The following is a 115,343-nucleotide window of genomic DNA, read 5'->3' as shown; positions in this document are numbered from 1 at the left end:
CTTCCATGGCCAGTTCTATTTTTCTTTCGTAATAAATGGCAGTCAGGGCATAGGCTTTCCCCTTCGAAGAAAAGTCGTTTGCCGGGTATTCATTGATTTTATAATTGGCTGCAGGCTCATTTGAAAACCCGGCCGAGGGGTCATGATCGTCTTTGTATTTGTAAAGCCAGGTTACCGGGTTTGCGGCACGCCCCCTTACCCTGTTCACATATTCCTGTGCTTTACTGAGGCTCCCCTCCTGGGCTTCACATTCGGCCGCCATTAACAATACATCGGCAAACCGGATAATGGAATAATTTATTGCTGTTCCGGGTGCCCAGGTTCCCTGGTCGCCATCGGTATCGGCACTTTCATGCCAGTAAACGTTCTTTTTTGGTCCGTATGGCCCGCCATAACTCTGGTCACGCGCCCAGGGTTTGCCGGGATAAATCCCCCAGTCGTGATAAGGAATGCCCCGGCGACCGGCCGTCCAGTCTAAACGCGGATCAAGTGTTCCCTGGTCGGGCGTAAAAGGCTGGTTCCCTTCAATGCCCATATCTGTTTTTACAGGAAAGTTATTGTAATTGCTGATATAGGGTAAGCCTGTTGCAGGGTTGGTACGGAAATGGTTTACCAGGTCAATAGAGGGCTGAAAGAAGCCGCAGCAGCTGAAGGGGCTGCCATCACCATAGGGGAAGTTTAACATATCGCCGTTATTTGCGTGAGAAGGCCCGGAAGCATCTACATTTGCAGCCATCTGGATGACAAATACAGCTTCAGGGTTATTTTCCCGGCTTGGCCTCCAGTTGTCTTCAAACTCTTCGTTAAGGTCGTATTTGAGCCCTGAACTGGTAGTGCCTGCAGTTATCACAAGGTCGAATACAGGTTTGGCAGCTAAATATTTATGCTGGTACAGATAGGCCTTGGCAAGGTAAGCACCCGCGGCCCATTTGTTTGCCCGGCCCAGTTCGGATTGTGCTGGCGGAAGGTTTTCATAAGCGAACTTTAAATCGGCCTCTATTTTGGGCCATAGGTCTGTGTTGTTAGGCTGATTAAAAGCAGTGGTACCTTCATCAATCCAGGGTACCATATTCCACATCTTTTTAAGCTCAAAATAATAATGGCCGCGCAGGAAACGGGCTTGCCCTTCAATGTTCTTCCGTTCATCAGCTGTGATATCGGTTGCTTTGGCCAACAGCTTCAATACATTATTGGTACGGGTCACACATTCAAACAGTGCTTTCCATTTCCCATTGTAAAACACGTTATTGGCATCGGAATAAAAGTTGGCGATAGGGTCTATTGCAGGCTGGTCGGCCCCATCGCTGCCTTTTGAGGCATCTCCACCCGCTACAGCCCCAAAAACCCAGTTTGTTGGCGATACCTGCCATGCATCACCCCCACCAAGGGCCCGGTCTCCTCCTTCCATAAAATCAAGTGCGGCATAGGCACCGATAAGCAGTCCGTTTACCCCATTTTTATTGGCGATGATCTCTTCGCTGAGCGACCCCAGGGCAGGCTGTTCCAAAGCTTTTTTACACGCATAAAATTGTGTGGTAAAAAACAATACAATTAATAGATATGCTGATCTTTTCATGTCTTCAAATGATTAAAAATGTAAGTTTAAACCCAACAGAAAGGTACGCTGACTCGGATAAGAGCCATCGTCTATACCGTAGGCCGTTTGTCCGCCCGGCTCATCGTCATTATCGCTTGAAATGCCAATTTCCGGATCGACACCCGAATATTTGGTGATGGCAAACAGGTTTGCACCTGAAAGATAGACCCTTAACCTATTGATACCCAGCTTATGTAATTTACCTGGGGCTAAGGTATAGCCGATCTGCACATTTTTTAACCGCAGGTAAGCACCCTTTTCGACGAAGTAGGAGTTGGGAACGCTGTTGGTACTGAACGACTGTGCGGTTTCCTGAATCGGGGCTTTTGCATTTATACGTGCAGGTGTCCAGGAATCATAAAGTGCGGTACGGCTCTTTGCCCCGTCAAATGAAGGCATAAAGTCTGTCCACCACTTCACCTGGTTCCAGATTGAGTTCCCCTGAACGCCATAAAAGAAGGCACTGAAATCAAAGGCTTTGTAACTCAGGCCCAGGTTAAGACCATAGCTGAAATCGGGGTTTGCATTGCCTAAAAAGGTACGGTCGTCGGCCGTAATCCTGCCATCCCCATTGATGTCGGCATATTTGAAACGGCCCAGTCCGATATCATTCTGATAAATTGCCGTCTGATCTCCACTGGCTACACGGGCGGCTGCATTGGCGGCTTCAATTTCTGCCTCTGAGTTCCAGAAACCAGCTACCTTATAGCCAAAGAATTCACTGACTGAACGTCCAACAGCATTCCGGATAATGTTACTGCCATCAAACCTGCGTGCATCGATCTCATAATATTTGGCATCAGCAGAAATTTTCTGGATTTCATTGCGGTAAGTGGTGATGGTGGCCGTAGCGTTCAGCTTAAGGTTCTTGCTCAGCATGGTATTTCCCGACAGGGAAATATCGAAGCCATCATTTTTCATCTGGCCAATGTTTACAAAGGGTACCGTTGCTGCACCTACGGTGCCTATCATTTCAGGATTGTACAACAGATCACGGATGTTTTTGCGGTAATAATCTGCCGATATTTCGAGTTTCCCGCCCCATAATGTGGCATCAAACCCGATATTGGCATTGATGTTTTTCTCCCATTTTGCCCCCGGATTTCCAATCTGGTTCTGGTAAAAACCTGCCAGGATATTGTTACCGCCGTTTATGGCATAGTACGACTGACCTATTGCGCTGCCGAAGGTGCTAAAGGAATTTCCACCGCTTACATTCAGCTGGTTCCCCATAATGCCCCATCCCCCCCGCAGCTTCAGGTCGGTAATCCAGGTAGCGCTGCTTAAAAAACGTTCTTTCGAAATCCGCCAGCCTGCGCTTACAGCCGGGAACCAGCCGTATATATTTTCCAGGAACTTGGAGGACCCGTCTCTCCTGATGGTAGCACCCAAAAGGTACTTCTCGTCAAAGCTGTAATCAACCCTCCCGATGAGCGAAAAAAGGGCATCAGCGGTTCTCGAGCTGGATGTTTCCATCGGACCGCTACCAGTTGAAAGATTGGTGTAATCCGGATCAAATGAAAAATAGCCCTTGTTACTGCCCGTCATAGTGCGGTACCTGTTTTTGAAATATTCTGTTCCGGCAAGCACTTTTAAACTATGTTTATCAAAGATTTTATTGAACGACAGGGTATTTGTCCACACGTATTCCAAACCGTTGTAAGCAGTTTCGCTATAGCTGTTGTTGGTGTTGTTTTCTCCATTCTCATACTGTGGATACACAAAGGCATGCGATGAGCCGTAATAGGAATCTCCGCCAAAAGAAGTCCGCAAAGTAAAGGCACCAAAAAGGTCTGCCTCTGCAAAAACATTTCCGAAAAGCCTGTAATCTGAAGCCTTATCGTCTTTGGTACGGTATAACATCGCTACCGGATTGTAGGCATCGCCAAGCTGTCCTCCATATCCCCCTGCAAAATTTCCCATGATGTCATAAACAGGAATAATGGGTTGTTCGCGAAAGGCATGGCCTATGGCATTGTCTCCGCTTAAGCCACCAATCTGGGGGTTGTTGGTAATGGTATAAGCCAGGTTTTCTCCTATCCTGATGTGTTTACCGATGTTGTATTGCGTGTTTGAGCGTAGGGTATATCTTTTTAAATAGGTTTGGGCCAGGGTACCCTGCTGGTTAAAATAGTTTGCCGAAAAAAGATAATTGCCCTGCTCTGAGCCTCCGCTCACTGAAATGTTCTGACTGTTCATGGGCGCCGGGCTAAAAATCTCCTCATACCAGTTGGTCCCAGTTTTATTTGCCCTGTTAATCCTGCGAAAGTTATTGTACTCATTTACCGAAGTAAACAGCGGTTTCACGTAGTAGTTGGCAGGGTTTACCTCCGGATCTCCTTCTTTGGCTTTTAAAGGATAGATGTAATCGGGTAAAACATAAGTTGGCCCGTTTCCGTATAAAGGATCGTCAAATTCATGTGCACCGGAGTTGGTTTCGGCAAGCCTTTTCAGATCGGCCATTTCCTGTGGCGACAGGATGTCCCATACATTTCCTTTTCTGGGACGCTGCGTACCGTAATAGGTATCGTATTTTACGCTTACTTTTTCTTTTCCCTTACGGGTGGTGATGACGATAACGCCATTCGCAGCCCTGGAACCGTAAATTGAAGCTGCACCGGCATCCTTAAGGACCTGCAGAGATTCAATGTCATTCGGGTTGATATCGGCAACGTTCATGGTAGGCACACCATCCACCACATACAGCGGATTGTTGTTGCCAAATGTATTTACCCCCCGTATGCGTACCTGGGGTTCTTCGCCCGGCTGTCCGGACCCTAGAATGGTAACACCAGAGGCCTGTCCCTGCAGCAGGTTATTGACGGAGGCACTGGGCTGTTTTATCATTTCAGAAACGTTGACCACAGAAACTGCACCGGTAAGGTCTTTTTTCTTTTGAGTGGCATAGCCCATCACCACAACTTCTCCTAAAGAGGTTTCATCCTCTGTAAGCTGCACATTTAATGTACCTTGCCCTTTTACCGGTATTTCCTTTCTGATAAAACCGATATAGGAAAAAATCAGGATGGCCTCTGCATCAGGCACCTCTATCGCGTAATTTCCATTGGCATCGGTTATGGTTACCGCTGTCCCATTCTTTACCTTTACGCTTACACCGGGCAGGCTTAGCCCCTTAGCGGTACTTACTTTTCCCTTAACCGGAAAGCGGAGCCGGCTACCATCGGATGTATTGCTCCTTTTTGAGGTCTTATCAGACAGGATGATCCGGTTGTCGATTACCTTGTAAAATATATTCAGTGGGTTTAAGGTTTCATCAAGGAAATCTCCGAGACGCTTTTTGATATAGTTGGCCGAGGTCTTCCGGTCGGCCCCGATAACTGTAGGGCTATAGATGAATTTAACTTTGGTCTGGTTTTGAACCTCTTTTAATATCTCCGTAATTTTGCCATCCTGAATACGGATGGATATTTCCCTGTCCAATACCTCCTGGGCTTTGGTTTCTTTTGCCAGGGCATTGCATGCAAACAGGATTACCAGAAATATTTGGGCTATAGATATTCTCATTGCTGTTTTTATTAAAGCAACAAATCGCTTTTTTTTCATAACTTTAGAAGTTTTGTTCGTTAATGTGAGATTTTTCGTACAGAATTCTTTAACTGGCAATGTCCCGCAACATTGTCAGTTTTTTTGTTTTGGTCAGTAAGTTTTTTTTCTTTTCATTGGCTGGTCTGGTTAGGTTTTTAGAATTGGTTGATGGTATTTATTCCTTTGAGGAGATCATGATTTTAGTTCCTTTCGGCTTATAGCTGGCACCAATAGATTCGCACAGAAAATCCAACTGGCGGTAAAGGTTTTGTTCCGACAGATCGCCCGTAAATGTATAAGTGTACAATTGTTTGTCTTCTACTATAAATTCAATACCATATGATTTCTGCAGCTGGGTCAACACGGTTGCAACCGGGGTATCGTTAAAGAGGTAATTTTCTTTTACCGGGGCCTTACTACCTTTCAGCTCAATCGGCTCGGGGTGGTCAACCAGGCTTGTTGCAAAGGTATTTTTGCTGGCATTGTATACTGTTTTCTGGTTTGGCGTAAGTATCACCCCATTCCGGGATTTCAACAGCGCTTTTAGATTAACATTGCCCGAATTGGGCGAAACAACCACTTTCCCGGTTTTAACAATCACTTCTGTTTCGTTTTTACCGTGATTTGTTTTTACGGTAAAGCTGGTTCCTACCACCCTGGTAATTACATTTTTATTGTACACCAGAAATGGCCTCAGTGGATTTTTGCTGATCTCAAAAAAACCTTCTCCTTCCAGCGCAACTTCCCGCAAAGCTGCAGAGAAATGTGAAGGGTACTTCAATACAGCTTTTGGCTGAAGGATAACCGAACTACCATCTTCCAGTTTAATCGTAACAGGTTTATCTCCGGTATTTGCATATTTCATGGTGCCATTGGAAACATTGGAAACCACAAATTCCGGCTTACGGCTCTTATTCCCGAAGAACAGATAGCCGGCACTGAGCAGCAAACCTGCCAGTACTGCGGCCGCAGAAAATCTAAGTAGCTGTTTAAGCCTGTAGTTGGGCTTGCTTGCTGGTTGTGCAGGTTCCTGCCTGGCCGGAATGGCCGCTTCATGGATTTTATCCCAGAGCTTTTCCTCCAGCCCGGTTATTTCCTCCGCAGCAAGATCCTGCTTGTCCAGCATTCCATACCATTTTTCAACAATTTCTTTCTCTTCCGGAGTACAGCTGTTATTCAGGTATTTTTCCAATAACAAATGAAATGCTTCTCTGCTCATCTTTATAGCTTTTAAACTATATGTAAGCTAAGCCGCCGCTATCCCTAAAAAAATAAAATATTTTTAAAAAAAGATCAGAAAGGCTGCCATCAGGGCCAGGTATTCTTTAAGGTACAGCCGTATGGATTTGAGCGATTGCGTGATGTGGTATTCCACAGCTTTTTCGGAAATGTTCAGTTTTTTTGAAATGTCTTTTACCGATTGGTGTTCAATCCTGCTCATTCTGAAAACCTCAGCAGTTTTTTTTGGCAACAAGGCAATTCCCCTGGCCAGGGCATCAGAGAGTTCATTCAGCATCAGCAGGTAATCGGTATTGTTGACCAGGCTGTTATTGCCGGATTCTTCGACATAGCTGAGGTAACTTTGCTGTACCATTAAAGATTTATAATGATTGATGATACTAAATTTTAAGCTGCCAAACAGATAAGCACTCAATGAATTGATGCTGAGGCTTTCCCTTCTCCGCCACAGGTCAACAAACAGGTTTTGCGTTAACTCTTCGGCGAACTCTTTATGGTAAATTTTCTTATAGGCCGACTGGTAAACCTGTTTCCAATAACGCAGATAGAGCTCTTTAAATGCATGCTCATTGCTTTCTTTTAAAAGAACAACGAGTTCATCATCAGATAAGAGCCTGTAATTCATGAATTTAATGTCTGGTTAAGACAAATTTAGCAATATATTCGAAAGTTGGGCAACAAAAAAAGCCGTATTTGATAGTTACCTATCAAATACGGCTTGAATAAGATTTTTTATAAAGCTTCCACCTTATCCAATAACTCCTGCGCCAATTTTTGGATTTTAGAAGTCTCTGCATCCGCCAGTGCGCGTGATTTTTTTGCCGCCGTCAAAGCCTCGGGTTTCTTTTTCATGGCCAGACATACCCAGGCAAAAGTAGACTGGATACTGTATTCTTCCGGGTTGAGCTCAACTGCTCTTTTTGCCATCAGGTAAGCCTGCTGCATAATTGCAGCTGAAACCTGGTCATTCTGACTTTTTCCTCCAGAGGCCCTTCTGGCCAGAAAGCTCAGTTTTTCTGCTTCATCTTTCAACTCATTTGTTAAAGCTGAACTGGTTAACCTGACATAGTCATCCGTTCTTCCCGCACTAAGGTAATAATCGGCTTCCAGCATTACCCCTTGTTTTCTGCGGTCAATTCTATCTGATTTCTTAAAATAAGCCAGCTTGTCCATAAAAGCCTGCTCGTTATTGCGCATTAAACCATACATGGTATAAGTAACCAAACGGTCTTTTAGCTGATCACGTTCTTCGGCTGTACTCCATTTGTTGTAAGCATTTTCATTGGCCATAAAATGGGATCCAAGTTTATCGCTTTCGTATCTTGCCAGCGTTTTGATCACTTTCCAGCCCAGTTCGGTATTCAATTCCGTTGTCTTGATTCCGCTCACGATATCCCTGCCTATCTTTTCAGCATTTGACCTGTCGGATTTATTCAAAACCAGGTAATAATCCAGCAGGAAAGGAAGGTCACGTGTACCCTCCTCATATCTTTTGTTTAAGTAGGAAAGGTTCTTTTTCGGGTCTGCGGCTTTTTTTCCTTCTTCTAAAAACTCTTGTATGGGCATCCTTGATCCGGTTCTGTGTACAACTTCTCCATTACCATTGATAAACAAAAAGGTAGGGAACGATTGTACACTGTACTTTTTACGCAGTTCTATCCCTTCGCCCTTTTCCATATCAATTTTAGCATTGATAAAATTCTGGTTGTAGAATGCAGCAACTTTTGCATCGGTAAATGCATTCTGGTCCATCCATTTACATGGCCCGCACCAATCCGTATAACAATCTACAAATATCAGTTTGCCTGTTTTTGCAGCGGCTTCGGTAGTTTCTTTCCAGGTCCTGGTCTGGTTAAATTTGATCCCTTCCTGCGCATTTACTTTAAATGCAACCAGGATCAATAGCAATAAACTTAATTTTCTCATGTGTAATCCCATTATTTTTTTATCCTTAGGGTTTAGTTACTTTTTTAACTGGTCTTGTCGAAATAAAAGCGGTATCATCTGATCGCTCTGCCACTACATAATAACCGTGAAAACTTGGATTGCTGTGGTAGTCGTAAGTATAAAACTTTTTACCGTTTTGGTTTACCACAGTGGAAGACAGGTGGTAAGAACCTGCAGAATTTGCTGTTTCTAAAACTGTACCGTATTTAGCTAAAGTGGCATTCACAATGGCTAAATTTGCGTCCGCCAGCTTCAGTTCATCTACAGCAGGTAAATACCAGCCCGCTGTTGTGCCCGGGCTTGCTTTATACTCGTAGGCATACATAAATGCACTGGTAGCTGCAGTCAGCCCCAGGTTGAGCGTTTTGTTGCGTGCTACCAAAGCAAGGGTATTTCCATAACCATCATTATAATCAGGCGTAAAGAAAGTAGTACCAACAGGCCCGAATTTCCTGGTCACGTTTTCTAAAGCAATAATTTTCGCTTCTTTAATGTTGGCCGGATTTACCCAGAACACAACACCGGTTGGCTTGTAGGCAGCATCGTAAACCACGTCTCCTACTTCATAATAGGTTTTAGGTGCAGTTAAAGTATAAGGAAGGGTAATCTCGGCAGAAGTACCGTTTCGTTCTACTTTTAATTTAATATTCCCTTTTCTGTTGATGGTGGTGGATCCAAAGAAATCATTGGGTGCCTTTACGCTAAGTATTTTGTTGCTATAGGTTACCGTCCAATCTGAAGGTGCGGAGACCACGCTTACCGTAGCGCCTTCAGTATGCCGGATCTCCGAACTAAAAGTCTGGCCTTCCTGCGCGTCAAATCTTTTGACTTGAGAGGATAAATACAGACCTGACGAAACCTTATTTTTAGGATGGGCATTCATAAACTCCCACATCAAAGGCATAATGTAAAACCAATTCACACCATGTCCCTCATCTACGATGGAATAGAATTCAATATCGGCTTTGCCACCTCCCCATTTTGTGGTCAGATAAGATTTATAGTTATCGATCTTTAAGGTATCACTGTTCATCGCGTCCGAAACGAAATACCCGCCAATGGTATTGGCCCAGGCTTTTATATTATCCAAAGCTGCAGTATATACAACGGTAGCATCGGTCGTCCCATTAAAAGCCCTGATCGGTACTGCTCTCGATGGAACATCCGAAGCAGACAATTTCATTTGTCCGGAAACCGGCACCGCTGCTGCAAATACTTCAGAACGATAAGAGGCCAATACAAAAGAAAAAATTGCCCCACTGGAATGGCCACAGGTATAGATCCTGTTTACATCGGCAACAGGTGTATGCGTTTTGAAATAATCGACCATGGCATCCACAAATGGCAGATGATAAGCTGAATTCTGCCAGTTTACAGCCGCCCCTGTATCTTCTCCTGCCGGGAAAACAACGATACAGTTTTCTTTGATCGCCAGTTGCGAAAGCGGATGATTCATTGAGATGCCTTGTAAAGGGTCTACCCCTGCACTATAGCTCCCATGAAAGTTAAAAATCAAAGAAATCGGTTTCGATTTATTGATAGAAACCGGCATAAAATACGTAAACCTTCTATCTGATTCTACGCCATTAGTGGTAAGTTTTAACTTGATCTGGTGGAGGCCAGGCAGCAATATGCCTTCGGTCTCGCCCGGTTGTTCACCGTCTACTTCATAACCATCTACCTTTACCTCTTTCTTCTCTTGTGTAAGGTAGCTGCTCTTATCCTCTACACAGGAAGCGAGGAAAAGAAGTGACAGCAATAGCATTGAAAAATATATTTTCATAACTTTCTATCTTTATTTTTAATTAAATATTGTCCAGTTCTATCACTCCGCCATTGGCTTTACCATCTCTCCAATGGGTTTGATATTTGATTTTGACATCAACAGGTATTCCGGATACGCCCACATATTTCTCCTTTAATGTCAATCCCAGTCCTGCTTTGTCCAAACTAAACACCAATACATCTCCTTTATTCTCCTGGCCATTGCCTTCCTTATCTGCCCCATATCGGGACACCCCTATAATTAAACTTTTTTCAGTCCTGGAAACGGTCATACTGGTAATCACCGCATCAGCAGAATAGCCCAAAGACGTTAAAGACAGTACGGCATGACTTTCATTAGGCACACTATTGGAAGTAATATCAAGTATATTGTATTTGTACAATTTATTACCGGATGTAAAAAACAGATAGGGAGAAGTTTTCAGATTGTAAAACTTACTCTTATCGTTGGCCACTCCGCCAGCTACTTCTCCGGTAAGTGAATACTTATTCCCTACTTTACCCAATAGTAAAAAACGAAGTGCATTAGCCGAAGTCTTTAATACTGCGAAAGAAGTTCCGGACTGACTGGTAGCGGATCCATAAACCAATTCATGCCCCGGGAAAGCTTTTACATCCGTAGTCGGGATCGTATAACTCGTGCCGTAACTGGAATAGGCGAAGCGACCAAACACCCTGTCAAACACTATAAAATTGCCTAGAGTATAACCATGCTGGAAAAGCGTTCCATTGGGTGTAGGAGCCATGGTATCATAATAACCAAAAGCAGAAAAATAACCCGTCTGCCCGTACACGCTCTTACGGTTATAAACGAAGGAACTGCTAAATGGAGGAGGCGCTAAAGCTGCGAAATAGAGCGCACCACCTGAGACCAACTGAAATTCTACATTTTGGTGAAAGTTACTTCCATAAGGATTATTTCTCCAAAGTGAAATACCCTGGGCCATAAATTCAGGCTTATACCCTTCTATATTAGGAGGCGGATAAGATGCTGTTCCTGTAAAGGCGGTACCCTCCAGGTACGGGACAACATTCCGTTCCAGACTGCCCTTATCAATCAGGGCTATTTTGTTATCTGCCAAAACCATCACCCGTCCGTATCTGTTCGCAAAGGGCTCAATTGCAGCCAGCGCGGTACCTGTTGGCTCCACCATCAACATATCCAGCCGCTCAGGATTTATACCCAGAGGGGTCCCGAACCGGGGTTCATAATAATTGATGGCCCAATTGGCTGGTTTATCCAAACGAAGATAGGACAGTTCGGCCTTTCCATTGGACTTACTCAATACCATAATCAGGTTCCCGGCGGTAGACGAGGAGACATTCAGGTCAAATCTGAAATACTTTTTGACCTTTGTTACTTTATCTTCCACAATAAAGCGGGAGATCTTATTACCAGGCACCATATCTACCCGGATCTTCAAATTTAAACTGGTGGAAACGATCGTATTACTAATGTCCCAGCTATAATTGAACTTGCTGGTATCACTGTATATTGTACCGGTAACTTTAGGCTCGATTTTTAAGCTATCGTCCATATCGCGTGCGTAATTCTTATCGATTCCTTCAATTGTGACCTCATTTATATCCCGATAATCCGCCTGGTCAGTACCTAGATCTTTGGAACAGGCGCTCAGGAAAAATACGGCAAGAACCAGTAGTATTATATTGCATCTTTTCATTACTTGATCTTTTAAATTAACAATTATGGTTTGGGAACTATTCTGTCGATGTATATCCGGCCTCCGGTTTCATCATCAAAGGTGGGAACAGCGCTCAGGTAACTGGCCAATCCCTGAAAATAGGACCTGCCCTGGTTATTGTAATCAAATTCGCACTTTTGCGGATCAGAGAATTTCTGATTGAAAGAAATCAGGATTTTCCATTTCTTAGGATGGTAAAACTGGAGGGTACTGCGGCCTGGATCTTTCCACCAAATGGGTTCAGACAAATAATTATTAATGTATAGTTTAGTTCTTAAACCATCTTTCATACCCAGATTAAAATCTGCTGTAGGAACCATTTCCAGCATCAAACGTTTATCTTCCGGGTTCGAAAAACTACTGCTCAGGGCCTTTCTTTTCACCACTATCTTCAAGGTATCTTTCATTCTGCCCGCTCTGAAAATCTGTGTGGCCGAAATAGGCTCATAATGTACCCCTTCTACCGCTGTGGTAGAATCCGCAACAATCCGCACCTGATAGTTGCGATCCAGGTTGGAAACGTTGCCTAAAAACTCAACAACAATTCTGGCGGTATCACGTTCAACAGTTTCTTCCTTCATACCAAAAGAATAGGTAATTCTGTCAGAATAGGTCCGTCTGGTTACTTTGTCACTCCCCGTGACCTCATTAAAGTATTTAAACTGAATCCTGGCTTTTTCATCATAAAAATTATCAATATCCTGATTACAGGACGTAAGTATTACCAGGAATACCAACATTGATTTTAACTTAAATATATCTTTCATCTCACCTTTATTTTAATTACGGTTACCTGTTTCAATCTCCTTTAATGGCATCGGGAAGACAAAAATCTTATCACTTGGAGGTACCATGCCAACAGTTCCACTGCTGGTCTGGATGCCCAGATTTAGTCGTTTATAAGCATACCATAATTGTCCTTCGCCTACAAACTCTCTTTTAACCTCCTGCATGATGTAATCCATGGTCAGGTAAGTCCAGTGAGAATTGTTCCGGATCCTGTGATCCCTCAATGTATTGATATAGGTTTGTGCAGCCTGATCATCTTTTCCTAAATAGCATTCCGCCAGAATTAAATACATTTCAGAGAGTTTAATCATCGGCATCTTTGGAAAGAATTTATCTTTGTTAGCTACATTGTATTTTACAAAGCTCCCGTTCACCGTAGAGAACCACTTGATGTAGCGGATATCATCATTATTGCCTTCATATGTTGTTGAAATGTTTACAAAAGGTAAATAGGCAAACCGGGTAGCGTTTCCGGTTACTTCCGGATAATGCAGGCCAATCGTATAATCAGAAAGGTTTTTATTCCTTAGCGAAAAAATATGTTCGTCTGAAAAAAGCATATCAATTTCCGTTTCAGGTTTATCTGCGTTCGCAAAATCCAGCAGCCTGAATCGCTGGGAGTCAATCACTTCTTTTGCATATTTAATGGCGCTTGTTTTATCGCCACGCATTAAAGCCACACGGGCTAATAAAGCCTTAACCCCATACATGTTCATTCGGGCAACATACTTGTCGGCCATGTTTTTACTCGCCATTTCGTAAGGCTTTACCGAGGTAATGGGGTCTTTAGCCAGCAATGTTTCGGCTTCTTTGAGGTCATCAACTACCAGCTGAACATTTTCTTCCACGGTATATACCGGGGGAAGCGATACACCAAACTGCAGGTTATAAGGTATTCCAGCAGCTTTGGGCGACTTTTTTACATCCGGACAAAACATGCGGATCAAATCGAAATGCAGGTAGGCACGCAGCGCATAGGCCTCGCCTAAAACCTGATTTTTAGCTGATGCATCAAGGACCTTATTGTCTTTTCCAGCCCACTTGATAATATTATTGGCACCGCTTATGGCTGCATACAATCCTCTCCAGATTGCTAAAATCCGGCTTTGAGATCCTGCGTCTTCGTAATCATATTTTTTCAACTTTTCATAGTCAGCAGCTATGCCGTCGTAACTATAGTACTGAGCCAATACATCAATATCTTCCATGGTCAGCTTCTGTCCATACAATGCCGGAGATGCCATTGTACTATAAACGCCAGCAAGTGCTTCCTGGTAGCCTTGAGGGGTACTGAAAAGCTTCTCCTCGGTCACTTTATCTGCCAGATCTACATCCAGCCACTTGTTACAGGAGCTGAACAGGAAAACCGAGCATATCATCATAAAAAACTTTATTTTCATATCAATATTTTTAAAATGTCAAATTAAGTCCAACTGTAAATGTCTGCGCATAAGGGAAACTTGTACCTCTTTCCATTTTTACGGTAGAAAATCTAAACAAGTCACTGGTTGATACCATGATCCTGGCCCGCTCCAGCTTCAGGCGTTCCAAAGTACCCTTTGGTAAATCGTAGGATAAAGACAAAGTCTGAAGTCTCAGGAAATCATTTTTTTGAACCAAACGCGTAGTTTGATAAGGCGGCGTGGTGTCATCAATTTTCTTGAATAACACATTATCTCCGGGCTGTTTCCACCTGTCGTATAAAACACGCCTGTCAGCATTAAACCGGGGATCTGAGCCCTCAACTTTCTGTGCCAATGTAGAGTTGTAAATCTTGGCACCATATTCATAAGCGAAAATAAAATACAAATTAAGCCCTTTGTAAAGGAGATTGGACTGGAAAGTTCCCATCCATTCAGGATTCATATCACCTACAATAATTTTATCTTTCGGATCGTAGACAAAGGTCAGGTCTCCGTTTAATTTTCTATAAATTTCATAACCTGTCATCGGATCAATGCCCAGTGATTCTACCACCATTAATGCACTTTGCGACCTGCCTGCCTGATAAGAGCGCAGGGGTTTAGGGCCTGTCACGTTCTCCTTTGAATTTGCTTCCTCATTCATCGCTTCCAATGCATTGGACAGCTTTTTAATTTTGTTTGTATTGGTGGCAGCCCCTAATGTAAAATTCCAGTTTAAGGCATTCTTCTGACCGCGAAGTACATTGAAGCGCAGGCGCATATCCATCCCTTTGTTTTCCATGGACCCCAGGTTTTCGGTATAGCTGGAGAACCCAGTAGAAGGAGCCACATCAATAGGTAACAACAGATTTTGAGTTTGTTTGATATAGGCATCAATGTTCCAGACCAGGAAATTGTTGAACATGGCCAGATCGGCACCTATATTATTCTGTATGGTATTCTGCCATTTTAACGCCGGGTTACCATAGCCGAGCAATTGTGCACCATAATACCCATTGTACTCGTATTCTGAGTTATAATTGTATTTGGTGATTGCCTGATCGGCAGAAAAATTAACCGAACCTGTACTTCCTGTGGAAGCTCTCAACTTTAAAGTTACATCGCTCTTCCACCAGCCTTCTCTATCTACGTTCCAGGCAAGTCCGACCGACCAGAAGGGGGCAAAACGTGATTCTTTACCAAAACGGCTGGAACCATCGGTACGGAAAGAAAGATCCAGGTAATAACGGCTATCGTAGCCGATATTGGCATTGGCAAAAACACCAATCATCCTGGATTTATCAAAATAGCCTGTAGGTTTTGAATTCTCTTTAAATTGCTGCGCATACTGGATAAAATTCATGTTGTCACTCAAAAATCCGGTAGCCGTATAACCTTCGCCAATTCCCGAAGTAGTAACAACGTTTGCCCCCAAACCAATATTGGTCGACACTTTATCCCAAAACACATTATTGTAGGCTCCCGTAATGGTTCCATCAAAATTCAAATCATCACGATCAGAAATGGTGTAACTGCCTCTTTTATTCGTTTCTGTATCTCTGTCAAATGCGGAAGAAAGCGGAGAAAGGTATTGTTCAGTTTTACTTATCTTTTTGCTTAAAGAAGCTCTACCTGTCACCCTAAAATTAGAATTGATGCGCCAATCTACATTAAAGTTATCCTGAATCTCTGTATAGCGATTGTAGTCTGTATTGGGCAAGGCAGCATTAACCATGGGGTTAACTGCGTTATTGAATTCGTAGGAGCGGATAAACTCCCCGGTTTCGCGGTCATAAATCCGTTCAACCGGATTCTGACGGGCATAGGTAGAAAATGAACCGTAAGGAGAATTGACACCTTTTACACCGTTAACGGTCAAATCATTTCTGATCAGGAAGTCAGGTCTTACATAATAGTTAAGACTTACATTGATTCCATAACGGTCACGACCGGATCCCTTCATCACCCCTCTATCTTTGTCGTAGTTTAAGTTTACACCGTAGCGGATGCTTCTGTCTCCACCCTCCACAAAAGCGGTGTAACGTTGGTTAACACTTGTAGTCACGGGTTTAGACAACCAATAGGTATTGACTCCCCGGGCTACTTCAGCCAGGCGGTCACTGTAATCCATATCCAATTTTATCTGTTCCTCACGGCTATTGGTCCGGCTTGTAAACAAACCTGCTAAACGCTCATATTCCAATTTCTCACGGGAATTCATCAAATTATAATCCCGGAGATCCGGTATAGAAAAGGTGGTATTGGAGTTGAAAGAAATCCGGACATCTCCTACTTTAGGTGGGATGGTCGTAATCAAAATTACCCCATTGGCACCTCGGGACCCGTATAATGAGGTGGCAGAAGCATCCCTCAGGATCACGAAAGATTCAATACGGTTCATATCCAGGTCATAGATCCGGGTTGCTGATACCTCTATACCATCTAACAGGTACAACGGCGCATTGGGATTACTTCTTGAATCGTCGGCACTTGACCTCAGGTCAAAGCCATTTTCACCCCGGACAGTAATTTCGGGTACCCGGTTCGGATCGGAACCAAATTCTAAATTCGGTGCCATTCTGATTGAAGGATCAAATGCATTTAGCGCCTGCATAAGGTTCAGGGATCCCACTTTTCTCAATTCGTCGCCCTGTACTACCACCTGAGAGCCCGTAACACTTTGTTTTGTTCTCTTGAAATAACCCGTAACTACTACATCATTTAAACCCGCAGCTTTAGGTTGCAGTGTAATCAACATATTCCTTTTCGGTAAAACTTCCTGTTTTTCGTAACCAAGGTAACTTACCTCCAGAATACGTGTAGAATCAGGGATAGTCAGTTCAAAACTGCCTTTTTCGGCTGTTTTCGTGCCTATTTTTGTATTTTTTACCTGAACAGTGGCACCAACTAAAGGTTCTCCTTTCTCGTTCATTACCCGACCCTTTACGATAAAAGCGGCAATTCTGTCTGTAAACAAATGCGGTACGCCATCGTACAAAGGGCTGAGCAAAACCGTCTTGTCAACAATAGAGAATTTTAATGATTGTCCGTTCAGACATTCGGTTATGGCCTCTGCCAGGGGAACGTTTTTAAGGTTTAACCCGATCCTTACATCAGGATTGAGCAGTTTGGGATTATATAAAAACCCATAGCCGGTTTGCGCTCCCATTTCATGGAATACCTGCTTAAGGCTCATATTTTTCCCTTTAATGGTAACACGCTGAGAAAATGAGCTGGCATTTACGTGTAAAAAAGCAACGAGTATAAAAATAGAAGTGAGTTTCATTATCAATATCGTTCTATTGAAACGCTTATAGAGCGTCTCTTTTCCAGATGTAAGTCCACCAGGGGGCTGGTCTTGCAAAAAACCTTGCTTGCACAAGCTCTTGCAATACTTAATAAGTTGCATACTTTTGTATTGGTTGAGGTTTAGAGTAAAAAAGATATTAGCGTGTCGTTTTTTTTTGGTGAGCCTCAACTGTTTAACGGGTTCCGATGGCGATCGGGATCCGTTTTTTTATGGCTCACAGCGGTCTTTTGGTCTAGGTTTTAATCATAATTGGTTCTGTTTTTTAAGTTTTAAGTTTAGTTGGTTATTTATAGGGTATTACGGTTACTGTTTTTCCATTAATGACAAAATCTACCTGCTCAGTTCCTTTAAGCAGTTTAAGCGTTTTTTTAACATCGTCTCCCCTTGAGAACCATCCCGTTAAGACAACATCGGTAAAATCGCCCTTGTAACGTACATCCACATCGTACCATCTGGCTACCTCATGCATCACTTCCCTGATATCGGTTGCCTCGAACCTGAACATTCCGTCTTTCCAGGCTACAGCAGCATTCACATCAACATTTTTAGCTACCGAGATGGTATTGTCACTGGTATTTAAAGCGGCTTCTTCGCCTGGCACCAGCAAGTAACCAGTCTGGTCTTTACTTACCTTAACTGCACCTTCAAGCAGGGTGGTTTTGATTATATTACTTTCCGCATAAGCATTGACGTTAAAATGCGTACCCAATACTGTTACTTCCTGTCCGCGGGCAGTGACTATAAAGGGCTGAGCAGCATTTTTTGCAATTTCGAAATAGCCTTCCCCATTCAATTCTACCCTTCTTTCCTTTCCGGAAAAACGCGTTGGAAAGCGTAATGAAGAGGCGGCATTGAGCCAGATAGCCGATCCATCCGGCAGAATAATTTTATATTGCCCGCCACGTGGCGTAACCAAAGTATTAAAAGCTATTGCTGCATTTTTCTGCTCTGCTTTCGCTTCGTACACCAGCTTCCCATCTGCGGTTTTGGTTACTACTACACCATTCTTATTGTTAATTTTTCCTTTTGCAACCTGCTCCAGATTAATCACCGTACCATCTGCAAGGGTAAGCCTGGCTTTGTCTGTCTGAGGCTTAAATTTTACATAACTGGTTGTAGCTTGTGTTTCATTAACTGGTTGCGGGTAAAAATAAAATACAGCAGTACAAACGGCAATAAAAAATATAGCGGCGGCGGCGGCCCAGCGAAAATAAAATTGCCTTAAAACTGCCTGGCGCTTTTGAGGAGCTGCTCTTTTTGCCAAAATCTGCTGAAAACCAGCGTCAAGCAGACGTTTGCTTTCTGCATCCATTGGCGCTTCGTACTGGTCTTCCAGCACCGGACTGATTAATGCTTCCAGCAGCTCGTCGTGTTTTTCGGACGCAGACAGGTAATCCAGAAGCTGCTTCATCTCATCCGGACTGCAACTTTGGTCTAGGTATTTTTGAAATAAAATATGGAGCTGCTCTGTATTTTTCAAAAGTTCTTTTTATTGTATTACGCCTGAAAAAAGAAATCATACTACTGCCTGGGAAAAAAAATAAATTTAATTTATGCCGCGGGTAAGCAGGATGGAAAGAATGATCACAAGTGCATCGGTTGAAGACAACATGGCCGTTTTTACACTTTTTACAGCTTTAACCAGCTGATTGCCGACGGTAGCGGACGAAATGCCCAATATTGACGCTGCCTCTTCGTAACTTTTACCTTCCATTTTGCAGAGGTTAAAGATTTTTTGCTGTTGGGGAGGTAATGCCTGGATTGCCTTGTTCAAAATAGCAGAAGTCTCCTTATGAAAAAAAACCTCATCAACATGGTTGTGCAGTTCTGTTCCTACAGCAATGAGGTGGTTCTGCAAATTTGTTTCACGGGCTGCCTTCCGGAAGAAGTCGATAGCCAGGTTTTTGGCAATACTGAAAAGATAGCTTCCAATGCTCTTGTCTACATCAATCGCCGAACGGTTGTTCCATAACTTTACATAGAGGTCCTGCAAAAGATCCATTGCCAGATCTTCTGATTTTACCAGACGTAAAAGATTGTTATAAAGCCGGTTACTGTGCAAGCGATAAATTTCTTCAAACGCATGGTCATCGCCCTGCTTAAGCAGAATCAGTAATCGCTTTTCGTCAGGTAAAGTTGTTGAACTCATGTGAAAGCCAATAGCAGGTTCAGCAAATGTATAAATTTTAATACAAAAAGAGCCTGTCTCACAAAATGTGTCGACAGGCTCTTCCAGGTGTATCGGACTAAACATAAGGCTGTTTATAGGGCTTCCACTTTATCCAGCAGCTCTTGTGCAAGCTTTTGAATCTTCGAAGTCTCGGCATCTGCGAGGCTTCTCGATTTTTTGGCCGCAGCGAGCGCTTCAGGCTTTTTCTTCAGTCCGAGGCATACCAGCGCAAAGGTGGATTGGACACTGTACTCTTCCGGTTCCAGTTCTACTGCACGTTTAGCCATCAGGTAGGCCTGCTGCTGAATGGCAGGCAATGCAGTTACATCCCTGCTTTTACCTCCTGATGATCTTCTAGCCAGGAAACTCAGTTTATCTGCATCATTTTTCAGCTCATTTTTTAAAGCTGCATTGGTCAGTTTTACATAATCATCAGCTCTGTCCTCCTGCAGATAAAACTCTGCTTCCAGCATAATGCCTTGTTTTCTGCGGTCTATCTTATCTGATTTTTTAAAATAAACCAGCTTTTTCATGAAGGCCTGCTCATCTTTACCATAGATATAGCCGTACATGGTGCTGGTAATCAAACGGTCTTTTAACTGATCGCGTTCTTCCTGACTGCCCCATTTGCCATAGACATTTTCATTGGCCATAAAATGCGCACCCAGTTTATCGCTTTCGGTTCTTGCCAGTGTTTTGATTACTTTCCATCCCAGCTCAGTATTTAATTCAGCGGCCGAAATTCCATTAACAATATCCTTTCCTATTTTTTCAGCACTTGATCTGTCCGATTTCTGCAATACCATAAAATAGTCCAGCAGAAATGGCAGATCGCGTGCCCCATCTTCATATTTCCTGTTTAAGAAAGAAAGGTTTTTGCTGGGGTTTGCTGCCTTTTTTCCCTCTTCCAGAAATTCCTCTACCGACATTCTGGAACCTGTACGATGTACGACCTCACCTTTACTGTTTACAAAAAGGAATGTTGGGAAAGACTGGATAGCATATTTCTTACGCAGTTCAATCCCCTCACCTTTTTCCATATCAATTTTGGCATTGATAAAATTGGTGTTATAAAAGCTGGCAACCGGGGCTGCAGTAAATACGTTTTTATCCATCCATTTGCATGGGCCGCACCAATCGGTATAACAATCTACAAAGATCAGTTTGTTCTCAGCTCCTGCCCTGGCTTTGGTTTGTTCCCAGTTGCCGTTTTGGTTGAATTTAATTTCTTCCTGAGCCTGTGCGCTTAAAGCTAAAAGCAGGAAAAGACATGTGAACACTCTATTCATAACCCGGATTTTGTTTAACGACATTGTCTCCTGCTTTTACAGTTGCAAGTGGAATAGGGACAATGTACCTGTTTTTATTGGTTACGTTTGGTTTGTAATTTATGATATTGATGTCTCCTTCAACCGTGAACCGAACCAAATCATACCATTCTTCTCCACTCTCACAACCCAATTCCAATTGTTTTTCTTTAAGCACAGCCTGTAACAATTCAGTCTTCGTCTGCACAGTAGCAGGAATTAAATTCGCACCGGCACGACCACGGATCACATTGATCATGTCTCTTCCTTTAGCTAAATCTGCAGGGTTTCCTGTTCTGATTAAAGCTTCGGCCAAAATCAAATAAGCCTCTGATAATCTTAAAAAATATTCTGTATTGGCGGTTAAGGTCTGACCACTAGCCGACACCGTATTGGTAAATTTGCCATTCCTGGTAGCAACCGGCGTCGTTGTTGTAAAAGTAACTACAATATTTTGTCTCGGATCTCCGGCTAACAAATCGTAATAAGACCTTTTTGGCAGCACATAAGAGCGGAAAGCAAAAGCTTTATTGTTGCGTTCACTTTTATCATCAAACGGGGGAGCCAGTAAAGCTTCTTTTGAATTGAAATTTTTTATAAATATATCGGCAAATTTATCTTCCAGTTTTGCATTTCCCCGCTGATCAATAGTTGCGGTAGCGTACTGGGCAGCCTGGGTGTAGTCCCTCTTATACAGATATACTTTGGCAAGCAACATATTGGCAGCTTGTTTAGATGCATATTTGCCAGATGTGTATTGCGGCGCATTTGCTATGGCAAATTTCAGATCTTTCTCAATTAACGCATAGGTGTCGCTAACCGTAGAGCGGGGCTTTGCAACTATATCTCTAACAGGCGTATCCCAGGTTACAATGCCATATTCTGAGGAAGTATCAAAAAACTGCCCATAAAGCCTGAGTAATGAAAAATGGGCCAAAGCACGTAAAAAACTCGCTTCGGCGATAATTTCATTTTTCCTGTTGTCGGCTGTTTGCAACTTGTCGGTCTTTTCAATAACATGACTGCTTACTGAAATTAAATAATACCATCCTGTATAAATCCCCGACAATTGGGAATTGTCAGCTTTTATATCATTATCTGCAAATTGCTGATACGTACTTCCACCCGAGGTGCTGACGTCAAAACTCAATCCCATACATCCGGTAACAGCTGGTTCAGTAACCAGCATATCGAAAGTATGTAACTGTGCATAAGCTCCGGTCAGAACCTTGTTTGCAGACGCAACATCGGTAATCACGCTTTCTTCACTCAATTTGAAAGGGGGCTCGATGTCGGTTACGTCTACCAGGCTGCAAGCTTGTAACGATAAAGCGAGTAAGCCCGCTACTGCGTATGATAAATATCTCGTTTTCATATTAGAAAGTAATGTTAAAGCCAAAATTAATTGTTCTTGTTGAGGGATATATTCCCGAGTCGTATCCCCCTGCTAAAAGACCAGCACCCGATGATGAGCCGTTTTCCGGATCAGCACCATCGTACCCGGTCAAAATAAATAAATTGGTAACGCCTGCATACAGCTTGATTTGATTAACCTGTTGTTTCATCCATTTCGCTGGGTTAATGTAATAAGCCAACTGAACGTTTTTTAGTTTCAGGAATGACCCATTCTCAACGAAATAATCAGATATGCGTCCATTTTGATTCGGATCTCGGTAAACATTTCTTGGCTGATTCGTATTTTTATTATCCTCAGTCCATCCATTCAAAACCGACCTGTAATAATTTTTGTCGGTATTATAAATTCCTGCACTGGCTTTTGCCCCATTTTGTAGCTTCTGACCATAAGAAAAATAAAACAAAAAAGAAGCTTCCAATCCTTCATAACGAAGCACATGATTCCATCCTCCAAAGAATTTTGGCTCGGCACTACCCAGCTTCACCACATCTTTGTCGGAAATAAACCCGTCCCCATTTGCGTCAACAAATTTTAAATCACCCGGTGCTGTTTTAACCGACTGATAGGTACTGTTATTGGGTGACGCCTGGTTCAGCGCTGTAATTTCAGCTTGAGTCTGGAAAAGTCCGGCTGTTTTATAACCAAATATGGTACCTAAAAGATCGCCTTCTTTAAACCTGTTCAAAGCATTCGAGCTTCCGGAATTGAGTTTTTCTAAACGGCCGATGTTCTTGTTAAAATTGATATCGGTGGTATATTTAAATTTACCCTGGGTAATCACATCAGCTCCAATTACAAATTCAAAGCCTTTATTAGATATATCTCCCACATTTACCATCAGGGAAGTAGCACCTGTTTCAAATGGAACAGGAACTGTTAACAACAGGTCTTTGGTGTATTTGCGGTAAACATCAACTGATCCGCGGATTCTATTGTTTAAAAACGCAAAATCTACGCCCATGTCCGTCTGGTTTGTCGATTCCCAGCGGGCACTAGGGTTAGGCACCGAATTCGGTACTACACCGGTTTGACCATTGTGGAATATAAAGTTGCCATCAGTACCAAAAAGTGTACGGTACATGTTGTCGTTCAGATTCGCTGAGCCTGTTTTTCCGGTAGAGACTCTGATCTTTAAGTCTGATATCCATTTGTAATTTTTGAGGAATGATTCTTCTGAAAGCCTCCAGGCAACAGCGGCTGATGGAAAGAAGCCCCACTGGTTATTAGGACCAAATTTAGTAGACTTATCGGTACGTGCAGTAAACGTGAAGTAGTATCTGCCATTATAATTGTAGTTTGTCCTGGCGAAATAAGATTGCAGACCGGTTAAAGTTCCGTTTGACTTATAACTTTGTATGGACTGAGCAGAACCGAGGTTATTCAACACATTATCATCCGGAAAATTAACTGACTCCAGGCTCATGTTATTCAGCCGATCGGTAGTAAAGGCAGCTCCCACCATTGCATTCAGATAGTGCTTTCCAAAAAATTTATCGAACGTAGCTGTATTGTCAAAAATCATGGAACTGAATTTATAACTGAAATCCTTACGACTTCCCGTTCTTTTATTTTTCATTTCGAAGGGATCGTAGCTAGGTGTATAAGTTACAGTAACATTATCTGTCTGATTGTAGGAAAGTGTTGACCTTAAACGTAAAAATTCAAAGGGTCTTGCCTCCGCAAACATAGATGCCATCAGATTATCTCCGGTAAGTTCATCAATATAATGCGTCCTGGCTACCGGGTTTCCCCCAGTACTGTCAATGGCTGTTGCATATCTGCCATTGCCGTCAAATACAGGGATATCTGGCCTGTAGCTGGCGATATTATAGTAAAAGGTACTCGATGATCCATTTGAGATGCTTTTGGCATAGTTTATATTGGCACCGGCTTTAACTGATTTTACGATTTCAGACTCTATATTGCCACGGATATTGTAACGATCAATATTACTTGCTTTGATGACACCAGCCTGGTTATTCATACTGGCTGAAAATGCATAATTTGTCTGCCCGTTGCCCAAACCACCACGCAAAGCCAGGTTCAGCATATTGGAATAGCTATTTCTGGTGGCCAATTTGCGCCAGTCGGTACTTACCCCTTTATTTTGTATAAAATTGTTTGGAAATGTGACTCCCGCATTGTTATATGCCTGAGTAGCCACTTGAAAAAATTCATCTGAACTCAACATGTCAAAATCTTTGACAAACCGGTCAGTCATCCCCTGGTAACTTAATGTTAACGTAGGTTTACCTTTTCCCCGCTTTGTAGTTACCAAAACAACGCCGTTGGCACCTCTGGAACCATATATAGCGGTTCCTGAAGCATCCTTCAGAATGTCTATACGTTCAATATCTTCGGGGTTAATGGATGCCAGAGGAGAAATCTGATATGACTTCGTAGCTCTGTAAGCTTCAACACCATTTCCCAACCCAATCTGAATCGGAACCCCGTCAATCACATACAGGGGTTCATTTACACCAAATACAGATGAGGCCCCACGTATCCTGATAGAAGCATCAGCCCCCGGAGCGCCGGATGATTTAACCACCATTACTCCTGGCGCACGACCAGCCAATGCAACATCCAGACTAAAAGCAGGTTGTTTTTGCATCTCCCCTACATCTACCAAAGAAACAGACCCGGTCAGGTCACGTTTCTTAACAGCTCCATAACCTACTGACACCTGGACTTCAGTAAGTTCGGAAGGATTTGGCTGTAGGCGAATCACTAAATTTGCAGCTGAACCAACAGGAACTTCTTTTGAAGTATAACCCACAAAAGAAACAACCAGAATAGCTTTCTCATCGATACCTTTCAATTCAAACTCCCCACTTATATTGGTAAGTACTGTTTTCTTGCTATTTTTAACCATCACCGTTGCTCCCGGAAGCGGCAGACCGTCTTCATCCAAGACTTTACCACGTACATCTATTGCATTAAAATAATTGATAACCTTGTCCATAAACCCGGCTTCTTTCTTTTTCAGCAGCACGGTATTTTCGATGATCTTAAAGCTCAGATCCTGGTTTTCAAGGCAGGCATTCAATGCCTCTTCCAGGGTAACCTTATCTAAATTAACCGATACCGTCTTCGCATTTTTAAGCAAACTACTGTTGTAAAGAAAAGTGTAATTGGTTTGTTTTTTGATGATGTTGAGCACCTCTTTCAGGTCTGCATCTTTGCGACGCAGTGTAACGTACTGACCAAAACTGCTTGCTGCAGCCTGCATCAGCGACATGGTGATCAAAATAGCTATCAGGTTCATCCGCATAATAATCCGCCCTCTGGTTGTGGCATTTACAAGAAAACTAGGCTTGTAAATACCTTTAAAAAGTTTAAAATATGAGCCAAGCCAAGGCTTGTCCATACCATTTGAAGTATTAATAAAATACATACATTTGTAAGGTTTAGTTGATAATTTAAGGTGTTTGCTACATGCTTTCATCTGGGCAACCAGATGATTTTGAACGATCAGCTGAACATAAGACCGGGCTGCGATCCGGGCTTTCACCGGGTAAGTGCTTCAACACTTTCCCGGTTTTTTTATTCAGCGACCAGCTCCTTTACTTTGGTGGTAACGCTTTCTTCATGTTTTTAATTTATGTTTGTGTTTCTGTTAATTGCTATTTTACTGAGAAACGATAATTGTGCTTCGGCCCCCGCCCAGCTTTTCAAGCCTGAATTTAACATCCAGGAATTTTAACATATCTAAGAATGTTGCAGCGTTTACATTTCGCGAAACTTCTCCGCTAAAGCGGATAGATGGCACTTTACCTTCATAAAGTACATCCACGTCGTACCATCTGGCTGCCTGCCGCATAATACTGCTCAATTCTGTTTCATTAAACTGGAACATCCCGTTTTTCCAGCTGACGGCCTCTTCCGTGTTTACATTGGTAAGCGAAAGGCTGTTACTCATGACAGCCTGCTGGCCCGGCTTTAACACAAGCGCTTTAACGGGTCCTAATGCCTCGTTGGCGGTAATTTTTACTGAGCCCTCCAACAGGGTAGTTTTACTTGCGGGCTCATCACTAAAAGCATTGACATTAAAATGTGTGCCCAATACGGCTATATCCTGAGTTTCGGTGTGCACATGAAAGGGTTGCTTTTCATTTTTGGCTACCTCAAAATAAGCTTCCCCTTTTAAGGTCACCCTACGTTCATTGGCCGCAAAGACTACGGGAAAACTGATTTCAGATGCTGAATTGAGCCACACCCGGCTACCATCTGGCAGGTTTAACTGGTATTTACCGCCCCTTGGTGTGCCTACGGTATTGTATGTATTGGCAGCTGAGGGCCTATCTTTCGGATTTGCGATTTCATAAACAATTGTTCCATCAGCAGATTTCTTAATACTTATCCCCGATTGTCGGGCTATTTCCCCGTTCGCTACATCATCAAGCACAATCTTCTTTCCGTCTGCCAAAGTAAGCACCGCATTATTTTTACCAGGCTGCAAACTTGCTGCAGCAGCGGCAAATGCCTTTGCTTCTTCATTTTTTAAGTGATAAAAAAAGATCCCAATACCCGCAATCAGCAGAATAGCGGCCGCAGAAACCATAAATGGCCAGATCCGCGTGGTTTTCGCTTGTTGTTCCGATTGTAATCTGCCCCAAACTTTATCCAGATCTGCTGCCTGCTCATCAAAGCTTAACTTTTCCTGCTCCTCAAACGCATAGTCCAGATGCCAGCTTTCCAGCAAAGCCTTTTCCTGCTCGGTACAGGTACCAGCCTCATATTTTGCCAACAGTTCTTTTGCGTTTATTTTTTCCATAGTTAAAGCCACCAGGGCGCTTATTGTATGGAAGACAAATTCGTGTAGCCTATGGGGTAAATAAAAATGAAAATATTTTATTTTTATTGTCAGATCACAACAGAAACAGTACCAGGCCTAGTTTTTCCCGCAAAATCTTTAACGCATGCTGTATGTGTTTTCTAACGGTCTGATCAGAAAGGCCAAGCTGTTCTGCAATTTCCTTATGGCTCAGGTTTGATTTGCGGCTCAATTCAAAAACCTCACGCATTTTAACGGGCAATGCAGAGATTTCTTTTTCGATAAGCGCACTGAGTTCTTTTTCACGAACGCGGTGGTCTGTGATGCAATCGCCCTTATCTATAAAACTTTGAAGGGAAGTAATGTATTGCGATTCCAGTTTCTGGCGGGAAACACGATTAAAAATCTTATTTCTTAAGGACACGTACAGGTATCCGGAAAGGCTGGTACTGAACTGTATGGTTTCGCGCTTGTCCCACAAGGTGACAAAAAGCTCGTGGATAATGTCCATAGCTTCTTCCTTATCGCGCATCCATTTGTAGGCATGGGTATGGAGAATGAATTTATAACGGTTATAGATCTCGGTATAAGCCAACCTGTCGCCCACCCTAAGCAGGCCGACCAGTTCATGGTCTGGTATCGATTGGTAAATGGTCTTCATCCGCTATCTCATTGCAAAGATAGCAATTATGCAATGATTACAGTAAAGATCACCCCGCCATAAAAACGACAAGGTGATCTGAGCAGCGTTCGTGTTTATTTATACTTATTCAACTCCTGCCGGTATTTATTACCGGTAGCCTGAATATCCCAGTTGTATTTATCTTTAAAGTACTTCACAAAGAGATTGTATTTTTGTCTGCGCATGTCATTTCCTTTTAAATATTGCTTATCAATATTTTCATAGGATTCCAACAATATTAGCTTAAAAAAAGCAGCGTACTCCGCTTTAAAAGAGAATGAGGCATAAGGATCCAGGTACCCTCCCTGATCAGCCAGGGCCTGCCATTCTCTGTTTCTTTTGGCAAGATCATAATCAATAAAGTACTGATCCCGGATCTTAGTAAAGGCAGTTCCCCCATCATACGGTTTACCTATCTTTTCGAAATCAGGGATTTCTTCCGGAATCCGGCTGCCAACCATGTCACTCAAATTGCGCCATACTTCCCTGGTTAAGACAGAATCTTTATAGTAATGAACGTTAGCATCCACAACCGGCTGGGATCCATATGTTGTGTTTGGCCACGCAAAAGCGAGTCTGTTCCGGCCGACTACATAAAATTGGTAGCCCCATAGCGGATGCCCGTATGTCTTGATAAAAAATACTTCATTGGGCATAACCTGCTTCACATAATCTTTAGAAATATTAGACAAAAGCGTTTTCATATAGATATAGGCACTTTCCTTTTTGTCTTCATCTACCTTTACCGCAGGATAGCGGGCATTGTTAACATCCTGACCTAAATAAGCGTTGTATACCTCTCTGGAGTCCGTAAACTCAGTTCGCACCCATACACCATAATTTTCATATAATTCTTTTTCAATTGGGTTTGCATTTGCCTTTGGCTTGAATAGCTGCTCCAGTCCCAATTCTTCCGAAGGTAATATTTCGGATTCCTTTGTGCAGCTTGCAAAAGTCATATTGATCAATGCTGCACCTGCTATTAAAATATAATCTAATCTTTTCATTTTATCTCGGATTTAATGGCATTCCAGTACTATTTTCTGATTCGGACGGCGGAATCTGCATAAGATAACGCGGATCATTTTTTTCCAGAGTATAAACTCTGGCGTCTTTGAATACATGTTCAATTTTAGGTTTCCCCAATCTGCGTAAGTCCATAAACCTAAAACCGGCATCAAAAGCAAGTTCCAATCTTCGTTCTTCCAGAACACGGTCCAATACGGCTGTATTATCTGCAAAATCACTGACTTTTAGTGTCTTCACAAAATCTTTACGCATCCTGCTTTTCAAAATCGAATTGATATCGTTTAGTGCAAGGTCAGACTTGTTTAAACGTGCCTGGGCTTCTGCACGAATCAAATACGCCTCGCTGGCCTTAAAACCTACATAATAGCAATAGAGATCTTGTGAGGCATACATCTTATAAACAGTTTTACCCATTTTAATCACCTGTGTAGCATTATCCTCAAAATGATCAAAAACCAACTGCCGGTAATCACTTACATTTCCATACCTGGTACTTAGACTCAGCAACTGTTCAGTCGGTTTTACAGATCCTGTTGAATAATAATATGGATTCATATTTGCACGTCCACCTACAAAAAACATCAATTCTTTATTCAATTGCGTGTCTACAAACCCAAAGTTGTAAGCTAATGCACTTTTAAAACCATTTTCTGTTATCCTTTTTTCAATGCCCGATAAATCTGCCAGAGGATAATTGCTGATGACTGAACCGGCATAGGTTATAGCAGACTCATAATTGCCCATCATTAAATCTACCCGGGCCCTGAATAGCTGTAATGTATTATAGGAGAACCTATATCTATCCGTCACCTTTTTTCCGGTAAGTAAACCCGTCGCCAGTTCAATATCTTTGACGATCTGGTTCCAGACATCACCAATAGGTGTCCGGACATTATTCCCCGCATTTACGTTAACATCTTCGGCTGTAAGCGGCATAGGTACCCCAGGAAGGCCTAAATTGGCCGGACTATAAACATCTGCATAAAAATTAATCAGGTAAAAATAGCTGTAGGCGCGCAACGCATAAGCTTCGCCCTGAACCTGCTCAAATAGTGCTTTCTGTTCCGGCTTTATAGACATACCCTTCAGGTTATCCAAAACCGAGTTGGCATAGTAGATACTCTTGTACATCTGCCCCCAATAAGGGTCCGATTGTGTACCTGGTGCAATTAAGGACGATGAAAAAGTAAACCAGCGTTCAACCTCCTGGGAAGGCTGGACCTCCGCATTAAAATTGACATATACATTGTCAGTCAGCATCTCTGTCTTGATAAAAAAATCAGACCGGGGATATCCTCCAAGTAAAACAGCCTCAAAATCTTCCAGAGATTTGGGTGTCATACTATGTACTGGCTTAATATCTAACATATCTTTACAGCCAATGAGTGCTATAGACAATAAAAGAAACGAATATTTTATAAATTTTATCATGATATTGACTACTAAAATTGTACAGTTAAAGACAAGGAATAGGATCTCGGTACGGGCAGGAATGTGTTGCCAAAATTAATTGCAGTTGCACTTGCACGAGTTGATGAATACGAAAGGATCGGTGATCCTTGTGCTTCTGGGTCCTGCCCCTTTAGTGCTTTATCCTTCCATACATAAAGATTATTTCCCTGGAGTGCCAGCCTGATATTTTGTATGCCTATAGCACGTAACTTTGGTGTAAAATAATCGTATCCAATAGATAAATTCTGAAAACGTACAAAATCTCCTTTAACTGTTCTAAGATCGGAATTGTCAAACATTGCACCATTGTTAGGGTTTAATGCAATTAATGCATTATCTGAACCTACCTCAAGAACCGGAATATTCGTATACGCTTCATCACCAGGATTTTGCCATCTGTTCACCCACTCTTTAGACATATTCTGGGTAGGGTCTGGGAAGCCTAAGTAGCTGCCATTAGACAGATTACGTAAGCGCATCACATTTCCAAAGCTACCCACAAACAAAGCTGATAATGTAATGCGTTTATAGGTAAATGTGTTTGTAAAACCAACCTGGGATTTAGGATTTATCACTCCAGAGTACCCCAGTCCATCTATACTCGTCATTCCATTTAATACTTTCACACCTTCCTTGTCTGTATAGAACGTAGCTCTTCCCTGCTGATTCAGACCAGCATAACGATACGACCAAAGCCCATCAATAGGCTGTCCCACTACTGCTGCCGTTGAATACTGGCTCCTTCTGGAATTAGTCAGACTTTGAACAGTTGGCTTGGCATATACATCCAATACCTTATTCCGGTTAAACCCAAAGTTTACATTGGTAGACCATCTGAAATTGCCATTGTCCATATTAATGGTATTTAAAGAGAATTCCCAACCTTTATTCAACATAGACGCCCAATTGACCTGTATCTGATCGAATCCTGTTACTTGTGATACCTGTCTGCTACCCAGCAGATCAACTGCTTTCTTGTTGTACCACTCTACGTTGAACATCAGCTTTCTTTTGAAAAATCCTGCCTCTAACGCTAAATTTGTGGTGTACGTCTGCTCCCATTTTAAGTTTGGATTCTTGGGCGCATCAATGATGAGATAATTTGATGGATTTTCAAGGGCTACAGCACCAATTCTGGCCACTAAGTCTGAATAAGCCTGAGAAGCAACATTTCCCTGACTGCCATATGATCCTCTGAATGTCAGGTATGAAAGCCAGTTCACATCCCTAAGAAACTTCTCCTCTTTCATCTGATAGTTTGCACCAACTGCCCATAATGGCTGGAACAGTTGATTGGTCTTCAACCCGAAACGATTAGACCCATCCGTGCGTATGTTGAAACTGGCCGTGTACCGGTTATCATAGGTATAATTAACAGAACCAAAATAGGACAAATTTGCGCCGTCATTGAGGTTTTCTCTCCAGTATGGCGCCCCCATTTTTTTCATATAATCAAATTGTGGAATCTGCTGGTGTCCTCTGTCATGAGAGTACCCGTAGACTTCAGCACTAACATCACTGGTCTTGGATTTCCGGACTTCCTGTCCAACCATCACATTCAAATAATGGATATTATTGAAAAATGGATTATAGGTCAACTGATTCCTGAAAGTAATTGAACCATTGTACGAACTGCGGTCTTTTCTATAGCCACCATCTTTCCATACATACACGTATTGACCATTAACTATCTCACGATTGTCTTTTTTTCTGATGCGTACAAAGTAACTGTCGTCAACAGCAATATCTTCATCTGTTGTATTTTGTTTAGCGTAAGAAAAAAGGGAATTAAAGGTTAAATCTTTGATAATTTTATATTCCAAATCCAATGATCCCCTAAAACCGAAGTTACGCGAGTTGCGCCAGCCCTTATCCCTATTTTCCAGGAAATTATACTCCAACCCATTCAAATAAAAATGGCTATAAGTTCCATCCGGGTTCTTTGCCGGTTGCGCACGGGTGGTATATATGGCGTATTCGAAAGGATTTTCTTTAGAATCTACCGCAAAGAAACTCTTGTTTTCACGTGCATTGACATCCATCATTACCCCGAGCCGGATCTTATCGTAAATCCTGGTATACACTTTTAATGATCCCGTGTAAGTTTTTTGTCCAACACCTTTAGCCGTAGCCTGGTCATTCATGTAACTTCCCGAAGCATAAAATGTTGTTCTTTCATCTCCTCCGGAAACACTTAGGTTTTGCCTGTTTGTGACCGAATTTCTAAAAAGATGCTGGAACCAATCGGTATTGACAGTTTCTAAATAGTTAACGCGCTGATTAAAATCATCCCATGTAATTTTTTTATCCATCACATCGATAAAATAACGTTCAAAATCCGAAACGGTATTGTACTCACCTGCGGCTGGAGTGGTTGCATTAAAAACGCCTCTGCGGATCATTTCTCTGTTCACATCGAGACGCTCCTTTGAATTCATCATGTAGGCATCTTCAATCCGGGGTCTTTCACCGAAGGTGAGGTTACTCGAGAAGTTCACACGCGTTTTCCCTGCTTTACCTTTTTTTGAGGTAATCACGATTACCCCATTTGCAGCACGGGTACCATATATTGCGGTCGCAGCCGCATCTTTAAGCACGTTTATGCTTTCAATATCGTCTACGTTGATACCTCCGATACCGGAAGCAATCAGGTTACGGTTGGTCATGATATCATCAACAGACACATTAACTGCATCGTCCAATATGATCCCGTCAACTACCCATAATGGCTGCACGTTTCCACTCAAAGTTGCCGTACCACGGATACGGATCTGCGGAATAGACCCGGGTGCTCCTGAAGTACTCATTAAGGTCATTCCGGGTACCTGTCCCTGCAATAACTTATCAATATTTGGCTGATAAACAGTTTCCAGGTCTTTTAGCTGTATAGTTGTAACAGAACCTGTTAAACTCTTTTTCTTTAATGACTGATATCCCGTTACCACCACATCATTCAATGCACTTTCAGCAGGTACCATCTTCACATTAATTGTAGTACGCTGTTTTACCGCTTCTTCAACGGCATTGTAGCCTACATAAGAAAACACAAGAACCGCGTCATTATCCGGCACGGTAATTTTATACTGGCCGGAGTTATCCGTGGCCACCGTAACACGGCTTCCTTTTAACTTCACGCTTACGCCCGGGAACTCCTTTCCCCGCTCGTCTGTTACTTTTCCTTTAATTTCAATTGCTGCCTGTACAGGCTCACCTGAATCGTTTTTCCGCTGTACAACTACAACATTTTGCCTGATCACATAAGTGATCGGCTGATCTGCTATTAAAACATCCAGGGCTTCTTTTAAACTTACATTCTTCAGCTTTACATGAACAGGTTTTAACCCTTCAAGCGTTTGCGAAGTATATACAAAATTATAGCCGCTTTGCTGCTGCAGCTGTTTAAAAATTTTACTTATTGTAGCGTTGCTTTCAGAAATGCTGATTTTCTGAGCAAGGCCATTTGCGCTTACCTGCATAAAAAAGGCAATCATGATAATAGTGGTCAGCTTCATTATCCGCAATATTTGGTCGGGCAGGCATAGCATTAGCCCCTGCCTAAAGACATTGTAAAAATTCATTACATTTGTTTTGGTTTGGTTTGTTGATAAACTGTTTCTGCAAATTATTGAGTAATCCAAACCGCATGTCAGATTCCGATGGCAGTCGGGTCTGGCTTTTTTTTGGATTACAGGAGGCGTTTAGTAGATTTTAGGGCATAACTGTAATCCTCCTTCCTTCTATTTTAAAGTGTACGGCCTTTGTCAGTTCCAGTATACCCAACACCTCAGACACATCACTGAAGCGGGATACGGTACCTATGTAATTGTTGGGCTGAATTTTACCCTGATAAACCACTTCCACATTGTACCATCTCGAAATCTTACGCATGATACTTTCAATCCCTTCTCCGGCAAATATAAAATTGCCATTTTTCCAGGCCACAGCCTCTTCCGTATCTATATTAACCGTTTGTAAAGCCCTATTTTTCATGATCGCCTGCTGCCCTGGAAGCAGCTGTGCCGCAGCGCCAGATACAGGAACAGAAACCCTAACGCTTCCCTCAAGCAATGTGGTTTTGGTTTCAGGTTCATCATCGTAAGCATTCACATTAAAATGCGTACCCAATACCTCGATTTCCTGCATCCTGTCTTTTTCGGATGATGGCGTCAGCACCTTAAACGGCTGCTCTTTATTCTTCGCTACTTCAAAGTAAGCTTCACCGCTAAGCTCAATCCTGCGCTCCTTTTGTTTGGCAAAACTGGTCGGGAACTTCATCGAAGATGCGGCATTAAGCCATACCTTACTACCATCGGGTAAATTGACCTGGTATTGCCCTCCGCGTGGCGTAGTAATGGTATTGTAAGTCACTTCAGCACCTGTATTTTCCGGTTCCTTGTTTGCCGTATACACCAGCTGACCATCTGCCAGCTTCTCTATACGCACACCTGCTGTTTCCAGCAGCTTACCTCTTCCGGCATCAGTTAACGAAATCTCTGATCCATCGGCCAGGGTAAGGATCGCATCGTTACCTCCCGGCTGAATATCATTGGCATAAAGTGCTTTGTTTGAATCTTTATCCAATCCTCCTGAAAAATACAACCAGCCCCCGACACTTAACGTAATTAATATTACTGCCGCCGCAGCCCATCTGAATAACGGCATCAACAGTCTGCCCTGAGGAATTTTTCTGTCCACAGAAAGAATCTTTTCCAATACCGGCGCCCATTGCTCCGGCTCAACTGTGGTTGGCAACTGTGCATCAATCCGCTTAGCAATGGCATCGCTAACCGGAGTTTCATCCAGCTCCAATAATGCCATCAACTCCTCAGTTTCTGCCCGGCTAAGTGTCCCTTCTTCAAACCTGAGTAGTAAGTAATTTATTCTTTCTTTCATAAGATTCTGATACTAAGAAACCGCAAACCGCACAAAGGACTATCGGTTATAAAAAAATATTTATTTCATTAAAGAAATGTAAGCCAGCACAGAAAGGGCCACTCCATGTTTGTTTAAATGTTCCCGTATGGTTTTAAGCGAGATCACCAGGGCATTTTTTACCGTATTTGGAGAAATGTTGAGGGCCACGGCAATTTCCGGAATACTCATACCATCAGTGCGGCTCATCTGGTAAATCTTTTTGCGCTGTAACGGTAACCTGGCTATCGCCTCCTTAACCAGGTGATTCACATCGTTCAGGTCAATCGCATCCGTCGTACTGTTGCTTTCCTGAGGATGCTCAACACCGAAGCCATCAATTGCTTTTGCCTGTTTAAGCTGCTTACGCAGGTAGTTCAGGCACTCATTTGAGGCATATTTATACAGCCATGCTTTTACATTTTCTACAGCTTCCAGTTTATCCCTGTTTAACCATACCCTTAAGAAAGTATCCTGAATAATCTCTTCGGCAGCATCGGCGGATTTGGTAAATTTTAATGCAAAAGGCTGTAAAACGGGCAAATATTGATAAAAAAAAGCAGCAAAGGCCTGTTCATTGCCTTCAGCAATCTGCTTTAACAGCAATTGCTCCTCGTTTGCGCTCTTTAATGCCATGTTTTAATTCCCCCGGGTACTTGACGGTCCTATTTTTAAGAACTTTAAAATATTTTCAATGTTAAATAAATATTTTTAATTCCTCAGCATCTCCGTAAATTTTCCTTTACAATAGAAAAGGCCGGAAGGATAATCTCCTGCCGGCCTTTTCTATATGTTCCATAAATCTGCAGCTGTTACATGAAACTGCCATCTCCCCTGCGCATAATTCCTCTGCCGCCACGGCCATGTGCACCAGACCATTTTTGCAGCCTCATACTTAGCTTAAGCATAAAGTACCGGCTTGTTGTATTCACAAAAGTATTGGTATAACCACCATCATCGTTCAGCTGGTTATTGATGAAATTATTTTGGTTCAGCACGTCAAAAGCCTGGAATGTAATTTGTCCCCTTCTGTTAAAGAGCTGGCGCTCCAGGCTCGCATTGATGATTAATGGGCTGTTGTTTGTATTTCCCTGAATACCGCTGATAAACTGTTTACTACCATTATAGGTCAGCATCCAATTTTCCCATAAATAAAGGCGTCCATCCAGGTTAACAGAAAAAGTACTGTTGCTGGTATTTCTGAAGCTCGACAAGCTGTTTACCGTTTTATCGTAACGATAGCCCAGATCGGCATTAATTTCAAGCCAGTCTGTAGGGTTGATCTTGGGGCCAAAACGTTGGTTTATCGAAGTGATGTCGGCGGTGTTCAGTAAACCGTCGCGCATATTTAAATTGTGACTGTAATTCATCGTACCGTTCAGGTTCAGACTGTACTTCCTGTTACTGATCTGTTTGCTGATATTGTAGTTACCGGTTAAACGGTAAACACCGCTAACGTTCATGAAACGGGTCTCATTAATTTTTGCTCCGGGGATATCCGGATCCGCAATCTCAACTACGTTCCTGATCACCGCATTTTTTGTATAGGATCCGTTTCCGTTAAAGGAAATATTGAGCTTGGAATTCGCAATATAGTTGTTGTAATCTGCCCTCAGTGTATGTACAAAAGTTGCTGCCAGGTTCGGGTTACCTACAACCGGGTTTTTCTGGTTGGTCACATCCCGCACGGGTTGAATCTGATCAAAGGTCGGTTCTACCGCATTTCCTGAATAATTGAACGATAACTTCTGCTGTCTGGTCCAGCGGTATTCAAACCTGGCGATAGGGATCAGGTTAAAACTGCTGCGATTGGTCGAAGTACCCAGACTCACTTTTGTTCCCGACAACAATGCCGGTACACCGGTTAAACCCACAGAAAACCTCACTTTAGAAGTACTAGCCATACCATACCTAAAGTTCAGCGCTACCCGGCCCTGGGTAAAGGAATAGTCGTAAATATTGCTCAGGGAATCTATGACACCAGACAACCCTGAATCAAGAATATCCCTGGTGGTTGCATCATTTTTATAGCCGTTGTAATTTACCTGGGCGTTTACCTCAAACTGTGTATTCAGGCCAAGGGGCTCCACGTAAGTTAAACTTCCCCTGTAATTGTTGCGCAGGTTTTTCCTGGCAATAATCCGGTTGGTGATATCCTCTTCTTCCCCGGCCGTAAGATAAGCCCTGGTTTTTTGATATTGCTCCTGATCCTGATCCTGACTGTTCCTGTTTAAATCGATTTGTGAAGAGAAATTTCTTCTGTATTTCTTAAAGGTATGCTGATAAAAAGCGGAAATCCCCAATTCCGGCGCAGTTCTCGAATTTGAGTTCCTGATGTTCCGATCCTGGTTTTGCCCCTGGCTAACGTCCTCATTTCTCTGAAAAACCTCAGAACTACTGGTGTTGTTTGAAGAATTGTACTTAAAGCTGGGAACCACCTTCAGGTAATCATTTGAGTCCAGGTCCATCTCAAACTCCAGCTTAAATTCATGGTCTTTCGACTTTTGTAACCTGTTGCTGTTGTTCGTACTGAACAATGGCCCACCATTGGTATTTACAAGCGATTCCGTTTTATTTATATTGTCGTTATTGGAGTTATTGAAACGATAATTAACGTTATACTCCATTTTATTTTTGATCTTATCGCGCAAACTGAAATTGGCGCCCATAGTTTCCGTAGAGCCACTTAGCGAATTGAGGTTAATCACATCCCTGTAATTGCCATTTATCCCCATCTGCTGGTTCCCGTTAATCCGGGTGCCAAACAAGCCTGCTTCCTTTCTTTCATTGCTGCCTCCGGCAGCGTTCATATTCAGCATGTTCCCGACCGACTTATCCGTTCTTGTCGTGATGTTCAATATCTTTTGAGGGTCACCATCCTTAACACCTGTACGTGCCGCCTGGTCGCCATAATCGTCTACAATCTGAATCTTATCCACTATCTCGGCCGGCAGGTTTTTAATGGCATTGGCAATGTCGCCCCCAAGATATTCCTTACCATTCAGTTTGGCCTTGGCAACTGTTTCTCCCTGGTGCACTAAACTTCCATCGGTACCCACCTCCATACCTTCCATCTTCTTCAAGAGCTCATCAACCGTAGCGTTTTTCCTGACCACATAATCACTCGCCTTATATTCTACGGTATCCGTTTTATAGGTAATAGATGGCGTCCCTTCAATTACAACCTCATTTAAGGTATTTTTCTGTTCCTTCAGATAAATCGGGTCCATTACAATCCTGGGAATCATGTCGTTCTGTTTAAAACGCATGGCCTTTGATTTCTCATAGCCTATACTCTGTATCACCAATGTATAAGTGGCTGATTTTACATTCTTAAAGATGAATATACCGTCAGAGTTTGTACTCGTTTTTAAGGTATCCTTATCTGACGTTAAACTCACCGTGGCACCAATTACGCCAAGATCTGTACTGTCCTTTACAATACCGCTGATCTCACGCGTTGGAAGCGGAGGTGGCGGATCTTGTGTTTTAGGCTTGTCCTGAGCAAAAAGCTGTGCAGCACTAAACAACAGGAAGAAAAAGGGAATACTGAGGCGCATCATTAAATTAAAGTAATGTGCATGTGGGGGACTGGCGTACAATTGTACAGCGTTAACCTGGTTCAAAGATTTCATTTGTGTGTGGGTGTGTATTAGTTTGTGTGTTGTGTTAAAGCGAATGAGTCCCTGCCGTTAACAACTGTCTGCTATGTTTGCTATTATTTTTTGCTTAATGTATATTTCCCCCAGAAATCTGTCGGGCTCACCAACTCCTGGAAGTTAAAGCCTCCGCCACCTCCAAATCCACCACGACCACCGCCGCCAAAGCCACCGCGACCGCCGCCGCCGCCACCACTAACAACAACAGTTCCGCCGCCACCGCCGCCGCCACCTTCAAAACCTCCGCGGCCACCGCCACCTCCATCAAAACCATTGAACTGCAAACCATTAATTTTAATGTTGTATGCAAATTCTTTTGGAGCTTCTGTAGAAAGACCTAAAGCCTCTAAGGGAATAGCCACCTCATAAAAAAAAGAATTGTCTTTCTCGATGTTGGCAAAAGCTTTAACGCCATATTCGTTATAAATGGAGAGTAAAGTGTCGGTTGTATTTTTAAAACCTCTGATCTTAATCTCCTTGGCCTGCACAAGCTGTGTTTTTTGCATAGCAGCCATCATAGAATCCCTTTGTTTGGTGTTTGGTTGCCCGCCGGCGGCCCCCATTGCCATTCCCATGGCCCTGAACTGCCCTCTTCCACCACCACCAGGTCCACCTCTCATACCCGTCCTGTGAATGATCGGATAAGTCAGGGTGATGCTCTCTTTTTCTTTTTTCTTGCCATCCGGATTTACAGAAAAAGTAATACCCCCAGCCAGTATCTTATTATTGTTGAACGCATCTGTCGATTTGATCACCAGATAAAGGTTCTTATCATCATTGCTCAGCAAATAGGAAATATTTGTCCGCTTGTTAGCCGAAAAGTCCGAAGCGTTCCATTCAAAATTTTTACCGTCAATTTTAACCGTATGCGGAGCCTGTATGCTCACCTCCTGCAGTTCGGTCACTTTCTGTGCATTTGCAGCAAGGCTAAAGCTGCCAAGCAGCAGCATATTTAATATCGGCCTGATCAATCCTTGTTTCATATCTGGTGTTTTTTTTGCAACATTTTAAGGTTAAGACTTCTTAAAAGTGCTTAGGTTTAATCTGAAATGATACAATCACCCCATAATTTAACCCGCACTATAAAAAAGCCCACGAATTAAGCACAAAATCTATGCTTTTAAGTATTCGTATCTACTTTTGTTACAAACCATATCCAGAAATCAATGTCCGGCCGGCTCTTCTTTTCGTTTCTGAAAGATATAGATCAGGTAAACCAGGGCCGGCAAAATGAACAAACTACCTATCAGCAGGGCATACCCCAGTGATTCAATAGTTTTAAATTGTCCCTGATGGGTAAGTAAAGAGAGGTTATTCCCGTTTTTTAACAATACAATATCGGGGAAATGCGTATAAGTTGCAGCAAACAGGATCATCGTAACCTGGAAGCCAGCCAGCAACCGCAGCAAGATGGGTTTGTTCCTTTTTAATGCATAAATCATAATGACCAGTGAAATACTTGCAGCTATGATCGCAATAAGCCCTGGTGTATCTCCAAAAATCCAGGTGGCCAGAGGAATATGTTCTATATGCGCTGCCAGAAAAACAAGGGCACCACAAAACATAACAATAAAAATGGTTCTGGTTGCCTTTCCAATAAAATGCTGTCTGTCCCCGTTGTTGTCGGTTTGCCCGATAATAAAGATCGTAGCAAGGAAGCCGCAAATACTTACTGTAAAAATACCAACCGCTATTGAAAACCAGTTTAACCAGCTAAAAACATAGGCCGACAAAAAATCCCCGGCCTCAGGGTCTATTTGTCCGGATACCGAACTGGCGGCAATAATCCCCAGAAAAAAAGGGGTAATTAAACTCGAATACACAAATATTGGCGTATAAATCTTTTGCATATCGTCTTTCACGGCATCATAATTCCTGAACACAAATGCCGTTCCCCGGGCGATGATCCCCAGCAGCATACAAACCAGCGGAATGTGCAGGTAAACCGAAATGGTGGTGTATATTTTAGGGAAGCCGACAAACAAAATTACAATGGCAATGATCAGCCACATGTGATTGGCTTCCCATATAGGACCAATGGCCTTATACATGGTTTTACGTGTTTTGGCCTTATTGGTTTTAGCCGTCATCAGCTCTATAATACCCGCGCCAAAATCAGCACCACCAAGCAAAATATACAACAAAATGGCTGTCCAGAGAAAAACAATAACTACGTATATCATAAAAAGCTTTTAGATTGATCTGAAGTTGAATCGTATAGTTTGCCCACCATACTGATCTGCCGGTACAGCAACAGGCTCACAATAATGGAAAGGGAAATGTAAACAGCGGTAAACAAGTAAAAAGAATAAGCGATGCCCGGCATTGGGGTAACCGCATCTGCCGTTCGCATCACCCCTCTGATGATCCAGGGCTGCCGTCCAACCTCAGTTACTGTCCAGCCAGCCTCCAGTGCAATAAAACCCAAAGGAGTGGCTACAACAAATAGCTTCAATAACCAATTACTGTTTAGCCATTGTTTTTTCTTCCACAAAGCAACGAAATACAAAATGGCCAGCAACACCATAGCCATGCCCAGCCCTACCATAATCTGGAAGGCGTAGTGGGTAACCGCAACCGGGGGCTGTTCATCTTTAGGCACCTGGTCCAGTCCTTTCACCTCTCCGTTAAAATCGCCCGTCGCCATAAAGCTCAGCAGTCCCGGAATTTTGATCGCATAATCCACTTTACGGGCTGCAGTATCAGGTATACCGCCAATGATCAGCGGAGCGTTCCGTTCGGTATGAAAATGGGCCTCCATAGCGGCAAGCTTTTCAGGCTGTCTTTTTGCCACATCCTTTGCAGAAATGTCGCCACTTATAGGCTGTAAACAGGCCGCTACGGTTGCAAATACGGCTGCAATTTTAAAAGCTTTGCTGTGAAACTGTATATTTTTACCTTTTAAGATCATGAGTGCATGAACCCCCGCAACCGCAAAACCTGTTGACACAAATGCGGCCACACACATGTGCAGCGATTGCGAAAACCAGGCCTCATTAAACATCGCTTTTACCGGATCTATGTTCAGGTATTGTCCGTCTATATAATCAAAGCCGGCCGGACTGTTCATCCAGGCATTGGCTGCAACCACCAAAATACCCGATGCCAAACCGCTGATGCCTACAACCACACCCGTTGCCCAGTGAAACCAGGGATTGATCTTGTTCCAGCCATAAAGGTAAAACCCAAGGGCTATGGCTTCTATAAAAAATGCCGTCCCCTCTAAAGAAAACGGCATTCCAAATATCGGCCCGGCATGCTCCATGAATTTGGGCCAGAGCAGGCCGAGTTCGAACGACAATACCGTGCCCGACACCGCTCCCGTAGCAAAAAAGATTGCCACACCTTTACTCCAGGCCTTGGTGATGTCGCGATAAACTATTTTTTTGGTTTTTAACCAGTAAAAATGGGCTACCGTCATAAAAAAAGGCATTACCATACCTATACAAGCAAAAACAATATGAAAGCCTAAGGAAAATGCCATCTGGAGGCGGGCAGCTAAAAAATCGTCCATTTTAATAAACGTTATGTGCTAAAAAAAGAATTGTTGTAAAAGTACGCCATATCTATTTAAAAGAGCTGTTTTTCAGAGAAAAATTGATCATAAAATTCACATTTTTTCCTGTAGAATTCCTGCCCTTTCTGCAACAACGACTAAAATCCAGCACAGAACTTAGAGATGATATAATTTCACAACAAGAAATTTAAATTAATTTTTAAAGAATTTTTTGTTTATAAACATAATCGACATATCTAGCTTTACACTAGTTGACTAATTTTTTCATTAAACCATTGAACAATGAACAGTTTAAAACAATGTTTGCGTCTCTCGGCTATTTTTATAATGTTATTGCTAAACACAGCCTGTAAAAAGAACAAGGCACTGAAGCCCGAAGATCCTCCGAAAAAAGAACCAGAAAAAGTATGTATTCCGGTGAAGCTGGAAACAGATGGATTAATCCTCAACCTGAAGTATAAAGAAAATTCAAATCTACTTACCGCCATAGAGGAGAATAACGGAGAAAAAACACTGATCTCTTACACAGCTGAACAAAAGCCTTCAAAACTGGAAAAATTTAAAAATGGTGTTTTGTACCGAACTGTATTTTATGAAAAAGACAATATGCAAAGCATAAAAAGGGCAGTTTTGTTCAATTATGATCATTTAATGGATGGTTATATTCCTCAGGGCGATTATAGGTTTCAATACAATAGCAATAACCTGCCTGCTGAAATAAAATACCACAACAGCGCTGGTAATCCTGTGAAATTACACAGCATGACCTACCATTCTTCCGGAAACCTGACCAATGTTTCGATACTGAATTACCCTGACCAAACCAGCACTGTAAAATATACTTCCGATGACCGTAAAGGGATAGCCATACACATTAGCAAAAACTGGTTATTTGCGCTCGAATCTGAACATTGGTTTCTTTCATCTGCCCCAAATAATATCCTCTCCTACGTCAGGTCTGGTACAGGGGCGGAACAGCTCAGTTTCAGCTACGAGTACAATGCAGAAGGCTATCCTTCAAAAATGAGCATCACCCGCAACAAAACTGTCCAGCAGATAAAAATCACTTATAAAGAACTGCCCTTACAGTCCGTTCAATAGTTTTCTTGCCCTGAACAGGTTATCTGCTGCCTGTAACAACTTGGCCTTCAGTTTAGGATTATAACCGGGGTGTGCAGTTAAAAATCCGGTCACAATCTCTGCGGCCTGTTTGTCCTGATAATAGTTGAGAATAGACTGCAGCCAGTTCTGGGGAAAAAAGATATCTCCTGTAGCCTGGATCTCTTCCAGAAGGTCCAGGCTTTTTTGCAGGTACTTCAGGGAGGTCTGCTGCCTTAATGGGTGGTGCAGGTAATACAATGCTGTGCCTACATTGGCTTCCTTGCTTCTGTTGCTCCGCTGTTGCAGTCTGCCAAAAAATGCATCCCTTTCTGCCGGGTCGGAAGATACTGCCGGCATGATAAATTCAAAGCGTGTTTTCCTGTCTGCATTGCTGATACGGCTCAGCTGTTCTTTCAGGATAGCAGGGTCATGCCCTTCCCGGAGTGCGAGAGAAAAAGCAAGTGATGTATAATCATCCTCAGAGAGTTTAATGTTGTTTGGAGCTGCCTGCTTTTTCCATACCCCATATAACCTTTCCATAGCCTGCTGGCTCAGAAACACATCCTGGTAAGTCTTAAAAAGCAATTTCCTATGGTTAGGCTGCTGCTGTGCAAGCATCGCATTCCAGATTTTTTCTTCCAGTAATTTATGTATGGCAGTACGTTCCTGCACAGAAATAAACTCCCAGTAAATTGTCCCCATGTAACCGGTAATCAGTTTCAGGTTCAGTTCTTCTTTTTCCCTGCCTATACAGCCTGCCAAAAGGTTTAACAGTTCCAGGGGTTTTACGGCCCGGCCGTTCAGCATATTTTCATAGAGTGAAATATAGGCCGATGCCCGGTGCAGCGATTTGTCCATAGCCTGCAGGCGATTAAACATGGCCCGGTCAACAGGCCACACCCCATAACCTTGCCCGGATGAATTAAACAATACAAAATCAGGCACAGCCATGCCTTGCAAGGCTTTCACCTCAACCTCTTCGGCATTTAAGTTAACGGTTACTTCTTTACTGCTACCCGCATAATATAAGGTCAGTTCAAAAAGCTGTGGCCATATCCTGTTCTGGCCGTATTCGGAACGTTGTTTAACCATAAACTTTCCGATCTTATTGCCTTTTTTTTCCATGCGGTAATCAATCACCGGCCTGCCAGGTTCATTTACCCAAACTTTATTCCACTGCTGCAGGTCGGCATCGGCATGCTTATCCAGAATGTTGATCAGGTCTGGCCAGGAGGCATTGCTGTTCGCAAACTTTTTCAGGTATTCCCTTACCCCCTGCTGAAACTTGTCCTTGCCCATTAAACGTTCCAGCTGCTGCATCATGATGGGCGCCTTATGGTAAATGATGTTGCCATATAAGGTCCCTGCATCCTTCAGGTTGTCCAGATCCTGGCGGATGGGATTTGCGCCCTGTGTACGGTCTACCCCATACGCAGCAGGTACATGGTCAACCAGGAATTTAAGGTCAAAGACATCCTTTCCTGTATTTCCTTCCGTACTCTTATCTGCCATGAAATTGGCAAACACTTCCTTCATCCATACATCGCTAAACCAATCCATGGTCACCAGGTCGCCGAACCACATATGTGCCGTTTCATGCGCAATCAGGTTACTTCTCGAATTCAGCTGATCCTTTGTAGCTGTCCCATCCAAAAACAGCGATGAGGCTTTATAATGGACTACACCAACATGTTCCATACCACCAAACTGAAAATCAGGAATGGCTGCAAAGCCAAACTTTTTAAAAGGATAAGGTATGGTTGTCCATTGCTCAAAATATTTCAACGCGTCTGTATGAATCTTAAACAGGTCGTTCATACTGTATTTTATCTTTGCGCTGTCTGTTTCCCGGTATAAAAAATCAGTCTTCATAGCGCTTACCATGCCAGTTGTTTCTTTAAAATTCCCCGCCACAAAAGAGAAAAGATAGGTACTCAGGGTATCGGAAGTCTCAAACTGATAGGTTTTACGACCACCCAATTCGGTAATCGTTTTAACCGGGGCGTTGGCCATCGCTTTCCAGTCGCCCGCCACTTTAAGTGTTAAATCGTAGGTAGCTTTAATGTCAGGCTGGTCAAAACAAGGGAACACCGTCCGGGCCCTGTCGGGCACGAACAAGGCGTAAAGGTAATCAGCGTTCCTGTTCAAGGCCGATTCGCCTGCCTGAAATTCCAGACTAATCCGGTTAGTCCCTTTTTTTAAATGTTCAGCATCCACCACGATGTGTTCATTGCTGTGTACAACCGGCATGGCACGGCCATTTACATGTAGTTTCAACAGCTTTGCTTTATCTTCCTTAAAATCAAGCTGCAGCGGCTGTTTGTTTTCGGCCAGGTCAAATGTTACGGTCTCCAGTGCCATAATCTCCTTTGCCCTTTCTTTCGGGATATCCAGCTCAAGCGCGTAATTTACCTTGCTTAAAACGGATTTCCTGTATATGGCCAGTTTTCTGGATACTCCTTTTTCTACATCCTGAGCCTTAACCAGTGTAACCTGGGCACACAATATGAAAAACAAAAAAACACTGGAGCGCATAGAACATAAATTAACCATGCAGGCTAATTTAAGATGATTTTCTAATTTATTCGTCAAATAACAGGAAGATGTCACATTTAATATAGAATAAGCAATCATAAACGTAATTTAGTATCCACAAAACTTACAATCAGATGAACCATCATGAGTTTACATTTGCAACAACAAATCACCAGACTCATGATAGCTCATCCACAATTAAAAAACAAAAATCAAACTGATGAAAACAACATTTAAAGCAATGCTCGTACTGGCTTTCGCAGTAGCATTGAACACTGATCTTCAGGCACAAGGCATCAAAATGCCCCAGGCCAGCAGCAGCCAAACCATTACCCAGGAGTTTGGCTTAGGTAAAATCACACTGAGCTATTCGCGCCCGAATGTTAAAGGCCGTAAAATCTTTGGCGGACTGGAACCTTACGGAAGTGTATGGCGTACAGGAGCAAACTCTGCAACTGTCATCAGCTTTACTGAGCCTGTAAAAGTTGGGGGTAAGGAACTGGCAGCCGGCGATTACGGTCTGTTTACCATCCCTGGAGAGAACGAATGGACAGTGATCTTCAACAAAGGCGCAAAACAATGGGGTGCCTACGAATACAAAGAAGCAGATGATGTACTGAGGATTAAAGTTAAGGCAACCAAGACAAAAGAAAAAGTGGAAACCTTTACCATGCAATTTGCAAACGTACTGGCTTCTTCTGCACAACTACAGCTGATGTGGGAAAATACCGCATTGAGTGTAGACCTGACTACAGAAGTAGATGCAACAGTAATGGCAAGTATTGAGCAAGCTATGAAAGGCGAGAAAAAACCTTATTTCCAGGCTGCCCAGTATTACTACGCAAACAATAAAGATGCTAAACAGGCATTGGAATGGGCTACTGCTGCCGATGCAGGCAATACCAAAGCACCATGGATTAAATTGTTGAAAGGACGCCTTCAGTTAAAAACCGGTGATAAAGCCGGAGCACTTAAAACTGCTACTGAAGGTTTGCAAATTGCAACAGAAATTAAAAATCCGGAATACATCCGCTTACACACGGAGTTGATGAGCCAGGCCAAGAAATAAGCATCCTGGCCAGAAAAAAGCCTGGTGTTGTGAGCCGACATGCAAATCGTTTCTGAAGGAGAAACGATTTGGCGAGGCGAACAATATCAGGCTTTTTTAGGAGATAAATCTTTGAAGCCAACAACCTGCTGAATGATCAGCGATATGATCACCACCAGCAAACAGCCAATCACATTCAGCCACAAATAGGCTACCAGCTCCGTTCTTCCCATCACCACCACTATAGCCTCTGTAATCAGCGCCGCAATAAATACCGCCCTTCCATTTACCTGTTTCACATAAAATGCCACCAGGAAAATCCCCAGGATAGTTCCGTAAACATAGGAACCCAGTATGTTCACAGCCTCCAGCAAATTACCAATCTTACTGGCATACAATGCCATTACAATACAGATCAGCCCCCAGAATACCGTTGCCAGTCGAGATACCTGCAGGTATTCGTGGTCAGATGCATCTTTCCTGATCAGGCGCTTATAAATATCTATCACCGTAGTGGAGGCCAGTGAATTTAAGGCACTAGCCGTAGAACCCATAGAAGCCAGGAAAATAATAGCAATCAGTAAACCGATTAAGCCCTTGGGCAGGTATTCGGTTACAAAGCTTAAAAAGATATAATTGTTGTCCTTGATGTTGGCGTGTTCGTCATTCTTCAGCATCAGGTCTGTCACCTCTTTTCTGATCGACTTTTCCTTTTCATCAGCAGCCTGTAAGGCAATCCGCTGCTCGTCAATAAGCTGTTTGTTATCTGCATCCAATGCAGCGTTCATTTTTTTTACTTCAGCCTGTTTATCATCAAAAGCCTGCTTATAATCGGCCTTAATCCGGTTCAGCTCCGGTGCATAACTGCTCTTTTCCAGTTTATTCAGTTCAAAACTGTTAAAGAAGATCGGCGGACGGTTATACTGGTAAAAAGTAAAGACAAGTACTCCGATCAGCAAAATCAGGAACTGCATCGGTATTTTAACCAGACCGTTCATCAGCAGGCCCAGGCGGCTTTCGCTCACAGAAGCGCCCGATAAATACCGGCCTACCTGGCTCTGATCGGTACCAAAATAAGACAACTGCAAAAAGAAGCCGCCTATCAATCCCGTCCAGACTGTATACTGGTTGTTCAGGTCCAGCTTAAAATCTATAGCATTCGTGCGTCCCATCTTGCCCGCTATGCTAATGGCCTTGCTGAAACCGATGTCTGCCGGCAACAGGTACACCACCATTACACCTGCTGCAAACAAGCCGCAAAAGATGATGCTCATTTGCAGCATCTGGGTATAGGAAACTGCCTTAGTTCCTCCGTAAACTGTATAAAACACCACCAAGCCACCCATAAAAAGTGTAGTATAGGTAGTATTGATGTTTAGAATGGTTGATAAAATAATGGAGGGCGCATAAATGGTAATGCCTGTAGAAAGCCCTCTTTGGACTAAAAATAAAAAGGCTGTCAGCGCCCTTGTTTTCAAATCAAAACGCTGTTCCAGGTATTCGTAGGCGGTGTATACCTTTAAACGGTGGAATATGGGCACAAAGGTGATGCACAATACGATCATCGCCAATGGCAGGCCGAAATAGAACTGTACAAAGCTCATGCCCGAGGAATAGGCCAGTCCGGGTGCCGATAAAAAAGTAATTGCGCTAGCCTGGGTAGCCATTACCGAAAGGCATACATGATACCAGGGCAACGACTGGTTGCCCAGCAGGTAGCCCTGAATGTTGTGGGCACCGCGACTCTTATAAATGCCGTATACAACAATAACCACCAGGGTAAGGGTTAAAACCGACCAGTCTAAAACGCTCATTCGAAATATTTTGTAAAGGCGTAAAAAATTAAGATCAGGAATACCAGCCAGCCAATCAGCAGGCGGTAAAACTGTCTCCAGGTTTTAACGAAAGGTGGCAGTTCCTGCGTTTCCTTATCTATTGGCTCCTCTGCTCTCATGTTATTTTTTGCCTGATAACAGGTTCACAAACAGCCTGTACGCCCCCGGTACACCCGCTGGCAACTGCCGGAAAAACGACAGTCCGGTATACACAAAACGGCCTTTACCATAATCAGCAATGATCAGCGAACCCGTCTTAGCGCTTTCCCCGGCATCGTTCATGCTCAAAACAGCAGTATATTTAGGATCGGCATCAGTTACAAAATACAATCCACGTTCCTGTATCCAACCCTCAAAATCCTTTGCAGTTAATTTATTCGGATAGTTAAATACCGGGTTTTCCGGCTTTAAAATATCCACCTTTGCATCCTCTTCCGTAACCCTGTCGCGCGACAGCCGGAAAGGGTAAGGGCCGAGGTTTTCTATTTTCAAAGGACTGTTCACATTGTATTGAACAAGCAATGTTCCGCCGTTCTCTACATATTTCATCAGCTTTGGCTGCATGCTCCTGATCTGCTCGTTCACATTGTACAGGCGCACGCCGGTAACTATGGCATCAAAAGCAGAGAGATCGGTATTGATCACCTGGTTTTCATTTAGGCTAACCACATCATAACCTACCTGCTTTAATGCTTCAGGCACCAGATCACCTGCGCCCGTAATGTAACCAATACGTTTTCCTGCCAGTTTCAGCTCCACCTTGTCCACTCTCGCCTCGGCAAGAGGAAAAAGGGTTTGTACCGGGATATGCTCGTAATCAATTACCCGTAAACCCTTATTATAGCTTACCCCATCAACATTCACATTCAGGCTCAGGTTGCCACCTGCAGTATTTCCTCCCGGCGTAACTGTCAATTCAAGCAACTGCTCTTCTCCTTTTCTGGAAAGCGTAAAGTCGGCTTTTTCCGGACTAACTTTCCAGCCTGAAGGCAGCTGGGGTACTACCGATCCGGAAGCATTTTCTTTAAAACTTTTCAATTGAACCGTTACCTTTTTTGGCGTATTGCCAGTAAAAATAAACGCCTTTTCGGCCAGGGTTGCAGTAACGGGTGGGGCAATCACCAGCGGTTGATAAATCTCTCCCCTAACCTGGTCTGTGTACTTGTACACCACCGGGCGTTTTTTCAGAATTACCTGATCGCCGATCTTAATTTTAAATAAAGCGCTAAGGCCAGGGCCGTTTTCGGCAAGGCCAATCTTGGAAAGGGAATCTACCACAAAAGTACCCAGAGGATGCGGTTTTTCCAGCCAGTAAGGCTGGGTAAGCTTGGCCTGATTTGTGGAAAGGCTTTTATCCTGCGACATAAACTTATTGGGTGCCAGGTCAAACTTTGCCCCCGTAATGCTTTCTTCCAGGCTAATGCTTAAAGGAAAGCCATCCTTTACCCTGGCAATTCCCTGTACTTTTACATTTACGGGTTGATTTAAAGCATAAGAAGGGTTTGCCGCAGCACTTTCAAACCAGATGCCGGCACAGGCCAGTATCAGGTCATCCAGCAGTTCTTGCTTAAAAGGTTTACCTTTTACCAGCTCCCTTAATTTTAAAAGTTTAGCTATAGCAGCCGAAGGGTCAGCGGCATTGTATTCCTTATTGATTTCATTCAACAATTGCTGTGCGGCAGCACTGCCGGGTATCCTGTTTAAAGAAAAATCTACACCTTCAAATATATCCCTGCTGGCTTTTTCGCCCGCCACAGGTGTAAAAAATTCTATAGAAGAGCCACGCTGTCTTGCAGCTCCAAAACCCTGGCTCCGGTGGTTAGATCTGCTCTCGGCAGCAATCTCGCCGTAGCTTTTGCCCAGCAAAGCATTGTACGAACCTACATCGATCTTGAGCTGATCGTCGGAAGTGGTATTGTTCCCTCCAAAATTAAAGGTATTCCATACAATTCGTCTGGCCTGCCATGGCTTTACAAATGCAAGCTGCTCCGGAAACTGCTTCGGATCGGCTGCCGCGGTAAATGCCTCGCGGGCCAGTATCGCAGAACCAGAATGGTGTCCGTGACCAGCCCTTCCATCCTCTGGAAAACGGGTAATGATCACATCTGGCTGGAACTTACGGATTACCCAAACCACATCGGCAAGGATCTTCTGCTTATCCCAGATCTTAAAACTCTCTTCCGGGTTCTTTGAAAAACCAAAATCATTGGCCCTGGTAAAGAATTGTTCTGCACCATCCGTTCTGCGGGCAGCAAGCAGTTCCTGGGTACGGATCAGTCCCAGCAGTTCGGCCTGTTCATTTCCAATCAGGTTCTGCCCGCCATCACCTCTTGTCAGCGATAAATAACCTGTCCTGACTTTCTTTTCCTTAGCCAGGTAGCCCAGTAAACGGGTATTTTCATCGTCAGGGTGCGCCGCAACATACAGCACACTGCCGGTAACATTTAATGCTTCCAGGCCTTGTTTAATTTCAGCAGCATTCAATTGCTGCATGATCTGCGCCTTGGTTAATAAGGGAACAACTGCTGTTACAACCAGCAGGTATAAGCGAAACTTCATATACAGATTTGCAAGGGCCTTTTAGCTGCCCCCGATGTTTCGAAATTAACTAAAAAACATCAATCTGTTTTTCAAATAAATGATTAGCGCGTAACAATACTGTCAAAATACGACAGTTTTTATAGGAGAATTTTACTGCTTACTTCCTTATCGATGGTAATGAACCCGGGATATTTTACCAGTGAATTCCCTACTTTAATGCTCGGTCTGATTTTTAAGGTCAATATCCCTTTCTTTTCAGGTCCGCCTTTGCCACTTTTCAGGAAATCGCTGATCTCGCCCATCACCTTACTGTTCGAGATGAAAGGATAAACATTCACTTCCATATCTACAGGTACGGTAGAGGCCTGTCCGGCAGCAACATTCAAAGCCTGGTTCACAAATCCCGTAGCCAGTTCCTGTCTGTTGATCAGGATCTTATATTCGAATTCATTGATAGCCGCATCGTTGGCAGTCGGGTTTTTCACTTCCAGGTTTAAACGCGCCCGTAAAGGCACATCCTTTCTCAGCAGTCCCAATGCCAGGGCCGGCAAACTGCCCAGGTTCACATCTCCGTTGCCAATCATTTTCTTCACATCGGCACCGCCAAGCGTAATCTGATCGGCCGAGGTTATCCGGTAAGTACACTTTTCCAGGGCTTTAATTTGTTGTGTCTGCCTGTTTAAACCACAACTCTGAATCACAATGGCCGTAAGGCACAACAAAAATATTTTCTTCATAACAGGAACCTATCAAATTTAATGCCCGTTTAGCGCTTACGGCTGTTTAAGCTTTTACTGATCAGGTGATCAACACTATATTTTCCGCTTCCGGCAACCCATAAAAACAGATATACCAGTAAATAATGTAATCCCAGTTCTTTTTTGTCGAAACCATCAGGCGAGTGGACAATAAATACCGCAACCAGCATGGTAATGATCAACGGAATTACCGCCAGTCTTGTACCTAATCCCAGTAAAATAAGGATAGAGCAGAAAAACTCGGCAAATACCGTTAAAATCAGCGATGCCGGCGCACCAATACCTATAGGATCACCAAACTGTATTTCTCCGCCCGCAGTAAGCCAGCCCAGTTTCTGGTAACCGTGTACAATCATAAAAGATGCGATACCTACGCGTAAAACAAGCAGCATAACGTGTATGCCTTCGTGGTTAAAATTAGTGTTAAATAGTCTTCTCATAAATTTGTTCCAGGTAAATTAAATATAATAAAAAATAGCGATTGATTAGCTGGTCAATGATTTGATAAAGCCCGACACGGCATCCTGTAAAATCCTGCGGTGTTCTTCTCCGGGTTTTCCGTCTTTCTCTATCATTTGTATTGACACCAGGCCATGCAAAATCGAGAAGTAAGTATGGTATTTCAAAAATACATCAGCTTCTTTATGGGCACTCCCGGCAATGGCCTCCTGAATGGTAGAGATCATCACGGTAGTCATTTGTTTCATTTCAACAATCTGGTTTACCCGGTCGCATGCCGGAATCCCGAGCCCAAACATCAGCTGATAATACTCTTTGTGATCAAAAGCAAAATCCCAGTAGGCATTGGCGATGGCTTCCAGCTGCACAGAGGGATGGGTATGTTGCTGCTTCACTTCCTGCAATGCATCCGCCAGCTTTTGAAAGCCTTCTTTTGTAAATTCCAATAAAATGGCTTCCTTGTTTTCGAAATGATTGTAGATTACCGGTATACTGTATTCTATGGCATCGGCAATTTTGCGGATAGACAGTGATTGCCAGCCGTCTGTTAACACCTGAAGCCAGGCGGCTTCAAGAATACTTGCCCTGAATTCTTCTTTTTGTCTGATTTTTCGTTCTGCAATTCCCATAGGCCATACATTTAAGTTAACAGTGTTAACAAAAATAACACATAAATCCAAGTCCCAAAACTATATCTGGTTTTCTGACTTAAAACCAACAATACTGCTATTTCTGGATCAGTCTAAAGGTAAGGTTAATGCGCGGCCCTGAAGGTACTATGGTTTTAGGGAGCCTGTGTTCCCAGAGGTGCTGGGTTTCTGCTTTCATGATGAGCAGACTGCCATGAGTAAGGTCGACCGATATAATGGGTATTTTTTCTGCATAATGCCGGAACTGAAATATCCGGGAAGCGCCGAAACTTACAGAAGCAATAAAGGGATAACGGCCCAACTCTTTCTGATTATCGCGGTGCCAGTCCATGCTATCGCTGCCATCCCGGTAATAGTTCAGCTGGCAGGTATTGAACTCCACCTCAAAAGCCCTTGCTATATTGTCCCGGGTCTGCAGGAGTTGATCGGGCCAGGATTCATCGCCAGGTTCAAAAGTTTTTAACAGTTTATCCTCCTGTTTAACCACACCAGTAAAATAACTGAAATGGGCATTACTTTCCTCCTCATCAAAAAAGTCCGGATAAAAGAATGCTTCCCCAGGAATTGGCAACAGGTTCAGATGATCCAGGTACAGAGATTTGTCCATACCGTAAATATAATCAAATGTATTCCATCATGTAAGATTTTGGTTTTTCTGAACGCAATGTTTTCAGGGCTTTATCTTTAATCTGTCTTACCCGCTCTTTTCCGAGGTTCATTTTACCGCCAATCTCATCCAGCCCTATCGGGGTGTAACCTCCTAAGCCATAAAACATAGACAGGATTTCTTTCTCACGCTCGGGCAGCTTTTTCATCAGGCGCTTCACATCCACAGAAACAGAATTTTGCAGCACGCCTGTGTCTGTCTTTTCTATATTGCTGTCTTCAAGGGTTTCCGCCAGTGTAAATCCGGATTCCTCCGCAATCACTGCATCCAGAGAAGTTGTCATAGGGGCATGATGCATGTAATCGATCGCTTTTTCTTCCGGAAGTTCAATAAACTCGCAAACCTCTTCCAGACTTGGCACCCTTTCCAGTTTTTGTTCCAATTCTCCCATTGCCTTATTGATCCGCATGATCCCTCCTATCTGGTTTGCAGGCAGGCGCACCATACGTTTCTGCTCGGCAATCGCAATCATGATGCTCTGACGGATCCACCACACTGCAAATGAAATGAACTTAAACCCTTTGGTCTCATCAAAGCGCTGCGCAGCCTTAATTAAACCCAGGTTTCCCTCGGCAATCAGGTCAGACAAGCGGATACCCTGGTTCTGGTATTTCTTTGCCACAGATACAACAAAGCGCAGATTGGCCTTTACCAAACGGTCCAGTGCCGACTGGTCGCCCTTCCTGATCTTCTGGGCAAGCACAATCTCTTCTTCAACACTTAGCAGGTCAATCCTTGCAATATCATACAAGTATTTTTCTATTGAGTCCGAGTCCCGATTGGTAATGGACTGCTCTATCTTTAATTGTCTCATCCCTGGCAAGGTCAGAAGAAATGGATTTCAGATCAATGGATATCTTTTATTTCCGATTATTTTATGGAAAATCATAATAAAAATTACTCTTTTTACGGAAAATTAGTTTTTTGACTGCTTTTTTTAATTAATTTCGAAGTCACAGTGTACCGCGGACACTTTGACCTAATCAATTGAAAATGAATACAGCAGATCTCGACAAAACAGACATTGGTATTTTAAGGCTTTTGCAGCAGGACGCATTGCTGAGTAACAAGCAGCTGGCACTGGAACTCAACAAATCAACCGCAACTATACATGAAAGAGTAAGGCGATTAAAATCAGAAGGTTACATTAAAAGATCAGTAGCCATCCTGGACAGTAAAAAGATTGGCAAGAGCCTGATTGCCTATTCGCAGGTGCAGCTTAAAGAGCATACCGACCAGGCATTAAGCGGCTTTGAAAAAGAGGTAGTGAAGTTTCCGGAAGTGATGGAATGCTACCACATGACCGGGGCCTTCGACTTTATCCTACGGATTGTGATCACCGATATGGATGCTTACCATAACTTTTTGAGAAGTAAACTGGCACAGCTCAGCAATATAGGTACGGTGCAGAGTTTCTTTGTGATGTCGGAGATCAAAACCGAGACCGCCTATCCGCTTTAAGACATCATCAGATCTTTAGGTCCACCACAGATGCCCTTGTGATTGCTTTTTCCCCGAAACGCCTTCTGATCTTGTCCATTGCCTGCATCAGGTTGTATTGCGCCTCCGATTTATTGTACAGATCGATCTGTTCAAAACCATTTACCAGGTGAGACAAACGCACCCCTACCAGCCTGAGCAGCATCCTTTTCTGGTATACCTGTTTAAACAGTTCTTTAGCCATCTGGATCAGCGCACTGTCTAACGATGTATAGGGGATCATGGCCTGTTTGCTTACATCTTCGAAATTGGCATACCTGATGGTTACCGTGATGCAGGCCGTAAGTTTCTTTTTTTCCCGCAGCTGAAAGGCAATGTCTGTTACCATCGAAACCAGCAAGGTATTGATCAGGCCTATATCAATGGTATCTGAATGAAAGGTACATTGTGTCCCTATACTTTTTTGTTCGGCGTAAGGCACTACCGGACTGTTGTCTATCCCTTTTGCCTTTTGCAGCAGTCCCAGCCCGTTTCTCCCCATCCACGCATGCATCTGATCAGGTTCGATCTGTGTAAGTTCAAAAATATGTTGAATGCCCCGATCGCTCAGCAAGGCAAAGCTTTTTTTGCCCAGCCCGGGTATCTTACGGATAGAAAGCGGATTTAAGAACGACTGTACCTCATGCTGCTCTACATTTTTCTCACCATTGGGCTTACATGCATTGGTAGCCATTTTGGCTACAGTTTTATTTACCGATAACCCAAAGGAAATAGGGAGCTGCAGTTCATTCATAATGGATGCACGCAGTTCACGGGCATATTGCATACAGTTAAAAAAGCGGTCCATCCCCGTCATGTCTATATAATGCTCGTCAATGCTGGCTTTTTCAAAAAGGGGCACTTTCTCCCTGATCATATCGGTAATTTCATGCGAAGCCTTTGAATAAGCATCTATATCGCCTCTGATAAAAATGGCATGCGGACACAGCTGTCTGGCTCTGCCAGAGGGCATGGCCGAATGTACACCATACCTCCTGGCCTCATAACTGCAGGAAGTGACCACGCCCCGGTCTGACGTACCACCAACAATGACGGGTTTCCCGATCAGGGCCGGATTTTTCCGTAACTCAACGGCTACGAAAAAAGCATCCTGATCCATATGAATGATGTGTCTGTCTGCCACGGATTAAAACTAAGCAGCAGTAAATTTAAGCTAAAAATATTAGCAAAACAACAGTGTACTATTTTATTTCATAGAGATCGGTTTAAGGCCATACTATTTCCCGGAAAGTGCTGCAGCACACCAAATATAAGGTGCCTGTCCGTGAAGGTCTCCAGCATTGCGTGGGCGGTCCTGGTAGTGCTGTTTATCGTTCTTTTTACCTGTACCGATACAAACTTCAGTTACGTTGTTCCGTGCGTCTACATAGGGAACCATGGCCAGCCAGGCCTTTCTGGCTGCCGGGGCATATTCTGCAGCATCAAGCCAACCTTCCTGCAGGCCAATAATAAACCCGTAGGTAAACATGGCTGTTCCCGAGGTTTCCGCCCAGAGATCAGGCTGGTCAATCAGCTGGTTCCACATGCCGGATGGCCTTTGATAGGTTTTTAAGCTTTTCATCATCTTCAGGTACCCCTCCATGATACGTGGGCGGTCCTGATGATCCTTAGGCAACAAGCGCAGCAAATCGGGCATCCCCACGGCCATCCAGCCATCCCCTCTCCCCCAGTAATAAGGAACATCCGGAGCGTGGTAGAACAATCCGTTCGGCCGTTGCAGTTCATCCAGATAAAGCACCATTTCCTTTGCCGCCCTGTCGATATACTTACGGTCGCCTGTTACTTTGTAGGCTTCATTTTGTACTACCGTGATCATGTACATGTCGTCTATCCACAAGCGCGTTTGCCAGGAAAAACCTTTTTCTGCCCAGGCTTTTTCTGCCGTGTTTGCATTCCGGGGTACTTCCCATTGCGTATCGGCATAGGCAAGTCCCATTTTTTTGTAACGTTCGTCTTTTGTAATCTGGTAGAGTTTCAGTGCAAGACTACCGAACATATTGTAATCCACATGGTTCTTAGGTGGCAGCAGTGCTTTTTCATAAGTAAAAAAAGGTTCGAATTTATCTTGTAAAAGCTTTATCAACTTCTGATCCTTTGTTTTCAATGCATAATCCAGGGCACCATTCCAGGTGCATACCCCGGCATAATGCATGTACCTGCCTGCATACAGGTCGTGCCGGCTGTTTACAAAATGATAGGCCAGCCGCCTGCCCACTTCTTCCGGCGTTGAGCCTTTGGGAAAATTGCTAAGCGCCCCCTTTTGGGCAAATAAGAATTGAAAAGCAAATGTTGCAAGCAGCGATAAAAATAATCGTTTTGACATAGTGTGTGTTTTTATTTGGTTTCTTACAGACCAAAGTAAATGAATGAAATCTGTAAAATTTGTTCATTTTTTTGTCGATTTGTCTCTGCTTGCCAAGCGATTTCAAAATAATTTTGCGCAATTACATGATTGCATTTATATTTGCAACCATGTAATTGCATATAAAAGAAAATATTTATTAAAAAGATCATAACTTTACTATCACTCTTCATCTGCTTTATGGACACAGCCAATTCACAAACAGGAAAGTACGCTCAGGTAAATGGTTTAAGCATGTATTATGAAATACATGGAACAGGAAACCCTTTGGTATTGATACATGGTGCAGCATCTACCATAGCCACAACCTTTGGCAGGATATTGCCCGAACTTGCCAAAACACATCAGGTAATTGGTGTTGAATTACAGGCCCACGGCCACAGCGATAACCGTGACGGTAGGCAAATCAGCTTTGAGCAGGATGCCGATGATGTGGCGGAATTGTTAAAACAGCTGAAGGTTGAAAAAGCCGATATATTTGGCTTTAGCAATGGGGGCACTACCGCATTGCAAATGGCCATCCGTCATCCACAGCTGGTCAATAAGCTGATCATTGCCTCTGCCATGTATAAAAGATCGGGAGTTCCTGCGGGCTTCTGGGAAGGTATGAAAAATGCGAAATTCGAAGATATGCCTGAACCCTATGTAAAAGCATTTCTAGCCATCAATCCAAGCAAAAAAGCCCTGGATATTATGTTTAACCAATGTGCACACCGGATGCAGGGATTTACCGATATTCCAGACAAAGCCATAGAGCCCATACAAAACCAGGTTTTGATCCTTATCGGCGATAAAGATGTGCCCACACCTGAGCATGCTGTAGAGTTATCGCGCCGCATGCCCCATGCCAGTCTGGCTATCATTCCAGGCGGCCATGGCACTTATATGGGCGAATTAACAACCCTGAATGAAGCACATAATCCACCTGTTGCCTTACCTATTGTTACCGATTTCTTAGCGGATCATAGATAAAAATTGTTTATATTGCTTAAATCTTCGCCGCAATCCCTGCGGCCATTCTCTTAAAATCACCTATAAACACCTACTGCTCAGCATCATCTCCCGTAATGACGACAAAATATTGACATATAAATCACTAGTAAATCACACAGTTGAAATACCCTTGACTTACTATTGATTTACCCTTGAAATACCCTATAGGTAAACCAACCCTATCTCAAGGGTAAGTCAAGGATATCTCAACGGTAATATAATTCAGTTATTTTCTTGTGATTTATATGTGATTTACTACTTATTACTACGAGAGCAGATAGGACACATCTCTTTTTGTTAGGCAGATCAGTAGTTTTTCTGGGGATCTTTTGAGTAAAGAAGTGTATATCTTTCTACAGGCTTCTAAATTCAGGGGTATGTTCGATGATTAAATTTAATAAGAATTACCGGTAAAAACAAGGGTATACTGTACAGTATTTTTAGATTGTGTGTAAAACACCAAAGAAAATCCCAGAAAGAAAACTGCAATGATAGAATTGTTTACTTTAGGCTAAACATAAATTTAACTTTCAATCTGACGAAAATTAACATAAATTTATTATTGTAAACTTTTGCAGAGGAATTAAATTCTCTAAGTTTGGGATTTTATAAAATGGTATGCCGCATCGAGCCTTATTAAACGATTATCAGTTTCTTCAGAAGATATCGGAAGGAAATGAAAAGGCATTTGAAGAACTCTTCAGGGTCTTGGCCCCCACCTTAAAACCCTTCGTATTCCGCTTTACCAGGAGCAATGAAAGCACCCAGGAGATTATACAAGATACTTTTATCAGGGTATGGCTTAACCGTGATAAAGTTTCGGAGGTCAGCAACATCAAATCGTGGGTTTTTAAATTTGCGGCCAATGAGTGCCTGCATTATTTAAGGGATAAGACCATTCACGAAAAAGCGATCAACCGGCTTTTGGCAACCCAGGAACTGCATACCGAACATACGCACCAGACCATTCAGCTCAATGAGATCAAATCTGTTATTGTTGCTGCTATCGAAAAATTATCCCCGCAAAGAAAGCTGATCTACCAATTGAGCAGAACAGAAAACAAAACCATAACAGAGATATCAGAGCAGCTTAGCCTATCTCCCAATACCGTAAAAAACAGCCTTGTAACTTCCTTAAAGCTCATTAGGAAACACCTGGACCAGAACGGATACGCATTCCTTGCCTTCCTTTTCTTTTACATTGAAAATAAATTTTAAATACCATTAGTCCTGATGCCCAAGTTGTGGCTCTTATATATGTTTAACAGCCAGAAAATAAATTAAATGGAAGACGAGCGAATTGAACGCATTATAGAACGCTACCTCGAATCTGAACTGACAATAGCCGAACAGGTCGAATTGCAGCAGCTTCTGGGCGGGAACTACGACGAGCGGATTGTAGCACACCTTGTTTCTCTGATGAACAAAGAAACCGAGACGGAAGCTTTCAGCGAAGAAGAGATCAATGCCATGCTGAAAAATATCTTTACGCTTGATCTGACAACCCCTGCCATTGTACAACTTCCAAGGCGGTCTGCCCGCTTCAGGTGGCCGCTTATTGCCGCTTCTGTGACCGTACTTCTGGGTATGAGCTTTTTAATGTACCATTTCTATTTTTCCAAAACACAGGTAAAGCAAGCCACCGCATTTGTTGCGAACGACATCGCTCCAGGCAAAAAGTCAGCTACTTTAACTTTGGCCAATGGAAAAAAGATCTCGTTATCTGATGCCACCAACGGCACCCTTGCCAAGGAGGCGGGTGTGAACATTTCTAAAACAAAAGAAGGAGAACTTGTTTATGAGATAGAAGATTCAGGTAATCAGACTAACCAGATGAACACGTTGTCGACTGCCAGGGGCGAAACTTATCAGATTCGTCTGCCTGATGGCAGTATGGTGTGGTTAAATACTGCCTCCAGCCTGATTTACTCTGCTTCCTTGAATAAAAACGGTATACGTAAGGTCGAATTAACAGGAGAAGGGTATTTTGAAATTGCAAAAGATAAAAAGCATCCATTTATTGTTAAAACTGCTAAACAGGAGGTCACTGTGCTGGGCACACATTTTAATATCAATGCTTACCCAGAAGAGAACGCAACTTTAACCACCTTATTGGAGGGGTCTGTAAAGGTGGCCGACAATAAAGACCAGAAGATATTGACCCCAAAACAACAATCAGTGACAAGGGGCAATGGTTTTCTGATAAAAACAGTAGAAACAGACGACGTGATTGCATGGAAGAATGGTTTGTTCCTTTTCAACGATGAACCACTGGAAACCATTATGAAGGAAATTTCCCGCTGGTATGACGTTGAAGTGATTTATCGTAACGCAAACAAAAACAAACTGTACTTTGGGGGGATTTCCAAATATGAAAACCTTTCCCGGGTTCTAAAAAAATTAGAATTAACCGGAGGTGTCAACTTTAAGATCGAAGGAAGGAGGATTATCGTAACAAAATAACAAAACCAACGGTTAATAAAAAACCAGAAGTGCGTGAACACCTCTGGTTTAAGTTTTCCGGCCATAACCAAATAAAAGAGATTTAATAAGGCAGTGTGCTTAAAGATTCGAAGCAAAAGGCACATGCTATAAACCTGCGAGAAAAGCTGGCACAAAACGCTTTAACTTAACTCGTGCTAAAACCGAACGAAACAAATGTATAAAAATTATACTAAAAGAATTGGTATGCCCAACCGGCATTTCCATAAAATATGGGCAATTATGCGGCTAACAACTCTCATATTACTAGCGTCACTTATCCAGGTAAGTGCCTCTACCCGTGCGCAAAACATTACCATTCTGAAGGAAAGTATCAGTCTAAGGGATGCCTTTTCTCAGATCAGGAAACAAACGGGCTATATTGTAATATCCCAGTCTGAGAAAATCGATAGAAATAAAAGGATCAGCTTAAACCTTAGAAATGCATCACTGGAAACTGCAATGACCAGAATTCTACAGGAAGAGAACGTTACTTTTGCCATTGAAGATAAATCCATAGTCTTAATGCCTAAACCTTCGCTCATTGCCAATTTAATGCGGATGTTCGTTGCGGTTGATGTGAAGGGTAAGGTACTAGATGAGAGTTCAAAACCAATTCCGGGCGCTACAGTCTCCATCAAAGGGACTAAAAAAAATACAGTTAGTGATGCGGAAGGTTCGTTTGCCATTAATGCGGCCGTAAACGACATCCTAGTGATCAGCATCATAGGCTACGAAACAAAAGAAGTTATCGTTACTTCAGATAGTAACATTTCGATTACTTTGAAAGTAGCGACAACAGAACTTGCACAAGTGGTAGTCACAGCACTGGGGATCAAACGGGAAGAAAAATCATTGGGTTATGCTGTCCAAAAGGTATCTGGTAATAGTCTGACTTCTACCAAAGGCGTCAATATCGCCACTTCCTTAACCGGTAAAGTAGCTGGATTGAATATTCAAAACAGCACAGAGTTTGCTGCTATTCCATCTATCAGACTCCGTGGTGTTGAAGCATTACTGGTAATTGATGGGGTACCACATTCCTCCTCCGACGTAACTCTGGATAATATCTCTCCTGATGACATTGAAAGTATTGATGTGCTTAAAGGAGCAACCGCATCTGCCCTATATGGAAACAGGGGAGGAAATGGAGCCATCATGATCACCACAAAAAGAGGGAATAAGGATGGTGCCTTGGATATCGCTGTGAACAGCAGCAGTATGTTCTCTGCTGGTTTTCTGGCCTTTCCTAAAGTGCAGACGGGCTACAGTTCCGGAGGAGGAGGTAAATATGGGGTTGGTGATTATGTATGGGGAGACAAACTGGATATCGGAAGGACGGCCAAACAATACAACCCAAGTACCTATCAATTTGAAGATATGCCTCTGGTTTCAAAAGGAAAAGATAATCTGGCAAATTTCCTTCAACGAGGTATTATCCTAAACAACAACATCAGTATCGCGCAAAGTGGGAAAAATGGTGGTTTCAGGGCCTCCTTAACAGATGTTCGTAACCGCGGACAGTACCCCAACACCAAACTGAACAAGGTTATTGCCAGCATTTCGGGAGATATTAAAGCCGGTGATTTTACACTGGATGCGGGTTTTACTTTTAACAAAAGGTTTTATCCAAATAATATCGGTGCAGGTTATGGAGCCGGAGGTTATTTGTATAACCTCCTGATCTGGTCGGGAACCGAATACGATATCCGTGATTATAAAAACTATTGGGTTGCCGGCAAAGAGAACGTGCTACAAAACTGGATGGAGAACACATGGTATGACAATCCTTATTTTATAGCCAATGAAATTTTAAGAGGCGACAATTACAACTTAACAAACAGTTATGTCAATGCGAATTACCAGATAAAACCCTGGTTAAAAGCAGTGTTACGATCTGGAATTGACACCTATTCACAAACTATTCAATGGCGCAATTCCATTAGTGCAGTTGGGGGTTGGAACAAAAAAGGATATTACAGTATAACCAAATCGGATGCTTTTACCACAAATAACGACCTGATGCTCCTTTCGGAAAACAAATTCGGAAAATTTCAGGTTAATGGATTAATTGGTGGGGGTATATTCTACAGGGAACATTCCTCGTTAAATACAGAGACCCAAAATGGAATCACCGTTCCGGGATTTTATTCTATAGCCGCCTCGGTAGATCCGGTTAAGAGTACACCAGGCGCTTATAAGAAGCAAGTGAACAGTTTGTATGCAAAGGCCGGTATTTCCTATGGCAATTTTGCTTTCATTGACCTTACCGGAAGAAACGACTGGTCTTCGACCCTTGCAGCTAGCGAGCGCTCTTATTTCTATCCCTCTGTGTCGGGAAGTCTCGTTTTCTCAGAACTGCTTAAATTGCCTTCATGGATAAGTATGGCCAAACTCCGTGGATCATGGACAAAAACCAAACTGGATGCTGACGTATATGCGATTAACAACAGTTACAGCATCAGTACCAATGTATGGAACGGAGCCAGTTCAAGTAGCTTTCCTACAACCATTCGGGGAGCCGACATCCTTCCACAAACCAACAGAACCTACGAATATGGTGCTGGATTTTTCTTTCTGAAAAACCGCATCCGCTTCGATGTAGCTTATTTTAATAACCTGTATTACAACCAGATCATTTCCTCTACTGTGAGTAGTGCTTCTGGCGTAGGTAAAGTACTGATCAATACTAAGGAAGAACTTGAAAGAAAGGGTGTCGAGTTGACACTGGAGGGTACAGTTGTAAAAAATGATGGGTTTAGCTGGGATCTTGGGTTGAACTGGTCTACAAACCGCAGATATTATGCGGCACTAGATCCGATTTATAGTACAAAAAAACAATGGGTTACTAAAGGAAGTCGTTATGACTGGGTTAGCGGTAATTCATGGGATAAGTCACCTGATGGTCAGCCGATCCTTCAAAACGGTTTTCCGATAAGGAGTCAGCAAGAAACCATTCAGGGCTATAGCGATCCGGACTGGATATGGGGTTTGAATAACACATTTAGATATAAGAATTTTACACTTAACTTTTCATTTGATGGTCGCGTTGGTGGCACCGCTTATTCTAATATGATTCATTACATGTGGAGCTCAGGTACTCATATCGACAGCGACAACAACTGGCGTTATGATGAGGTTGTAAATGGCAAGAAATCCTTTGTAGCCAACGGCGTTAAGGTTGTATCGGGCACAACCACCAGGGATGTATTTGGGAACATTCTGACAGACACCCGTGTTTTCGAACCAAATACCACAGCAGTATCTTATGAAACCTATGTTAGGAATTCACAGGGAACACAAAACTACTTTAAGCAGACCTTCTTTAAGTTAAGGGAGTTATCGCTTACGTATATGCTTCCCACCAAACTGGTTAAAAATATCGGAATGAAAAATGCTTCTGTTGGTTTTATAGGCCAGAATATGCTGCTATGGACTAAAGACTGGAAATATTCAGATCCAGATGTTGGTGGCGATAACCTCAACTCACCTTCAGTAAGATATATGGGTTTTAATATAAAAGCTACTTTTTAAATCAAGAAAAAATGAAAACACTATATAGATACATACTGCTAATTGTAGTAACTTCAGTGTTTCTGCAGTCCTGCAAGAAATTTGAAAATATCAATACCAATCCCAATTCACCAACAAAGACAACCGCGTCCTTGCTAGCAACTAACCTGATTCTGAACATTACAAGAGCAGGCGGAGATAAAGGTTTTATATTGTCTGCACTAACGAATAAACAGATGGCATGGGGGGAGTTACCACAGGGTGAACAGTACAATAATTTCGGAAGTGCAAGTTTCGGTGGCTTACCTGTATTGACCAACGTACAGAAAATGATCGATGCTGCAGCAGAAACAGACAAAAATGCTTACACCGGATTAGGGTTGTTTATTAAAGCATACAAGCTTTATTATTTGTCGCTAAGTGTTGGTGATATCCCCTACGCTGAGGCGCTTAGCGCGGAGACCGGAAATGTAACCCCTAAATATGATACACAGAAACAGGTTATGCAGCAAGTGCTAAAAGATCTGGAAAATTCAGCTGCAGCTTTTGCTGCAGGCAAAAATTTCTCAGGAGACCCTTTGCTAAATGGCAATGTTGATACCTGGCGTAGGATTGTGAATTCTTTTCGCTTAAAGGTATTAATTAGCCTTTCAAAAAAAGAGTCTGACGGAGATCTGAAAATCAAAGAAAACTTTGCAAAAATCCTGCAGGCTGAACCATTGCTGCGCAGCAATAGTGACAACCTTCAACTGGTGTATTCAGATAAGGCTAACCAGCTCTACCCTTTTAACAACTCCATCAATAAATTTACCAGTTACAGTATGGTTTCGAGTGTAATGATAGACACTATGAAAAAATATGGTGATTATCGGTTGTTCTATTTTGCAGCCCCTGCGGTATATAAAACCCAGACAGAGGGCAAATTATCTTCCGACTGGGATGCCTATATGGGTACCGATCCATCGATTGAGTTTACGGCTGTTGTAGCTTTATTTAATGCAAAAAAATACTCACAGCTAAATTTACGTTATACGGCTTATGCGCCTGGGGAACCATTGGTCAGGATTGGCTACGCAGAACAAAATTTGATCATAGCCGAAGCAATCGTAAGGGGCTGGGCTGCAGGTTCGGCCAAAACCTATTACGAAGAAGGAATACGAGCTTCGATGAATTTTGTAAACAATACAACCCCGGATGACACCAGGTACCATAGTGGCAGAAAAATTACAGCTACTTATATAACGGATACCTACTTACAAAACGTTAATGTGTCTTTTGCAGCAGAACAAACCCGACAGTTGAAACAAATCTGGATGCAAAAATACTTATTGTATTTTATGCAGTATCCTTACGATGCTTACTACGACTATAGACGTACAGGCTATCCTAACCTTCCTGTTAACCCGGCAACAAGTACAAATCCTTTTGACAAAACCCGAATCCCGGTTCGTTACACCTACCCTTCAGAAGAATATAATTACAATCTTGAAAACCTGAAAGCGGCCCTTGACAGGCAATATAAGGGAAATGACCGTACTGACGATCTCATGTGGATATTGCAGTAGCCAATAACATAATGTCATAAAAATGCAAAGGGCCTGTACAAATTAACTTGTACAGGCCCTCCGTTTTACGTTTTTATTAATTTAACTTTTTCCGAAAATCTCTTCCAGTTTTTTATCCATTGCGGCATCGTCTTCTCCGCCACCGCCATAGCGTCCTATAATGATCCCGTTTTTATCAATCAGGATTTTTGTTGGTAAGGTGTGGATACCATAACGTGGGCTAATATGTGTCCCTTTCTCAGCTTCGCTGGCATCACGTTTATAGCCGCTTAACACGTGTTTCCAGATACCGATCTTGTCTTGCTCCACCGCCTTTTTCCAGGCTTCAACAGCATTATCATCGCTGGCCACGCCAATAATCTCCAGCCCTTTTTCTTTGTATTTATTGTACACCGAGATCAGGTGCGGGTTACCTTTGCGGCAAGGCACGCACCAGCTGGCCCAGAAATCAATCATCACGTACTTTTTGCCTTTGAAATCTGAAAGGCTCAGCTGTTCGCCATTGATGTCCTTTGCCGTAAAGGCTGCTGCCTTGCTACCAGGGGAACCGCTTTCCAGTTTTTTGATCTCTTCAGCTATGTATTTGCCATAGCTGCTTTGTTGTATGCGCTTTGTCCAGCTGTTATAGATTTTTTTTGCTTCTGCTGTATTCAGACCTGCAATTTTAAAACGCATCAGGTATGGCGTTACATAGGAATCGGGATGCGCAGCAAAGAAGGCAAAATCTATTTTGTCCATTCTTGCATTGAAGGGCTCAAACTGCTCCCGGATTTCAGCAGCCTTTTCATGGTTCTTTTCTTTCCTATAAACCTCCAGAACAGGCTCCATCTCTTTTCTTATCGGTGCTTTAAGCTTATCCAGGGCCTTTTGCTGGTCATGGCTTACCGAGCCTTTCAGCTCAGCATTCTTGAAATCTCCTGCTTTCACACGAATGCTCATCGGCGCAGGCTCCAGGAATATGCTGGTAAAATTAGGGTCGTCCATGCTCTGGCTTTTCATTTTCCCATACAGAAAGGCAACTGTGGGTTCGGCTATCTGGCCTCTAAACTGAAATGCACCATTCGCAATTTTGGTACTGTCGAGTACATTGGTTCCCGAAGGGGCAACATACCGAAGGTAGATTAAATCATAATCCGCGTTGGTTATTTTGCCCGAAAGGGTAAAACTATCTTTTTGCTGGGCATATCCTGTCAGGCTACTGAGCATCAGCAGCGCCGGCAGCAGGCTTTTTAATGTTATACAATAAAATCTCATAGGTTAAGGGTTTTGTTCTAAAGAATTGGTTACGCCATTGGTCTCGTTTAAAGGAAGGTAATAAACTACGCGTGCATCAGTAGGCTGTACGGTAATGTTCGATCCAGGCTGCCCTGCTTTGCCATACGTCCGGATCATAGGCAAATTATTCCGCAGCAGGTCATCCCTGCGTTGCCCTCCTTCGAAAGCAAACTCTAAACGCCGTTCATCTAAAACCACCTGTAAAACACTGCTACGGCCACGTAAGCTGCCTACGGCATAGAGGTCAGTGCCCGTAAGCCCTGCCCTTCTTCGGATGGTATTCACATCGTCGATGGCCAGTTGGTCTTTGCCTTGTTTGGCATAGGCTTCAGCCCTGTTCAGGTACATTTCTGCCAGGCGATAAATTGGCGGTGAGCTCACTTTTTCGGTGGTATTCACCGCTGGGTTCTGTACAAATTTGGTGGTAAAGTTCCAGGTTGTGCCATCAGCTGTTTTCAGTGCTTTGTAAAAATTCTTTCGCAGATCTCCGGTTCCTTCGTTCAGCAAATCCCATAAAGGTTTCGAAACCGCAGCAAATTTTTCTACCGTATAGCTCTGGTTATAGTAAAAAAAGCCACTGCCTGTGCCATCCAGGTTTTTAATACATAATATGGTTTCCTTATCTGCACTGTGGTTGGTAGCAAAGTAGCCTTTATAGGCATCGCCCTGCACCAGGCTAAATCTGGCAGTCTGCCCAATCAGCTTATCGGCATATTCTATGGTTTTTGCATCATTGCCCATGTTCAGGTATAACGATGACAGCATTGCCTGCGCAGTGTATTTGGAAGCATAAGCATTGTTGTTGTCTATGGTCATGAGCAGTTCTGCTTTCAACAGATCAGCGACCATAAAATCATATACTTCTTTTACAGTATGGCGTTTGGCAGGACGTTCCAGTGTTGGCATGGGTTTATCAATAATAGGTACCGCAGGGTTGTTGCCACTGCCCTGTACATAAGGGCGGCCATAAGCTTTGACCAAAGAGTGGTAGGCAAAAGCCCTTAAAAAGAGATTTTCCCCTTTCAACTGCAGCAATACTGGACTGGCATCATCAGGGATAGCGGCGATCACATTGTTCGCACCTCTGATGAGCTTATAGGCATTCGCGTACATCCGGCTGGAATTGGCCATTGTTGGGGAATAGACATAGGAATACGCCCCATATTGCCGGGTGCCGCCCGGGTCAAAAACCGATGTTGCTTCTACGTTATCTACGGGAGACTCAACCATATGAAAATACGTCGGCATAAAATCAAGATCGTTGAACAGACTGTAATTGCCGCTGGTGGCCAGCTTCAGATTGGTCTCTCCTGTAAGTGCCTTATCGGTATCCATACTGGTTTCCGGACGCAGGTCCAGCTTTTCGGAACATGCTGCAAGTAACAATAAAGTTAAAAGCAGTAAACTATAATTGCGAATCTTTTTCATGATTGAAAATTTTTTATTGACCGGCCTGGTTACAGGGTCATGTTAAGTCCTAATGTGATTTTTCTGTTGATCGGATATTTCGATCCGTTTTCAAAACTATTGCCCCCCACTTCCGGATCCAGACCTGTAAACCTGGTGATGGTGAAAACATTATCGGCAGCAACAAAAAACGAAGCTCTACCTATCTTGGCCTTATCCAGCCACCTCGATGGCAGATCATAGGTTAACCTGATGTTACGTATCCTGAAAAAACTGGCATTGTCTATAAACCTTGTGGTGGTATAACCATTGGCTTCCGGATAGCCATTTAAAGTAGCGGCAGGTGCAAAGGCAATGTCCCCTTTCTTCTCCCAGCGGGTTTGTCCTTTGGGAAGTGCTGTATTGTTCAGTGTTTTTGAGGCGCCATCTACTTCCAGCGGGCCAAAGATAAAGCCGCGCAGGTCGTTGCTTATTTTAAGTCCGGTAACGAAATTTGCCAGTACACTGAGGGTGAAACCTTTATAGCTTACTGAATTGGTGATACCCCCCGAAAAATCAGGTTGCTGGGAGTCCAGGATTTGCAAAGTAGCTTCCTTGATGTTCAGTGTGGTGCCTTTGCTGCCATCTGCATTAAGTACTTCGTAAGATGGTTTGCCGGTATCCGGATCTGCTCCTTTATACACAATACCATAAATGGTGCCAATGGCATAACCCGGGGCAATGACAAAACCACCGGTAGTAGGCAAAGTGGAAGGTACATCGGTTAGGTAAAGCACCTTATTGCGATTAAAGGCCAGGTTCAGATTGGTAATCCATTTTACTTTCCCGTCGATATTCAATGAATTGAGGTCTAACTCAAAACCCTTATTGGAAACTTTACCAATATTTTTCACTACGCCGGTTACACCGCTGCTGATCGGAGCCTGTACTGTCCTTAAAATATTGGTATTGGCTTTGTCATACAGGTCTATCGCCAGGTTTAAACGGTTCCATAAACCAATATTAAGCCCCAGGTTGTTCATGCGCTGTACTTCCCAGTGCAGGTCGGGGTTATTGTCGTTTGGCCCGGGTACAATACCGGGTTTAGCGTCGTACTGTAAAGTTCCGTTTATAAAGTTATAAGCCCCATAAATAGCATATGCACCTACCGGATCGGCATTACCTGTGGTACCATGACTTGCCCTTAAACGCAGGTTGGTCAGCGTTTTGTTATTCTTTAAAAATGCCTCATTGCTGATGGTCCAGGAAGCACCCACAGAATAAAAGTTACCGTACTTGTTATTCGCTCCAAATTTTGAGGATCCATCCCTCCTGAATGAGCCTGACACAAAATATTTGTTGTCGTAACTGTAATTTGCTTCAGACAGGTAAGACAGGTAGGAAACCTCGGCAATATTTTCAACTATCCCCTGAAATGTACCCTGGCTTAATGACAAAAGGCCGGAAGTAATGTTTGTGGTAGTCCCCCCTGTATTTTCGTTACGCACATTGTTGAACTCAAAACCGGCAAGCCCTTTTACCTGATGCAGACCAAATTGCTTGTTAAAAGTTAACAGGTTGGAGGTAATGTAATTCAGGTTTTGGGTAATGTTTCTTGAATAAGAACCGCCCGGCCGGCCTGAACTCAGGTCGAGCGGATCAATATAGAAGCCATTTTTGGAACTCGTGAGTGTAATGCGGTTGGAACTGGAAAGATCGAGCCATGAATTGAAACTATAGCTTACTTTCGCATCCAGCCCCGCTATATAGGCCTTGTCGTAGCGGTAGCTGAGCCCTTCTTGTGTATTGTACAATGGGTTAAAAACACCTTTGGTGTACCAGTTAGGCTCATTGGAACCACCTAAACGGTAGCTGCCATCGGCATTCTTAGGATAATCCCAGGGCATCATTTTATATAGATTAGGACGATAGTTACCTAATCCGGAGTTCTGTGTTGGTGAATACAGTGCATTGAAACCGGTATTGATGGTCAGCCTGGATGTAGGTTTATACTCGGTATTTACCCTGATATTGTAGCGTTCAAATTTATCAGTGATCGCCACGGGAAGTTCCCTATGGTAGGTAGCACCTCCATAATAATTGAATTTCTCGGAAGCACCGGCAAGCGAGAGGTTATAGCGCTGGACCTGTCCGGTCCGGTAACCTTCCTTCATCCAGTCTGTATCGTGTGATAAAGCATCTGCCTTATTTGGCATTACGGTAGCGAGATAGGCTTGTACTTCGGCATCTGTTTTGGTCGGATTCTGGTTTCTGTAATCATTGGCATAAGCCTGGCCCAGTAATTCATAACGCTCTGTACTGTTCATCATTCTGAATTTTCCAAAAGTGGGATTTTCCCAGCTGTAATTTGCTTCCATGTTGAGCTGTGGCTTGCCCGAACGCAATCCTGCACCTGTTTTGGTGGTAATTACCAATACACCATTGGCTGCTCTCGATCCGTATAAAGCTGTTGAAGCAGCATCTTTTAACAAAGTAACCGACTCTACATCATTCGGGCTCAGGTTAAGAATATTTCCTGCACCTGCAACGGTTGATATATTGCTCATGTCCTGGATCAATCCGTCTATAACAATCAGCGGCTGAGTAGATGAAGTTCCACCCAATGAGCCGGTACCTCTTACACTTAGGCTGGCCACACTTGCCGGATCGCCCCCCTGGTCGCTCACAATCAGGCCAGCCAGCTTTCCTTTTAAATTCTGGGCAATACTGGCCGCTGCCACATTCCTGAGTTCTTCTCCTTTAACTGTTGCCATAGCACCGGTAAGCTCGCTCACCTTCTTTTTGCCATAACCGGTAATTACCAGTTGCTCCAGTTCGCCAACATCTTCCAGCAAAGTAACATTCAGGAGTTGCATCCCCTTCACGGCGATTTCCTGGGCTTTAAAACCTACCATACTAAATACCAATACATCCGAGTCATCCACTTTGATGTTATAACGGCCTTCGCCGTCTGCAATCACCCCTGTTCTTTTCCCCTTTACCTGGATATTTACCCCGGCCATGGGTTGTTTTTTGGCATCTGTTACCTGCCCCCTGATCTCGATTGGGAAAGTAGGCATCCTGGTTTGAAAAACCGGAGCCTTTTCTTTGATCAGTATCGTTTTTTGCGCAATCTTATAGGTTAAAGCTTCATTTTTCAGGCAAAAATCCAGAATTTCCTTTACACTGGAGTTTTTGAAATCCACATCCAGTTTTTTGGCATCGTTTACTTTCTGGTTGGAGTACAATACCTGGAAGCCCGTTTGTTTTTCAATTTCCTGAAAAACCTGCTCCAGTGTAGCATTCTTTTTCGCATAAGTAAGCCTTTGTGCAAAGCCGGCTGCGCTGACCTGCATTAAACTGGCAAAAAGCATAATTATGATCAGTTTCATAATTAACAATAATTTATTAGGCAGCCACAGGCGCAGCATGCCTAGGTAAAAAGCATTTAATTTCATACTTTCGTTTAGGTTTGGGTTAATACGGTTAAAACTCTTCGCAAAATTGTTTTTAGGGGTTAACTCGGCCATAAGGCCATGCAGGTGCTAGTCACACTTTCATGGCTTTTTTGCTTAAAAACCCATCCTGTTAACTTCTCTTTCGTAGCTGTTTCTTCATTTTGTTTTTTTAGTGGATTGTTGATCTGTTAAATGGCTGGTCAGGCCAGTATCGTTATTGTACTTTTATGGTTTTTCCTTCAATGGAGAACTTCACGTCGCTGGTTTCTTCCAGCATGTTCAGCACTGCAGATACGTTGTCGAGCCTGGAAACCGATCCGGTAAAAGTGGGCATGTCTTTAAAGCCGGGGCTATAGACCACCTCTACATCATACCACCTCGAAACCTTTCTTAAAATACTGGCCAGCGGTTCATTCTTAAACCTGAACCTGCCATCTTTCCAATCGGCCATAACGCTTGTATTTACTTCCTCTACATTGATACTTCCGTTTTTAAGGCTGGCCTGCTGCCCTGGCCTGATCACAACAGCGGCTGTCCCGGCGCTGATCTTTACACTGCCTTCCAGCAGGGCTGTTTTTACAGCAGGCTCATCCGCATAAGCATTCACATTAAAGTGTGTACCCAATACCTCTATCTCCTGGCTCTTACTTTTTACCCTAAAAGGATGTTGTTTGTCTTTTGCTACTTCAAAATAGGCTTCTCCTGTAAGTTGCACCATTCTTTGGCGTTGTCCGGCAAAAGTTGTAGGGTAAGAAAGTGAAGAAGCGGCATTAAGCCAGACCTTAGTCCCATCTGGCAGGGAGACCTGGTATTGCCCTCCCCTCGGGGTTTCTATCGTATTGTAACTGAACCCTTTAGTGTCCAGTTCTTTTTCACCAGCCTTTAGTTCATATACCAGCTGTCCGTCGGCAGTTTTGGAAATGCTGATTCCGGCCTGTTGGGCCAGCGCACCGTTTCTAGCATCATTCAGACTAATTTTACGGCCATCTGCCAAAGTAAGTACGGCTTTATTCGCTCCCGGGGCAACATCGGCCTGTTTTGCCAACAGCGGGGCCGGATTGGAATTTCTATTGCTGTAATAAAAAAGTCCGCCCAGCACCACAACCACAACTGCAGCAGCGGCTGCCCATAGTTTTATGCTGATCGTTCTTTTATATTGAGGCAGACCATGCTGCTTTTCCAGCCTTTGCCAGATCCTGTCTGTAGAAGTCTCGATAAATGTATCCGTAATTTCCCCTCGCTCCACATCCTTAAATTTCAGGTACCATTCTTCTACAGCCGCTGCTTCCTGCGGGGTTGCAGTGCCTTCAAGGTATTTATTCAACAATGTTTCGGTTCTGCGGTCTTCCATAGTTTGTACAGATTTATTCTGCAATTAAAGACCAGACCCCCGAAGCGGGCTTAGGGCCCAGAAAAAAAATAAAAAAAATTAAATTTTAATGGTGGAACAGGAAATAAAGGAATACGAACAGCCCTAACTTCATCCTCAATATCTTCAGGGCATTGTTGATCTGGTTTTTTACTGTCTTTTCGCTGACATCCAGTTGGGCGGCGATTTCTTTATGAGAGAGCTGGGCATTTCTGCTCAGTTCAAATATCTCACGCATCTTGGCAGGCAACAGGGCTACCTCTCTTTCTATAATCGCCTTTAGCTGGTTCTCTCGGGCCCTGTAATCGGTAGCAGTGTTTTCCATTTCTGCTATTGAAGCAAGGTACCCCTCAGCAAATTGCCTTTTTGCAATCACCTTCAGCACCCGGTTCCGCACCGCACTGTACAAATAGCCAGGTAAATTACCGGTCTGCAAATTGAAAGTCGTCCTGCCAGACCATAACGCAGCAAATAAATCGTGGACTGCATCCTCGGCTTCATCCCTGTTCAGCAAACGTTTATAGGCGTGAACAAATAAAATGCCCTTATACCTGTTGTATATTTCCGCAAAGGCGTCCCGGTTGCTTTCCTTTAATAAAGCAACGAGTTCAATATCAGCAAGCATATTATAGGCCTTCATGCTTAAAATCCCCTTTAAGCAAATTTACGGAAAAAATATTCTTTTTATACTCTCATTTCCGGTCCGGTCAACTGCCGTGACCATTACTTTATTCAGTTTCTGTCCTGCTTCTGATGCAGATTTCACCAGAAAACGATCTTTCTGGTTCAGGACTGCATAATTCCAGGTATTGCCATACTGGTAATAGACCACCCATTTAAACACATCGGCAAGGTCAGCATGGTTCCAGCTGACCTTTACCTGCCCCTGCTGAAGTTCTGTTTTCACATCGGGTGCCGCAGGTGCTTTATCATCCAGCCATGGACTTGCAGGAACAAGTGCCTGTTTTTTATAGGGCCCTTCGGCAATTCCCCTGATCAGTTTTTCGTGTTTGGTCAGGCCTCCGATGCTCCAGTGCACTGAACCAGTACTATTGGGCAGCATGCCTCGGGTAATCATGATCTGGTTTACAATTTCATCTACATTCTTATCGTCGCCGCCCAGCCCCACGTTCATTCCAGGCCAAAGGTGCCTGTTCATGGTATTTTCACTGGCCCACCAGCCCAGTAACACCGGAAAGCTTTGTTTAATGGTATTGATACCCCAATACAGCTGAGGGGTAAAATAATCTATCCAGCCCTTGTTTAGCCAGAGTTTTGCATCGGCATACAGTTTATTGTACTGGTCCATCCCTTCAATTGAAGCGGGATAACCAGGCTTCCAGATGCCAAAGGGGCTCAGGCCAAACTTTACATATTTCTTTTCGGCTTTGATCTCCTTATACACCCGCTCAATAAACTGGTTTACCCCCTGCCTGCGCCAATCGCCCCGCGACAGTTTACCGCCGCTTTTCTGATAGACCGCCCAGCTGGCCTCATCCGGGAAATCGGCCCCGCCGTTATAAGAATCATAAGGATAAAAATAGTCGTCGAAATGTACGCCATCTATGTCATACCGTTTTACAATGTCTTTCACTACAGCAGCGGCGTGGTCTTGCGTCCCTTTATTGGACGGGTCCATCCAGTATTGCCCATCTTTCAGTTTTACCACCAGATCCGGGCGTTTTTTAACGATAGACTGTTCGCTGATGGTTTTGCCAGAGGTATGGTGCGCGCGGTAAGGGTTCAGCCAGACATGCAGTTCCAGTCCGCGTTCATGGGCAGCATCTATCCAGAACTGTAAGGGATCATAATAGGGATTGGGTGCCTGCCCTTGTTTTCCGCTGAGAAAGGCCGACCAGGGTTCAAGGCTGCTTTTATACAACGCATCTGCCTGCGGCCGTACCTGAAAGATCACCGCATTGAAATTGTTTTTTTTCAGAAAGTCGAGCAGAAAAACAGCCTCCTTTTGCTGATCCATACTGCTCAATCCTGGTTTTGAGGGCCAGTTGATGTTGGCTACAGTAGCAACCCAGGCTGCCCTGAACTCTCTGCCCACCTGTGGCTGGTCTGTTGCCATTTTTGGATCGGCAACAACAGTTGCCTTTTTACTTGTACCGCATGAATAAAATAAAAGCAGGCCACAGCAGCACAATGCCAACAGCATTTTTTTGAAAGCCAGCATTTACGCGGTCTGTAATTTGGCTATATTTCTATATGGGAAGGCAGGAAATATATGCCGGCGTGCAAATCTGCCCGGTGAATCGGCATTGACCAGCTTTACATAAATGGCCTTAGGAACGCCAAAATACTCATAAGCACTGCCATCCAGGAAATGTACGGTAAGCACCAGGCCGGCCCAGTTGTAATCGGCAATGCCGCAGCTGGTAATGGTTTGTGTATACTCTTCTAAGGAAAGGGCCAGGGTTTCGGGAGCAATGCTGACCAGGAAATGATAAGCCTCAATGATTTCCTTGCTTTTGGTTTCTGCTTCCAGTTTAGCTTCTTCGCTGTCCTGAAATTTATCCGGGTGCCAGTCTTTCATTAAATTCCTGTAAACGGTTTTTAATTCTTTCAATTCGGCATCCTTTTGCACACCCAATAGTTTTCTGTAATCAGTGATCTTTTTCATAAAATTTGTGCAAAGGTAAGATTATTATCCTATACATGTATCTTCATGTATTCTTCATGCTAATCCTTCAACTTTACTTCATCATTAATGAACAGCATTTAAATAAAAAGATCATGAAAAAGTTATTGAGTTTAATCGCAATTATGGCATTAGGTTTAAGCACCACATTTGCCCAGACACCAGCAGTAAAACCGGCAGCTGCCCCTGCCAAAAAAATGGTAAAAAAAGAGGTTAAAACCGTTGCTGCGCCGGTGAAACAGGAAACTAAAGCCGCTGCCACAACTGTAAAAACTACAGCCGCTGCAACTGGAGCAAAAGCAAGTACCTTAAAAAAAGACGGCACTCCTGATATGCGTTTAAAAGAAAACAAAGTAAAAGCTGTAGTAAAGCCAGCCGGACCGGTTAAAAAAGACGGCACGCCAGACATGCGCTACAAAGCAAATAAAGACGGCAAAAAAAGTAAATAGTTTTGTGAGGTTTGATGGTAAGAGAGGTGTTTAACGACACCTCTCTTTTTTTAAATAGCGGGGATTTGTCAGGCGATTCATGCCAATTCCGATTAAGCCCTATATTTGCGGTATGTTTAAGATTGGACTGGCAGAAGATGACCTTAAAATTGGCAGTCTGGTAAAAACCGGACTTGAAGAAAGTGGCTATGCAGTAGTCCATTTTACAGACGGCAGACAGCTGCTGGAAAATTTTGACAGTACGGATTTCAACCTGCTGATCCTGGACATCATGATGCCGGGCATGGATGGCATAACCCTTTGCCGCAAGCTGCGTCAGGTTCAGCAAAACCTGCCCATCTTAATGCTGACTGCCCTTGGCAATGTAGATGATAAGGTAACAGGGTTAAATGCCGGTGCCGATGATTACCTGGCCAAGCCTTTTCATTTTAAAGAATTGCTGGCCAGGATTGAAGCCTTGCTGCGCAGGTATGCCATAGCGCCAGAAACAATAGAACAGGAACTGGTGTTTGAAGACATCTCCCTGAATACCTACAGCAAAGAGGTGAAAAGGGCCGGTATACACATTGAACTGACCGCCAAGGAATACACCCTGCTTGAGTTGTTCCTGCGCAACCCTAACCGGCTGTTGTCCAGACAGTACATTGCAGAGCATGCCTGGGACATCACATTCGATACCGGCACCAATGTGATAGACGTTTATGTAAATTTCCTGCGCAATAAAATTGAGAAAGGCTTTTCAAGAAAGGTCATTCATACCAAAATCAATATGGGCTATATACTCAAATAGGTACCGATGAAGATTAAAGACCGCCTGGCTTTGTATTTTACGCTGATCAGCACTGTAACCCTTCTGGGCGTATTGTGCGCGGTATATTTTATGTTTGCCCGGTTTATGGAGATTGATTTTTTTTCGAGGCTGAAAGACCGTACCATGGTAACGGCCAAGCTTTACCTGGAAGCAGATGAAATCTCATCAGATTCACTGAAAAAAGTAAGGGACCAATACCTGGAAACCCTGAACAGCGAGGTCATCCGTATTTATAACTCAAAGAACAGCGCCACATTTATTGGTGATGCGCAGCAGTACTGGGACAATGAGATCATCAATAAGGTCAGAAAACAAAAGAAAATACAGTTTAAGGATGGTAAGCGCCAGGTGGTAGGCATTTTTTATAAAGATAACCAGGGCGATTTTGTGATCCTGGCCTCGGCCATAGACCGGAGTACTTATTACCGGCTGGATAAACTTAAAAAGATCATGATCATCATCTTTGTGGTCATCTTTGCAGGGCTGCTTTTATCGGGCAGATGGATTGCCAAAAGAATATTAAAGCCGCTGGACCGCTTTATCGGGGAAGTTAAACAGATCAAATCAAACAACCTGCATTTCCGCGTACAGGAAGGCAATAATAAAAATGAGATCGGCTTGCTGGCGCAAAATTTCAACAACCTGATGGAGCATCTGGAGCAGGCCTTTGTGCTGCAAAAAACTTTTGTAGCCAATGCATCCCATGAACTGAGGACTCCTGTAACCCGGATGACCATAGCCGCCGAGATTGCACTTTCGCAAGACAGGGAAAAGGAAGATTATAGAAATGCACTGGCCTCGGTTCTGGAAGACGCAGGAAAAATGGAACAGACCATCAGCAGCTTAATGAGCCTGGCCCAGGCCGATCTTGAATTTGCTTCGGCTGCTTTAAGTCCGGTACGTATAGATGAAATGCTGTGGGCTTTGCAGTCAGAATGGAAAGAAAAAGAAAACTGCGAACTGATCATTACGACAAGTGATCTGCCAGAAGACGAAACGATGCTCAGCATACAGGCGAATCCTGTTTTGCTGCAGATAGCCTTTAACAATATCCTTTCCAATGCATTTAAGTTTTCTGATCATCAACCTGTACAAGTCATTTTAAAAATTACGGAAGCCGGTATGATCCTGTCCTTTACAGACCAGGGCTGCGGTATCCAAACGCATGAGCTTACAGAGATCTTTAAACCCTTTTACAGTTCAGCTGCACAAAGTCATCAAAAAGGCAGCGGCATGGGGCTTTATATGGCCCATAAGATCATTACACGCTATAAAGGCAGTATCCAGGTCAATTCAGAGCCTGGTCAGGGCACTACCTTTACTGTCAATTTCCTAAACATTAATGGCCCTTTAATTTCGCTTTAATCCCGTTTTAATCTCCTGAAGATAGCTTTGCCGGAGATGAAAACAGCATTACTCCTGATTGCACTTTTCCTGCCCGGCTTTACCTCAGCCGGCATAGCACAAGATACCCTCAAGCTTAACCTCCGGCAGGCAGAGCAAATGTTTGCAGCGCAAAACCATCAGCTGATTGCCCAGCATTACCAAATTGAACAGGCAAAGGCCGAAATCATTACAGCCAGGCTATTTGACAACCCTGAACTGAGCTACGAAAATCAACTGTACAACAAAGACACCAAAAAATGGCTGCAGACCAATGCTGTCACAGGTCAGTATCAGGCCACACTATCGCAGATGATCAGGCTGGCAGGTAAGCGCAATAAAAATATACAGCTGGCGGGCGCTGGTGTTAAAATGGCTGCGCATCAGTATTTCGACCTGATACGCAGCCTTCGCTTTAGCCTGGGTTCAGCATTTTACAAAGCTTATTACCAGCAGCAATCGGCAAAAGTATATGAAGAACAGATCCGCTCGCTGAAAACGCTATTAGGCGCCAATGAACAGCAGTTTAAAGCGGGCAATGTGGCCATGAAAGACATGATCAGGATCAAATCCCTGCTGTACAGTCTGCAGGTAGAATACACAGGCCTTGTCAACAACCTGGCAGACCTGCAAACAGAAATCAGGCTGATGACGAATATCAGACCGGATGTCAATCTGCAGCTGGAACCCACAGGTGCTGAAGAACAGGATTACCATCCGGAGCAGTGGTCTTATATCACTTTGCTGGACTCGGCAAGGCTGAACCGGGCCGATTTACAGTTGGCACAAACTGGCATCAGCTATGCGGAAAACAACCTTAAACTACAAAAGGCCAACGCAGTTCCCGATGTAGAACTTTCCTTAAGCTATGACCTGCAGGGAAGTTATCCTGAAAAATATACCGGCATAGGCATCAAAGTACCGCTTCCGCTATTTAACCGCAACCAGGGCGAGATCAAAAAAGCAAAAATTGCCATCGAAGAAGGCAAAACAAACCTGAAACAACAAAACCTGAAGCTTGAAAATGAAGTTTACAACGCCTATACCTCGGCCCTGAGAACTGAAAACCTCCACCAGGGCATAGATCCGAATTTCAGCGGCGATTTCGATAAACTGATTACAGAGGTGATCCGGAACTTTAAAAACAGGAACATCAGCCTGATTGAATTCCTTGATTTTTACGATTCCTATAAAGCCAGTACGCTGCAGATGAATGAACTGAAATACGAAAGGATGAACGCCAGGGAAGAACTCAATTTTGTAACCGGTTCCAGCCTGTTTAAATAAATCAAAATGCAACATATGCTTAAAAACATCAGTATTGCGCTGCTGTCGGTCCTCTTTTTGCCGGCTTGCCAGGAAAAAACAAAAGAACTGCCTAAAGAAGAAAAGTTTGAGCTGACAGATACACTGATCAGCAGGTTAAAAATCGACACCGTACAGGGTGCCAACAACCTGACGGCATTGAACTTTTCGGCCAGGATTACCGCCAACGAGGAGAAGATCGCCCGGATCTATCCTATGGTAAGCGGCTATGTACAGCGGGTTCCGGTTAAATTGGGTGACAGGGTTGGCAAAGGACAGGTACTGGCCATCATGACCAGTGCAGAAATGGCCGGGTTCGACAAAGAGGCCATCAGTTCATCAGCGGAGCTGAAGAATGCACAGAGAAATGCGAAACTGGCGGAAGATATGTACAAGAGCGGACTGGCATCGGCCCGTGAACTGGAACAGGCCAACAATGAACTGCTGGTGAAACTGGCAGAAGATAAGAGGAACCGTACCATCCTGAACCTGAACGGCGGGAACAAAAATGGCATGTATACGCTAAAATCACCAATTTCGGGCTTTATCATTGAAAAGAACCTGACCGATAACATGCAGGTGAGGCCCGACAACAGTGAGAAACTGTTTACTGTTGCCGATCTGTCTGATGTATGGGCAATGATCAACATTTATGAAAGCGATATTGCCAAGGTTAAACAGGGGGATGAGGTCAGCATTGCTGTTCTTTCTTACCCCGATCAGGTCTTTAAAGGAAAGATCAGTAAGATCTACAGCATGCTGGATAATGAAAGTAAAGTGATGAATGCCCGTGTTGTGGTCCGCAATACAAAAGGCCTGTTAAAACCGGGTATGATGGCCCGTGTGCAGATTGCAGGGAGGAACAACAACAGTTTGCCTGTAATGAACGCCAGCTGTCTCATTTTTGACAACAACAAATACTATGCGTTGGTCCTCGATCCGGTTAAAAAGATCCGTATCCAGGAGGTGGAGCTGAGCAGGAAATTTGAAAACAAAGCCTACGTCAGCAAAGGCCTGCAGGCGGGTGATCGTATAATTGCCTCCAAACAGCTCTTCCTTTACGATAGCCTGAAACCATAGTCTTATTAAAATCCAATACTGATGAATAAATTCATTAAGTCTGTCATCGGCTTTGCACTGAAAAACAAGTACTTTATTTTCTTTGCCACTTTTATCCTGGTTTTAGCAGGCTACCTCAGCTTTAAGCACACCACTATTGAAGCCTTTCCCGATGTAACCAATACCAATATTACCATCATTACCCAATGGCCGGGAAGAAGCGCCGAAGAGGTAGAAAAGTTTGTGAGCAGGCCCCTTGAAATAGCCATGAACCCTACCGAAAAGCGAACTTCCATCCGTTCTTCTTCCCTTTTTGGTTTGTCTGTTGTAAAAATCACCTTTGAAGATGATGTAGATTACCAGTTTGCCCGGGTACAGGTAAACAACCATCTGGATGAGGCTGATCTGCCTGCAGGGGCAAAACCCGAGGTACAGCCTCCCTACGGCCCTACCGGCGAGATTTTCCGTTATACCCTGCAAAGCGACCAGAAATCGGTAAGGGAACTGAAAACCCTGCAGGACTGGGTGGTACAAAGAGAGCTCCTCTCGGTTCCGGGCATTGCCGACGTGGTGAGCTTTGGAGGGGAGGTTAAAACCTACCAGGTTACAGTTGATCCGCAGAAATCCCTGCAATACGGTGTAACTGCTACCGAACTGTTTGACGCAGTATCCAAAAGCAATGTCAATGTAGGCGGCGATGTGATTGAGCAGGGCGGACAAGCCTACGTAGTGCGGGGCATTGGTGTGCTGAACAATATAGATGACATCAAAAACATCATTGTCGATAATTTTAACGGCAGCCCTGTATATGTAAAAACCATTGCAGAGGTTACAGAATCGGCCTTACCGAGACTGGGACAGGTAGGGCGCGACCGCGACCCGGATGTAGTGGAAGGCATTGTGGTGATGCGCAAGGGCGAAAACCCCAGCGAGGTGATCCGTAACCTGAAGCTTAAAATTAAGGAGGTGAATGAACATATCCTTCCTGGAGATGTAAAGATAAGTCCCTTTTATGACCGGGAAAACCTGGTCGATTTTGCTACCCATACCGTAATGCACAACATGCTGGAGGGGATCATTTTTGTGACCCTGATCGTGTTCCTGTTTATGGCCGATTGGAGGACGACACTCATCGTTTCCCTCATCATTCCCCTTGCGCTGTTATTCGCATTCATCTGTCTGAAACTTAAGGGCATGTCGGCCAATCTGCTCTCTATGGGGGCAATCGATTTTGGGATCATCATAGACGGCGCTGTGGTTATGGTTGAAGGGATTTTTGTGGCCCTGGACCATAGTGCAGCTAAAAACGGCACTGAAAAGTTCAACCGCATGAGCAAATTGGGCATCATTAAAAAAGCCTGCCTGGAAAATGGGAAAGGCATCTTTTTTGCCAAGCTGATCATCATTACCGGGCTGATGCCTATTTTCACATTTGAAAAGGTAGAGGGTAAAATGTTCTCGCCCCTGGCCTGGACATTAAGCTTTGCTTTATTGGGTGCCTTGCTACTCACCTTTACACTGGTGCCTGCTATGGCGAGTGTATTGCTGAAAAAGAATGTCAGGGAAAAACACAACATTTTTCTGGACTACCTGAGCCGGGCGGTAATGAGGGTGTTTAACGCAGCTTTCAGGTTTAGAAAACCCGTATTTATTGGAACCATGGTTGTTCTTTTTACAGGTTTATTGAGTTTTAAATTTCTGGGCACAGAATTTCTGCCCGGTCTGGACGAAGGTTCTATTTATGTGAGGGCCAGTGCGCCTTTAAGTGTATCATTGAATGAAACCAAAAAACTAAGCGATGAGATCCGAAAGATCTTTTTAAGTTTTGAAGAAGTACGGCAGGTACTGTCGCAAACCGGCAGGCCCAATGATGGCACCGATGCCACAGGTTTTTACAATATGGAGTTCCTGGTAGACATTTACCCCAGATCGGAATGGAAACGTAAAGAAAGTAAGGAACAGCTGGTCAGGCGCATGCAGGAAAAATTAAAAAGCTTCCCCGGCATCAGCCTGAATTTTTCGCAGCCCATATCCGACAATGTGGAAGAAGCAGTTTCGGGTGTTAAGGGCTCTATAGTGGTAAAAATGTTTGGCAACGACTATGCATATATTGAAGCACAGGAAGAAAAGATCTTCGATATCCTGAAAACCGTTCCGGGAATAGAAGACCTGGGTATTTTGAGGAACCTCGGACAGCCGGAACTGCAGATTAACCTGGACCAGGATAAGATGGCCTTGTATGGGGTCCGGACTGAGGATGCCAACTCCATTATTGAAATGGCCATTGGCGGCAAAGCCGCAACACAGATTTATGAAGGGGAACAAAAGTTTGAACTCAGGATCCGTTATCCTGAAGATTTCAGAAATGATGAGGTATCAATAGGCGCTTTACGTATCCCTACCCTTTCGGGCACCAAAGTTCCCTTAAGCGAAATTTCCACCATCCGCAAAATAACCGGGCCGAGCATCATTTACCGTGACAAGCATCAGCGCTACGGGGCGATCAAATTTTCTATCCGCGGGCGCGACATGGGCAGCACCATTGCCGAAGCGCAGGCTAAAGTAAAAGAACAGATCAAACTCCCTAAAGCTTACAAACTGGAATGGGCAGGCGATTTTGAGAACCAGCAACGGGCAACTTCCAGACTGTCGACAGCGGTGCCGATCAGTCTGCTGCTCATCTTCTTCATTCTTTTTGTATTGTTTGGCAACATCAAAGATTCACTACTGGTTTTAAATAATGTCCCCTTTGCCCTGGTTGGTGGAATTGCAGCGCTGCTCATTACCGGTGTCAATTTTAATATCTCTGCAGGTATCGGTTTCATTGCCCTGTTTGGCATCTGCGTACAAAACGGGGTAATCCTGATCACCAGGTTTAAAAGCAATATAGCCGAATTGAAACACCGGGCCGACTGGGCATTTGCCGATGCGGTAAGGGATGGTGTGGCCAGCAGGATGCGGCCGGTAATTATGACGGCCATGATGGCGGCTATAGGTTTAATGCCAGCGGCTTTATCAACCGGGATTGGTTCTGAGGCTTCCAAACCGCTTGCCATCGTAGTAATTGGCGGTCTGGTAACCAATACGCTATTTAATCTTTTTGTTTATCCTATTGTGTTTTACTGGGCCTATGAGAAGAGGGTGAAACACACCGGTTTGGTGACAGGAAGTTAAAAACGGCTGGCAAAGGATAAACCAAAGGTCTTTTCCTGGTAAATCGGTACCAAACTAAAATCCTGCTGCCGCTTCCCGGCAATCAGTCGCTTTAATTTTGGATACACCAGGTAGCTGACTTTGGTCGCAATGATGCCAAAGCCCGCACCGGCAACCACATCACTTACCCAATGCCTGTTGTTGTACAAACGCATGATACCTGTTGCGGTAGCTACCGTATAACCCGCATAACCGTACCAGGGCGAGACGTCTTTGTATTCCTGCTTTAAAAATTCAGCGGCCGCAAATGAGGTGGCCGTATGACCGGAGGGAAAGGAATTATAGGTACTGCCATCGGGCCGCAGCCGGTTTGTAGCCGATTTGACAATAAGTGTTGAAGCTTTCATTAAACCAAAAGATATGGCATAAATACCGGTCGCATCCACCAGGTTATGCTTGCCCTTTACACCTGACAGGTTTAGTGCGTATACTGCCGCTGCAGGTGCATATTGCATAAAATTGTCTGCCTTCGCAGAAAAAAAAGGATGGTCTTCCTGCAATTCCGCCCTGGTGGTTACGTCCAGATCATGAACAAAATTATCGCCCCCTGCCATTGCACCATAGCCAAGAAATATAGCAGGTATGATAAAGGGGGCTATTTTAAAGCTGTTCTTTTTGGCAACAGTATCTGCTCCGGCCTGCTGGCTATAGCAAAAAAAAGGGAGGCAAAAGCAAAGCAACAGAAGGTACTTCAATCTCATCATCTTCAAAATGGTTCAGTTTAAAAACTAATATACAATTTTGAAGAGAATCTCCAGCCTATTTGGCTACAAAAGGGATCCTTGCAACTTTATAATTCAGCGCACTGGTGGTACCGCTGGTTACATCAATGGTAACCCCTGTTATTTTCCCTGAAAGTTCTGAGGCCAGAAATACAGCTACATTGGCAATATCATTGATCATGGGCAGCTTTTTGAGCATGGTATCCTCTTCCAGTTTTTTGATGAAACCTGCAACCTCAGGCCCTCCGCTGGCAAGGGCATCAATAAATGGTTTTGAATCGGGTGATCCGGCCGATCGGATGTTTACCACACGCACGCCATGGGGCCCAAGCTCCGAAGCCAGGTCCCTGGAAAAACCTTCAAGGGCACAGCAGGCAGGGCCAAAGCCCCCTACCAATGGGTAGGCTGTACCGCCCGGGGTTGCGGTAAGCGAAAGGATCACACCAGACCTTTGTTTCATCATTACCCTGGCAGCAGCTGTAGTGGTTAAAAAATGGGTTTCCATAGCAATGTTGATGGGGCGGGTGAAATCGTCCAGCGACATGTCTACGAGGGGGATGTCTTGGGTATCCTGGGTGTTGATGAGATTGAAGGAGAGGTCTACGCTCCCGGCCGTGCTGGCCACATACCAGATATGATCATTAACCGCTGTTGGATCAAGGGCATTCACTTCTGCCACCTCCGCACTTCCACCACGTGAGCGGATCTCATCTGCCACCTTTTGAACCGAAGCCAGCCGGTGGCCGGTAAGAAATACACGTGCCCCCGCAGCAGCCAGCGCGCGCGAAACTGCCCCACCCAATGATCCCCCTGCTCCATAAATTACTGCATTTTTATTTTGAAGTATCATATGTAATTGATTGTTATACCTTGCAAATTTAGCTGCAAAGCCAATTGGGCATGCTGTATTAACCTGACAAATTAGAGGGGTATTCGCGACAACTTAAAGGCCGGGCAAGCCCGGCCTAATACATTTACTTCAGGAGTTTATCCAGTTGTTTCCTCAGTTCTGGATCGGACGGTCTTTTGGCATCCCCGGAAATGATTTTTCCTTCGGGATCTATCAGGATAAATCTTGGAATTCCACTGATGTTGAACTGTTTTACAAAATCGGCTTTAAAGTCTTTATCGGAGATCAATTGTATCCCTCCCAGCTGGTGCTTTTTTACATAGTCTACCCATTTGCTGTGGTCGGTCATTTTGTCGACCGACAAGCTCACAAAATAGATGTTCTTGTGATGAAGTTCCTGTTCGAGCTTTCTTAGAAAAGGAATTTCGGCCTTACAGGGCGAACACCAGGTTGCCCACACATCAATATACACATATTTACCGCGCAGGCTTTTTAAGGAAACCATTTTACCGTCGGCATCTGCATAGGTAAAATCGGGAGCGGGACCTTTACTGTTCATTTTTTTGTAGTTTGCATAAATCTGCTCCACCTCTTCAAGGTAGGCAGCATTACCTGGCAATGCCTTGAAGTTTTTGTAGGCCGCTTCTATAACAGCATTATCTTTTACCGCTTTTATAATTGCAATAGTTGCTTTGCTGCTGAGATGGCTTCTGATAAACGAATTACTGATCTCCCGGTCAATGATCTTAACTTTCATTACTCCATTTGCTCCCGGTTTTGAGTTGATAGCTGCTTTGTATTTTGTTTCCTCCAGGTACATCAGGTAATTATCCAGCCATTGCCTGTAGGCTGCAGAACGTTTAAATAACGCCTCTTCGTTTACTGATGCACCAACATTGGCCATATTGCTAAGGTATTTTTTATCTTTTTCATTCAGTTGCTTTACATAAGCATTTTTCTGGGCAGAATCGATCTGGGCATCTGTATATTTTTTAGTTTCCAGCAGATCGTGAAAGCGCTTTACCCCCATGGAATCCAGCCCATAAAACTCCAGATACCAGCTGATCACATTCCTTGCAGAAAAATCTGCATCCTTAATCATCAGCGCTTTCAATCCAGCATCTTTTTCGCTGGCATATTGACTACTCAGGTCCGCCTTATAGGCATTAACCTTTTCCAGAAATTCATTGGATGGCATTACATACAAACTGTACAGGTATCTCCCACCTGCCCTGGGGATGTGTTTTGCAAGCAACACATCTTTATTTTTAAGCAGGTCGTCCTTCAGTTCGGTTTTACCGGTTTGGGCATAGCAGCTGCCGCCCAGCAGCAGCAGGACATAAAATATTGTTTTCATGAGTTTGGATCTGGTTAAACTTAATTGAGTTCCATCTTTGGATTGAAATTCCGGACCCTGACAGGGATCTGCAAGGTATAGTCCTGGCTATGCGCCCTGAGTGTAGCCAGCAATGCACCTGTCTTTCTGTTGATCCTTTGGACATCAGACATGCGATTGTCCTTGTCTAAGCGTTTCATATCCATCCACCTTAGGTCGCCAAAAGCCAGTTCTCTTCTGCGCTCTGCCAGTACTGCTGCCAGGGCCGATTCGGAATCAGCTGCCGTTAAAGGTTGATAAGCGCTGCTTTTAATCCTTACAATCCGGATTTTGTTCAGCATTTCCATCGCTTTCGTCAATTGGTTTGTCCGGGCTGCCGTCTCGGCCAGGTTCAGGTAAAGTTCCGGGAAAGTAATGCCAAAATTCCCCCATCCCCGGGCAACAGACCTGTAAAGGCCCTTGTTGTTTGTTCCGGAAAATAAAGTGTAACGCAGATCATTGGCGTTAAAATATCCTTTCAGGTTGTCTGAGTACAGCATAAAGTTGGGCAGATTAAACTCCTCGCTTGCCCGCTGCCACAGGATCTCCGGGTTGAGGTCTGTTACAGGCAGATCGTCTTTACTGGCGAGTGTGTTGTAATTGATGAGCTGATGCTCCGCCTTTAAAGCTTCTTCTGAATAGCTGGCAGCTTTGGGATAATCGCCCATATACAAATAAACCCTGGCCAGAAAGCCTTGGGCGCAAGCACGGGTACTCCGGTAACGGTTCAGGTTATTTAAAGGCAGGTATTCCACCGCACGCTCAGCATTGTTAATGATGGTATCCAGTGTAGACTGGAGCCTTGAGCGTTGAGGAGCAACTTCGGTCACATCATTGGAAGTGATCAGAGGTAGTCCGGGATCAGTACCAGCAGTTGCGGGGTCGTAAGCTTTTGCAAAAGCTGTAAGTAAAGTAAAATAGGCATCGGCCCGGATCAATAAGGCCTCGCCCAGTACTTCCTTCTTCTTTTGTATGGTACCTTCTTTGGCGTTCATCACATGCTTAACAATCACATTTGCGTCGTAAATGACACGGTACAGTTGCCCCCATATGGCAGGACTGACCTGGTCGTTCACATCTACTTCCCTGCGCCAGAAAAACATATTGGCCTGAACGCTGCGGTCTATCGGACTATAATCCTCATAATAGTCATCCGTACAGTAGAGCAATGCTGAAGGAAAAGTCCGCGTCATGGTGAACGAGTTCAGTATATTTTCATAGTCGCTCAGCTTTTCGGGAATGATCACTCCTTTTGGTTTTACCTCCAAAAAATCCTTGCAGGAAGGCAGGAAAAATAACATCGATAAAACAAATATGCAGACCTGTATTTCTTTTTTTTGTAATGATTTCATCTGAATGAGCTTAAAAGTTAGCTGAAAATGTTAAACTGTAGAACGATTGCTGGGGCAGGATCCTTATACCCGTCCTCCGGTTAATTGATTCCGGATCAATGTCATTCCCGCTAAAGGTATATTTAAAAGGATTTTGGGCCTGGAAGCGCAGCTGTACATTGTTCAGGCCTACCCGCTTTAGCAGCTTGTCCTTAAGATTGTAAGTTAGGATAACATCTCTTAGCCTGATGTAATCGGCCTTCCTTACAAACTGATCGGCATAGGTAAAGCCGTCCCTTGCTGCATAGCTGAAATCGCCGGGCGTACCATATACCGGAAAGCCCGGAACATTTGTACGGGCTTCATCGCCTTTCTGTTTCCAGTAAACCGAAGCACCCTTTAAAGGGTACCCTATATTTGCATCGTTTGGATCGGCCTGCTGCACGCGCATGATGTGCCCTCCATAATACATAAAAAGAAAAGACAAATCAAAAGGCCCGGCAGAAAACTGATTGTTCAATCCTATTACATATTTAGGTGTTGTTGTTCCGCTATACACCAGATCGTCGAAACCTACATCATCAATCACCCCCTCAGTGTTCAGTATTTTAATATTGCCTTTCCTGTCGTACACCCCAGGTTGACCCAGTTCATTTAAACCGGCATACCTGTAGCTGAAAACCGCATTCATGGCGTAGTCTTTTTGCAGATCGGTTCCTGTCACAATATCGTACGACAGGGTTTTGTCTTTAGGCTGAACCTCCAGCACTTTATTTTGGTTAAATGCGGCTGTAAGTGCTGTACGCCAGCTAAAGTGGGTGCCTTTCACATTCAGGCTATTGATCATCAGCTCAAGACCTTTGTTTTCAATCGAGGCTGTATTTGCACTGTATTGATTAAAGCCGAGTGTAGGATCCGCAGACATGATACCGAATACATCCTTCGTCTTCTTATAATAAAGATCAACCGTACCTGAAACCCTATTGTCCAGCAGCCCATAATCCAAACCTAAATTATAGTTATAGGTGGTTTCCCAGCGAATGGATTGGTTTTCGGGCGAGAGCACATCATACATCAGCAATGCGCTATTGAACATCGTGTTCAGTCTGGAATTTAACAGCAGAAATGGTCCGTTAAAGCTGCTGGGCACATTTCCGTTAAAGCCAACGGCAGCCCTTAACTGTAAGCTGTTTACCCAGTTCAGTGGTTTCATAAATTCTTCTTCGCCCAATACCCAGTTTAACCCGGCCGACCATAATGGTTTGTTCTTGTATTTGGGATCTACACCAAACAGGTTAGACTGGTCTATACGCAAGCTTCCGCTGGCCACATACCTGCGGTCGTACACATACGTTGCCTGACCATAAAGAGACCGGAACCTGCGGTCGCTGTATGCTTCGCTGAAATAATTGGCCTGACTGAACCTGGAACCATAATTACCAAGTTCGGGAAAAGCCGGGCTAACTGTAGAGTTCAGCACCTGGAAATTAACCGGTTTATTGATGAGCGATTGCCCGTCATATCCAAAAAAGGTTGTTTTGTAGGAATCGGATTGGGTTTTACGTTGCTCTACCCCCAGGATACCTGAAATGTTGTGCTTCCTGTTTTCAGTGTAATAGTTTATATTGAATTGTCCGCGCAATGTATAAGACACGTTTCTTAAGGTTTGTTTGGTTAAAATATCACCCTGTGGCAGGTCTGTAAACAGAGGGGTACCTTTTGTGGGGTCTTTTCTTACTTTTGAATTGACCAGGTAGCGCACACTGTAGGCCTGTTCTGTCTTTAACTGATCGGTTACCCCCTGCTCATTTTCGTATGCTCCACCAAGGTCGAGGTTTAACCAGCTGGTAATTTTACTGTTGAGCCGGCCCTGCACCCTGAACGAGTTTAAGGAACTTTTGTTTGTGTTGGCAAACAGTTCTCCATAGGGATAATAACGCTGATCATACAGTCCGAGCGCTTTAGCCCGGTTGTTGTAAGTTTCATTAATGGCATAAAAGGTTTCCTTTAACTCGCCAAAGGTTGCGGGCAGTGCGTTTCCGTTTTCATCAATTAAACGTTCGTAAGGGAGCAGATCGGCATAAGGCGCAGTTTTGCCTGTTTTGATCTGATTGTTGGTATAAATGCCCCTGAAGTCGAATGCAAAAGTTTTACTGAACTGGTAGGTATTCGCTACATTTAGCACTACCCGTTTGTGATCAGCGCCTACCTCCTGAGGTCGTTCAGCAATATAGTTTAGTCCCAGCAAATAGGTTCCTTTCTCATTTCCGCCACCCACGTCAAAATTGATGTTCTCTACCTGTCGTTTCCGGTAGAAGAGATTTTCATAGTCTGAAAGATTGTTGTATGATGCCAGAGCGGCCAGTTTTTCATTGGCCTGCTGCTCGGTGATCAGCTGCTCATCGCGGTCAAACAAGATCACTCTTGCGGGGTCTATAGGATTGTATTCGTTGTAAAGATCCCGGCTATCATAACCAGATTTAACTATGGCCTTATGCAATTCAATCAGCTCCGCAGAGCCGATATAATTCATATATCCAAAATCCGGTTGCTGTTCCAGGCCCAGGGTAGTCCTGAAATTAAATACAGGCCTGCCGGCTTTATCGGATTTACCACGTCGTGTTTCCACCACAATAACTCCATTGGAAGCCTGAACACCGTAAATTGATGCTGCAGCAGCATCCCTTAGCACACTAACGGATACGATCTCGTTGGGGTTAATTGTACTCAGGTCAATTTCTGTTGGAAAACCATCAACCACAATTAATGGTCTTTTTACGGCATCAAATGTACTTACCCCACGAATGGAGATATCGCCGGAAGCACTGTTATAAATTAAGCCCGGCACCTTTCCTTCCAGGCTTTCCAGAAAATTTCCTGTTACGGCCACGCGTTGCTGGTAATCCTTCTGATCAATGCCTGAGGCCGCCCCGGTTAACTGGTCTTTTTTTATTTTCTGATAACCGGTACTTATGACCCCCACTTCTTCAAGCCGGGCATTTTCGGCTTCAATGGTAATGTTCATTACAGGTTTCACAGGGACTTCAATGGTTTTGTAGCCCAGGTAAGAAATCACCAGTATTGCCTTTTCATCCAGTCCTTTGAAAGAAAAGCCCCCGTCTTCAGCAGTTATCATCAGCTTATTTCCGTCTTTAACCCTCACGGTAGCTCCGGCCAACGGCTTTCCGCTTTCGTCGCGAACTTTTCCGCTCACATCCATTCGTTGCAGGTAGCTTTTGATGACATCGAGCAGGGACGCTTCTTTCCGGGCTATGATAACTGCCTTGTTTTTTATCACATACACAATATCCTGTTTTTCGAATATTTTTTCCAGCACTTCATTTAAAGGTAGGTTTCGGGCCTCTATACTTACCGGCCTTGCCAGGCTCAGGCTCTCGTTGGAGTAAAAGAAGTCGTACCCCGTTTGGTTGCTGAGTTGGTTGAAGATCTGCAGCAAAGGGGCATTCTTTTCCGATAAAGTTACCTTCTGAGCAAGGCTTTTGGCACTTACCTGTATCAGCATGGTGGTCATTATGATGACGGTTAACCTCATAATACGCATTATTTGACCCCTCCAACAGGTTTTAGGCCTATGGCGGGTTAGATCATAAAAATTCATAAATTTGTTTAGTTTGGGTTTGTTGTTAAAATTGTTAGTTGCAGTTTTTCAGATGATACCCGGATATTTAAACCGGGGGCGGCTCAAGGCCCCTGGTTTTTAACCTTAATGGGATCATCTTCGGTGTGTAAGTTTTATTGCACGATGATCCTCCTTTCTTCTATTTTAAAATGAATTTTCTTTGTAGACTGCAGCATTTCCAGTACTTCTGCCAGTGTTTTAGACCTGCTGATCTTACCACCAAAAGCCTCCTTGCCAGGGTCGCCCCTGTATACGATTTCCACATCGTACCAACGCGAAAGTTTGCGCATAATAGCGGGAACAGATTCATTCTTAAACCTGAAATAGCCCTCCTTCCAGGCAATGGCCATATCAGTATCTGCAGGACTTACCCGCAATGCTGAACCGCTTAGCACCGATTGCTGCCCTGGCCGTAGATTTACCATGTTGCCCGGTAAGGAACTTACCTGTACTGCCCCCTCAAGCAAAGTAGTGGTAGTAACCAATTCGTCTTTATAGCTGTTGACATTAAAATGCGTACCCAATACCTTTACCTCCTGTCCGCCTGTAGCTACAACAAATGGTTTAGTCATTTTTGCTACCTCAAAATAAGCCTCTCCGCTTAACACTATCCTTCTTTTCTGCCCATTGAACCTGGAAGGGAACCGGATTTCTGATGCCGAATTAAGCCAGACACGGGTCCCATCCGGAAGGCTAACCTGATAGGTTCCACCTTTAGGTGTTGCCGCTGTTATGACTTCAGATCCCGAACTCAGTACCTTGGTTCCAAGCACGGTACCATCTTTATACCTCAAACCAGCAGCATCAACAACAATCCCGCTTTTAGCCCCGTTCAACTCCAGTACCTCTCCACTGGCCAATGTAAGTGTTGCACTATTTTTACCCGGTCCGATATTATTGGCATAAAGGTCTTTCCGGAGGTTACTTTCCTGTTTATAGCTGGAATAGTAAAACCATAGGCCAGCACAAAGAACGACAACAGCTGCCGCCGCGGCCACACTTACCCAAAGCCGGCCTTTTCCCACGGCACCTGAAATACTGTTCAGTTCCTTTTTGATTTCGGCAAGGTCGTTCAAAGCGGCTTTATCATCCAGAGGCCTTTTTTCCAGCAGGGAAAAATCAAGCTGCCAGCTTTCCACCATAGCTTGTTCTTCGGCATTTGCCTCGCCGTCCAGATACTTCTGTAAAAGCACTTTTCCTTTATCTTCCTGTTGCATGTGTTTAGCTATGACCTGATCTGACACGGTCACTTAAAGGTATTAGAGACACAACTAAGACTTAGAGGGTATAAGGTTCAGAAAAAAAATGCAAATAAATTATATCCTTTTATTTTTCAGCCCATAAAAAAATAAATCAACAGGTAAAAACCCAGACGGCTCCTTAAGATTTTCAAGGCTTTCTTGATGTGTGTACGAACAGTGTGTTCAGAAAGGTTTAGACGTTCTGCTATCTCCGTATGACTCAGGTGCGAATTCCGGCTCAGTTCAAATACTTCCCGCATTTTAGAGGGCAGTGTGGCAATTTCTTTTTCTATAATTGCTCTGAGCTGATTTTCCCTTAAACGGTGATCGGTAATGCTCTCTCCTTTATCCGCATAATCTGCCAGTGACGCCGCATATGCTGCAAAACGTTTATCCTGGCTAATTTTGCGTAAGATGCCGTTCCGTACAGAAACGTAAAGATATCCGGATAAATTTTCGTTGAGCACCAAAGCCTCACGCCTGGTCCACAAAACGGTAAAAAGCTCTTGTATGACATCCTTTACAGCCTCCTTCTCCTGAAGCCAGCGATAGGCATAGCGGTGCAGCAACAATTTGTAACGGTCATAGATTTCGGTAAAAGCAGCCTGATCACTTTTTTTTAAAAGCTCAAGCAGTTCCTGATCAGTATATGCCTCATAAGCAATCATTGTCTAAGCTTTCCCCCGTTAATGTTACCGGATCCTGGTTCCAATGTTAATGAATATTGTTGGATTATTGTATCACTCCCTACAGAAACAAGGGATTAAATTAGGCAAGGTTAAAACACAACAAAATGTTAAACAAAATGTTAAACAAAATATAACAAAAAATAACATTTTTTAACATACAAAAAAGTAATATTGCAATGCCTTAGCGCAAACACACCATAAACCATAATCCTATAAACTATGCTAAAAAAACAGCTTTTATTTGTCTTCATGTCCTGCGCTTTCGGATACCAGGCTTCCTACGGCCAATCTAAGCCCGAATGGCATGCCCATCGCGGTTTCAGGGGATTAATGCCAGAAAGCACTATTGCAGCTATGAAAAATGCAGTAGACCTGAAAGCCGATGTGCTGGAATTCGACATCACCTTCACCAAAGACAAAAAGGCGGCCATCTCTCATGACCCTTTTCTGGACCACCTGATTACCTTAGACAAGAACGGTAAAGAAATCGACCCTCAGAAAAAACTGGCCATTTACCAGATGAACTATAAGCAAGTTAAAAGCTACGACGTAGGATCCAAGCAGCATAAGGACTTTCCGCAGCAAAAAAACTTTAAAGCGCATATTCCTTTGCTTGCTGAACTTTTGGATTCAGTAGAGGCTTATGTTAAACTGAAAAACTACCCAAAGCCTACTTATAACATCGAAACCAAAACATCGAAAGCCAGGGATGGGATTTACCAGCCTGCTCCTGAAGAATTTGTAAAACGGATGATGAAGGTAATTTACAGGGCCGGCGTGCAGGACCGGGTAATCATACAGTCCTTTGACCCCAGGACACTGGAAATCGTACGAAGGGATCATCCCAAAGTTGCGGTTATGCTGATTACCGTAAAGGGCAGTCTTGCCGATAACATGAAAAAGCTGACTTTTCTTCCCGATTACTATGCGCCTTCTCCAAATTTAATCAATAAAGAGGTGGTTGATTTCTGTAATCAAAACGGCATCAAGCTGCTGTGCGGTAATACCAATAGCAAACAGGATATCGCGAAGGTACTGAAACTTGGTGTGACAAGGGTGTGCAGCGACTACCCTTATCAGCCCTGATTCGTTTTATCAAATAATATTTGCTAAACCGAATGGTTATACATACCTTTACATAACCATTCGGTTATATTTAAATAAACATACAATGATAGCACGCAGGGATGTATTTCAGGCCATTGCAGATCCAACCAGAAGGGCAATTATAGGATTGCTGGCGCATCAGACCCTAACGTTGAGCACCATTGCCGAAAATTTCGAAATCAGTCAGCCCGCCGTTTCAAAGCACATGCGCATACTGACAGAATGCGGATTGGTTGTTATGGAAAAACAGGGCAGGGAAAGTCATTGCCGGGCCAGTCTGCACGCCCTTGAAGAGGTTGCACGATGGGCAGAGCAGTATAGAATATTCTGGAACAACAGACTGGATGCCCTGGAGAATTTATTGAACGAAGACGAATAGTCATTTAATCTAAAACAATTATGAACACAAAGAAATCACCCGCTGTGAAAGCACAAATGCTGATCAGGAAACCGGTCTCTACTGTTTTTGAAGCTTTTATTGACCCTGCCATCACCAAAAACTTTTGGTTTACCAGGGGAAGTGGAAAACTGGAAGAAGGTAAAACCATTACCTGGGAATGGGAGATGTACAATATTTCAAGTCAGGTATTTGTAAAAGAGATCTTAGCAGATAAAAAGATATCCGTTCAGTGGGACCAGTACCAGACCACTGTTGATTTTGAATTTAAACCACTAGGCGACACCACCTATGTGACGATTACACAATATGGCTTCCAGACTTCAGGAGATGAGCTGCTTGCGGAGATCAATGGGGCCAGCGGCGGTTTTACAACCGTACTTGACGGATTAAAGGCTTACCTTGAACATGGCATCAACCTGAACCTGATTGCCGATAAATTTCCAAAGGGGGTCACAGACCATTAATAAATTAAGCAAATCAAAAAAGTAAATGATATGAACAATTATGGAAAACTGATAGCGCCGGGCGTTATTCGCTTTGAGCGCAACTTACCGGGCCCTATTGAAAGGGTGTGGGCTTACCTTACCGAATCAGAAAAACGGGGCAAATGGCTCGCAAAAGGAGAAATGGAACTTTTTGAAGGCGGCAAGGTTGACCTTTGTTTCGTACACAGTGAACTTAGTCCTTTACCGGATGCGATACCTGAAAAATATAAGGACATGGATCCCTGTCATCGGCAAACAGACACCATGCTGAAGGTAGAGGCACCACATTTATTGGCCTTCACCTGGGGCAGTTCCTCGGCGGTTACTTTTGAGCTGAGCGAAGCGGAAGACAACAGGGTAACCCTGATCATCACACACCGTAACCTCAGCAATGCAACGGAGCAGATCAGCACTGCAAGCGGATGGCATAACCACCTGGAAATTTTACTGGCCAATCTGGAAGGCACAACACCACAGCCTTTTTGGAAAAGGCATACCGAACTGGAAGATGCCTATTCCAAATTGCTGCCTGCTTAAAATTAAAACAGGTTATCGAGTAAAGTATCGTTAACGAGATGTGGCAGGGTAATATTTAAATCCGGAGTCCTGTCCATTTCTCTTTCAATAGCGAACCTGGCTTCCTTGTTACGGGCCCAGCTTCGCCTGGCAATGCCGTTGTTTACATCAAAAAACAACATATTCTTTAGTTTCCCGGCAGCGGCATCTGTGCCATCCAATACCATTCCGAAGCCTCCGTTAATGACTTCACCCCAGCCAACGCCACCACCGTTATGGATAGACACCCAGCTTGCGCCCCTAAAGCTATCGCCAATTACATTATGAATGGCCATATCAGCAGTAAAGCGGCTGCCATCGTAGATGTTGCTGGTTTCCCTGAAAGGAGAATCTGTTCCGCTGACATCATGATGATCGCGCCCAAGCACAACCGGAGCAGACAAACGGCCTGAAGCTACAGCTGCATTGAAGCGGGCAGCGATCTTTGCCCGGCCTTCGGCATCGGCATACAATATGCGGGCTTGTGACCCCACCACAAGCTTGTTTTTGGCAGCTTCTTTTATCCAGGTGATGTTGTCCTGCAACTGCTGCTGGATTTCAGATGGGGCATCACCGGCAATCTCCTGCATTACCTCACAGGCCAGCTGATCTGTGGTTTCCAGATCTTCAGGATTACCGGAAGCACAAACCCATCTGAATGGTCCAAAACCATAATCAAAACACATCGGGCCCAGAATGTCTTCTACATAAGAAGGGTACTTAAAATCTATCCCGTTGGCAGCCATCACTTCTGCCCCTGCCCTGCTGCATTCCAGCAGAAAAGCATTGCCATAATCAAAGAAATAAGTCCCTTTTGCAGCATGTTTGTTTACTGCATTGGCATGGCGCACCAGCGATTTTTTCACATTATCCTTAAAACGAGCCGGTTCGGCAGCAATCATCCGGTTGGCTTCTTCATAGCTCAGACCAACAGGGTAATAACCACCAGACCAGGGGTTATGCAGTGAGGTCTGGTCGGATCCGATTTCCACAAAAATGTTTTCTGTATCAAAACGTTCCCAAACGTCGACCACATTGCCGATATAGGCCAGAGATACCACCTCTTTACCTGCCTGTGCTTTTTTCACTCTTGTTACCAACGCCTGCAGGTCTTCGATCAGTTCATCTACCCAGCCCTGCTGATGCCTTTTACGCGCTGCTGAAGGGTTCACTTCTGCACATATGGTTACACAACCGGTAATGTTTCCTGCCTTTGGCTGAGCACCGCTCATCCCTCCCAATCCGGCCGTAAGAAAAATCCGGCCTGCCGGACTTTCATCCGGCTGCAGTTTTTTACGAAAGGCATTCATCAGGGTGATGGTTGTGCCATGTACAATACCTTGCGGACCTATATACATATAGGAACCTGCGGTCATTTGCCCGTACTGCGTTACACCCAATGCACTGTATTTTTCCAGATCATCCGGTGAAGAATAATTGGGTATCATCATCCCATTGGTAACCACCACGCGCGGAGCCGCAGCTGAAGAAGGGAACAAACCCTGCGGATGCCCGCTGTACATGTTTAAAGTCTGCTCGTCCGTCATTCTGGCCAGGTATTGCATGGTGAGCAGGTATTGTGCCCAGTTCTGGAACACCCCGCCATTGCCACCATAAGTAATCAGCTCATGCGGATGTTGTGCCACAGCAGGATCCAGGTTGTTCTGGATCATCAGCATGATACAGCCTGCGTGCAGGCTCTGAAAAGGATATTCCTGCAAAGGCCGTGCATGCATGGCGTAATCGGGCCTGAAACGGTACATATAGATACGTCCGTAGGTTTGCAATTCTTCCAGGAACTCAACTGCAAGTTCGGCATGCCATTCCTCTGGGAAATAACGCAGGGCGTTACGCAGGCTTAGCTTTTTTTCTTCCTTACTCAAGCTATCCTTACGTACAGGGGCATGACTTACACTGGTATCCGGGGCTTTTTTTTCTGGTAACTGCCGGGGTATGCCCTGCAGGATCTGCGCTTTAAAATTCATGGCTTAGAAATTTTCGAACGTGGAATGGAAAGTTGTTTGGGGAATCGATTCTTTGGCAGCAACAGCGTTGGCCAGTTGTACAATGGCGCCCGACTGTACCATATCAATGGTAGCCTGCATCATTTCATACATGATCTGGTCTTCTTCCAGGTGCGCTACTTTTGAACGTACCAGCTGGTGGACCGCTTCTATCACAAAGCCCGATTTCAGTGGTGCATGATAATCCATGGCCTGTGCTGCACAGAACAATTCTATACCCAATATTTTTTCTACATTTTCAATCACCTGCAAAGCTTTCCGGCCGCTGATGGATCCCATGCTCACGTGGTCTTCCTGCCCCAGCGAAGTAGGGATGCTGTCGGCGCTGGCCGGAAAACAAAGTCCTTTGTTCTCACTTGCCAGTGCAGCTGAAGTATATTGCAGGATCATAAATCCTGAATTTATTCCCGTTTCTTTCATCAGCAGTTTAGGGACACCTTCTGTATTGCCTTCCAGTGAAAGATAGACCCTGCGGTCGGAGATGTTGCCGATCTCAGATGCCGCAAGACAAGCATAATCCAGTGGCATGGCAATGGGCTGTCCATGAAAATTCCCACCACTGATGGTCAGGTCTTCACTAAAAATAATGGGGTTGTCGGTTACCGAATTGATCTCTGTTTCCAGTGTTTCCTTAAGGTGCAACCAGGCATTGCGTGAGGCCCCATGTACCTGCGGTACACAGCGCAGGGAATAAGGGTCTTGCACTTTTGCACAATTCTGGTGTGAGTTTACAATTTCAGAACCGGCCAGCAATCCTCGTATATTGGCTGCAACGTGCTGGTTCCCTTTATAAGGCCTTAGCTGGTGCAGCCCTTCGTCGAATGGCTTTGCGGAACCCAATAAGCCTTCCAGCATCATTGCAGCTGTGATATCGGCCGTTGCCAGCACATTGTGAAAACGTGCCACAACCTTTACGGCATGTGCGGCAATAAACTGCGTGCCATTAATGAGGGCAAGACCTTCCTTTGCGCCTAAAGCAATGGGCTGAAGGCCATGTATATTTAAAAGCTCTCTGGTGGGGATGATTTCTCCTTTGTAATGCAATTTCCCAAGGCCAATCAAAGGCAAAAAGAGGTGCGATAAAGGCGCCAGATCACCAGACGCCCCTACAGAGCCCTGCTTAGGCACCACTGGTATGGCCCCTGCTTCCAGGTGCCAGATCATGCGGTCGAGTGTGATTTCCTGAATGCCCGAATAGCCTTTGGCCAGGGCCTGCAGTTTTAGAACCAGCATTAACCTGGAAATCTCCTCATCGATGGGCTCTCCTACACCTACGGCATGACTTTTCAGGATATTCTCCTGTAATTTCCGGGTATCTTCTGCCGAGATCATAGTGGTACAAAGCGGGCCAAAACCGGTATTCACCCCATATACTGCTTTATCGGCCTGCGCAATCTTTTCTACTATTGCACTGCTTTCATTTATCTTTTGACGGGTTTCGGTGTTCAAAATTCCCTTTAGCATGCCTTTGGCAATGGCCAATGCCTTACCAGCAGTAAGAAAGTCCGATCCGTAGTTAAAAATCTGATTCACACTCATATTAAAAATCGTTTACACAAAGATAATCTCTACCTTTGATACTTATAAATACCAATTACATCATCAATCAATAACCATGGGTTATCAAATAGAACTGAGGCACCTGAAATATTTCCAGGTACTGGCAGAGGAACTCAAGTTTAGAAAAGCTGCCGAAAGGCTGTTCATTTCCCAGCCAGGGCTGAGCAGGCAGATCATGCAGATGGAAGAAATATTTAATGTGGCGCTGTTTGACCGCAGCAAGAAAAAAGTAGAGCTTACCACCGCCGGGATCTACCTTAAAGATGAGGTAGATTTTATCTTCAACCACCTGGAAACCATCAAACGACAGCTGGACAATATCGGACAGGGAAAGGAAACAGAGTTAAGGATAGGCTTTCTGGGCTCTGCTGCACAGAAAATTGTCCCGGAACTGGTACTGAACCTAAACCGTGAATACCCAGGGGTGCAAACGATACTGGATGAAATGCCCAATAAAATGCAGATTGAACTGCTGGAAAAGGACAAACTCGACCTGGGTTTTGTACGGCTTCACCGGCTCCCAGAAGGCATTTCCCGGCACCTTGTACACCAGGATACCTTTTCACTGGTATTGCCCAAAGATCATCCGGTAAGCGAAGACAATTTTAAAGGCATCCGGGAATTCAGCAATGAGGCCTTTATATTTTTTTCCAGCGAGGACAGCCCCTTTTACCACGACCTGATCACCAGTATTTGTGAAGACAGTGGTTTCCGGCCAAAGGTTTTCCACCGCTCGGTAAACGCACTGACCATTTTTAAACTGGTGGAAGAAGGACTTGGGCTGGCCATAGTTCCTACTTCCCTGCAGTTTGGCTATAACCTCAATGTGAAGTTTATTGAACTGAAAGATATTCCCCAGCGAACAGAACTTTATGTAGCCTGGAAGGAATCGAACAGAAATCCGGCCTTAAAAAATGTGATCGGTTTATTGCTCCGTACATAGCGGCTATTCTTTCAGTAAATCCGGGATGTTGAAGTAAAAAGTAGTTCCAAACCCTACAGCGCTTTCTACCCATAAGGCACCCCCATGTTTGGAAACGAAATCGTAGCAAAGGCTAAGCCCCAATCCGGTGCCTTTTTCGCCCAGTGTGCCGAAGGTGGTGTAATTGGAATTTTTATTGAACAATTCCCCTATTTTATCCTCCGGGATCCCCTGTCCGTTGTCTTTTACAGAAAACAGCAGACCATTCTCATTGCCCGAAACTTTAATGATGACCATGCCGCCGATGTGGGTAAATTTAACGGCATTGGACAATAGGTTACGAATTATCGTCTCCAGCATTCCGGTATCGGCATGGAGCAACATTTCGCCTTTTAACGAAGCAACTATATCAATGTTTTTCTTTTGCGCGGCAGGCATTACTGTCTGAATGCACTTTTCTATCAAACCCGGCAGGTCTTTGATTTCCACCGGATTGAAACTAACTGCATTAAACTGCGATTTTGCCCAGGTAAGCAGGTCTTCCAGCAATGCGTTGGCATTGCTCAGTTCAGTCCGCATCATGGAGAGGTAACTGTGTACCTCATCCGCCGAGCTGGATTCGAAATCGGTCAGTGTCATATCCAGCAATTGCAGGCTTCCTGATATGGGGTTCCTGAGGTCGTGCCCGATAATGGAAAAAAGCTTGTTCTTCTGCTCGTTCGATGCAGTGAGTTCCGTATTCAATGCCTGAAGTGCATTTTCATGAAACTTCCGCGTGGTCACATCCCGCATACTTCCTTCCGTACCTGTAATTACACCGTTTTCAATGATGAGCCTGGCATTTACTGAAGCGTACCTTAATTCGTCGTCCCTGGTTTTAAGACGGACCTCAAAATCAATAACAGCCCCGTTAAGGCGCAATTGTTCAACAATACGTTCTCTGTCCTGCGTATAGTAGTAAAAAAGATCTACTGGCTTACCAATGATCTCATTGCGCGTATACCCCGAGTGCTGGGCTATAGAAGGGCTGATTTCAGTAACGATACCTTCCTGACTGGTCTGATAAAATACGTCCTGCACATTTTCAAAAATGGTACGGTATTTTTTTTCACTCAGCACCAGGTCATTTTCAATCTCTTTTCTTTTGGTAATGTCCTCAATCTGTGAAACATAATGCAGAGGTACCCCAGAGCTGTCGTAAAGCATGGTAGCGGCAATAATTACCCAGATCGGCGCACCATTTTTGTGCAGGTATCGTTTTTCATATTTGACTTCCTCAATCTCGCCCCGCGCCAGGTCGTCCAGTACCGCCATACTGCCTTTTACATCGTCTGGATGCGTGATGTCTTTTACATTCATCGCCATCATTTCTTCTTCTGTATAGCCCAGTATCTGGCATAAACTTTTGTTTACGCGCTTCCACCTTCCTTGTGGGCTAATGAGTGCCATGCCAATTAAAGAATGTTCAAAGGCCTGCTTAAACTGGGCTTCGCTCTGGTGCAGCTCTTCTTCCAGCTTAACCCTTTTGGTTACATTGAAAGCAACTGCCCCAACCATTTTTCCTTCCACATCATGAAAGGGAAATTTATAGGTTTTATAGTACTGCAGGCGGCCCTTCATGTCCCTGACGGTTTGATGAAATTCTTTGTTCTCACCAGATTGCAGCACATCTTTGTTATTGCTTTTGGCATTGCGGCCTATATCTTCACCAAAAATATCTTCCAGTTTTTTACCGATCACTTCGGCAGACAGGTGGAGGGTATCAAAAAAACACTTGTTCGCAAAGCGCAAAATATTGTTTTCATCGGCAATCCAGCATAAACCTGGCAGTTCATCCATAAAGGAATAAAACCTTTTTTCATTCATAATGAAATTATCGCTGCCGGCATTATTGGTGATGTCGAAGATCACACCATCCAGTTCTTCGGCAGATTTTAAAAGATAGTTGTGCAATATATCCTGATCACCTTCCAGGGAATGGTTTTTCAACAGGTCAACAATCGACATTATCCTGGTCAATGGCGAGCGGATCTTATGCGAATGCAACCATGATATATCCCTTAATTTTTTATTCTGTGCTTCAATTGCTTTAACATAATTCCTGTTTTCAGTAATGTCCCGTTGAATAGAGATCCAATGGGTTACCGCCCCCGTATTGTCCGAGACCGGGCAAATGTTAATGCTTACGTCATAGGCACTACCTTCTTTAGTGTAATTAATGAGTTCTACGTTGCAGGCCTCCTTGTTTTTTATTGAAGTTTCAATCTTCTTTAGTCCCTCTTGTATCAGATTATGTCCATGAAATATATTCGGGCTCTTGCCAATCAGTTCTTCCCTGCTATAGCCCGACATCCTGACCAGTGCGGCGTTCACATAAACGATATTTGGTCCTGGATTAACTTTAGCATCGGTAATCAGCACACCATCAGTAGTGTTAATCACTACTGATTCCAACAATTTCGACCAGTGTTCTTCCTCAATTTGTGTCTTGTTATGTGCTTGTTTCATTCGTACTCCTAAATTTCGCTTCTTGTTTAACGAAATGTAGTATTATTAAAATTAAAAACACACAATAAGCTTTATTGATTTAATAAACTTACTTCCAGCGCCGGTGCGACCATAACCAGTAGGCCGGACCTGAAGAAATGCTTTGTTCCAGTTTGCGGGAAAAAGCTGCTGTAATTTCATGGTCACGGGTTTGTTTTGGGGCATCGGTGATGAGTGAAAAATCTACTTTCCAGCGGTTGTTCCCCGTAGGCCTCATGTCTATATACACCACTACGGCATCGGTTGCTACCGCCAGCTTTTCTGCACCGTTAAACATCAGCGTATCCTGATTTAAGAACTTTAGTTCACATTTTGCGTTTTTTCCCGGAAACTGATCGGCAATAAACAAAGAGAACTGGGGTTTTTCCTGTGGTTTCAAAAGCTGTCTTAATGCATACTGAGCTGGGATTAACCGCACACCAAAACGCGTCCTGATCCTTTGCACAAGCTTACCCATAACCGGATTGGACAAAGGCTTGTATATGGCATTGACCTGAAAGGGCAGATGCATTGGGAGTATATTCAAACATTCCCAATTGCCATAGTGCCCCAGCACCGCAATAACATTTCTTTTCTGTGCGTAATAGTCTTCTAAAAATGCTGAGTTTGAAAAGCTGACCCGCTTCATCTGCTGCCCGCTTCTGATGGAAAAAGACCGGACTACTTCTACAATCATCGCTGCCAGATGCAGGTAATATTCCCTGGCCAGTTGTTTAACCTCTTTATAATCTTTTTGCGGCAGCGATCTTGAAATATTCTGAAGTACAACAGGATAGCGGTAACGGAACACATAATAGGTCAGAAAGAACATCATGCGCCCAATGAGCAGATTAGAGATAAAATAAGGCAACATGCTGAGGAGATAGACAGGGGGATAAACCACAGCATAGCATAAATTCTGGAGGTGACTTTTTCTGATCATAAAAAACGTATTTAGCTTATGACAACCAGAATTGGGTTTACCCCTATTTGATTTTTGTTCATTGTTACAGAGAGATTTAGATATGAGCGCGAATGTAATAAACATTTGTAATACACAGGTTAACCAAGGTTAATTTTTAACTTTACACAAAAGAGCAAGTCTATGAAACTTTCCATCTATCAGGTAGATGCCTTTACAGATCGTGTATTTACAGGAAACCCTGCGGCAGTATGCCCATTGGCAGAATGGTTTGCAGATGAAATACTATTGAAGATAGCAGCAGAAAACAACTTGTCTGAAACAGCTTTTTATGTGCCCAAAGGCGATGGTTTTGAAATACGTTGGTTTACACCAACTGCAGAAGTTGACCTTTGCGGACACGCAACGCTTGCCACGGCTTACGTGCTGCGTCATTGTAAAAATTATCAGCGGGAGGCGATCAATTTCTATTCCCCGAGAAGTGGCAGCTTACCTGTAACCGTTCAGCAGGACAAATTTGTACTGAATTTTCCGGCAGATGAATTTACAGCAGTAGAAATGAGCGATGAACTTTTAGCGGCCACAGACAAAAAACCTGTTGCGGCTTTCAAAGGCAAAACCGATTACATGTTGGTATTCAGCGAACAGGGAGACATTGAAACCATAAAGCCCAATTTGCCGCTGATCTCCGGATTGAAAGCAAGGGGAATTATGGTAACGGCAAAGGGCAAAAATCACGATTTTGTGTCCCGCTTTTTTGGCCCCGCCGTTGGTGTAAATGAAGACCCTGTTACAGGCTCTGCACATACTACGCTTGCACCTTACTGGGCTAATCAATTAAATAAAACCGAACTAAGTGCTTTCCAGCTGTCTGAACGCGGCGGAGAATTGCATTGCCGTGTATTAAACCGCAGGGTAGAAATAGCTGGCAAAGCCGTACTCTATATGAAAGGAGAGATTTTCATCTGATCGAACACTACTTGCTCACTATGTAACTTCCGGCAACAATACCTGTGGATCTTACAAACCTGTTCCAGGAATTGATCTGCGCTATTGCAACGGTGAGATTCGCAATCTCGGCTTTGGTAAAGTACTTTAGCATTTCCTCATGAACCGGGTCAATTTCTGCCGTTTCCTCCATCCGGGTCAGCAGCTCTGCAAATTCCAGTAAGGCGCGTTCCTGCGGACTGTAATAAGGTGCTTCCCTCCAGGCCGAAACAGAGATCAGCCGTTGTACGGTCTCACCTGCATGCAAAGCTTCTTTAGCATGCATATCCAGACAATAGGCGCAGCCATTGATCTGTGAAACGCGGACACGCATCAGGTCCAGCAAAAGCGGGTCGAAACCACATTGATCGATGTAATCCTGAACGCCACGCATTGCGGCCATTAAACCTTGGGGAACATCGCTGTTTTTAATTCTTTCCATATGATTTTTCTTTTATTGTCTTAATGACTGCAAAGCCTTTTCATATGTGACAGCTCAATTCATTTAATTCAGATTTTTTAATTTGTCGGGGTTTCTGATGATATAAGCCTGGCTGATCCGGCCCTCCTGAAAAGTAAAGGTAACACATTTGATCAGCTGCCCTGCCGAGAAATAAAGCAATGCCGGCTGCCCGTTAGCCCAGCCCTGCCTCACCAGTGCCTGTTCGTTAAATTTCCTGTATAGGCCAAGTAAAAGGGCTGCAACAGATTTTTTGCCATACACCGGTTTTACAGCCGCCCTTGCTTTTCCACCACCATCAGATACCGACACCACATCTTCATTTAACAGGGCCTCCAGCTGCTCCATACTGCCCGATTGCAGCACATGAAGGTATTTGTTTAAAAAAGCCTCCGGAACCGTATTTCCCGTATGCAAACCAGGTGCTCCGATACTTTTCTTTGCACGTGTAAGCAATTGCCGTGACAGGTCGGGCTTAATGGCCAAAACTTCGGCAATTTCAGTATGTTCGTAATCAAATGCCTCTTTAAGAATAAATACCGCTCTTTGCCTTGGGTTAAGTTTCTCCAACAATACCATCAGCGAGTACGACAGCAGTTCTTTTCGGTTAATCCCGGCATCGGCCTTTTCAGCAGCCACAGGCTCAGGCAGCCACTCTCCCGGATAATCCAGCACCAGCCTGTGCAGTTTTTTCTTCTGATCAATGGCGCGATTAATCACCATCCGGATCAGATAGGCCTTTACGTTATCAATGTGCTGCTGGTCTACATCCAGGAATTTCAGCAATACATCCTGTACTACGTCTTCTGCATCGGCTACAGAACCGCAAATGTTATAGGCATAAGCTTTTAAGGTCGGTGTTAAGTCACCAATCAGTTCAGCATTCATCAATTCTCCGTTCAGTACTTATTTACCCTGTACCTGCTTCTTCTGCATATGGGCATCAATCAATGCCACCATTCCTGCAAATTCCTTTTCAGTGTAACCGATAGACTGATAAATGATCTTTCCATTTTCATCTACAATGATATTCCTTGGAATGCTTTGGGTAGCAAACTTTTTAAATATCCCACGGTCAGCATCCGGCAGGATCGGAAAAGTGAAGCCCTTTTTCTCTTTATAGGGAATGAGTTTGTCCCAACCCTCTTCGCGTCCGAACACAAAAAAAGCAAAGCCCCCATTACTGCCATACTTTTCCCAGATCTGCTTTTGCACCAGCGGCAATTCGGTATTACAAGGCGGGCACCAGGTAGCAAACAGGTTAATCAGTATCAGCTTCCCTTTATAATCGCTGATGTTCACCTGTTTTCCTTTCTCTATTTCAAAAGCAAACTGAGGCACATCATCACCCACTTTAGTTAAGGTACTCTGATCCTCCTGTGCTACCGAAGCAAAGGGCAGCAGCATAAACAAGATAGCCAAAAAGTTCAATTTCATAACAGTCTGATGTAAGTTCATTACAAACTTAACAAAAATACTTCAGGCTACATCACCGGCCAGATCATGCTATCGTCAGCTTTAATTTCCCCGTACGCAGCAAGCTGGCGGGTACTTTCCCTTACCTTAACTGTAAGGGGAACAGCCGAATCATTTTTGATCTTTATGCCATGCTCGGTAATCCGGATGTTGAGCCTTGCCCCTCTGAACAGGATGGAGAAAGAAAATGCCTCCCATTTGCCTGGCAGGAAAGGGTTAAACTGCAATTGTCCTTCACGCACACGCATTCCGGCAAAGCCCTCTACGATGCTCATCCAGGTACCCGCCATAGAGGTAATGTGCAGTCCGTCTTCTGTATCGTTATTGTAATCGTCCAGGTCCAGGCGTGCCGTCCTCAGGTAAAACTCATAAGCACGGGCCTCATCATTTAATTTAGCGGCCAGAATGCTGTGTACGCATGGCGATAAAGAACTTTCGTGTACCGTTTTGGGTTCATAATAGTCAAAGTTCCTCCGGATGGTTTCCAGATCATAATCCTCTTCAAAGAAATACAAGCCCTGCAGTACATCGGCCTGTTTGATGAAACAGGAGCGCAGGATGCGGTCCCAGCTCCATTTTTGGTTTAGGGGCCGGTCGGAAGCCGACAAGTGTTTTACTGTCAGTGGTTCTTTATCAAGATAGCCATCCTGCTGTAAAAATATACCTCTTTTAGGATCCTGCGGATAGTACATCTTTTCGACGATTACCGCCCAGTCTGCCAGTTCCTTTTCTTTAAAATCCAGTTTTCCTGCAAGCTGCCGGTATTGTTTAGGCAGCTGCATTTTTACCTGATACACGGCTTCAGCAGCATATTTTAAACACCAGCTGGCCATTAAATTCGTATACCAGTTGTTGTCTACATTGTTCTCGTATTCGTTAGGCCCGGTAACGCCAAGTATTACGTAGCGGTGCTTGTCGTTGCTCCAGTTTACCCGCTGTTTCCAGAAACGTGCAATGGCGATCAGCACTTCCAGTCCATAATCTGCCATATAGGCCTCGTCTCCGGTATAACGGATGTAGTTGTATATGGCAAAAGCAATAGCCCCGTTACGGTGGATCTCTTCAAAAGTGATCTCCCATTCATTATGGCATTCTTCCCCGTTCATGGTTACCATCGGGTAGAGCGCGGCCCCATTTTTAAAGCCAAGCTTCTCCGCATTTTCTATAGCCTTATCCAATTGTTTATAACGGTATATCAACAGGTTCCTTCCTACGGCAGGCTCGGCTGTAGCCAGGTAAAAAGGCAGACAGTAGGCCTCCGTGTCCCAGAAAGTGGAGCCTCCGTACTTTTCCCCTGTAAAGCCTTTAGGCCCTATGTTCAAGCGATCGTCTTTACCGGTATAAGTCTGGAACAACTGAAAAATATTGAAACGGATGGCCTGCTGTGCTGCAACATCCCCCTCAATCACTATATCGCTTTCCTGCCATTTGCTGGCCCAGGCCGCCACCTGCGCCTGCAGCAATTGCTCAAACCCAAGTGCTGCTGCTGCTTGTACCACCTGCCTGCAGTGTGCCATCAACAGATCTTTAGGATGGTTTTCCGAAGAAAGATTGGCTGCCACCTTGCAAATGCTAAGGGTGTCTTCAGGGGAACACGCCATGTTAAAAGTTTGTCCCAGGTATTTTTCCTTATAAACGGCCTCCATTTCAGGATGCACCTGTTCTTTACCTTTAAAAACACTGACGCTGGTCCCTGTACATACTTCAAAGGCGGTCTTTTTGGTCCGGAGTGTTAAATAAGCTTCGTTATCACTCAGCTTTCCTTCAACTTGTTCCCAGAATTTTTCGCCGTAATTGCTGTCCTGGTTAATCACATCACCATCAATAAAAGCGGTCAGCTTTATCGTACCACTGAAATCTACAGGAGTGATGTTGTAGCGCAAAGCTGCCACCTCATCGTTGGCAATGCTGCAAAAGCGCTGGGCAGTTACTTCCAGTGTTTTACCGCTTTTTAACCGGGCTGTAAAACTGCGCAGCAGGTAACCTTCCCGCATGTTCAGTTCGCGCCTGAAGTTGCTCACTTCGGCCTGCGCCAGGTCCAGGGTTTCGCCATCAACGCTGATGTCCAGGCCAATCCAGCTGGCCGCGTTGATCACTTTGGCCAGCGACTCAGGATAACCGTTTTTCCACCAGCCCACACGGGTTTTATCCGGATAATAAACACCGGCAATGTAATTGCCCTGTAAGGTGTCACCGGTATAGCTTTCTTCAAAATTGGCGCGCTGCCCCATCCTGCCATTGCCCAGACTAAAAATGCTCTCTGATATTTTATTTAAAAGCGGATCAAAGCCCTCTTCAATAATCTTCCACTCGTCTGCTTTAATGTAATTCTTCATCGGTATATACTGTTTTGTGCTTAATTTTTAGTGATGGTATAAGTGCCTGTTTTTCCGTCGGCATTTACAGTGAGGACCAAAGTGTAATTACCGGCTGCTGTAACTTTGATATTGGCTGCCCCGTTACCTATGGTTGTGCCCCAATCGTAATTTCTCCTGAACTTAAATTCCCCAACCAAAAGATTGGTAGTCAAGGCATATTGGCCCTTTCCATCATTAATGTACTTCATATCAGTGTCCAGAAACCAGCCGCTGCCGGGAACTGCATCACCAATAATAGACCAGCGGCTTGCCGGCGCAATTGTCCATTCGTTTTTATTCAGGTCAACCGTTAACAATTGCGGACCGGCAGCAGTATTTTTAAGGTTTCCTCCTGTTTTACTCAGCTTTCCGCCGCCCCCGTCTCCGTAAGAAACATCCCATTTTTTGGCAGGAGTTATTTTAAACTCAGAATTGGCAGCGCTGAAATTAATGACCCCGGTATAAATGCCGTTTCCGGTAAGCGATACCAGGCTATCGGCCTTTAAAATGTCCCAGCCCTGATAAGCTCCGGGAACGTATACCCAGGCGGTTAATGGAAATGGACGCGCGCTAATGGTTACCACATTGCTGTAAACCGGGCTTAGGGTATTGGATATCGAAGATTTAACCCTGATCTCCACATCTGAATTGCTGGAAGTGGGCAGGTTAAGGGCCAGCAGCAGGTTGTTAAAATCAAAGCCATTATAGCTTCTGCTTTTCACTTTGGGCTCCAGCGTAAATTCTTTGGTTTTATCGGCAGCAAAATTCTGCCCCTTTACCGAAAGCTGCAGGGTATTGGTAATGGCAGCCTGATAGCCAAAATCAGCGTCAGCCATGGTAAAAGTAATCACATTGGTGCTGAGCATGGTTTTATCCAGAACCAGGGTACTGGCCGATGCCTGCAAAGCACCCGGAGTACCTGCTGTGGCCACAACCGGTGCTTCGTCCTTTTTGCAGGACCACAATACAATAGCCATCAGGCTAAAGAGAATGGATTTTAAAATCAATGATTTCATATCTGTATGACTTAAATATTTAATATCCTGTGTTCTGGGTAAGGTTTGGGTTCGCGATCACATCTGTGGAAGGCAGCGGAAAAAGGACCCTGAAATCTTCCAGTGCCTTACCTGCTTTTACCCCACCTTTCCATGGCCAGAGGTAGTCCGATCCGCTGAATTTACCGAAGCGGATCAGGTCTGTACGGCGGTAACCTTCGAGGTAAAGCTCTCTGCCCCGCTCATTTAAAATGTCGTTCAGTGTAATTGCAGTCAAGTTACCCGAAGCATTTCCGTAGGCACGTTGTCTGATCTGGTTAAAATAAGCAAGGGCTTGTCCCATGCTCCCCCCTGTTCCGCCACGCAATACCGCCTCGGCATACACCAGGTATACATCTGCAAGGCGCAGCAAAGGAAAATCAAGGGAACACAGCATCCCGTCCTGTGAGCCGCCCATTTCACCGGTCGAGCTTACATTCCTGAATTTGGTGGTGCGCAAACCATCCGTAGAAACCGAAATGTCATCGTTCGCTATTTTGTTGCCGAAGAACAAAGCGCGCTTGTCAGTATTGCCGCTATAATCCCCAAACAGCAACGGCAATGTACTTTTGGTACGGTATCCGCTCCATCCGCCACCAGGAATACCAAACGAAGCAGGGTTCATGCCCGGGTCTACATTGCCATTGATGAGGAAGGTTGTGCCACCATAAGTTTGCGTTTTAAAGCCGTCGTAATTGATGGTCAGGATAATCTCTTTACTGGTGTAACGGTTATCTGTAAGGAACAAATGCTTATAGTTACCTGCCAGGCTGTACCCGGCGCCAATCACTTTGCTGGCATACGCAATCGCTTCGGTATATTTACCCTTACCTGCACCAAGGTATACTTCTGAATTGAGGTAAATACGCGCCAGAATGGTCCATGCCGCAGCGCGGTCGGCCCTGCCATACTCATTGGTCATCGGTGCCGCAAGCTCGCCCTCAATGGCCTTCAGTTCTGATTCCACATAATTGAACAGATCGGCCCGTTTAATTTGTTTAGGCGCTACCTTTCCGATTTCATCTGCCTCGGTCAGGAATGGCGGATTGCCGTAAAGATCCATCAATACACTGTACTGAAAGGCCCTTAAAAACCGGGCTTCCGAACGGTACAGCGCAATATCCGTTGCAGCCTGCCCTGTAATGTTGCGACTGCTCAATTTCTCTGGTGTACTTTCCCTCAGGAATTCATTTACCAATGTGATCTGGTAAATACAACGGGCATATAAACCTCGGATCATGTTATTGTCGGGCCCCGGTGTACCATATACGGCATCTGGAACACCCGGATCGGGCCATGCGCAACTGGATTCATCACTGCAAAGTTCCTGCAGGTTCCAGTACTGCCTCAGGAAATCGGTCTGTGCCGGATCAAAGCCCGCCAGGTCGCCAACCAGGCTGCCCGGGCCTTTGGTACCCACCAGCGCCCAGCTGGCGTAAACTTTTGCGAAGGCCTGTTTATAGCCCTCAGGTGTGCTGTAAACCTGATCGGCAATGATGTCATTGGTCGGGGTCAGGTTTAAACTTTCTTTTTTGCAGGAGGCGAATACCGATGCCAGGATCAGCAAAGCGGCGGTATATATATTATAGCTATTCCTCATTTCTTTATGCTTTGAATTAAAAACCAACATTTACACCCAGGGTATAGGTTCTGGGCCTTGGGTATAAATTGTAATCTATCCCTGAAAAGATTTCAGGGTCAATACCTTTGTAATCGCTAACAACAAATACATTCTGGCAGTTGGCCGACACAGATAAGGTTGCCGAACCACTTTTTGATAAACGACCGGCATTGAAACTCAACCCCAGGTTGTCCATTTTAAGGAAGGATGCATTTTTCAGGTAATAATCGCTCTTATACTGATTGGTTACAAACCCGCTCTTGTAAATATCTGCTGCGGCATTGTTGATGTATTTCTCGTTCATCATAAAACGGCTTACCCCAAACTGGGACGAAACATTGTCGTAGATGTATGCACCAAGATTGGAACGCAGCACCGTGGTCAATGTCCATTTTTTATAATTAAATGAGGTATTGAAGCCCATTACATAAACCGGGGCAGGCGATTTGTAAAACCTCAGGTCATCTCCGGTAATCCTTCCATCGCCTGACAGGTCTTCATAAACCCCCTCCAGGGGCTTTCCGGAAGCATCATACACCTGTTTGTACAACAGGAAGGCATAAGGCTGTAAACCCACCGCATGGTACTGGATATAATTGTCTATCCCCCCGGTGATGCCCCTGGCCACCTGCCTGTAATTGGGGTTCTTATTGAGGGTTAAATTGGAAACTTTGTTTTTATTGTAAGCAAAATTAAAACCTATATCCCAGTTCAAACGTTCACTTTTGAGCAGCGCCAGGTTAATGCTGGCTTCAATGCCCCGGTTTTCCATATTGCCCACATTGGTGAGGAGCTGGTTGCTGAAATTGGTACCAATGGGAATTTCGATGGTAGCCAGCAGGTCTTTCGTCTTTTTATAATAAACATCTACGCTTCCATAAATGCGCCCATCCAGGAAACCATAATCCAGTCCTGCATTATAGGTAGTGGTAGACTCCCAGCGCAGGTTTTTATCGTAGGGCTGCGGACTGTATAACTGGTAAAAGTTATCGCCAAGCTGGTATTGCGCCTGGTCTGCCCCAAGGTTATAATTGGCCAGGTAGGCATAATTTACAGGGATATCTTTATTTCCGGTTTCGCCATAACTCAGCCTGATCTTCAGGTCTGAAAGCGTTTTGCTGTCTTTCAGGAAAGACTCATCCTTAAGCCTCCAGGTAAAGGCTGCCGAAGGAAAATAACCCCAGCGGCCATCAGGATTAAATTTAGACGAACCATCGGCACGGATGGTACCCGATAAAATGTATTTACCAGCCAGGGTGTACACAAAACGTCCGTAATAAGAAAGCAGCTTATTCCGCTGGATCTCAAAAGGGAAATTGGGCGTTAACTGCACCTGTCCGAGTGCATTATAGGTGGGCAAAAAGTAATTCTTTTTGGAGTTGTCGTAATAACCATAACCGGCAGTAACGTTAAAATTACTGTTGATGCTTTCTACCGTTTTGGTATAATTGAGGTAAGCCTCTATAAATTTATCCTGCTGGGTAGCCAGGTAAGCCAGGGAATAGCCCTTGGTTAAATAATAGCTGGCGGCTGTTGCAGGCGCATCAGTTTGCCCCTGGCCTTTGGCCACATCATAACCAATATTTACGTTGGCATGCAGCTCCGGTAAAAAATGAAAGGAGTAATCGAGCTGCAGGTTACCAAAGCTACGGTCGGCCTTACCACGGTTGGCATATTGCTCCAGCAGGGAAACCGGGTTTCTTGGTGTGGCCACATTGGGCACATTGCCGCTTGCCCATTCAAAATAATTCCCAAACTGGTTGTCGGCATGCACATTTTGCGTAGGGTCGAAAGCAATGGCATTGGGTACAGCCAGCTGGTTGGCAAAGCGCGAATTGGAAATGGAACCCTTCAGGTTTAAATCTACCTTCAGATGATCATCAAACAGTGAAGGCGTCAGACGGATGCCGCCTGTCCCCCTTTTGAGCCAGTCCGTTCTTAACAGGCCCTTTTGATCCAGATATCCTGCCGATATTCGATAGGGCACTTTTTTAAAGGTACCGCTAAGATTAAGGTTGTTATCCGTACCAAATACATTGCTGTAGATTTCGTCCTGCCAGTCGGTATTGGCCGTACCCAGCAATGCTTTGGTAGCGGCCAGTCCATTTTGGTTTACATAGTCACGCACCTGATTGGCCGACAACACATCCACCTTTTTTGCCACCGTTGCATAGGAATTATTGGTACTGAAATTAAACACGGGAGCAGCGCCGCCCCCTTTTTTGGTGGTGATGAGTATCACCCCATTGGAAGCCCGCGAACCATAAATTGCGGTCGCATTCGCATCCTTAAGTACCGTAAAACTCTCTATTTCATTTGGATTAATGAGCGACAGCTGGCTGGGTGCCCCACTGATGCCTTCACCGCTCAATGGAATGCCATCAATTACATACAATGGATTGTTGCTCGCATTTAAAGAAGCACCACCCCTGATGCGTATGGTACCCGAAGAACCT

The 115,343-nt window shown here is 44.0% G+C and carries 82 protein-coding genes (2 of these 82 running past the window's edge); 20 read left to right on the top strand and 62 right to left on the bottom strand.

Annotation, left to right across the window (positions count from 1 at the left end; genetic code table 11):
• The 26 genes from ABIE26_RS01970 to ABIE26_RS01845 form a co-directional block, all read right to left on the bottom strand.
• Positions 1 to 1,576 carry the 5' portion of a RagB/SusD family nutrient uptake outer membrane protein gene (locus tag ABIE26_RS01970; RefSeq protein ID WP_310140631.1) on the bottom strand. The gene continues 209 nt to the left of window position 1, outside the view, so 1,576 of the gene's 1,785 nt are visible here — the first part of the coding sequence; it begins with the start codon at positions 1,574 to 1,576; its stop codon lies beyond the left edge, outside the window.
• A gap of 12 nt (positions 1,577 to 1,588) precedes the next feature.
• The gene (locus ABIE26_RS01965) at positions 1,589 to 5,122 is read right to left on the bottom strand and encodes a SusC/RagA family TonB-linked outer membrane protein (protein WP_310140633.1); all 3,534 of its coding nucleotides are present in this window, start codon (positions 5,120 to 5,122) and stop codon (positions 1,589 to 1,591) included.
• A gap of 196 nt (positions 5,123 to 5,318) precedes the next feature.
• Positions 5,319 to 6,362, bottom strand: a complete 1,044-nt coding sequence (locus tag ABIE26_RS01960; protein WP_310140635.1) for a FecR family protein — start codon at positions 6,360 to 6,362, stop codon at positions 5,319 to 5,321.
• 63 nt (positions 6,363 to 6,425) lie between these two features.
• On the bottom strand, positions 6,426 to 7,007 hold the full coding sequence (locus ABIE26_RS01955) for a sigma-70 family RNA polymerase sigma factor (protein ID WP_310140637.1): 582 nt from the start codon (positions 7,005 to 7,007) through the stop codon (positions 6,426 to 6,428).
• 107 nt (positions 7,008 to 7,114) lie between these two features.
• Positions 7,115 to 8,308: a thioredoxin family protein gene (locus ABIE26_RS01950; RefSeq protein ID WP_310140639.1), complete on the bottom strand. Its 1,194-nt coding sequence runs from the start codon at positions 8,306 to 8,308 to the stop codon at positions 7,115 to 7,117.
• Positions 8,309 to 8,333: 25 nt separating this feature from the next.
• On the bottom strand, positions 8,334 to 10,112 hold the full coding sequence (locus tag ABIE26_RS01945) for an alpha/beta hydrolase family esterase (protein WP_310140641.1): 1,779 nt from the start codon (positions 10,110 to 10,112) through the stop codon (positions 8,334 to 8,336).
• 22 nt (positions 10,113 to 10,134) lie between these two features.
• Positions 10,135 to 11,796, bottom strand: coding sequence for a PKD-like family lipoprotein (locus ABIE26_RS01940; RefSeq protein ID WP_310140644.1), 1,662 nt, complete (start codon positions 11,794 to 11,796; stop codon positions 10,135 to 10,137).
• Between the two features lie 23 nt (positions 11,797 to 11,819).
• Entirely contained in the window at positions 11,820 to 12,584 is a 765-nt protein-coding gene (locus ABIE26_RS01935; protein WP_310140647.1) for a DUF4843 domain-containing protein, read from the bottom strand.
• A gap of 12 nt (positions 12,585 to 12,596) precedes the next feature.
• Positions 12,597 to 14,006 carry a RagB/SusD family nutrient uptake outer membrane protein gene (locus tag ABIE26_RS01930; RefSeq protein WP_310140649.1) on the bottom strand — a complete coding sequence of 470 codons (1,410 nt, stop codon included), beginning with the start codon at positions 14,004 to 14,006 and terminating at the stop codon, positions 12,597 to 12,599.
• 10 nt (positions 14,007 to 14,016) lie between these two features.
• The gene (locus ABIE26_RS01925) at positions 14,017 to 17,295 is read right to left on the bottom strand and encodes a SusC/RagA family TonB-linked outer membrane protein (protein ID WP_310140652.1); all 3,279 of its coding nucleotides are present in this window, start codon (positions 17,293 to 17,295) and stop codon (positions 14,017 to 14,019) included.
• Positions 17,296 to 17,602: 307 nt separating this feature from the next.
• A complete protein-coding gene (locus tag ABIE26_RS01920) occupies positions 17,603 to 18,799 on the bottom strand; it encodes a FecR family protein (protein ID WP_310140653.1) in 1,197 nt (398 codons plus the stop codon).
• Between the two features lie 66 nt (positions 18,800 to 18,865).
• Entirely contained in the window at positions 18,866 to 19,573 is a 708-nt protein-coding gene (locus tag ABIE26_RS01915; RefSeq protein ID WP_310140655.1) for an RNA polymerase sigma factor, read from the bottom strand.
• 8 nt (positions 19,574 to 19,581) lie between these two features.
• Positions 19,582 to 20,778 carry a thioredoxin family protein gene (locus ABIE26_RS01910; RefSeq protein ID WP_310140656.1) on the bottom strand — a complete coding sequence of 399 codons (1,197 nt, stop codon included), beginning with the start codon at positions 20,776 to 20,778 and terminating at the stop codon, positions 19,582 to 19,584.
• On the bottom strand, positions 20,771 to 22,171 hold the full coding sequence (locus ABIE26_RS01905; protein ID WP_310140658.1) for a RagB/SusD family nutrient uptake outer membrane protein: 1,401 nt from the start codon (positions 22,169 to 22,171) through the stop codon (positions 20,771 to 20,773). The genes ABIE26_RS01910 and ABIE26_RS01905 overlap by 8 nt, the downstream gene beginning before the upstream one ends.
• Position 22,172: 1 nt before the next feature.
• Positions 22,173 to 25,610 carry a TonB-dependent receptor gene (locus ABIE26_RS01900; RefSeq protein WP_310140661.1) on the bottom strand — a complete coding sequence of 1,146 codons (3,438 nt, stop codon included), beginning with the start codon at positions 25,608 to 25,610 and terminating at the stop codon, positions 22,173 to 22,175.
• Between the two features lie 234 nt (positions 25,611 to 25,844).
• Positions 25,845 to 26,990, bottom strand: coding sequence for a FecR family protein (locus ABIE26_RS01895; RefSeq protein WP_310140666.1), 1,146 nt, complete (start codon positions 26,988 to 26,990; stop codon positions 25,845 to 25,847).
• 94 nt (positions 26,991 to 27,084) lie between these two features.
• Positions 27,085 to 27,651: an RNA polymerase sigma factor gene (locus tag ABIE26_RS01890; RefSeq protein WP_310140669.1), complete on the bottom strand. Its 567-nt coding sequence runs from the start codon at positions 27,649 to 27,651 to the stop codon at positions 27,085 to 27,087.
• 95 nt (positions 27,652 to 27,746) lie between these two features.
• Positions 27,747 to 28,679, bottom strand: coding sequence for a hypothetical protein (locus tag ABIE26_RS01885; RefSeq protein WP_310140672.1), 933 nt, complete (start codon positions 28,677 to 28,679; stop codon positions 27,747 to 27,749).
• Position 28,680: 1 nt separating this feature from the next.
• Complete coding sequence (locus ABIE26_RS01880; protein ID WP_354375528.1) at positions 28,681 to 30,069, bottom strand: RagB/SusD family nutrient uptake outer membrane protein; 1,389 nt, start codon at positions 30,067 to 30,069, stop codon at positions 28,681 to 28,683.
• 74 nt (positions 30,070 to 30,143) lie between these two features.
• Positions 30,144 to 33,665, bottom strand: coding sequence for a SusC/RagA family TonB-linked outer membrane protein (locus ABIE26_RS01875; protein ID WP_310140678.1), 3,522 nt, complete (start codon positions 33,663 to 33,665; stop codon positions 30,144 to 30,146).
• A gap of 196 nt (positions 33,666 to 33,861) precedes the next feature.
• A complete protein-coding gene (locus ABIE26_RS01870) occupies positions 33,862 to 35,046 on the bottom strand; it encodes a FecR family protein (protein WP_310140680.1) in 1,185 nt (394 codons plus the stop codon).
• A 60-nt stretch (positions 35,047 to 35,106) separates the two neighbouring features.
• Entirely contained in the window at positions 35,107 to 35,700 is a 594-nt protein-coding gene (locus tag ABIE26_RS01865; RefSeq protein WP_310140682.1) for an RNA polymerase sigma factor, read from the bottom strand.
• A gap of 176 nt (positions 35,701 to 35,876) precedes the next feature.
• Positions 35,877 to 38,699, bottom strand: a complete 2,823-nt coding sequence (locus ABIE26_RS01860; RefSeq protein WP_310140684.1) for an outer membrane beta-barrel protein — start codon at positions 38,697 to 38,699, stop codon at positions 35,877 to 35,879.
• A gap of 83 nt (positions 38,700 to 38,782) precedes the next feature.
• The gene (locus tag ABIE26_RS01855) at positions 38,783 to 39,706 is read right to left on the bottom strand and encodes a hypothetical protein (protein ID WP_310140687.1); all 924 of its coding nucleotides are present in this window, start codon (positions 39,704 to 39,706) and stop codon (positions 38,783 to 38,785) included.
• Between the two features lie 180 nt (positions 39,707 to 39,886).
• Positions 39,887 to 40,906, bottom strand: a complete 1,020-nt coding sequence (locus ABIE26_RS01850; RefSeq protein WP_310140690.1) for a cytochrome d ubiquinol oxidase subunit II — start codon at positions 40,904 to 40,906, stop codon at positions 39,887 to 39,889.
• Entirely contained in the window at positions 40,903 to 42,237 is a 1,335-nt protein-coding gene (locus tag ABIE26_RS01845) for a cytochrome ubiquinol oxidase subunit I (protein ID WP_310140692.1), read from the bottom strand. Before ABIE26_RS01845 ends, ABIE26_RS01850 begins: the two co-directional genes overlap by 4 nt.
• A gap of 285 nt (positions 42,238 to 42,522) precedes the next feature.
• Between ABIE26_RS01845 and ABIE26_RS01840 the strand changes: the two genes are divergently transcribed.
• Positions 42,523 to 43,341 carry a hypothetical protein gene (locus ABIE26_RS01840; RefSeq protein WP_310140694.1) on the top strand — a complete coding sequence of 273 codons (819 nt, stop codon included), beginning with the start codon at positions 42,523 to 42,525 and terminating at the stop codon, positions 43,339 to 43,341.
• Here ABIE26_RS01840 and ABIE26_RS01835 read toward each other — a convergent pair.
• Complete coding sequence (locus ABIE26_RS01835; protein ID WP_310140696.1) at positions 43,324 to 45,894, bottom strand: M1 family metallopeptidase; 2,571 nt, start codon at positions 45,892 to 45,894, stop codon at positions 43,324 to 43,326. The two genes, ABIE26_RS01840 and ABIE26_RS01835, sit on opposite strands and share 18 nt — an antisense overlap.
• 202 nt (positions 45,895 to 46,096) lie before the next feature.
• Between ABIE26_RS01835 and ABIE26_RS01830 the strand changes: the two genes are divergently transcribed.
• A complete protein-coding gene (locus tag ABIE26_RS01830) occupies positions 46,097 to 46,945 on the top strand; it encodes a DUF2911 domain-containing protein (protein ID WP_310140698.1) in 849 nt (282 codons plus the stop codon).
• 86 nt (positions 46,946 to 47,031) lie between these two features.
• Here the strand turns inward: ABIE26_RS01830 and ABIE26_RS01825 are convergent, their stop codons facing one another.
• From ABIE26_RS01825 to ABIE26_RS01790, 8 genes are all read right to left on the bottom strand, one after another.
• The gene (locus ABIE26_RS01825; protein ID WP_310140699.1) at positions 47,032 to 48,738 is read right to left on the bottom strand and encodes a sodium:solute symporter family transporter; all 1,707 of its coding nucleotides are present in this window, start codon (positions 48,736 to 48,738) and stop codon (positions 47,032 to 47,034) included.
• Positions 48,735 to 48,878, bottom strand: a complete 144-nt coding sequence (locus ABIE26_RS01820; protein WP_310140702.1) for a hypothetical protein — start codon at positions 48,876 to 48,878, stop codon at positions 48,735 to 48,737. The genes ABIE26_RS01825 and ABIE26_RS01820 overlap by 4 nt, the downstream gene beginning before the upstream one ends.
• Position 48,879: 1 nt before the next feature.
• On the bottom strand, positions 48,880 to 51,318 hold the full coding sequence (locus ABIE26_RS01815) for a PIG-L family deacetylase (protein WP_310140705.1): 2,439 nt from the start codon (positions 51,316 to 51,318) through the stop codon (positions 48,880 to 48,882).
• A gap of 119 nt (positions 51,319 to 51,437) precedes the next feature.
• Entirely contained in the window at positions 51,438 to 52,037 is a 600-nt protein-coding gene (locus tag ABIE26_RS01810) for a hypothetical protein (protein WP_310140707.1), read from the bottom strand.
• 29 nt (positions 52,038 to 52,066) lie between these two features.
• Positions 52,067 to 52,498, bottom strand: coding sequence for a DoxX family protein (locus ABIE26_RS01805; protein WP_310140709.1), 432 nt, complete (start codon positions 52,496 to 52,498; stop codon positions 52,067 to 52,069).
• A 45-nt stretch (positions 52,499 to 52,543) separates the two neighbouring features.
• Positions 52,544 to 53,146 (bottom strand): TetR/AcrR family transcriptional regulator, encoded by a 603-nt coding sequence (locus tag ABIE26_RS01800; protein WP_310140711.1) that lies wholly within the window; start codon positions 53,144 to 53,146, stop codon positions 52,544 to 52,546.
• A 97-nt stretch (positions 53,147 to 53,243) separates the two neighbouring features.
• Positions 53,244 to 53,774, bottom strand: a complete 531-nt coding sequence (locus tag ABIE26_RS01795) for an alpha-ketoglutarate-dependent dioxygenase AlkB family protein (RefSeq protein WP_310140713.1) — start codon at positions 53,772 to 53,774, stop codon at positions 53,244 to 53,246.
• A 13-nt stretch (positions 53,775 to 53,787) separates the two neighbouring features.
• Positions 53,788 to 54,648: a sigma-70 family RNA polymerase sigma factor gene (locus ABIE26_RS01790; RefSeq protein ID WP_310140716.1), complete on the bottom strand. Its 861-nt coding sequence runs from the start codon at positions 54,646 to 54,648 to the stop codon at positions 53,788 to 53,790.
• Positions 54,649 to 54,827: 179 nt separating this feature from the next.
• Here ABIE26_RS01790 and ABIE26_RS01785 point away from each other — a divergent pair, with 179 nt between their 5' ends.
• Complete coding sequence (locus ABIE26_RS01785) at positions 54,828 to 55,295, top strand: Lrp/AsnC family transcriptional regulator (RefSeq protein ID WP_084240978.1); 468 nt, start codon at positions 54,828 to 54,830, stop codon at positions 55,293 to 55,295.
• Between the two features lie 7 nt (positions 55,296 to 55,302).
• On the opposite strand, the gene dinB is transcribed toward ABIE26_RS01785, so the two are convergent.
• Positions 55,303 to 56,457 carry a DNA polymerase IV gene (gene dinB / locus ABIE26_RS01780; protein ID WP_310140723.1) on the bottom strand — a complete coding sequence of 385 codons (1,155 nt, stop codon included), beginning with the start codon at positions 56,455 to 56,457 and terminating at the stop codon, positions 55,303 to 55,305.
• 93 nt (positions 56,458 to 56,550) lie between these two features.
• The gene (locus tag ABIE26_RS01775; protein ID WP_310140725.1) at positions 56,551 to 57,657 is read right to left on the bottom strand and encodes a glycoside hydrolase family 88/105 protein; all 1,107 of its coding nucleotides are present in this window, start codon (positions 57,655 to 57,657) and stop codon (positions 56,551 to 56,553) included.
• A 219-nt stretch (positions 57,658 to 57,876) separates the two neighbouring features.
• On the opposite strand from ABIE26_RS01775, the gene ABIE26_RS01770 reads away from it, so the two are divergent.
• From ABIE26_RS01770 to ABIE26_RS01750, 5 genes are all read left to right on the top strand, one after another.
• The gene (locus ABIE26_RS01770; RefSeq protein WP_310140728.1) at positions 57,877 to 58,668 is read left to right on the top strand and encodes an alpha/beta fold hydrolase; all 792 of its coding nucleotides are present in this window, start codon (positions 57,877 to 57,879) and stop codon (positions 58,666 to 58,668) included.
• A 639-nt stretch (positions 58,669 to 59,307) separates the two neighbouring features.
• Entirely contained in the window at positions 59,308 to 59,907 is a 600-nt protein-coding gene (locus ABIE26_RS01765) for an RNA polymerase sigma factor (protein WP_310140730.1), read from the top strand.
• 66 nt (positions 59,908 to 59,973) lie between these two features.
• Positions 59,974 to 61,152 (top strand): FecR domain-containing protein, encoded by a 1,179-nt coding sequence (locus ABIE26_RS01760; RefSeq protein ID WP_310140733.1) that lies wholly within the window; start codon positions 59,974 to 59,976, stop codon positions 61,150 to 61,152.
• A 261-nt stretch (positions 61,153 to 61,413) separates the two neighbouring features.
• Positions 61,414 to 64,704 carry a SusC/RagA family TonB-linked outer membrane protein gene (locus ABIE26_RS01755; RefSeq protein WP_310140735.1) on the top strand — a complete coding sequence of 1,097 codons (3,291 nt, stop codon included), beginning with the start codon at positions 61,414 to 61,416 and terminating at the stop codon, positions 64,702 to 64,704.
• A gap of 11 nt (positions 64,705 to 64,715) precedes the next feature.
• Entirely contained in the window at positions 64,716 to 66,248 is a 1,533-nt protein-coding gene (locus ABIE26_RS01750; protein WP_310140737.1) for a SusD/RagB family nutrient-binding outer membrane lipoprotein, read from the top strand.
• Positions 66,249 to 66,329: 81 nt separating this feature from the next.
• Here the strand turns inward: ABIE26_RS01750 and ABIE26_RS01745 are convergent, their stop codons facing one another.
• The 7 genes from ABIE26_RS01745 to ABIE26_RS01715 form a co-directional block, all read right to left on the bottom strand.
• A complete protein-coding gene (locus ABIE26_RS01745; protein WP_310140740.1) occupies positions 66,330 to 67,502 on the bottom strand; it encodes a TlpA disulfide reductase family protein in 1,173 nt (390 codons plus the stop codon).
• A gap of 3 nt (positions 67,503 to 67,505) precedes the next feature.
• Positions 67,506 to 68,951 carry a RagB/SusD family nutrient uptake outer membrane protein gene (locus ABIE26_RS01740; RefSeq protein ID WP_310140742.1) on the bottom strand — a complete coding sequence of 482 codons (1,446 nt, stop codon included), beginning with the start codon at positions 68,949 to 68,951 and terminating at the stop codon, positions 67,506 to 67,508.
• Between the two features lie 29 nt (positions 68,952 to 68,980).
• Entirely contained in the window at positions 68,981 to 72,301 is a 3,321-nt protein-coding gene (locus ABIE26_RS01735) for a SusC/RagA family TonB-linked outer membrane protein (RefSeq protein WP_310140745.1), read from the bottom strand.
• A gap of 280 nt (positions 72,302 to 72,581) precedes the next feature.
• On the bottom strand, positions 72,582 to 73,718 hold the full coding sequence (locus ABIE26_RS01730) for a FecR family protein (protein ID WP_310140747.1): 1,137 nt from the start codon (positions 73,716 to 73,718) through the stop codon (positions 72,582 to 72,584).
• A gap of 85 nt (positions 73,719 to 73,803) precedes the next feature.
• Complete coding sequence (locus ABIE26_RS01725) at positions 73,804 to 74,376, bottom strand: RNA polymerase sigma factor (RefSeq protein ID WP_310140751.1); 573 nt, start codon at positions 74,374 to 74,376, stop codon at positions 73,804 to 73,806.
• A 24-nt stretch (positions 74,377 to 74,400) separates the two neighbouring features.
• Positions 74,401 to 75,918 (bottom strand): glycoside hydrolase family 10 protein, encoded by a 1,518-nt coding sequence (locus ABIE26_RS01720; protein WP_310140754.1) that lies wholly within the window; start codon positions 75,916 to 75,918, stop codon positions 74,401 to 74,403.
• On the bottom strand, positions 75,919 to 76,365 hold the full coding sequence (locus tag ABIE26_RS01715; protein ID WP_310140756.1) for a KTSC domain-containing protein: 447 nt from the start codon (positions 76,363 to 76,365) through the stop codon (positions 75,919 to 75,921). It abuts the gene before it with no gap.
• Positions 76,366 to 76,478: 113 nt separating this feature from the next.
• Between ABIE26_RS01715 and ABIE26_RS01710 the strand changes: the two genes are divergently transcribed.
• From ABIE26_RS01710 to ABIE26_RS01685, 6 genes are all read left to right on the top strand, one after another.
• Complete coding sequence (locus tag ABIE26_RS01710) at positions 76,479 to 76,832, top strand: hypothetical protein (RefSeq protein WP_310140759.1); 354 nt, start codon at positions 76,479 to 76,481, stop codon at positions 76,830 to 76,832.
• Positions 76,833 to 76,944: 112 nt separating this feature from the next.
• Positions 76,945 to 77,622 (top strand): response regulator transcription factor, encoded by a 678-nt coding sequence (locus ABIE26_RS01705; protein WP_310140762.1) that lies wholly within the window; start codon positions 76,945 to 76,947, stop codon positions 77,620 to 77,622.
• 6 nt (positions 77,623 to 77,628) lie between these two features.
• Positions 77,629 to 79,008 (top strand): sensor histidine kinase, encoded by a 1,380-nt coding sequence (locus ABIE26_RS01700; RefSeq protein ID WP_310140765.1) that lies wholly within the window; start codon positions 77,629 to 77,631, stop codon positions 79,006 to 79,008.
• A 36-nt stretch (positions 79,009 to 79,044) separates the two neighbouring features.
• Positions 79,045 to 80,313 (top strand): TolC family protein, encoded by a 1,269-nt coding sequence (locus tag ABIE26_RS01695; RefSeq protein ID WP_310140768.1) that lies wholly within the window; start codon positions 79,045 to 79,047, stop codon positions 80,311 to 80,313.
• Positions 80,314 to 80,328: 15 nt separating this feature from the next.
• Positions 80,329 to 81,411, top strand: coding sequence for an efflux RND transporter periplasmic adaptor subunit (locus ABIE26_RS01690; RefSeq protein ID WP_310140771.1), 1,083 nt, complete (start codon positions 80,329 to 80,331; stop codon positions 81,409 to 81,411).
• 21 nt (positions 81,412 to 81,432) lie between these two features.
• Positions 81,433 to 84,564 carry an efflux RND transporter permease subunit gene (locus ABIE26_RS01685; protein WP_310140773.1) on the top strand — a complete coding sequence of 1,044 codons (3,132 nt, stop codon included), beginning with the start codon at positions 81,433 to 81,435 and terminating at the stop codon, positions 84,562 to 84,564.
• Here the strand turns inward: ABIE26_RS01685 and ABIE26_RS01680 are convergent.
• The 7 genes from ABIE26_RS01680 to ABIE26_RS01650 form a co-directional block, all read right to left on the bottom strand.
• A complete protein-coding gene (locus tag ABIE26_RS01680; protein ID WP_310140776.1) occupies positions 84,561 to 85,307 on the bottom strand; it encodes a phosphatase PAP2 family protein in 747 nt (248 codons plus the stop codon). The two genes, ABIE26_RS01685 and ABIE26_RS01680, sit on opposite strands and share 4 nt — an antisense overlap.
• 55 nt (positions 85,308 to 85,362) lie before the next feature.
• Entirely contained in the window at positions 85,363 to 86,175 is an 813-nt protein-coding gene (locus ABIE26_RS01675; RefSeq protein ID WP_310140778.1) for an SDR family NAD(P)-dependent oxidoreductase, read from the bottom strand.
• Between the two features lie 124 nt (positions 86,176 to 86,299).
• On the bottom strand, positions 86,300 to 87,532 hold the full coding sequence (locus ABIE26_RS01670; protein WP_310140781.1) for a TlpA family protein disulfide reductase: 1,233 nt from the start codon (positions 87,530 to 87,532) through the stop codon (positions 86,300 to 86,302).
• Positions 87,533 to 87,552: 20 nt separating this feature from the next.
• On the bottom strand, positions 87,553 to 88,902 hold the full coding sequence (locus ABIE26_RS01665) for a RagB/SusD family nutrient uptake outer membrane protein (protein WP_310140784.1): 1,350 nt from the start codon (positions 88,900 to 88,902) through the stop codon (positions 87,553 to 87,555).
• Positions 88,903 to 88,912: 10 nt separating this feature from the next.
• A complete protein-coding gene (locus ABIE26_RS01660) occupies positions 88,913 to 92,434 on the bottom strand; it encodes a SusC/RagA family TonB-linked outer membrane protein (RefSeq protein WP_310140788.1) in 3,522 nt (1,173 codons plus the stop codon).
• Positions 92,435 to 92,634: 200 nt separating this feature from the next.
• Positions 92,635 to 93,738, bottom strand: a complete 1,104-nt coding sequence (locus tag ABIE26_RS01655; RefSeq protein ID WP_310140791.1) for a FecR family protein — start codon at positions 93,736 to 93,738, stop codon at positions 92,635 to 92,637.
• Positions 93,739 to 93,854: 116 nt separating this feature from the next.
• Positions 93,855 to 94,430 carry an RNA polymerase sigma factor gene (locus ABIE26_RS01650; protein ID WP_310140793.1) on the bottom strand — a complete coding sequence of 192 codons (576 nt, stop codon included), beginning with the start codon at positions 94,428 to 94,430 and terminating at the stop codon, positions 93,855 to 93,857.
• A 240-nt stretch (positions 94,431 to 94,670) separates the two neighbouring features.
• Here ABIE26_RS01650 and ABIE26_RS01645 point away from each other — a divergent pair, with 240 nt between their 5' ends.
• The 4 genes from ABIE26_RS01645 to ABIE26_RS01630 all read left to right on the top strand — a co-directional run bounded on the left by ABIE26_RS01645 (position 94,671) and on the right by ABIE26_RS01630 (position 96,980).
• Complete coding sequence (locus ABIE26_RS01645) at positions 94,671 to 95,537, top strand: glycerophosphodiester phosphodiesterase (RefSeq protein ID WP_310140796.1); 867 nt, start codon at positions 94,671 to 94,673, stop codon at positions 95,535 to 95,537.
• An 85-nt stretch (positions 95,538 to 95,622) separates the two neighbouring features.
• Positions 95,623 to 95,937 carry an ArsR/SmtB family transcription factor gene (locus tag ABIE26_RS01640; RefSeq protein WP_310140798.1) on the top strand — a complete coding sequence of 105 codons (315 nt, stop codon included), beginning with the start codon at positions 95,623 to 95,625 and terminating at the stop codon, positions 95,935 to 95,937.
• A 20-nt stretch (positions 95,938 to 95,957) separates the two neighbouring features.
• On the top strand, positions 95,958 to 96,422 hold the full coding sequence (locus ABIE26_RS01635; RefSeq protein WP_310140800.1) for an SRPBCC family protein: 465 nt from the start codon (positions 95,958 to 95,960) through the stop codon (positions 96,420 to 96,422).
• A 30-nt stretch (positions 96,423 to 96,452) separates the two neighbouring features.
• Positions 96,453 to 96,980 carry an SRPBCC family protein gene (locus tag ABIE26_RS01630; protein ID WP_310140802.1) on the top strand — a complete coding sequence of 176 codons (528 nt, stop codon included), beginning with the start codon at positions 96,453 to 96,455 and terminating at the stop codon, positions 96,978 to 96,980.
• 2 nt (positions 96,981 to 96,982) lie between these two features.
• On the opposite strand, the gene ABIE26_RS01625 is transcribed toward ABIE26_RS01630, so the two are convergent.
• Both ABIE26_RS01625 and hutH read right to left on the bottom strand, forming a co-directional pair.
• Positions 96,983 to 98,983, bottom strand: a complete 2,001-nt coding sequence (locus ABIE26_RS01625) for a urocanate hydratase (RefSeq protein ID WP_310140805.1) — start codon at positions 98,981 to 98,983, stop codon at positions 96,983 to 96,985.
• A 3-nt stretch (positions 98,984 to 98,986) separates the two neighbouring features.
• Positions 98,987 to 100,561, bottom strand: coding sequence for a histidine ammonia-lyase (gene hutH / locus ABIE26_RS01620; RefSeq protein WP_310140808.1), 1,575 nt, complete (start codon positions 100,559 to 100,561; stop codon positions 98,987 to 98,989).
• A 76-nt stretch (positions 100,562 to 100,637) separates the two neighbouring features.
• Here hutH and ABIE26_RS01615 point away from each other — a divergent pair, with 76 nt between their 5' ends.
• Entirely contained in the window at positions 100,638 to 101,525 is an 888-nt protein-coding gene (locus ABIE26_RS01615) for a LysR substrate-binding domain-containing protein (protein ID WP_310140809.1), read from the top strand.
• Between the two features lie 3 nt (positions 101,526 to 101,528).
• Here the strand turns inward: ABIE26_RS01615 and ABIE26_RS01610 are convergent, their stop codons facing one another.
• Positions 101,529 to 104,012, bottom strand: coding sequence for a PAS domain S-box protein (locus ABIE26_RS01610; RefSeq protein WP_310140811.1), 2,484 nt, complete (start codon positions 104,010 to 104,012; stop codon positions 101,529 to 101,531).
• 88 nt (positions 104,013 to 104,100) lie between these two features.
• Positions 104,101 to 104,973: a lysophospholipid acyltransferase family protein gene (locus ABIE26_RS01605; RefSeq protein ID WP_310140813.1), complete on the bottom strand. Its 873-nt coding sequence runs from the start codon at positions 104,971 to 104,973 to the stop codon at positions 104,101 to 104,103.
• Positions 104,974 to 105,135: 162 nt separating this feature from the next.
• Between ABIE26_RS01605 and ABIE26_RS01600 the strand changes: the two genes are divergently transcribed.
• Positions 105,136 to 105,921, top strand: coding sequence for a PhzF family phenazine biosynthesis protein (locus ABIE26_RS01600; RefSeq protein WP_310140815.1), 786 nt, complete (start codon positions 105,136 to 105,138; stop codon positions 105,919 to 105,921).
• 7 nt (positions 105,922 to 105,928) lie between these two features.
• Here the strand turns inward: ABIE26_RS01600 and ABIE26_RS01595 are convergent, their stop codons facing one another.
• From ABIE26_RS01595 to ABIE26_RS01565, 7 genes are all read right to left on the bottom strand, one after another.
• Positions 105,929 to 106,381: a carboxymuconolactone decarboxylase family protein gene (locus tag ABIE26_RS01595; RefSeq protein WP_310140818.1), complete on the bottom strand. Its 453-nt coding sequence runs from the start codon at positions 106,379 to 106,381 to the stop codon at positions 105,929 to 105,931.
• Positions 106,382 to 106,444: 63 nt separating this feature from the next.
• Positions 106,445 to 107,287 carry a sigma-70 family RNA polymerase sigma factor gene (locus ABIE26_RS01590; RefSeq protein WP_310140820.1) on the bottom strand — a complete coding sequence of 281 codons (843 nt, stop codon included), beginning with the start codon at positions 107,285 to 107,287 and terminating at the stop codon, positions 106,445 to 106,447.
• A gap of 18 nt (positions 107,288 to 107,305) precedes the next feature.
• Positions 107,306 to 107,836, bottom strand: a complete 531-nt coding sequence (locus ABIE26_RS01585) for a TlpA family protein disulfide reductase (RefSeq protein ID WP_310140821.1) — start codon at positions 107,834 to 107,836, stop codon at positions 107,306 to 107,308.
• Between the two features lie 47 nt (positions 107,837 to 107,883).
• Positions 107,884 to 110,211: a glycoside hydrolase family 65 protein gene (locus ABIE26_RS01580; protein ID WP_310140823.1), complete on the bottom strand. Its 2,328-nt coding sequence runs from the start codon at positions 110,209 to 110,211 to the stop codon at positions 107,884 to 107,886.
• Positions 110,212 to 110,231: 20 nt separating this feature from the next.
• Entirely contained in the window at positions 110,232 to 111,248 is a 1,017-nt protein-coding gene (locus ABIE26_RS01575) for a SusE domain-containing protein (RefSeq protein ID WP_310140825.1), read from the bottom strand.
• 19 nt (positions 111,249 to 111,267) lie between these two features.
• Positions 111,268 to 112,866, bottom strand: a complete 1,599-nt coding sequence (locus ABIE26_RS01570) for a RagB/SusD family nutrient uptake outer membrane protein (RefSeq protein ID WP_310140828.1) — start codon at positions 112,864 to 112,866, stop codon at positions 111,268 to 111,270.
• A 16-nt stretch (positions 112,867 to 112,882) separates the two neighbouring features.
• On the bottom strand, positions 112,883 to 115,343 hold the 3' portion of the coding sequence (locus tag ABIE26_RS01565; RefSeq protein ID WP_310140831.1) for a SusC/RagA family TonB-linked outer membrane protein. Its footprint extends 491 nt past the window's final position; the window shows 2,461 of its 2,952 coding nt (coding positions 492-2,952); its start codon lies off the right edge, out of view; its stop codon occupies positions 112,883 to 112,885.

Origin of the sequence: Pedobacter africanus (assembly GCF_040548825.1) — a bacterium.
Lineage (GTDB): Bacteria > Bacteroidota > Bacteroidia > Sphingobacteriales > Sphingobacteriaceae > Pedobacter > Pedobacter africanus_A.
The sequence above is the reverse complement of the archived record's forward strand: the minus strand, read 5'-3'. Positions and strand labels throughout refer to the sequence as shown.

Bases quoted from the DNA above. Each gene is read 5' to 3' on its own strand.
- ABIE26_RS01935 (WP_310140647.1), bottom strand. From the start codon at position 12,584: ATGAAAGATATATTTAAGTTAAAATCAATGTTGGTATTCCTGGTAATA.
- ABIE26_RS01940 (WP_310140644.1), bottom strand. From the start codon at position 11,796: ATGAAAAGATGCAATATAATACTACTGGTTCTTGCCGTATTTTTCCTG.
- ABIE26_RS01910 (WP_310140656.1), bottom strand. From the start codon at position 20,778: ATGAATAGAGTGTTCACATGTCTTTTCCTGCTTTTAGCTTTAAGCGCA.
- ABIE26_RS01955 (WP_310140637.1), bottom strand. From the start codon at position 7,007: ATGAATTACAGGCTCTTATCTGATGATGAACTCGTTGTTCTTTTAAAA.
- ABIE26_RS01875 (WP_310140678.1), bottom strand. From the start codon at position 33,665: ATGAAGCTGACCACTATTATCATGATTGCCTTTTTTATGCAGGTAAGC.
- ABIE26_RS01625 (WP_310140805.1), bottom strand. From the start codon at position 98,983: ATGAATTTTAAAGCGCAGATCCTGCAGGGCATACCCCGGCAGTTACCA.
- ABIE26_RS01925 (WP_310140652.1), bottom strand. From the start codon at position 17,295: ATGAAACTCACTTCTATTTTTATACTCGTTGCTTTTTTACACGTAAAT.
- ABIE26_RS01775 (WP_310140725.1), bottom strand. From the start codon at position 57,657: ATGTCAAAACGATTATTTTTATCGCTGCTTGCAACATTTGCTTTTCAA.
- ABIE26_RS01615 (WP_310140809.1), top strand. From the start codon at position 100,638: ATGGGTTATCAAATAGAACTGAGGCACCTGAAATATTTCCAGGTACTG.
- ABIE26_RS01760 (WP_310140733.1), top strand. From the start codon at position 59,974: ATGGAAGACGAGCGAATTGAACGCATTATAGAACGCTACCTCGAATCT.
- ABIE26_RS01725 (WP_310140751.1), bottom strand. From the start codon at position 74,376: ATGAAGGCCTATAATATGCTTGCTGATATTGAACTCGTTGCTTTATTA.
- ABIE26_RS01855 (WP_310140687.1), bottom strand. From the start codon at position 39,706: ATGAAACAAGGATTGATCAGGCCGATATTAAATATGCTGCTGCTTGGC.
- ABIE26_RS01575 (WP_310140825.1), bottom strand. From the start codon at position 111,248: ATGAAATCATTGATTTTAAAATCCATTCTCTTTAGCCTGATGGCTATT.
- ABIE26_RS01870 (WP_310140680.1), bottom strand. From the start codon at position 35,046: ATGAAAGAAAGAATAAATTACTTACTACTCAGGTTTGAAGAAGGGACA.
- ABIE26_RS01595 (WP_310140818.1), bottom strand. From the start codon at position 106,381: ATGGAAAGAATTAAAAACAGCGATGTTCCCCAAGGTTTAATGGCCGCA.
- ABIE26_RS01675 (WP_310140778.1), bottom strand. From the start codon at position 86,175: ATGATACTTCAAAATAAAAATGCAGTAATTTATGGAGCAGGGGGATCA.
- ABIE26_RS01885 (WP_310140672.1), bottom strand. From the start codon at position 28,679: ATGAAAAGATTAGATTATATTTTAATAGCAGGTGCAGCATTGATCAAT.
- ABIE26_RS01700 (WP_310140765.1), top strand. From the start codon at position 77,629: ATGAAGATTAAAGACCGCCTGGCTTTGTATTTTACGCTGATCAGCACT.
- ABIE26_RS01680 (WP_310140776.1), bottom strand. From the start codon at position 85,307: ATGATGAGATTGAAGTACCTTCTGTTGCTTTGCTTTTGCCTCCCTTTT.
- ABIE26_RS01715 (WP_310140756.1), bottom strand. From the start codon at position 76,365: ATGAAAAAGATCACTGATTACAGAAAACTATTGGGTGTGCAAAAGGAT.
- ABIE26_RS01830 (WP_310140698.1), top strand. From the start codon at position 46,097: ATGAAAACAACATTTAAAGCAATGCTCGTACTGGCTTTCGCAGTAGCA.
- ABIE26_RS01705 (WP_310140762.1), top strand. From the start codon at position 76,945: ATGTTTAAGATTGGACTGGCAGAAGATGACCTTAAAATTGGCAGTCTG.
- ABIE26_RS01930 (WP_310140649.1), bottom strand. From the start codon at position 14,006: ATGAAAATAAAGTTTTTTATGATGATATGCTCGGTTTTCCTGTTCAGC.
- ABIE26_RS01590 (WP_310140820.1), bottom strand. From the start codon at position 107,287: ATGAATGCTGAACTGATTGGTGACTTAACACCGACCTTAAAAGCTTAT.
- ABIE26_RS01865 (WP_310140682.1), bottom strand. From the start codon at position 35,700: ATGGCATTAAAGAGCGCAAACGAGGAGCAATTGCTGTTAAAGCAGATT.
- ABIE26_RS01585 (WP_310140821.1), bottom strand. From the start codon at position 107,836: ATGAAATTGAACTTTTTGGCTATCTTGTTTATGCTGCTGCCCTTTGCT.
- ABIE26_RS01840 (WP_310140694.1), top strand. From the start codon at position 42,523: ATGAACAGTTTAAAACAATGTTTGCGTCTCTCGGCTATTTTTATAATG.
- ABIE26_RS01905 (WP_310140658.1), bottom strand. From the start codon at position 22,171: ATGAAAACGAGATATTTATCATACGCAGTAGCGGGCTTACTCGCTTTA.
- ABIE26_RS01720 (WP_310140754.1), bottom strand. From the start codon at position 75,918: ATGCTGGCTTTCAAAAAAATGCTGTTGGCATTGTGCTGCTGTGGCCTG.
- ABIE26_RS01745 (WP_310140740.1), bottom strand. From the start codon at position 67,502: ATGAGATTTTATTGTATAACATTAAAAAGCCTGCTGCCGGCGCTGCTG.
- ABIE26_RS01710 (WP_310140759.1), top strand. From the start codon at position 76,479: ATGAAAAAGTTATTGAGTTTAATCGCAATTATGGCATTAGGTTTAAGC.
- ABIE26_RS01860 (WP_310140684.1), bottom strand. From the start codon at position 38,699: ATGAAATCTTTGAACCAGGTTAACGCTGTACAATTGTACGCCAGTCCC.
- ABIE26_RS01765 (WP_310140730.1), top strand. From the start codon at position 59,308: ATGCCGCATCGAGCCTTATTAAACGATTATCAGTTTCTTCAGAAGATA.
- ABIE26_RS01600 (WP_310140815.1), top strand. From the start codon at position 105,136: ATGAAACTTTCCATCTATCAGGTAGATGCCTTTACAGATCGTGTATTT.
- ABIE26_RS01795 (WP_310140713.1), bottom strand. From the start codon at position 53,774: ATGGACAAATCTCTGTACCTGGATCATCTGAACCTGTTGCCAATTCCT.
- ABIE26_RS01880 (WP_354375528.1), bottom strand. From the start codon at position 30,069: ATGTTAGATATTAAGCCAGTACATAGTATGACACCCAAATCTCTGGAA.
- ABIE26_RS01845 (WP_310140692.1), bottom strand. From the start codon at position 42,237: ATGGACGATTTTTTAGCTGCCCGCCTCCAGATGGCATTTTCCTTAGGC.
- ABIE26_RS01640 (WP_310140798.1), top strand. From the start codon at position 95,623: ATGATAGCACGCAGGGATGTATTTCAGGCCATTGCAGATCCAACCAGA.
- ABIE26_RS01650 (WP_310140793.1), bottom strand. From the start codon at position 94,430: ATGATTGCTTATGAGGCATATACTGATCAGGAACTGCTTGAGCTTTTA.
- ABIE26_RS01755 (WP_310140735.1), top strand. From the start codon at position 61,414: ATGCGGCTAACAACTCTCATATTACTAGCGTCACTTATCCAGGTAAGT.
- ABIE26_RS01580 (WP_310140823.1), bottom strand. From the start codon at position 110,211: ATGAAGAATTACATTAAAGCAGACGAGTGGAAGATTATTGAAGAGGGC.
- ABIE26_RS01945 (WP_310140641.1), bottom strand. From the start codon at position 10,112: ATGAAAATATATTTTTCAATGCTATTGCTGTCACTTCTTTTCCTCGCT.
- ABIE26_RS01810 (WP_310140707.1), bottom strand. From the start codon at position 52,037: ATGAAGAAAATATTTTTGTTGTGCCTTACGGCCATTGTGATTCAGAGT.
- ABIE26_RS01960 (WP_310140635.1), bottom strand. From the start codon at position 6,362: ATGAGCAGAGAAGCATTTCATTTGTTATTGGAAAAATACCTGAATAAC.
- ABIE26_RS01915 (WP_310140655.1), bottom strand. From the start codon at position 19,573: ATGTTTAGTCCGATACACCTGGAAGAGCCTGTCGACACATTTTGTGAG.
- ABIE26_RS01655 (WP_310140791.1), bottom strand. From the start codon at position 93,738: ATGCAACAGGAAGATAAAGGAAAAGTGCTTTTACAGAAGTATCTGGAC.
- ABIE26_RS01670 (WP_310140781.1), bottom strand. From the start codon at position 87,532: ATGAAAACAATATTTTATGTCCTGCTGCTGCTGGGCGGCAGCTGCTAT.
- ABIE26_RS01895 (WP_310140666.1), bottom strand. From the start codon at position 26,990: ATGGAAAAAATAAACGCAAAAGAACTGTTGGCAAAATATGAGGCTGGT.
- ABIE26_RS01965 (WP_310140633.1), bottom strand. From the start codon at position 5,122: ATGAGAATATCTATAGCCCAAATATTTCTGGTAATCCTGTTTGCATGC.
- ABIE26_RS01790 (WP_310140716.1), bottom strand. From the start codon at position 54,648: ATGAGACAATTAAAGATAGAGCAGTCCATTACCAATCGGGACTCGGAC.
- ABIE26_RS01630 (WP_310140802.1), top strand. From the start codon at position 96,453: ATGAACAATTATGGAAAACTGATAGCGCCGGGCGTTATTCGCTTTGAG.
- ABIE26_RS01660 (WP_310140788.1), bottom strand. From the start codon at position 92,434: ATGAGGTTAACCGTCATCATAATGACCACCATGCTGATACAGGTAAGT.
- ABIE26_RS01635 (WP_310140800.1), top strand. From the start codon at position 95,958: ATGAACACAAAGAAATCACCCGCTGTGAAAGCACAAATGCTGATCAGG.
- ABIE26_RS01740 (WP_310140742.1), bottom strand. From the start codon at position 68,951: ATGAAAAAGATTCGCAATTATAGTTTACTGCTTTTAACTTTATTGTTA.
- ABIE26_RS01645 (WP_310140796.1), top strand. From the start codon at position 94,671: ATGCTAAAAAAACAGCTTTTATTTGTCTTCATGTCCTGCGCTTTCGGA.
- ABIE26_RS01770 (WP_310140728.1), top strand. From the start codon at position 57,877: ATGGACACAGCCAATTCACAAACAGGAAAGTACGCTCAGGTAAATGGT.
- ABIE26_RS01665 (WP_310140784.1), bottom strand. From the start codon at position 88,902: ATGAAATCATTACAAAAAAAAGAAATACAGGTCTGCATATTTGTTTTA.
- ABIE26_RS01685 (WP_310140773.1), top strand. From the start codon at position 81,433: ATGAATAAATTCATTAAGTCTGTCATCGGCTTTGCACTGAAAAACAAG.
- ABIE26_RS01825 (WP_310140699.1), bottom strand. From the start codon at position 48,738: ATGAGCGTTTTAGACTGGTCGGTTTTAACCCTTACCCTGGTGGTTATT.
- ABIE26_RS01610 (WP_310140811.1), bottom strand. From the start codon at position 104,012: ATGAAACAAGCACATAACAAGACACAAATTGAGGAAGAACACTGGTCG.
- hutH (WP_310140808.1), bottom strand. From the start codon at position 100,561: ATGAGTGTGAATCAGATTTTTAACTACGGATCGGACTTTCTTACTGCT.
- ABIE26_RS01690 (WP_310140771.1), top strand. From the start codon at position 80,329: ATGCTTAAAAACATCAGTATTGCGCTGCTGTCGGTCCTCTTTTTGCCG.
- ABIE26_RS01950 (WP_310140639.1), bottom strand. From the start codon at position 8,308: ATGAGAAAATTAAGTTTATTGCTATTGATCCTGGTTGCATTTAAAGTA.
- ABIE26_RS01820 (WP_310140702.1), bottom strand. From the start codon at position 48,878: ATGAGAGCAGAGGAGCCAATAGATAAGGAAACGCAGGAACTGCCACCT.
- ABIE26_RS01850 (WP_310140690.1), bottom strand. From the start codon at position 40,906: ATGATATACGTAGTTATTGTTTTTCTCTGGACAGCCATTTTGTTGTAT.
- ABIE26_RS01800 (WP_310140711.1), bottom strand. From the start codon at position 53,146: ATGGGAATTGCAGAACGAAAAATCAGACAAAAAGAAGAATTCAGGGCA.
- ABIE26_RS01900 (WP_310140661.1), bottom strand. From the start codon at position 25,610: ATGTATTTTATTAATACTTCAAATGGTATGGACAAGCCTTGGCTTGGC.
- ABIE26_RS01890 (WP_310140669.1), bottom strand. From the start codon at position 27,651: ATGAAGACCATTTACCAATCGATACCAGACCATGAACTGGTCGGCCTG.
- ABIE26_RS01605 (WP_310140813.1), bottom strand. From the start codon at position 104,973: ATGATCAGAAAAAGTCACCTCCAGAATTTATGCTATGCTGTGGTTTAT.
- ABIE26_RS01730 (WP_310140747.1), bottom strand. From the start codon at position 73,718: ATGGAAGACCGCAGAACCGAAACATTGTTGAATAAATACCTTGAAGGC.
- ABIE26_RS01835 (WP_310140696.1), bottom strand. From the start codon at position 45,894: ATGGTTAATTTATGTTCTATGCGCTCCAGTGTTTTTTTGTTTTTCATA.
- ABIE26_RS01750 (WP_310140737.1), top strand. From the start codon at position 64,716: ATGAAAACACTATATAGATACATACTGCTAATTGTAGTAACTTCAGTG.
- ABIE26_RS01695 (WP_310140768.1), top strand. From the start codon at position 79,045: ATGAAAACAGCATTACTCCTGATTGCACTTTTCCTGCCCGGCTTTACC.
- ABIE26_RS01735 (WP_310140745.1), bottom strand. From the start codon at position 72,301: ATGAAACTGATCATAATTATGCTTTTTGCCAGTTTAATGCAGGTCAGC.
- ABIE26_RS01570 (WP_310140828.1), bottom strand. From the start codon at position 112,866: ATGAGGAATAGCTATAATATATATACCGCCGCTTTGCTGATCCTGGCA.
- ABIE26_RS01815 (WP_310140705.1), bottom strand. From the start codon at position 51,318: ATGAAGTTTCGCTTATACCTGCTGGTTGTAACAGCAGTTGTTCCCTTA.
- ABIE26_RS01805 (WP_310140709.1), bottom strand. From the start codon at position 52,498: ATGAGAAGACTATTTAACACTAATTTTAACCACGAAGGCATACACGTT.
- ABIE26_RS01785 (WP_084240978.1), top strand. From the start codon at position 54,828: ATGAATACAGCAGATCTCGACAAAACAGACATTGGTATTTTAAGGCTT.